The sequence below is a fragment of the Ahrensia kielensis DSM 5890 genome (genome assembly GCF_000374465.1).
GTDB lineage: Bacteria > Pseudomonadota > Alphaproteobacteria > Rhizobiales > Rhizobiaceae > Ahrensia > Ahrensia kielensis.
Genome location: NZ_KB894528.1, coordinates 747,876 through 863,218, shown reverse-complemented (window position 1 = coordinate 863,218; position 115,343 = coordinate 747,876). Strand labels below are relative to the sequence as shown.

The window sequence follows — 115,343 nt, the reverse complement described above, 5'->3', positions numbered from 1 at the left end:
CGATTTGCGATGTGAAATCTTGTAGGCCGCCATTTGTGCCCGGATATTGGAAAATCGCACCAAAAACTGTTGCTGGGTCTAATTGGTCAACGGGTCCGACAACAATCTCGATGCCGAGCGGTTCGGCACGGGTTTTCATCACGGCAATATTTTGCGCATGACAGTTTTCATCAACAAAGAATTGTGTGGCTTTTGACTTGGAAACACGCTGTGCCATAGTCATTGCTTCGGCAGCCGCTGTGCCTTCATCCAGTAAAGACGCATTGGCCACATCGAGACCGGTTAGATCGCAAATCATGGTTTGGAAATTCAGCAGGGCCTCAAGACGGCCTTGGCTGATTTCAGGCTGGTAAGGCGTATATGCCGTGTACCATGCTGGGTTTTCCAAAATGTTGCGCTGGATGGCAGGCGGTGTCACCGTACCGTAATATCCTTGCCCAATCATGGATGTGAAAACATCATTTTTCTTGGCAACCTGACGCATGTGCCACAAAAGGTCTCGTTCCGACAAAGGTTTACCGAAATCGAGCGGCTCTTTTTGGCGAATGCTTTTCGGGACCGTTTGGTCAATCAGTTCGTCGAGGCTATCAACGCCGATGACTTTGAGCATTTCAGCGATTTCAGCGGGGGAAGGGCCAATATGACGCCGGTTGGCAAAATCATAAGGCTCGTAATTTGTCGGAACAAAAGACATTTAAAAAGGCTCCGTTAAGCGATCATCGCGTTATAGGCGGTTTCATCCATCAGTGCGTCCATCTCGGATGCGTCTTTCAATTTCATTTTGAAAAACCAGCCATCGCCAAGTGGGTCGCTATTGACGAGCGCAGGGTCATCGCCAAGTTTGTCGTTAACTTCGACGATTGTTCCATCCAGTGGCGCAAGAATGTCAGAGGCAACTTTCACACTTTCGATAACGACAACATCATCGCCTTTTGAAACGTCATTATCTGCATCGGGTAATTCGACGAAAACAATGTCGCCGAGCTGTTCTGCTGCATAAGCTGTGATGCCAACAACGACCAGATCGCCTTCGACGCGAAGCCATTCATGTTCTTCAGTGAACTTCATAATTATAATCTCCGAGATTTTTTTAGCGTTTAAAATTTAATGGTGTGAAAGGCATAGCGCAGATACGCGCCGGCAAGCGTTTGCCGCGCACATCACCAAAGATGATTGCATCGACGTCCGAATGTTCAGCGCTTACATAGCCCATAGATACAGGCCGTTCGACCGTTGGGCCAAAGGCACCGGAAGTGACTTGTCCAATCGGTGTTTCGTCATTTTCATGCGCATAAAGATTTGTGCCTGCACGCATGGGCGCACGCCCTTCGGGCAACAGGCCAATACGTTGCTTTTTCACACCCTTATCAAACTGGGCAAGAATATGCTCGGCACCGGGGAAACCGCCTGCGCGCGCGCCATCCTTGCGGCGTGCTTTCTGGATAGCCCATTGCAATCCAGCTTCAAGCGGTGATGTGGTTTCATCAATATCGTTGCCATAAAGGCATAGGCCAGATTCTAGCCGCAGACTATCGCGTGCACCAAGTCCGATTGGCAGCACATCTTCATGAGCCAGTAATGCTTCTGCCAGCGCTACGGCTTGTTCGTCTTCAACTGAAATTTCAAACCCATCTTCGCCCGTATAACCTGATCGCGAAATCCAAAGCTCGCCAAATTTGCTTGGCGAAATGCGCACATCCATGAACCGCATATCGGCGACATCAGGCACAATTGTGCTCAATACGGCTTCGGAAGCAGGGCCCTGCAGAGCCAGAAGAGAGCGGTTACTGATCGTTTCAACCTTGCATTTAAGGTTGCGCTCCATATGGGCGATGTCGGCATCCTTGCAGCCAGCATTTACAACAACAAACAGGTGGTCGCCTCTGTTGGCGATCATGATATCGTCTAATATGCCGCCTGTTTCATTTGTAAAAAAGCCATAGCGCTGTCTGCCTTCAGGCAGGGTTGCAACATCTACAGGCACAAGGCTTTCGAGTTGCAATGCGGCATCAGGGTTATGTAAGATCACCTGTCCCATATGGCTGACATCAAACAAACCAGCCTTGGCGCGGGTGTGTAAATGTTCTTTCATCACACCAGCGGGGTATTGAACAGGCATGTCATAGCCTGCAAAAGGCACCATTTTGGCACCAAGTTTTAAATGCAATTCATGCAGTGAAGTTGTTTTTAAACTTTCCATCCGGCCCTCTAAAAAAACCGGACGATCCGGCACCACTCATACCGCGGATGCGGATGATGATACCCCCTCTGTCTGTTTGCCTGAGATTGTTATCCCTTCGGCGGGCAATTAGCCTCTCTCCAGAGTCATTGTACTATATTGGTCCATTTGCCTGAGAGTTTCCGGGGTGGTTGCTCCTTCGGCATCGGTAATTCCGATTCTCCCAAAATAGTGAAGTGACGTTACAGTCGATATGAATTTACTGTCAATATGTTTTAGCAATGCAGGCGCGCGCAAAATAGTTCTGTCACCAGAATTATAGGCGCATTCTGCCAATTTTCACATGTTTGTCACACGCGATATAGACTTGCCATCGGTCAGTTCGGCTACTTTCTCGATGATGGAATTCGCATCAATGCCGAAATGTTTATAAAGGTCGCCAATCGTACCCGTCTGGCCAAAATGCTCGACGCCGAGGGGAACTGTCTGATGGCCTTTCACGGAACCAAGCCAAGCCAAAGTGGCCGGATGGCCATCAATAACAGTTATGATTTTGCAATGGCTTTGAAGATCACCAAGCAATTTTTCAAGGTGGCTTTGGGCAGATTTATTGCCGCGCGCGCGGGCGCGCTGTGCAGCCGTCCAACCAGCATTTAAACGGTCTGCCGATGTTACGGCCAAAACGCCGATATCGCGGCGACTTTCTGCGATGATACCTGCTGCTTTAATTGCTTCTGGTGCCACAGCGCCTTGATAAGCGATGACGACTTCGCAATTAGGGCCAGGCTTGCGCAGCCAGTATGCACCGTCGATTGCACCTTGGCGGAAGTCTTCGTCCACCCGTTTTCCGGGCTGTTCAATTGGGTTGGTTGTAAGCCGTAGATAGACCGAGCCGCCGGTTTCATCGCGCAGCCATGTGCGCTCATCGGGATCGCCTTCACCATCACGCTGTAGATAATCAAATGCCCATTGCATGATAACGGCAAGCTCATCGGCAAAGGCAGGCTCAAAGCTTGCAAGGCCATCTTGGCTCATGCCGATAAGCGGTGTTCCAATCGATTGATGGGCGCCGCCTTCTGGCGCAAGCGTTACGCCCGATGGTGTGCCGACGATCATAAACCGCGCATCCTGATAACAGGCATAATTTAGCGCATCGAGGCCGCGCGCCACAAAAGGATCATAGACGGTGCCAATTGGAATGACACGCTTGCCAAACAGTGAATGGGACAAGCCTGCTGCTCCAAGCAACAAAAACAAGTTCATTTCAGCAATGCCGAGTTCAATATGCTGGCCTTTTGGGGTGAATTCCCATTTGGCCGTTGAGGGAATTTTCTCATTGATGAATGTATCTGACTGTTCCGTGCGGGCAAAAAGCTTGCGCCGGTTCACCCAAGGACCAAGGTTTGTGGTGCCGGTTACATCCGGTGACATTGTCACGATGCGGGCGGCTAAATCGCTGTCACCTTTTGATAAATCATCAAGGATTTTGCCAAAAGCCATCTGTGTTGAGATTTCACGGTCTGACGATAATTCAATGTTTGGCACGTCGAGCATTTTGTCAGTGTAACGGCGCACGCCCTTGGCAAAGAACGGTGTTTTGTCCAATGCGGCTTGTAGTGCTGCAGGATCTTCCACTGTCGCAAATTTTTCCCATTCTTCGCCTTCTACCACACCCATATGGGCCTGCCATTCAGCCATTTGGGTTTTGTTCATCAGGCCGCCATGATTGTCCTTATGGCCAGCAATGGGGGTGCCCCAACCTTTAATCGTATAGGCAAGAAAACATACAGGGCGATCATGATCGATAGCATCAAACGTTTCAGCCATTGTCTGTACACAATTACCGCCGAGATTTTCCATCAGTTCAGCCAATTGCTGATCTGTGCGCGCCTCGATGAGCGCCGTGACATCGCCCTGATCGCCAAGCGCATCCATAAGACGCTTACGCCAAACTGCGCCGCCCATAAAGGTTAGTGCTGAGTAAAGCTGGTTCGGGCAATTGTCGATCCAGTCACGCAATTTGTCGCCGCCCGGCTCGTTAAATGCTGCACGTTGCAGCGCGCCATATTTAACTTTGACAACGTCCCAGCCAAAAGCATCAAATATCTGCTCAATGCGCTTGAAAAGTCCTTCGCGCACGACACCGTCCAGTGATTGGCGGTTGTAATCGATGATCCACCATGTATTGCGAAGGTCGTTTTTCCAGCCCTCTTGCAACGCTTCGTAGATATTGCCTTCATCTAATTCTGCATCGCCAACCAGCGCTATCATACGGCCAAGCGGCACATCTTTGCCCCAGCTTTTTGCTGTGATGTAGTCTTGAACAATCGAGGCAAAAGAGGTGATAGCAACGCCTAGGCCAACAGACCCCGTGGAAAAATCAACATCGTCGATGTCTTTGGTACGGCTCGGATAACTTTGCACGCCTTGAAGCCTGCGAAAGTTTTCCATTTTCTCGCGTGTTTGATTGCCCATCAGATATTGTATGGCGTGAAAGATCGGCGAGGCGTGGGGTTTAACCGCCACACGGTCCTCTGGCCGAAGAGCACTGAAATATAGCGCCGTCATGATGGACACCATTGATGCAGACGATGCTTGATGCCCACCAACCTTAATGCCATCTGCTTTGGGGCGGATGTGGTTGGCGTTATGTATCATCCAATGCGACAACCATAATAACCGTTGTTCGATGGTTTTGAGGTGAGCTTGGTCAATATGAGGCATGGTGATGCTTTCGTTTACGCTTGGTGTGCTCGAATTGCTGCGCTGTTTTCAGCCAAACAAATTTAATCCGTCAATTCGTCGGCTGGCATATTATGGGCGCCCAATGCAGCCTGCAAATCGTCGATAATATCCTGCGCGCCTTCCAACCCAACGGAGAGGCGTACCAAGCCTTCGGCAATGCCGTGCTCTGCGCGTTCTTCAGGCGTATAGGTGGAATGTGTCATGCTGGCAGGGTGCTGGATAAGGCTTTCTGCATCGCCAAGGCTTACGGCTCGCTGGATGAGGTTTAGCCTGTTCATCACCGCGATACCTGCAGCTTTTCCGCCTTTGACTTCAAACGGTATCATGCCGCCGAAATTAGACATTTGCTTGCAAGCAAGCTCATGCTGCGGAAAGCTTTTAAGGCCGGGGTAAAACACATTTAGAACGGCTGGATGTGCTTCCAATATTTGCGCTACTTTGAATGCCGTCTGGCAATGTCTTTCAACGCGCAGCTCAAGCGTTTTAATGCCGCGCAACAATAACATCGCTGTTAAAGGTGACATCACAGCGCCGGTCATGTCCTTCAAGCCGACAAGTCTGATTTGCGTCATATCTTCCAAGCTGCCGACGATGAGCCCAGCAACAACATCGCCGTGGCCGCTCAAAAACTTGGTAGCGGAATGTAGAACAATGTCAGCGCCATGTTCGATAGGGCGGGTGATAACTGGTGTGGCATATGTGTTGTCCACGATCACTTTTGCGCCAACACTGTGTGCGATTTCAGAAATTGCAGCAATATCGACCAGTCGGTTGTTGGGATTGGCGGGTGTTTCAAAATAAACAAGTTTGGTTTTGTCGCTGATAGCGTCTGCTAGATTGGCAGGCGTGGTCATGTCGACAAGTTTTACTTTGACCCCAAAGCGCGGCAGGCCGTGCGTCATGAATGCAAAAGTGCAGCCATAAAGTGTTTTGTCGATAATGATTTCGTCGCCAGCGGCTAGAAAAGACCAGAGCGTCGATGTGATAGCGCCCATGCCAGAGGCGGTGCAAAGTCCGGCTTCTGCGCCTTCAAGATTGGCGATGCGTTGTTCCAAGTGATCCAAGGTCGGATTGGAAATGCGTGAGTAAAAATGGCCTTCTTTTTCACCGGCAAACATTGCGCCGCCTGCCTCTGCACTTTCAAACGTGAATGTAGAGGACATATAGATTGGCGGGTTTAATGCGCCATGTTCAGATTGAGCGTCATAACCGTGGTGAATGGCGCGTGTTGAGAAGTCTTTATTATTGTCGCTCATGGGGTGCCTCTAATTTTGATAAGGGCATTATGTGCTGTCATAAAAGGTGTTTAGTTGTTATTATTGACCGTGTTCACATGAATTTTGGAATCTAATGCCAAAAATACCGCAATTAGATGCGCTTGATCGCAAGATTATCAGAGCCTTACAGCGCAATGGCCGTATTACGAATCTTGAATTAGCAGCAGAGGTTAATCTTTCGCCTTCGCCCTGTTTGCGGCGATTGCGTAATCTGGAAAATAACGGCGCGATTACAGGGTATAGTGTTGACGTAAATACGAAGGCCTATGGCCTGCCTGTGACTGTTATGGTGCGTATTAGCTTGGAAAAACATACAGAAGATGTTGTTGTCCGGTTTGAAGAGCGCATGAAGGCCATCCCAGAAGTGCTGGAATGTTTTGTCATGACGGGCCTATCGGATTATTTGCTGCGCGTGGTCGTTAGCGATCTTGAAGATTATGAGCGCTTTGTCAGAGATCGCCTACACCCGATTGGCGGCATCAGCTCTATCGACACAAGCTTTGTCTATGGCGTGGTTAAACGCACGCATGTGTTTCCCGAATTTCATGGGTGAGGGCTTTGGGGGCCGTGCGAAGCAACAAGAAAAACAAGGCTTAGAATATCCAAGTGAATACAAAGGGGGGGAATCCCGCACTTTTGCATCTAAATCATTGATTTTATTGGAAATTGGTGCCCCCTGCCGGACTCGAACCGGCACGATCAAACGATCGAGGGATTTTAAGTCCCTTGCGTCTACCAGTTCCGCCAAGGGGGCACATGCTGAAAACAGCACGAAGCACTCCTAGCCAAAGTGGCCGTCAAACAAAAGCCCTTAATTGTCGTTGATGCGTTTTTTTACACTGACAATCATTATGCATTGCGTTTGGTGGGATTTTTACGCCGCCATAAGATGATAAATAGCATAAATGCACAGGCAATATCGGCGGCGATGATCACCTGATAGCCGATTTGAACAAATCCTTGCTGGGATGGCATGGTCATATAGGCACCAACTGCACCGATCAGCATGAATGTAAAAACAATATAGGCGATCCAGCGGCGGCCAGCTTGCATGAGATAGGCAAGCAGCAAATAGGCAACGCCGATACCAAGTAGAACAGCATCAAAAACACGCAGGCCAGACAAGCCCGCAACGACAATATGCGCTATTCCGGAAACTGAGAGAAACAGAGAAGCAAGCTGATAGCGGCGCGGCGCATTATCCATCGGACTTTTCCTCCTCTTGCGGGCACGGTTTCCCTGCAGCTGTCCAAGCCAGAATATCCATGACATTGACTTTGGCAGAATAGGGCGCTGGTTGACGCCCGGGGCCAGGGTTCCAGCCCCAATGTACTAACTCATCATTGGCAACATGCTCTGCAACTTCTTTCATTGTGCGGTCGCCATTGCGTTCTGGATCTTGAATTTGCGCGCAAATTTCAGCCGATGATTTGTTGTACCATACCATTTCAGGCGGCGGTAAATGCCACACTTCAGCGCCGGGCGGTGCGTGATTAATATCGCCATTGTTTAACGTGTGGCAGGTCGTGCATAATATGGTTTCTGCACCAACGCGGCTTTCACCCGCTTTGATGTTCATACCATGTGGGCGTGGCTCTGGTCCATAAGATGGTCCCGACCATATGGGTATGCCACCTTCATCAACATGGCAATTCGAACAGCGGGGGTGCGAGAAAACTTCATAAATTCTGGCCCAGTGCTCAAGGCCTTTTTCCGGTGAAACTGTCCCTTCTTCGAGCAGTTCCACCTCAACTTTTTCTTCGGTTTCCTGCGCGATTGCCATTGTCGGTGACAGCACTATTAATAAGCCTATGAGGATGTTTTTCATTTGCTTTTCCTCACACGAAATCAATGTGTTTGTTGAATGGCATTTCGCGAATTCGCTTGCCTGTTGCGGCGAAGATTGCGTTGGCGAGAGCAGGTGCAGCGGGCGGTACAGGCGGCTCACCAATACCGCGCACTTTGACGCCATTTTCCAGAGCGCGTACTTCTATATTCGGGCATTGATAAAGCCGCATACCTTCATGATCATGAAAGTTTGACTGCTGCGCCATGCCGTCTGCATAGGTGATCTGGCAGTTCATGGCATGGCCAAGCCCCCATATAACGCCGCCCTTGACCAGATTATCAAAGTTGATGGGATCAATCACTTTGCCAACTTCGGCCGCAACATAGACATTGTCTATCTTGATGCCGTTTTCGGTATTCGTAACTTCTATGACTTCAGCGACTGCTGTGCCGAATGACAAACAGAAAGCGACGCCGCGACCACGGTTTTCGCCAAGATCGCTGCCCCAATTTGACATTTCACCCACAGCTTCCAGCACTTTGCGCGATGGTTCATGCCACATAAGGCGAATGCGCTCTTCAAGTGGATCTGCACCTGCTGCATGGATTAATTCATCCAATGCGCAATCATGAAAGAAGCCGTTTGAAGATGCACCGACTGAGCGCCAAGAGGAGATGGGCGCAAGTTCAGGCGCGCGATATCCGGTCGTGCGATAATTGGGGATAGCGTAAGGCTGCTCCCACGCACCAGCAAGGATTGCTGGATCAGGGCCGGGCACAGGAAAATTTTGTCTGCCCATTTGTGATGCAATGACCGATGGCATGGCGATGGAAAGATCAAAGCTGTCGACTTTGCCGTTTTTGACTTTGCCTTTTGCACGCGCCATTGCGATTTGACGCGGATAATCATGTGCAAAATCTTCTTCACGGCTATAGGTCAGTTTAATCGGTGTTCCTTTGATGGATTTTGCAATTTCCACGGCTTGCTTGACCACATCATCTTCAAGCCTGTGACCGAAGCTGCCGCCGACATAAAGCACATGAACAAAGACTTGTTCTTCCGTTAGGCCCGTTGCCTTGGCAACATTGCTGCGCACAAAGCCCGGAATTTGTGTGCCTGTCCAAATGTCTGCGCGTTCATCGGTAATTTTTGCAATTGCTGAAAGCGGCTCTAACGGTTGGTGCGCCACATAGGGTGCGCGGTAATCGGCCTCAAAATCAGGTGGTCCTTCGGCGAACACATTGTCGATTTCGCCGTCATCGCGCGTGCGCGAATCTTGTAAATCAGGCGTGAATGAATCTGACAAGGTTTGCCAATGCGCGTCCATTTCAGCCGGATAGGGTGCTTGGCCCCAATCAAATGTGACAGCGTTTGCGGCTTTAAAAGCACGCCATGTATTGTCAGCGATCACGGCAATACCGTTTTTAAGCGGGATTATCTTTTGAACGCCGCGCATTTTTTCAGCTTCTGTGGCGTCATAGCTGTTCATTGCGCCGCCTTGGCGCGGGTTTATTTTAACCGCAGCGTAAACCATGCCTTCGGCTTCGAAATCAATGCCATAAGGCAGAGTGCCCGTTGATTTGGCGATGATGTCATGGCGCAGCACTTTTTTGCCAATTAAGCGCCATTGGTTCGGGCTGCGCAGTTCAATATCTTTTATCGGTTCTATTGTGGCAGCTATGGGTGCAAGTTCGACATAGGACAGGGAAGCACCATCGGGTAATTGCACCATGCCTTTTTCGGTTTTGAGCCGGTCAATCGATACGCCAGATTGTTGTGAAGCCGCTGCTTTTAATGTTTCGCGCGCGACAGCGCCCGCTTGGCGTAATTTTTCGTATGAATCGGGCACAGAGGTTGAGCCGCCAGTAATTTGAAGGCCGAGAAACTTCATTGCAGCATCAACAAATGAGCGTGTGGATTCTGCTGCAAAGCTATCATCTGTCGGCCTGAACGGTGCGCCTTCATCGGACAAAGCGGTGTTGTAATAAGCAGGGTCCGGCATGCCCGGATCGACTTTGATTTGATCAAGCTCAACATCAAGCTCTTCAGCAATCAACATGGCTTGCATGGAATAGGTGCCTTGGCCCAAATCCGTGCGCGGCGTGATGAGTGTAATGCCGCTCGCATCAATTTTCACATAAGGTGTGATGGCCGCTTCGCCCTCTTTAAGATTGGCGGTGAGCGGGTTTAGCGGATCGCGCTTATACATATAAGCGCCAAAAGCGACACCGCCTGCGATAGCCGTTGAGCCAATCAAAAATGTGCGGCGTGTGATGGTTTTGAGCTTACTCATGCTGCACCTGCGCTCAGTTTTGAGGCGGCATCTTTTATCGCTTCACGAATGCGTGGATAGGTGCCGCAACGGCACAGATTTGCCGACATATAATTGTCGATCTCTTCATCGCTTGGATTAGCGTTTTGGTCGAGCAGGGCTGCGGCCGACATGATTTGGCCAGACTGGCAATAACCGCATTGCGCAACCTGATGATCTATCCATGCTTTTTGAACAATGTGAAGCGCATCAGGATTGCCAAGGCCTTCAATCGTTGTGATTTCACCTTCAACATCGCTTGCACGTATGGCGCATGAACGCACGGCAACACCGTCAATGTGAACGGTGCATGCGCCGCATTGTGCGATGCCACAGCCATATTTTACGCCTTTGATGTCAAGTTCATCGCGCAGAACCCATAAAAGCGGCATGTCATCTTCAACATCCACCGTCTCGGATTTTCCGTTAATGGTCAGCCGCATGGTTGGCTCCGCTCGTTTGAGGACGTTTTACGCTGTGATTACTATATTGACCAATTGGGCAAAGTTTCAAGAAAATGCGCTGAATTAAGTTGGATTGAGTTGCAAAGATAAAATCAGCTCAAAAAATAGTGCATTGAAATAGCCAAAACGTCTGGCTTTAACGGCTTATGCTTGGCACATTGTGCCAAACAATTGGAGCCTTATATGTCTGAATCGAAAATTAAGCCTTGGACCGACGTTTCTGCGCATCTTGTGGATGTTGCTATGGGGCGAAAGCCAGCTGATCTCGTCGTGCGCAACGGCAAATGGGTCAATGTTCATTCAGGCGAAATCATTCCCGCAACAGATATCGCGATAGCCGAAGGGCGCTTTGCTTATTGTGGCAATGATGCCAGCCATTGTATCGGGCCAAACACCAAGGTCGTGGATGCGCAGAACCGTTATCTGGTGCCGGGGCTTTGTGATGCGCATATGCATGTCGAAAGTGGTATGGTGACAGTGACAGAATTTACACGCGCTGTTATTCCTCATGGCACCACATCCATGTTCATTGACCCGCATGAAATTGCCAATGTGCTCGGGCTTGCAGGTGTTCGGCTGATGCATGATGAAGCCGAAGCCATGCCGGTCAATGTCTATGTGCAGATGCCTTCTTGTGTGCCGTCTGCGCCGGGGTTGGAAAATGCCGGTGCTGAGCTTGGACCGGAGGAAATCGCTGAGGCGATGGATTGGCCCAATATTATTGGGCTTGGCGAAGTGATGAATTTCCCAGGTGTTGCGGCAAATGATCCGGTTATGCGCGGCGCGATTAATGCAACGGTGCGCGCTGGCAAAACAGTCGGCGGTCATTATGCATCGCCAGATTTAGGGCTGCCATTTCATGGCTATGTGGCGGGCGGTCCAGAAGATGACCATGAAGGTACACGCGCAGAAGATGCGATTGCACGTGTGCGCCAAGGCATGAAGGCGATGCTGCGTTTAGGATCAGCTTGGTATGATGTGGCCGAGCAAATCAAAGCGGTGACGGAGCAGGGCGTTGACCCGCGCAATTTTATTCTTTGTACCGATGATTGCCATTCAGGCACGCTTGTTAAAGACGGCCATATGGACCGCGTGGTGCGCCATGCTATCGCGCAAGGGCTAAAGCCTATCACGGCCATTCAAATGGCAACGCTCAATACGGCTTTACATTTTGGTCTTGAACGCGAGCTTGGTTCCATTACGCCCGGTCGGCGTGCGGATTTTCTGCTTGTTTCAGATTTGGCGGAACTCAAAATTGATGCGGTTTACGGCCGCGGCATAAAGCTTGCAGAACAAGGCAAATTGATCGCAGATATTCCCGCTTACCCATATCCTGATAGTGCGAAAAACACAGTCAATCTGCTGAAAAACATGACCGCACAGCGCTTCCATATTGATGCGCCGAGCGGTGCCAATGAAGTTAATGCGCGGGTGATCGGCGTTATTGAAAACCAAGCGCCGACAAAAGCGCTGGAAGCAACGCTTAACGTTAAAGATGGCATGGTTGAAATGGACCGCAAAAATGATGTTTGCCAGATCGCGCTGGTGGAACGTCACCGCGCCACAGGCGGCGTTACCAATGCGTTCGTCTCTGGCTTTGGTTACACAAAGGATTGCGCGATTGCTTCCACCGTTGCCCATGACAGCCACCATATCATTGTGGTGGGCACGAACCACGGCGACATGGCGATGGCGGTAAACCGCTTGGCGGCCGTTGGCGGCGGCGTGTGCATGATCAGCCAAGGCGAAGAATTGGCAATGGTGGAAATGCCGATTGCCGGATTGATGAGTGATGAACGCGCCGAAATCGTTGCCGCAAAAGCCGATATTTTAACCGCCGCTATGCGCGAAATGGGCTGCACGCTCAACAATGCATTTATGCAGCATTCTCTATTGGCGCTGGTGGTTATTCCCGAACTGAGGATTTCAGATGAAGGCCTGATCGACGTGCGCACATTTGAAAAGGTGGATTTGTTTGTTTGAGGGGGTGCGGGTATTGCGTTTAACGTAACAAAAGATGTTCCATAGATTTAATTATGTGAAAACGAATTACAGCTCCGAGCCCAAAGTGACGAATGCTTCGCATACCTTTAATGGCAGCTTTTTGTTCACTAAATGTATCTACGCGTCGACCATGACGTAATTTCTTTCAGCGGGATTTGTAATGAGCGCTATCTTGAACCACCCAAACGTCGCCCAACCTGTGGACCAAAATTGTGAACTTTGGAGATACATGAGTTTCGCAAAATTCGTGTCGATGATTTCAAGCAACAAGCTACACTTTGCACGCTGTGACTTGTTTGAAGACTCGTTCGAGGGCAGCTACCCTGCCCAGAACATTGCGGACAGAACCCGAATTTGGCAAGAAAAACTAACAGAGGCGGGCTACGATGAGCCTATTGAACATGGGCAGTTTATGTCAGACTCCAGCGCCTATATGCACCGACTTGCAAGAACTAGTACCTACGTAAGCTGCTGGCATCGGAGCAATTATGAGTCCGCCGCGATGTGGAAGCTGTACGCAGTTGAAGACCCAGCAATTGCAGTTGTGACTAAGTACGATTTGTTAGCCAACTTACTGCCTGAAAACGTATATCTCGGGCAGGTAACCTATGCTGACTATTCGACAGACAACATCCCCGAAGGAAACCTACTCGCCGCCCCGATGTACAAAAGGCTTTCGTTTGAGCACGAAAAAGAAGTCAGGGCGCTCTATCTAGCACCACATGCGAAAACTGATCAAGAATTAGACCTAGGATACGCGTTGAATCGTCCACCAGTATGGGAGTGCGAGTTGGCCACAGGTTCTCTCATCCAAAGAATTATTGTTTCGCCAACGGCCCCTAAGTGGACTGTCGATCTCGTGACGGATGTCTCACGCAAATATGAGATTGATGCACCGGTTACTCAGTCGGACCTCTACGGAGACGCCGTCTTTTGAAAGCCTGCTTGCGCACATCTGCTCTGTGAAGCAAGGCAGACTTTGAGAAGAGTTGGAACAACCGCAGTTTTGTCCGCATTGCCGCCATTGAGAGTCGCAAAAACCATCCTTTTTGCAACAAGTTTTGCAGGCTAATAATATCAATCATTTGAGTGTCGCAGATATTGGTGGCTAAACTAAAACATCATGGGGGCGAGTGTTTGGCCAGAAAAAATCGAGAGGAGATGGGGCGATACGCACAATGAAAGCGTCACATACCTAAACAATCATCACCCAAGCAAATCTCTCAAATTTTCTTCAAGTGCATGTTTTTCAAAACCGCTGGATTTTTTCAGTTCAAGATAATCCGCCCACGCTTTTGCGCGGTCAACTTTATCTGATTTTTTGCCTGCCAGCATGACGTTCTTTGCCGTGTGTTCAAGCGGGGTGAATTCGAGGAATTTTACCTCATAACCAAGGGCGGTTAACATCAGCGCGCGTGCGGTGTCTGTTATTAGATCGGCTTGCCTGCGGCGCATCAGCGGGTATTGGTTGACCATATCAAATGTCGTGCCTGCATTGCCAATCTGGCGCGAAATTTCGGCCTGACAGCACGGCGCACAGAAGAAATATTGCATATCCGCACGTATGCCCAGCGCCAGCGCATCATCGGTGGCGGTATCGCAGGCATGGAGCGCGATCAGAATATCGACGTTTTTCGGTTGGTTTTTGTCAATGCGCGCATTGATGAATTTTAGCCCGTCAAAGCCTACATCGCCAGCAATCTCGTTGCATAGATCAATTACATTTTCCTTGATGTCGATGCCTTGACCGATGGGCGTATGGCGCGCGCGTTCGGCCACATAATCATAGGTCGCAAAGGTCAAATAGCCTTTGCCGCACCCAAGATCGAGAATTGAAATCGGATGATCTGCCGTTTCAACAAAGGTGCCAATGTCACGGTCAATAATCTCGACAAAATTCGCGATCTGGCGAAATTTTGGATGATATTTCTTGATGATATGACCGCGCTGGTCGGCAACGCCAAGGCCGCGCAAATAAGGTCGGTTTTCTGAAAGGACGTAATTTTTAGGCTTGTTATGCGTCTGCACCACATCGCGCATCGTTGCTTTGGCAGGGTAAAAGCTTGGCTCGCCTTTACGGTTTTCCGTATAGTGGAAATCCTTACCTTGCGTGAAAAGCGTCGCCGCGCGAAAGCCTGCATAAGGCTCGGCTTTTATCAGCGCGATAATCGCTTGCGGATCATAGTTCAGCGTTTCAGCATCGCTTAAATGGCTGGCTTCATGTTTGATGATTTTTTTGGAGCCGCCCACCACCAAATCAAAGCTGGCTTTGAATTTATCGGCGCTTTTGGCTTTTGCAGAAAATGTCACGCGTTTGAAGCTGGAATCCTGCAGAGCATTTTCCAACTGCTTTACGAAAGCTGCTTGTTGCGCGTTGCGCCAGATGTCACTCATCCGCAATGCTTTCGTGCAATTTCTTCAAACATATCAATACCAGTTTTCATAATGCTGTCGGGGAAATCATAATTTGAGGCGTGAAGCTGCGGGCAGTCTTCGCCGCTACCAAGCACGAATAAAGCTGTATTTCCTGCTGCGCTGAATGCGCCAAAATCTTCTGACCAGCGGAATGGCTTGTCGATGCTCACCATCGGCAATTGCAAGTTTTCCGCTGCATTCTTAATGTTGGCTGTTGCCGCTTCATTGTTGTCGCAAGCGGCAAATTTTTCGTCATAGCTGATCGAGGACGATAAGCCATGTTGCTCTGCATAGGCTTTGGCACGCTGGGCAGCGTTCTCAATCAGCTTTGCTTGCAAGGCGTCATTTTCAGCGCGAAAGGCCGCCATAAGTATTGCATCGCCCGGTGTGATGCCAAAGGCAGGTTCGCCTAAACTCGCATGGCAAATTGTTACCAGTGTATGTTCTGGATCAATGCCAAGCTGTGCGGGAAGGTTGGTCAATTCGTCAATCAATCCAATCAATGCTTTCATCGGTGACACAGCATCTTCGGGGTGTGACGCATGAGAGGTTCGCCCATAGAGCGATATTTTTAAACCTTCTGAGGCAAAGCACATCGGGCCAGATTTTACGCCAATATGGCCGAGCGGCATGCCCGGTAAATTGTGCAAAGCGTATGCAAAATCAGGTTTGATGGCTTTAAACTTTTCATCAGCAATGACGGAAGGCGCGCCAACGCCGGTTTCTTCTGCTGGTTGGAACAGCAACACGATGCGTCCGCGTGTGATGGGGTTTTTAGCTAAGCGCTGCGCAACGCCGATCATGATCGACATATGACCATCATGGCCACACAAATGGCCTTTGCCTTCTACCGTTGAGCGGTAGGGCGGCTCACCTGTTTCAATGATCGGCAACGCATCAAGTTCGCAGCGTAGCAAAATTGTTTCGCCCGCTTGTCCGCTATCAAAAATGGCGGCAACACCGTGCCCGCCTAGGTCGGTGATGATCTGCGACGGATTGCATTCGCCAAGATATTTCACAATGCGGGTCGCGGTGATGCGTTCCTCGCCGGATATTTCTGGATGGCGATGGAGTTCGTGCCTGAGGTCTATAAGATCGATCATATTAGTCTCGCCAAAATGCCGGGCTTAGCAGAACCAATACCGTGAAGAGTTCTAGTCGGCCAAGCAGCATGCCAAATGATAAAACCCATTTGGCGCTATCGGCCAGAGGCCCGAATGTGCCAGCTGGGCCTACAATCTCACCCAAGCCCGGCCCAACGTTTGAAATTGAGGTAATGGCAGCGGAGAACGAGGTAACAAGGTCTGCGCCGGTAAGAGCCACAAGAAGCGTACCGATGCCAACCAGCAAGCCGAAGGTGCAAAAATACATGAGCGTCACAAATTGAACTTGTTCAGGGATCGGCATTGCGCCGCTGCGCACGGGACGCACCGCATTCGGATAGATGAACTTTTCCAAAGCGCGGTTGATAACGCCGAAAAGCACAATCCAGCGCGATGCCTTGATGCCGCCTGATGTTGACCCTGAACAGCCGCCCATGAAGGTGGCGATAAGAAATACACCTGTCGCAAACGGTCCCCACAAAGTATAATCTTCGTTAGTAAAGCCTGTCGTCGTAATGATGGAAACCAGATTAAACGTGGCATGAGCAAAGGCTTCGCTGCCGTCCATAACACCTGTGCGTTCTAGCTGAATTGTCAAGATAATTATGAAAACCATCGTGTAGGTGAGGAAGAACATCACCTGATTGTCGCGAAAAGCATCAAACCGGCCGCGCAATGCCATAACGAGAATTATGGTGAAGGGAACCGCGCCAATGATCATAAATATAACAGCTATCCAATGGAGCTGGTCGTTGAAAATTCCAAAGGATTGATCATGGGTCGACATGCCGCCTGTCGATAATGTCGTCATAGCGTGGTTGATTGCATCAAACCCACTCATACCAAAATAAGCAAATAGAATGGCGCACAGTATGGTGAGGGCGGTGTAAATTAAAACAACAGATGTTGCATAGGTAGAAAACCGCGCGAAGGGACGGTCATAGCGGTCTGACGATTCGATTTTGAAAAAGGACGAGCCGCCGATTTTCAAGAACGGAAGGATGAAAAGACCAAGCACAATCACACCCAATCCGCCGACCCATTGCAAAATGGAACGCCAAAGCAAAATGCCGGGCGGCATTGTATCAAGGCCCGTTAGAACCGTTGAGCCGGTGGATGTCGCACCCGATACAGCTTCAAAAACCGCATCGGCGAGAGAGATGTTTAGCGTGGATAGATAAAACGGCACCGCTGCACAGATGCAAAAGGTGATCCAAAGCAAATTGACGACAAGAAAGGTAAACCGTGTTGAAACCACAGGTGGGCCAGAGCGTGTGGCAATGGCAATAAGCGCCGATATGCCGCCAATGCCAGCAGCGGAAGCTGCAAAAACTTTCCAGTCAGCATTGTTGTAATAGAGATCGACCAAGCCGGGGATCAGCATCATCGTTGCTAAATAGAAGGCAAATATCGCACTGATATGCAGTGCGTTTCGCAGCGTCGAACTATTCATATGAGCGCTTTGCTCCCGCAGTTTCGTCTCAATTGTGCTTTTTAGCTTATTACAGAACTGGCATTGTTAAGAAAGCGCCTATACACCGAGCGGTGAGCTAATGCATAGGAAATTGCAAAATCTGCGTTACGAAAGTCCGTTATGAGTGAATTTTTAGACAATGTTGCCACTGCCGCAGATGCGATGCGTGATTTATTCGCACAAACGCCGCTGCAGGAGAATGTATTTTTAAGCCAGCGCTATGATGCAAATATTTTGCTCAAGCGCGAAGATTTGTCGCCTGTGCGATCCTATAAGATTCGCGGTGCTTTCAACTTTTTCCGCAAATGTTTGGCGACATCCAACCCTGCGAGTTTCGTTTGTGCTTCGGCTGGCAACCATGCGCAAGGCTTTGCCTATGTGTGTCAGTATTTTGGCAAGAAGGGCGTTATTTTTATGCCTGTAACAACGCCGCAGCAAAAGATTGATAAAACGCGCGCGTTTGGCGGTTCAGCAATCGAGATCCGATTGATTGGCGATATTTTTGATCAGTGCTACGCGGCTGCCAATGAATATGCCCAAGATAATAATGCCATGATGGTGTCGCCTTTCGATCACCCTGACATTATTGAAGGCCAAGCAACGGTCGCGCATGAAGTGCTGTCGCAAATGGCTGATGGCCAATCGATTGACCGGATACATGTTGCTGTGGGCGGCGGCGGTCTATCGTCGGGCTTAGCGCGCTACTTTTCCGATATGAAGCTTGCGCCGGAGTTTATGTTCGTCGAACCGCTGGGAGCGCCGAGCCTAAAACGCAGTTTGGCAAAGGGCGAACGTGTTGATGTTGGTCATGTCGATAATTTTGTGGATGGCGCATCAGTTGCTCTGATGGGGGAATATCCGTTTGAAATTCTGAAACGGTTTTCACCTGATAATGTCAATCTCGTGCCTGAAGATCGCCTATGTTTGACAATGATCGAAATGCTCAATGTTGAAGGCATCGTGCTTGAGCCAGCCGGAGCGCTGTCCGTTGATGCACTTAAAGACGTTCAGCCCCATGCAATCAAAGACAAAAATGTGCTGTGCATTGCATCGGGCGGTAATTTTGATTTTGAGCGCTTGGCCGAAGTCAAAGAACGCGCATTGCGCCATAGCGGCGTTAAGAAATATTTCGTATTGCGTTTGCCGCAGCGCCCCGGCGCTCTGCGTGATTTCCTAAACCTGCTCGGCCCAGACGATGATATTGCGCGCTTTGAATATTTGAAGAAATCTGCGCGGAACTTCGGTTCTATTCTCATTGGTATCGAAACCAAGAATGCCGGTAATTTTGCAGGACTAATGGCGCGTATGACCGATAGCGGCATTGTCTGGCAGGATATTACTGATAATCAGCTGGTTGCAGGCCTGCTGATCTAAACTTCGTCAAACATGTTCGTGATCGTCGGTGATGGGGGTATCTCCTGCACGTTGCCGGCGAGGCGGAATTTTCCCCGCGCGCGAGAGCAACACAGCGAACGGCCTTGTGCCTTCAAATTCTGAAAGAATGATAACGAGAATCGCTGTGATCGGCACTGATAGCAATGCGCCCGCGATGCCCCATAATGTTCCCCATGTGGTCAATGCCACCAGAATAACAAAGGGGCTTAAATTGAGTGTGCGGCCCATTAAATTTGGTTCTAGAAAACTACCAACAAGCACTTGGCAAGTTATGAGCGCTCCGGCGACACCGATAATCCAAGTAGGATCGCCAAATTGGACGATGGCGATGGCAACTGGAAATGCAACGCCTAAAAATGATCCCACATAAGGGATGTAGTTCAGCAGTGCGATTAACACGCCCCAAAACGCAGCAAAATCCAACCCGACAAAAGCCATCACAACATAGCTCATCAAACCCAATATGAGATTGACGAGGGTTTTTGCCGCTAAATAATTGCCGATACGCTCGTTGATGATGGCGATAATGTCCGCAATACGTGCAGCGGCGATAGGGTCATCGGTTAACTTGGCAAGTTTCCTTGTAAAGGTCACACGTTCGGCAAGCGCAAAACCTGTATAAACCAGTACAACGAACACCGATCCTGCGAGTACAGATATTGATGTAATGGTCGAAGTGATGAGGCTTTGTAAGCTGATATCGCCCAAAACATCGCGGCGGATCGTCTGCCAAGTTGGCTCAGTTTCGACTTCAAATTCTTCACCAATGGTGCGGGCAATATCCTGAATGAAGGTTAGGAGTTTTGCCTGATATGTCGGTGCGACAGCAATCAATTGGTTGATGTTCGATATGATCAAAAACACGAATGCTGACACGACCGCAACAATGACCAATATGGATATGAGATAACGGACCCAAGCTGGCGCAGATCTCCCGCCAATTGCTAAATAGTTTAGCAATTCGGCAAGTGCGATAATAATATAGGCCAGAATAATGCTGGCGATGATCGGGATGAAAACACTCTGCCCTATGCTGAGAACCCAGCCGATCATCAAAGTCATCGCGACACCATATACGGTGTTGCGAAACCGCTCATTGCGTTCGTGTGGGAGCTGAGGCTCAAGCGGGGCGTTCATTATGTTTCTTTCTCCATCGCGTCTATTTTTAGCGTTGCGCGATAATCGGCATGTTGATCAATATATAGACTAACTTGCGACAATTTTGCGTAAGCCTTTGGGATAATTTTAGGGCTTTGGTACATGCGTATATTATCAAAAACCTACGGTAGCCCTAAATAACCACTAGTGCAGCGTTGTTACCCAATTGACGATAATGTCTGCCACCTCTTGGGTTTTGTTGGGCGACAAAGCATTTCCAGCAATTACGTGTTTATATGGATCATCGGCACCGGTCACCGCATGAAGGCTGGTTTGACCGCCCCATCTATCCATGACTTGACTGGTCAGATGATGATCAATCACTTTGTCTTCGTTTGAATATATAAACAGTGCAGGCTGTGTGATTTTTTCATAGCGCAAAGTTTTGGCATAAGCGACGAGGGCGCCCATCGGCAAAATAGCTTTGGTTGGATATGTCGATGTCCAATATTTTTCATGGTCATCATTGACCGGCTCAAAGCTTCGCTCTTTTCCTATGATTAAAGGAAGCCACTTTTCCGCGTATGGAAAGGTCAATAGCTCGCTGCCTGCAGCCTTAACTTTGAAGTTCGGCGATATAAGGATAAATGCAGCCACTTTGTCTTTAAGAGATGGTTCAAGCGCTGCAACCGCTGCAAGTGTGGCACCTGTTGATGTGCCGATAACAACCACTTTTTCGCCAATTCGTGCGCCGATTTCGATTGCTTCGGCCGTATCATCCAACCAGTCTTGAGCGGTAGCTGTTCCCATTGCGGGGCCGCCTGCGCCATGTCCTTCAAGGCGGGTATAATATAAATTAGCCTTAAGCGCGGCAGCAGCAAGATCAGGTACAGGGCGAATTTCGCCTTTTGATGCTGAAAACCCATGAATATAAACCAGAGAAATTGGCGTTTTGGCCTTGGATGTCGGGTATGCCCAAACAATCTCTTTTATAGCTTGGGGAAGCACATCAGGATTAGCGCTTTCTGATTTGGCAAGATAAGCATCCAGATCACCATCTAATGAAGCTGCATCGAAACGAATATTGTCATCGAATGTCGCGCGCGGACCAAAAATAAACAGTGCCGCCAGCGCAATCGCAATGAGCAGTATAAAATAGAATACCATCTTTAATTTTCCGCGTTTTTTAGGCTTCGATGGTTGGGCTGCTGGTATTTGATTCATTAAATACTTCCTGTTTTCGCTATAACTAAATGCTGGAACTTGCGAAAGCAATTGGATAAATTTTGAACTAAAGTCACCTAATACTTGCGATTTAACCACAATGCCCTCATCTTATCGTTAGTTTAAAATTTTAAATTGAGTGAGGTGTTATGGCCGGATTTTTGAAACGCTTATTTGGTGGTGGAGAGGATAAAACCTCCAATCCTGCTGATCTGCAGCCAAATGAAGTTTACAAGGATGTAGAAATCAGGGCCAATCCAATTAAAGATAGTAGTGGTCAATGGCGTGTCGCGGGCATGATTACTAAAAACATTGATGGAGTGAGCGCATCACGGAAATTCATACGTGCGGATCTTGTGCAAAATCAGGATGAAGCGATTGCTGCCAGTGTAAACAAGGCAAAGATGATTATTGATCAAAACGGCCCAAGTCTTTGGCAGGGGGATGACAGTCAGCCGGTGTGATTATGAATATTTATTTATTATTTTTAGCGTAGTCGTTGTTTCTTAAGATTTGATACTTATACTTTATCAATACTTACCTCCAATGAGATCAGAAATATTATGAATAAAGCGACAGTCACTGCAATCGTTGGTTCATGTGCAGCTTCTTTTGTTGGTGTCAGTCCTTCTGCGGCGCAGGAATCTAACTTGTTTTCCAATGTCAGCCTAGCTGCAGGGGGATTTGTTTCAGTTGCTCCTGTGTATGAAGGCTCTAATAAATACCGTGTTAGCGCGTTCCCTATTGCCTATCCGACCTTTGGCGACGGTAATGGTGAGCGTTCGCGACTTACATTTCGCGGCATTGATGATGTACGTTATGCTGCCTTTCGCAAAGGTGGTTTCGATCTGGGACCCGTTGTGGGCTACAATTTCGGTCGAAAAGAAAGTCTTTCAACTGATTTGAACGGGCTTGGCGATGTGGATGGCGGCGTTGTGGCTGGTGCTTTTGCAGCTTATACTGTCGATGGATTCTCAGTAGATGCAGCTGCCTCAAAGCAGTTCACAGGTCTTGATGATAGTGGTTTTCTTGCGCGCTTTGGAGCAGGCTATGAAACGGCTGTTACCGATAGTTTGACATTAAGTCTTTATACTGGGGCGACCTATGCTTCAGACGACTATATGGACAATATGTTTGGTGTGAGTTCAGCTCAAAATGCTGAATCTGGACTGTCCGTGTTTAACGCCGGTGCCGGTTTCAAAAATATAGATGTTAAGGCCGCCGCCAGCTATCAGGCGAGCGAGCAATTGAATTTGCGTGCCAATGTTGGTTATTCGAAATTAATCGGTGATGCGGCTGACAGCCCTATATCTGTAACGAATGATCAATTTTCCGGTGGTCTTGGCTTCATCTACCAATTCTAAATTTTAGCATTTTTTCGCTAGCCCAGCATCAATGCCAACATTGGGCCGATCAATAACTTCGCGAAGGGCGAAGCTTGAGTTGATTTTTGCAACATGGGGAAGGGCTGTGAGCCAGTCCCTATGGATGCGCTCGTAGTCCGCAAGGTCTTTAGCAACGACCCGCAAGGTGTAATCATATTCGCCGCTCATTAGATAACAGACAACGATATTGGGGCAGCGTTTTACTGCCGTTTCAAATTCGCTAAGTGTTTTTTGAAACTGACCTGAAAGTGATATGTTCACAATCGCCGTCATGTCATGGCCAAGTTCTTTGTTAGACACGCGTGCATAATAGCCGCGAATGACGCCGTTTTTCTCCAGTGCATCAAGCCGTCTTGAACAGGCCGAAGCAGACAGACCTACCTTCTCGGCAAGGTTCGCATTGGCAAGTCGTCCATCTTTTTGTAACGCTTCTAAAATCGCGTAATCAATCGTATCAAGCTTCATAAACGCAAATATCTTTTGTTTTGTATGTTCTTCTTGCAATAAACAGCAATAATTTCATGTTTGCAAACCCAATTTCGCAAGGACATTGCGTGCGTTTTTTTTGTAAAGTACTTAACAATAATACATATTAGAGGAGAATATTATGCGCGTTGGTTGCCCGAAGGAAATCAAGAACCACGAATACCGTGTTGGACTGACGCCTAGTTCTGTTCGCGAATATGTGGCGCACGGACATGATGTTATTATGGAAACAAATGCTGGTGCAGGCATTGGTGCTGGTGATGACGCTTATAAAGCGGCAGGCGCGAAAATTGTTGGCACAGCCAAGGAAGTTTTTGAACAATCAGATATGATTGTGAAAGTAAAAGAGCCACAGCCTGCCGAATGGGCAATGCTTCGTGAAGACCAGCTTCTTTACACGTACCTTCACCTTGCTCCAGACCCAGAACAGACAAAAGGTTTGATCGACAGCGGTTGTACCGCAATTGCCTATGAAACAGTAACGGATGATCGCGGCGGCTTGCCATTGCTTGCGCCAATGTCAGAGGTAGCGGGTCGTTTGTCGATACAAGCATCTGCAACCGCTTTGCAAAAAGCAAATGGCGGTAGCGGTGTTTTGCTTGGTGGTGTGCCGGGTGTTCTGCCTGGCAAAGTTGTTGTCATTGGCGGCGGTGTTGTTGGTATTCATGCTGCTAAAATGGCCGTTGGCCTTGGCGCTGATGTGACTATTCTTGATCGTTCATTGCCGCGCTTGCGCCAGCTTGATGATATTTTTAACGGCCGTGTGAAAACACGCTATTCTTCAATCGATGCGCTTGAGCAGGAAGTTTTTGCTGCTGACGCTGTTATCGGTGCGGTACTCATCCCTGGTGCTGCTGCACCTAAGCTTGTAACGCGCGAAATGCTGTCCGGTATGAAGACGGGTTCTGTGCTTTGTGATGTTGCGATCGACCAAGGCGGTTGTTTTGAAACATCAAAAGCAACAACCCACTCTGAACCAACATATGTCGTTGACGGTGTTATTCATTATTGCGTCGCCAATATGCCCGGCGCTGTTTCGGTTACTTCAGCACATGCGCTCAACAATGCGACGCTGCAATATGGCGTTATGCTTGCCGATAAAGGCTTAAACGCGATTTTGGAAAACCATCATTTGCGTAATGGTTTGAATGTTCACAAAGGCAAAATCACCAATGCTGCGGTTGCCGAAGCGCTTGGTTATGAAATGACAACGCCCGAATCTGTTTTAAAAGTCGCTTAACTCCCCAGTTGTTGTGACTTATTGAAACGCCGGATCATCTTCATGATCCGGCGTTTTTATTTAGCGTGTTATGAAATCTGTAATTCGGCGCAGTGCAACACGGCGGTTGCGCCAATCTTCTCTTTGGGTTTGAACCAACAGATCTTCTTCGCCATAACCTATCGTTTCCATCGCTCTAGGCGAAACGCCAAAGCGGGTAAGTTGCCGTGCTAAAGAGCGGGCGCGGCGCTCGGAAAGCGCAAGATTTGAGGTGTTGCTGCCGACTGCATCAGTGTGGCCTTCGATAAGGAAGACTTCGCGTGGATTGCGTTGCAAAATTCTATTCATCGCGACGGCAATACGCTCAACTTTCCAATATTGGTCCTGAGGAATGCGGTCTGAACCAAAGGCGAAGTTAATAGACTGAATGTTGATCGACGGCGCGATACGGCGCAGTTCTGGACGTTGCTTAAAGATGCGCGGCGAAACTCGTTTTGCAGGAGCAAGCCCTTTGGTTGGTGCTGATAGGCTGCGCTCAATGGATTGTGCAGATGGGGTGGATTGTGCATGCGCAACAGATGTTACAAGACTGGCTGCTCCAACCAAAGCTGCTAGGGCGGCACGGCGGGTAATTACTTTTTGACGTTCCATTTTAGAGCTCCTTAATTTTGCTTTATTCAGATATCGCAAAATCAATATGAATTGGAGCTGAACGGATTTAACCGCTGGTTATGCCGCTGTGTGCCGCCAGATTAGCACATTCGCTGCCGCTCAAAGGACGCACATGGCCTTTTGATTGACGGTAGGGTTTGAAGCCTAATTTTTGGTACAGTGGCAAGGCTGCCGGATGATCAAGTGTGCATGTGTTGACAGTAACACGGCTTGGATTTCCGACCCAGCAAGCATCAATTGCATTTGACAAAAACCAACGGCCCAAACCTTTGCCTGCACCGTGGGGCATCATGCCAAAATAGGCCAAGTCATTGGTGTCAGTTGCTGTTCGATTTACTTCATAGAAGCCAGCTGGCGCGCCATCTAAATAAAGCACTGTTATTTCAATATTGGGATTGTGAATTGCTTCGGCAAGTTTCTCATCTTTGAGTCTTAAGCGCGCTTCCCAGCTCCAATGAATGCCTACATTAAAATATAAGTAGCGATAAAAATGGAGTGGCATGTCTTTGGTAACAAGCAGTGCTGCATTGATGTTTGATGGGCGCTGAGCATGTGTTTCAGGCCGCTCAAACATTTCAAGATATGTTACTGTTGTCTCTAATGTTTTCATGTTTTTTTCGAGCTTAACGCCCGGACCAAACCAATTCATATTAATCTCCAGTAACAATCGCTGTGTCTGGCTTGCTACCCCATTCAGCCCATGATCCATCATAGAGTCGCGAACTTGCTGCATTGACGGATGCTAAGGCCAGATTGATCACGGCTGCGGTGACACCAGACCCGCATGTTGTGACCACAGGTTTGGATAAATCAAGGCCAGCTTCGATCAATGTTTTTCGAAGCTCTTCGGTGTGCTTTAAATAGCCTTTGTCTGAAAGATTATTAAACGGAACATTTATTGCCGCTGGCATATGCCCTGAGCGCATTCCAGCGCGTGGTTCTGCTTCGCTGCCCTCGAAGCGACCTTTGCCGCGGGCATCAGCTATCTGGCAGCTAACATTTTGGACAATCTCATTCATTTCAGTGAATGTGACCACATTATCTGCGCTTGTTTGGCAGTCAAAAATTGTTGGCTGCGGGGTCGATTTTTCGTTCGTAACGGGGCGTTGCTCTGCTTTCCAATTATCAATGCCGCCATCCAAAACGAATACATTTTCAGCACCAAAATGGCGCAGCATCCACCAAACGCGTGGTGCTGTGAAAATGCCGGGACCATCATAAACAATGATTGTCTTTTGTCGTGTCAGGCCCATTTGTCCTGCGAGTTGGGAAAATTTCGCAGGCGAGGGCAGTGTATGCGGCAGTCCACTATCGGCATCAACAACGCGTTCATGGTCAAAAAAGACCGCACCTTGTATATGGGCTTCGTCATATTCTGTGCGCGCATCCCGATTTTGGGCAGGCAGATACCAAGCGCCATCAATGATGGCGATGTCTTCGTCATCTAAATGTTCTTCAAGCCAATCGGCCGATACAATGAACGGACTTTGTGTCATGAAAGCAATCTCGCATTGAGTATGTAACATTTGGAAAATGTAACGCTGGAAACGTTTGTTATTCCGCATTTGGCTTTTTTGAATATTGCAGCAAAACAATGCTGCTGCAAATGTTTGCTTGGATTTTAAGCCTTAAACATCATCCTCATAGGGCACGGCGATATCCACTTTTGCTTCCATCCATTCTGGTACGGGTAAGTCTTTCGAGCGCAGAAATTCAGGATTGTAAATCTTGGACTGGTAGCGATTGCCATAATCACACAGCATGGTGACGATAGTTTTTCCCGGTCCTAAATCTTTCGCCAGTTTCTTTGCGCCAGCAATGTTGATGCCAGTTGAAAGGCCCATGACCATGCCTTCTTCTTGCGCAAGGTTAAAGATAATCTCTAATCCTTCTTTGTCCTCTGCTTGATATGCGAAATCAGGTTTGAAGCCTTCCAGATTTTTGGTGATACGGCCTTGGCCAATACCTTCTGAGACTGAACCGCCTTCAGATTTGAGCTCGCCTTGCGTGTAGTAGGCATAAAGGGCAGCGCCCATTGGATCGACAAGGCCAATTTTTACGTCAGGATTTCCAGCGCGTAGTGCTTCCGCAGTTCCAACCAAAGTGCCGCCTGATCCACAAGCGCAGATAAAGCCATCAATTTTGCCATCTAAGTCGCGCAAAATTTCAGGCCCTGTGGTTTCAATATGGGCTTGGCGGTTGATAACATTATCAAACTGATTGGCCCAGATCGCGCCGTTTGGTTCTGTTTTGGCAAGCGCTTCGGCTAATCGCGCTGAAACCTTGATGTAGTTATTTGGATTTTTGTAGGGCTTAGCTGGCACTTCGACCAATTCTGCGCCCATCAAACGCAATGCATCTTTTTTCTCTTGGCTCTGCGTTTCAGGAATAACGATCACTGTGCGGTATCCAAGCGCCTTGGCCACCAAGGTCATACCAATGCCTGTATTGCCTGCCGTGCCTTCAACGATAACGCCGCCCGGTTTAAGTTGCCCTTTTTTTTCTGCATCTCGAATAATAAATAAAGCTGCGCGGTCTTTGACGGACTGGCCAGGATTCAGAAATTCGCATTTGCCATAAATATCGCAACCGGTTTCCTCCGATGCGCGTTTTAGGCGTACAAGGGGCGTGTTACCAATGAGGTCGATGACGGAGCTGTGCATAGCGCAATCCTTTTATTGTTTTGACCTGCAAATTAGGGTTGTGCGTGCGTTCGGGCAAGTCAGAATTGGTTAGATAAACAACTGAAGATGATAAATATTTGCTTTGGCGCATGGATATTAGAAATTTAGCCTCAAAACTGATCCGATTTTGATTGCGGTGCGTAATAACAAAGTGGCTTAAGAAGTAAGTGAACGAGTCACGACAGGCTGATAAGATTGACACGTTCATATGAAGACGGGACGAGCATGACGATAGACTTTGACAATTTGGACGCGCTGCTTTCCGCTTATGTTGCAGGGAGCCTGCCTTTGCCCTTGCAAGTTATGATGGCATCACAGCTGCAATTATCCAATCAACATCACGCTTTTGTTGCAGGCTTGGAGCGTGCAGCTGGCGCTGAGCTTGAAGAATTGTCGCCTGTACCGATTTTGAAACGCGATGAAACGCTGGACCGCATATTTAATAGCGATGATAAAATGCGTACTGAAATGAAAGCGCCTGTGCATTGCGATGTTATGCCGGCTGCACTGGTTGGGTTTGTTGGACGCAGCGTTACTGATATTCCTTGGAAAACCAAGCTGCCGGGTTTCAAGGAATTTGATTTGGGCAATGTGGATGGCTGTGATGTGTCCATGTTTTGGATACGCCCAGGTAGAACAGTGCCCATGCACACGCATGAGGGCAAAGAGCTTTCGCTTGTTTTGCAAGGTGCATTTACGGATGAGCGCGGTGCATTTGGACGTGGCGATATTTCGATTGCTGACGAGAATGTTGAGCATCGGCCTACGGCAGATATGAGTGCGCCGTGTATTGGCTTTGCTGTTACGGACGGGCCGCAGCGCCTGAGCGGATCATTAAAGCAGCGCATAGGCGACATTCTAGGCGCTTATTAAACGTCGCAAGATTTGGAACCAATCAGGCTCTCGCGGCGTAGTGCTGGGAGAGCTTTTTTATGGAAAACAGTATGAACCTTTATCAAATTTCAGCTGGCGACGGTGTTGTGTGGATTACTGGCGCAAGTGGCGGCATGGGGCGCGAACTTGCGCTTCAGATGGTGCGCGAGGGATATGTTGTTGTTGGCAGCGCGCGCGGCGAAGATAAGCTGAAGGAAATGGAGGCAGAAACCGCCTCATTTAAGGGCCGTTTCCATGCGCTACCATGCGATGTGACAGACCGTGACAGTATGGCGGTTGCTGTTGAAGAGATTGAATCATCGTATGGCCCCATACGTCTAGCCGTGTTTAATGCTGGTAATTATTGGCCAACGGCAGGCGAAGCACTTGATATTGATGCTTTTCGCAAAACATATGAAATCAATGTTTTTGGTATGCTGAACGGGCTTGTTCCTGTGGTTGAGAAAATGAAGGTTCATGGAAAAGGGCAAATCGCGCTTGTGGCATCTGTATCTGGTTACTCTGGTTTGCCAGCTGCAGCCGCTTACGGTGCATCAAAAGCTGCGATCAACAATATGGCGGAGTCTTTGAAATTCGATTTTGATAAGATGAATGTTCGCATTCAGGTCGTCAATCCGGGCTTTATTGATACGCCGCTTACCGAGAAGAATGAATTTAATATGCCTGCTTTGATGCCCGTTGATAAAGCTGTGCGCCGAATGATCAGCGGTTTTGAACGTGGTGGTTTTGAAATTACTTTCCCGCGCCGGTTTACTTATCTGCTGAAAATTTTGCGTATGTTGCCGCATCGTGTTTATTTTTGGCAAATGAAGCGCGCAACAGGTTGGAAAGAACGGCCTTTGAAGTTTGGCGATACGGCAGCAGCTAAAGTACAACGCAAAGTTTAATGGCTTTCGATTTTGCTGCGCAGTTCGCGCTGCATTTCTTCCGTCAATGGAAAATTCCATACCAATGCGATTGCACCAAGTTTAAGCAGGGCAGGTATCCATGCGTAGATTATTGCAAGCGCACTTAGCGATGTGTCGCTTTGCTGAGTGCTTATCTCAGGTTGAAAACCGAAAAGTCCAAGCAGTGGAAAGGCAAAGCCCACCGCTAGTGCCAGCGACATTTTTGTCGACAAGCTCCATGCTGCAAAATATGTGCCTGAGCGTTGTTCGCCTGATGCCGCGGTGTCGATGTCGATGACGTCGGCCTGAATTGATGCGGGCAGCGATAGGTCAAAACCAACGAGCAAACCAGTCATCGCGCAAATGAAGGCGAAAGCCATTACATCGCCATGTGACAGAAACGGCGTGAACGCAAAAATGATCGTCGCCGCCAACATGCCATAAGCCCAAGCGCGGTGCTTAGAGGTGCGTTTCGCGATGAAGGCGGCCAAGGGCACGCCCGCAACTCCGCACATAAAGTATAAAAACAAAAGCGGCCCACGCATTTCTGGTGCGCCGAGATAATCTGATACGAAATAAAGAAAAAGCGTGGCTGGAATGCCGTTTGCGAGGCCGTTGACAAAGAAGGCCGCGATTAACCGCAAAAACGGCCTGTTGTTTTTCAAATGGCGAATGCCTTCGGTAAAGCTTACCGCTTGCCGCGTATATTCGCGTGGCTCCGGTACTTTCCAAATGGTGAGGCTGCCCAGAAGCGGCAAGGTCAATGCGATAACAATGCCAAGCAGTGCCAAACCGTGAAAACCATTGGCGTTGTGCGTGCCAATTGCGAAAGGCAGTGCGATCGCAATCAAGGTGCCGATAAGTGTTAAAGCTTCGCGCCAAGCTGTGATCGTTGTGCGCTTTTCATAGTCGCCAGCCATTTCTGCGCCCCATGCGTAAAATGGAATGAGGCAGGCGGTGTAGCCAAAGGATAAAACAGCGCCCCAAAAGGCTAGATACCAAATCGTGGCCTCTATTGGCGGCCAGAAGATCATGAGTGCTGCAAAAGCAGTAAGCGGTAAAGAAAGCGCAAAAAGTGTTCGCCTGCGGCCAAAACCAATCCGCAATTTGTCTGCGCCATAGCCGATAAGCGGATCGTCAATGGCATCAATAATACGCACAAATAAAAGCGCTGCGCCAACGGATGTCAGCGATAGGCCGAGTGTTTCTGAATAGAACGTTGGCACCAATATATAAAGCGGCAGCGTGAGCGCGGCGAGGGGCATTGCAGGCAATGCATAGATGATGATGCGCGCAAGCGTGAGATTGGAACCACGATCTTTCAATGTGTACAATTTCCAATTGGTGAATCAATACAGCGTGTTGCGATCATTGGTGGATAAAATGATTCAAGGTAGGTGGCGCGAATGCGCGTGACTTATTGTACACGTTCATAAACGACTTGGCGCACATCAATGAATTCTTCTTCAAAACCGGCTTCACAATAATAGAGATAAAACTCCCAAAGTCGTTTGAATCGATCATCGAAACCCATGGTTTTTAGAACATCCCAGCTTTGCCAGAAACGCTCGCGCCATTCAGCTAATGTGCGGGCATAGTCACGTGCGAAAATGCGTTCATCCTGTTTTTTCAAACCGATTTCGATAGGCAGTTGATCAAGCATAGAGGGCGGCGGCAACATGCCGCCTGGGAAAACATAACGTTGAATAAATTCAGGGTTTTCACGGTAGAAGGGAAATGTTTTCTCATTGATTGTAATGATTTGCAGGCCTGCTTTGCCGCCGGGCTTTAAGACGTCGCGTAGTTTTTCAAAATATGTGCCCCAATAGGCTTCGCCAACGGCCTCGAACATTTCTATTGAGACAACTTTATCATATTTTGCGCGCTCATCGCGGTAATCTTGAAACTTGAATGTGACCTTGTCAGAAAGGTTGGCAGCGCGAATACGCTCCCGTGCAAAATCCAATTGCTCACGGCTGATCGTCAAGCCTGTAATTTTACAACCAATTTCACGCGCCGCAAATTCTGCAAACCCGCCCCAGCCACATCCAATTTCCAAAACGTGATCGTCTTTTGTTATGCCCGTAGCCTTTGCAAGCGCACGATATTTAGCCGTTTGTGCTGATTGCAGATCATTCGCGCCGTCCTGATAAAGGGCAGACGAATATGTCATCGTTGGGTCAAGCCAAGCGGCATAGAATTTATTGCCAAGATCATAATGTGCTGAAATGTTCTGTCTGGCTTTGGCTTTGGTGTTTCTGTTTAGCCAATGGCGCAGCTTGCCAAATGCGGTCATGATTTTACTGCTGCTGGCGAGGCGATTGCCCCATTCTTCATTGATGACAAACAGGCGCAGAAAGGTCGTTACATCAGGGCTAGACCAATCGCCATTCATGTAGCTTTCTGCCACACCAATGGTTGCACCGCTCAAGGCGCGTTTGGGCAAGTTCCAATTATGCAGAACAAGCGCTGCGTTAGGGCCTTCTTCGCGTCCTTCGATTTTAATCACACGGCCATCGGGCATCTGAATGGTCAGTGTGCCTTTTGGTAATTGCAATGCGAGTTTAAGCGCAAGACGTGCTTTTACGGGCAGGCCGCGCGCGTAATTGCGCAAGTTTTCTGCGGTCAATGGCTCTGCAGAGGCCGAAAGATCATCCATGCTGTTTGTTGCGTGTGACATATCAATCTGTCTCGTTTCTTCTGTTTATAAAGTTATACAAATTATTCGGCAGGTCCAGTAATACGGTCTTTGTAACTGACCGGATCAGGCGGCGTGCCTCTTGCGCGGTACTTTGCGCCCTTGATCCAAAGCTTGAGTGCTTCCCAATGGATGCCTGCAACTACCTTCAATGTCATAAAGGGCAAGCGAGCGACCTGACCAGCAAGCGCAAGCGTTTTGAAGGGCTTTGCCTCGCCGATAAATGTCGCTGATAAAAGCGGGTCTGTGCCATCGGTTTCAAAAATGCGGATTTTAACCTTTTTGCCAGGCGGCGTAATGCGGAAATGGTATCGCATACCCATGTCGATAAAGGGAGAAACGTAGAAGATTTTGGTGCGTTCCTGCCGCAGTCCTGCGCTCGTAAGCTGTCCATTTTCGACCTTGCAAACATAGCTATGTCGCTCACCAAATGTGTTGCGAACTTCGTAAATGACAGCGGTCAAATGATCGTTTTCATTATAGCAAAAATACACGCTGATTGGGTTGAAAACGAAACCTAGAATACGCGGATAGGCCAGAAGAAGAATGCGGTGAGGGCGCTGCACACCTGCTTCCTGCGTCAATGCCGATGCATAATCGCGTAAGCTACGCTTCTCACCTTCAGGCAGGTGATCACGCTGATAAAAGCTAATGAGATTAAAGCGGTCAACTGAAAACAGGGGAGACAATCTGGAGGCATCTGCCAGCTTGTCTAGGTCAAACAAGCAATTGAAAACGCGGTAATTGAAGCGATGTCCAAACGGTTTTAAGCGCGCATGCATTACCTTGCCGGGATACAGCTTTGCTGCTTGTTCCGGCGGCGGGAACAGTGCTTGATTTGACATATTTTGCATATGCATATCCACAGTCTATTCGGCCGCAACGGCAATTGGAAGTGTTTCAGGTAGCGCCGAGCGCCAAGGCACATGACCGCCCAGCGCTTCAGCGGCCGCCAAGCCGGAACGCAATCCGTCTTCGTGGAAGCCAAAACCTGTCCAAGCACCGGCAAAAAAGATGTTGTCGTTGCCTTGTAGAAACTCAATGCGTTTTTGAGCATCAAATGCGGCTTGATCATATTGTGGATGGTCAAAGCTCCATTCGCCGAAGACTTTGGTTGGGTCAGGTTCACGCGTTGGGTTGAGTGTTACAAACAGTGGTTTTGAACTGTCAATATTTTGAAGCCGGTTCATCCAATAGGTGAGGCAGATTTCGCTTTCATCTCCATTGGCTTCTGTTTCACGCATATAGTTCCATGCAGCCCACGCTTTGGTGCGTTTTGGCATAAAGCGAACATCGCGGTGCAGGACGACGCGGTTCGGCTTATATTTGATGTCAGATAGAACACTTTGCGTTTCCAACGGCCCATTGCCAGCAGCAAGAATGGCGCGCGCTTGATCTGAGTGGCAGGCAAATACCACGGCATCAAAATGTTCAATTTTGCCATTTTGATCGGTTAGTGAAGCGCTGCCATCATCATTGTTATGAAGCGCGGTGATTTGCGTGTTTAATTTTACGCTGTCGCCGAGTGCGCTGAGTAATTTTTGATGATAGTTACGCGATCCACCAGAAACCGTGCGCCATGTTGGTGGCTCTAGTTCAAGAAGGCGGTGGTTTTCAAAGAACTGAATGAAAGACAATGCAGGAAAAGCCAGCATTTTTATTTTGGGCGTAGACCAGATCGCTGCGGCCATTGGAATTAAATAGTCATCTTGAAACCGCTTTGAGAACTTTCTCTTGTTTAAATATTGACCGATCGTCATCGTGCCAAGATAGCCGCTGTCACGGTCTTTTAGGCATTGCTTATTGAAGCGCACGACCTCGCGCAGCATCCATAAAAAGGACGGTGAAAAAATATTGGCTTTTTGAGAGAAAACAGTGCTGAGGCTAATGCCGCACCATTCACGCTGGCCGCCATTGAGCGATAGCGCGAAACTCATATTGGTTTCCTCAGATTTCACACCGAGAAAATCAAACAAAGCGCAAAGATTTGGATAGTTGCGCTCGTTGAAAACAATAAAGCCCACATCCACAGCAATGGGTGTGCCGTCATAATCGACATCAACGGTACATGTGTGCCCGCCAGCGCGGCCTTCTGCTTCATACAGCGTGACGTCCTGCGTGAAATTCAAAGACCAAGCTGCCGCTGCGCCAGAAATACCACTGCCGATGACTGCAATTTTTTTGCGCGGCGCGGGTGTATTTATGTTCATCCGGTGCTCTTTCTCATGGTTTGGTATGCGGCCAAAGCTCGCTCGCGCGCAGTTTTGTGATCAACGACGGGGTTGGGATACGTATCGCCGAGGGTCACACCTGCATTTTTAAGGATTTTCTCGGGGGCTTCCCAAGGTTTGTGTATGTATTTGTCAGGAACATCACGCAGTTCGGGGCAGTAAAGTTTCACATAAGCGCCAAGCTTATCGAATTTTTCGCCCTGCAGAATCGGATTGAATATACGGAAATATGGAGAGGCATCAGCGCCGGAGCCTGCAACCCACTGCCAGCTTGCCGTATTGGATGCGGGATCTGCATCTACCAATGTGTCCCAGAACCATTTTTCGCCTTCGCGCCAATCAATCAGCAGGTGCTTTACCAAGAACGAAGCAACGATCATTCTGACGCGATTGTGCATCCATCCGGTTTGCCAAAGTTGGCGCATGCCTGCATCAACGATGGGGTAGCCGGTTTTGCCCTGTTGCCAAGCCGCCAAGTGTTTTTTGCTGCTATTCCACGGAAAAGCATCAAACTGACTATTATAGTTCTTGTTTTTTAAATCTTCGAAATTGACCAAGAGATGATAAGCAAATTCGCGCCAGACGACTTCTTTTCGAAATGTCTCTTTATTGGGCGTATGGGTGCAATGCTTCGCATTCACCTCAGACCAGATTTGATAGGGTGAAATTTCACCAAAGGTGAGGTGCGGTGATAGTTTTGATGTATCATGTTTGGCAGGGAAATCACGCCCTTCTTTATAATCATTGATGGGCCCATCAAGAAAATCATCCAAACGTTCTAACGCGCCTTGCTCTCCAGGTGTCCATTCATCTGAAATGCCGCCTGACCAGTCTGGCTTTGTTGGGAGCAACGCCCAATCCTCAAGCGAATCGCTTTTTATGGTTTTGCTGTAGGGTTTAAGTGTTTGTGGCTTGGGGGCAGGGTCGCGAGGTTCATCCTTGCCTGACAGCGCGCGCCAAAAGGGTGTGTAAACCTTGTAAGGACCACCCGAGCCTGTGCGCAGTTTAGTCGGCTCATGCAGTAATGCGCCATCAAAGCTGATTACCTCAATGTCATCATTGGTCAGCTCGCTTTTAAGCTCTGTGTCGCGCTTGATGTGGCTTGTCGCATAGCGCCTGTTCCACAGAACGGTTTTCGCACCTGTATCATCGATTAAACTCTTGATGATTTTGTTTGGCGAGCCGCGCTTTAGAATCAATTCTGCGCCGATAGCTTTTAATGATTTTGATAGTGCGATTAGCGAATGATGCAGCCACCAAAGCTGCGCGCCGCCATAATGCGTTGTCTCGTCTGCATCTTCATCCAATATATAAAGGCAAATCACCTCTTGGTTGCTTTGCGCTGCCTTTAACAATGCGGCGTTGTCAGCAATCCTCAAATCATTGCGAAACCACACAATGATTGGGCCGTCTGGTAATGATGGATTCGTTGCAGTCGGCATAGGATCAGAGCGCCCAAAGTTACATTAAAGCATTTGTTGTTTCTGCTTACGCAACGCCAGACGTTTTAGATCATTCAAGAATGTCGATTTATTGAAATATGCGCTGAAAAGAAAAACCGGCTGATGCGATTTGCATCAACCGGTTTTAATTGGCTCCCCGAGTAAGATTCGAACTTACGACCGATCGATTAACAGTCGATTGCTCTACCGCTGAGCTATCGGGGAATATCTTGCGATGAGCGCTCATAACAAAAGGTATTTTGTTTTGCAAAGGGACTTTTGAGAAAAAGTCACAATTTTTTTGTTTGATGCCAAAATAATGCTTTGAAGCGAGATAAATGCTGGCAGATCGAGGCAGAAATTCACATATAAGCTTAATGCAAGATAAATCTGATCATCATTTGAAGCTGTTTGGTCGCTCCATACGTTTACCAAGGCGTCGCTTCATGCGCGTTTTGCTTGGTGTTGCATTGATTCTCGGCGGCATATTGGGCTTTTTGCCAATATTAGGCTTCTGGATGCTACCGCTTGGAATATTCGTTTTGAGTCATGATTCTAAAGCTGCGCGGCGCTTTAGTCGTAAAATGGCTGTGAAAATAGGGCGTATAAAAGCCAATTTTCGCGCTAATCGTGATTCAAAGCAAAAATAATAGGTACAATAATGATTGCCCTGCTTGTCGTTTTAAAAACGCTCTGTTAACAGATGCCGCGATACGCAGTGGTATTAGGGCCTCGTGGCGGAGTGGTTACGCAGCGGATTGCAAATCCGTGTACTCCGGTTCAAATCCGGACGAGGCCTCCATTTTCTTATTGCTGCACACCGAAAAGCGCAGAGATCAATCGATGATGGAAAATTACACAGAGCTTCGTCGTGCAATGGTTGATAGCCAGGTTCGCACAACAGATGTGACCGAGCTGCGCTTAATTGAAGCGATGTTCGAAATTCCGCGTGAGGCTTTCGTACCAGCAAAAACCAAGCCGCTTGCTTATATTGATGATGAAATTCTTGTCACATCCCCAGATGCAGCGCAGCCGCGTTATCTTATGGAGCCATCGCCTTTCGCTAAGCTAGCGCAGATGGCTGATATTGGTTCGGATGATTTGGTTCTCGATATTGGTTGTGCAACGGGTTATTCATCTGCCGTATTTTCTAAACTTGCCGGTGCTGTTATTGCGCTTGAGAGCGACGAAGACCTTGCAAACAAGGCATCAGAGACTTTGGCATCGCTTGGGTTTGATAATGTTGTGGTTGTTACTGGCGAACTGAATGCAGGTTTTGCCGGTGAAGGGCCATATGATGTGATCTTTTTGAACGGCGCAGTTGATACTGTGCCTGAAGCGCTTCTCGCACAGCTTAAAAATAACGGCCGTTTGGCTGTGATTGAAGGGCGCGGAACGACAGCTTTTGCACGTCTTTATATTAAAGACGATGAAGGCGTTGTATCGAGCCGTAAAACATTCAATCTTTCTGCGACAACTTTGCCGGGCTTTGTGAAAGAGCCAGAATTCTTATTTTAAACCTTAAACTTACTGACATTGTGGTGCGAATTAACAACGGTTAACTTATTAAAACTGTAAACACTGTGTCTATGACAATTTTGTAACTTGAGTTTTGCGCCTCAATTGCCTTATTGCGATCATACGGTTTAATAAGCGTGCTTAGTCAGATTGGGATTTGTTATATGCGTCGGTCAATTTTTTCAGCGGTTCTGACTTTGACTGTTTGTATCGCTTCAGCCGCGCACAGTGCTGAAACAATTTATGGCGCTATGGCGAAAGCCTACGAAAACAATCCCAGCTTAAACTCGGCTCGTGCTGGTTTGCGCGCTGTTGATGAAAATGTTCCGCTTGCAAAATCGGGCCATCGTCCTCGCGTTCAGGCAACATCTTCACTTCTATATAATTTTGATGCTGACAAACGTGGGTATAGCTCTGCGAGCTTTGGCGTTGAAATAAATCAGTCAATTTTTGATGGGTTTCAGACACGTAATAATATCAAAGGCGCGGAAGCTGGTGTTCGTGCAGAACGCGCTAATCTTCTAAATACAGAGCAAAATACGCTTTTTGATGCGTCGCAAGCATATATGGATGTTTTGCAAAATCGCCAGATAGCTTCTCTGCGGGCGCAAAACATTGATTCGCTTAATGAGCAACTACGCTCTGAGCGCTCTCGCTTTGAGGTTGGTGAAGGCACACGTACTGATGTTGCGCAAGCGCAAGCCAGTTTGGCTGCCGCTCGTGCGCAACTTATTGCTGCACAAGCGCAAGTAAAATCATCCGAAGCAATTTACATGCAAATTGTCGGTACAGAGCCGGGTGCTTTGAAAACGCCAGCACCTCTTTCTAAGCTGTTGCCACGTTCTCTTGCACAAGCAGAGCAAATTGCCTTTTCAAGCCATCCTGCAATCGAAGTACGCAATGCACTGGTTGATAGTGGTCTGTTCTCAGTTAAAGCTGCTGAAGGCGCGTTTCTGCCGCAGGTTGGTATGAGTGCGTCTGTTACGCAAAGTTACAGCAGTTCGGCATCGGGCGGTTCTGTGTCTGGTGATAGTTCGGGTTCTTCGACAAATGGCCGTGTCGGTTTGAGCGTGACAGTGCCTATTTATCAAGGCGGTCAAGCGTCTGCGACTGTGCGTAAAAGCAAAGAGCAGTTAGGCCAAGCACGTTTAGAAGTTGATGTGGCGCGTAATCAAGTTCGTGCGGCCGTTGTGTCTGCTTACACGCAGCTTGAAGCGTCTCGTGCCTCTGTGAGTGCCAACCAGGAAGGCGTGAGCGCCGCCCGTCTAGCACTAAACGGCGTTGTTGAAGAGCGCAGCGTTGGCCAGCGCACAACACTTGATGTTCTTAATGCCCGCACCGTTGTTCTTAACGCCCAAATCGCATTGGTTCAGGCGCAGCGAAACCAAGTGGTATCAAGCTATGCGCTTGCTTCTGCCATAGGGCGACTAAATGCCAAGCGTTTGGGCTTGAGCGTTGCCGTTAAAGACCCTGAAGAACACTATAATGCTGTTAAAGATAAATGGTTCGGTTTGCGCACGCCTGATGGTCGCTAACCGCTTTTACTGGTCTCGGTAACCATTTTAACGGTTATTCTTGTGGGTTGTAGAATCAATTTCCCATCAGCGATTCTCATTTCCAAATCTATGCGCTAAGTTGACGTATGATTCGGTACGCCGAATGTTCAGTGGATAATTGTAGAGTGGGTGACATGGCGCAGACCAATCCGGTGCAAGACCAACCTTCAATGGATGATATTCTAGCTTCGATTCGCCGTATCATTGATGACGGTAATAAAAAGTCGGACGTCACGACTATCGTTAAAGAAGCTGTTGCAAATGATGACATTACGCCTGCGCCAAGCGCACAGGTTGATTTGGTGTCCGCTGCCGATCTTCTTGGGGCAGAAGTTGCCGAGCAAACTGAACTATCTGTAGATGATGCGTTTGATGAAGTTGGTGTTCCTGAGCTTGATAGTTTTCTGGAATCCCTTGATGCGAAATATGAGACGTCTGAAACCAATGTGGTGCCGCTGGAAGCTGTAAAAGTGGCGGATAGTGTTGCGGAGCCTGAAAGCGTGGATGTTCAGACAATTGAACCAGCACAAAAGAAATATGAGCAGCGTTTTACGCATGATGACCGCACCGCTTTTGAAAAAGTGGGTAGCGCACTTGCTGCAAAAACATCTGATTATCAGCAAGTGACTGCTAATATACGTCCTTCAGCACCTTCATATATGCCGGAAACAAAACGCAATTTGGTTTCTGATCAGGTAAAATCCGTTATCGGCAATTCATTTGAGAGCCTTTCTGAAGCGCTGGCAAATGAAGCGGGACGTGACCTGCCTGCCATGACAGAAGACTTGCTGAAACCAATGTTATCTGACTGGCTTGATAATAATCTGCCGGCAATGGTTGAGCGCTTGGTTCGTGCTGAAATTGAGCGTATTGCGCGCGGCGAGTGAATTTGCCGCCATGTGAACTGCTGGCCCTGTGTTGACAGCAGGGCTTCTATCCGATTTATCCAAGCTCATACTCTTTATGATAATTAGCCGTTGAACGGCGCGGATTTTTCGATGCTAGATAAGACTTTTGACGCGGCCAATGTTGAGCCGCAAATCGCCAAAAAATGGGATGATGCAAACGCTTTTGCTGCCGGAGCAGGCGCACGCGAAGGTGCGGAACCATTTTCTATCGTAATTCCGCCGCCCAATGTTACTGGCTCTTTGCATATGGGCCACGCACTCAACAACACGCTTCAGGATATAATGGTTCGCTACCAGCGTATGCTTGGCAATAATGTGCTGTGGCAGCCAGGTATGGACCATGCGGGTATTGCTACGCAGATGGTTGTTGAGCGCCAGCTGAATGCCGAAGGCAAAAAGCGTAACGATTTTACGCGTGCGGAATTCATCGAGAAAATTTGGGAATGGAAAGCCGAAAGCGGTGGCACGATTTTCAATCAGTTAAAGCGTCTTGGTGCTTCATGTGATTGGTCGCGTGAGCGCTTTACGATGGATGAAGGTCTATCAGAAGCGGTGCTCAAGGTTTTCGTTGAGCTTTATAATGGAGGCTTGATTTACCGCGGCAAGCGTTTGGTCAATTGGGACCCGCATTTTGAAACCGCAATTTCTGATCTGGAAGTCGAGAACACCGAAGTTGATGGCCATATGTGGCATTTCAAATATCCTTTGGCGGACGGTGCAACATATATTTATGTTGAAAAAGATGAAGACGGCAATGTGGTTCTTGAAGAGACGCGCGATTATATTTCGATAGCGACAACACGCCCAGAAACCATGCTGGGTGATGGTGCTGTTGCTGTTCATCCTTCCGATGAGCGCTATGCTTCAATTGTTGGCAAGCTTTGTGAAATCCCTGTTGGACCGAAAGAACATCGCCGTAAAATTCCTATCATAGCAGACGAATATCCTGACAAGGATTTTGGTTCTGGTGCAGTTAAAATTACCGGCGCGCATGATTTCAACGACTATCAAGTTGCCAAGCGCAATAATATTCCTCTGTACCGTTTGATGGATACAAAGGCATCTATGCGCGCTGATGGCGATGCCTATGTTGAAGAAGCGGCGAAAGCAAAAGCAATCGTTGAAAGTGGCGAGCTGCCTAGCGAAGCTGTTGTTGATACGATCAATCTAGTGCCGGATGAATATCGCGGACTGGACCGCTTTGAGGCGCGCAAAAAAGTTATTGCCAATATTTCCGCTGAAGGTTTAGCGGTTATGACTACGGTTACGCTTAAAGACGATGAAGGCAATGAACGTGAGGAGAGTGTTCCTTACGTTGAAAATAAGAAGATTATGCAGCCGTTTGGTGACCGCTCTAAGGTCGTTATCGAGCCTATGTTGACAGATCAATGGTTTGCCGATGCGGAAACGCTGGCCAAACCTGCGCTTGCGTCCGTTAAAGAGGGCCGCACAAACTTTGTGCCGAAAACATGGGAAAACACCTATTATAATTGGATGGAAAACATCCAGCCATGGTGTATTTCGCGCCAGCTTTGGTGGGGGCATCAAATCCCTGCTTGGTATGGTCCTGATGACCGTGTTTTTGTGGCGAAAAATGAAGGTTTGGCGCTTGAGGCGGCAATCCAGCATTATATTTCTCATGAAGGGCCGTGGAAAGCTTGGGTCGAGAATAAGATTGAGGCATCTGAAACGCAGAGCATATTGCAGCGCGATCCAGACGTTCTCGACACATGGTTCTCATCTGCGCTATGGCCGTTTTCAACGCTTGGTTGGCCTGAAAAGACCAAAGAGCTTGAGGCTTATTACCAAACGGATGTGATCGTTACCGGTTTTGACATTATTTTCTTCTGGGTTGCCAGAATGATGATGATGGGCAATCACTTTATGAAGGACGAAGACGGGCAATCTGTCGAGCCGTTCCATACGGTTTATGTCCACGCATTGGTGCGTGACAAGGACGGGCAGAAAATGTCCAAGTCCAAGGGCAATGTTATTGATCCACTGGAATTAATGGATGAATACGGCACGGATGCGCTGCGCTTTACGCTGGCGATTATGGCAGCCCAGGGCAGGGATGTTCGGCTCGATACTGACCGTATCGCTGGCTATCGCAATTTTGGCACCAAGCTGTGGAATGCGACGCGCTTTGCACAGATGAACGATGTTGCGCATGATCCGAATTTCAAACCGGAAGATGCCAAACTGCCTGTTAATCGCTGGATTTTGACCGAACTTTCACGTGCGGTCAAAGAGGTTTCGACGGGCATTGATACGTATCGCTTCAATGATGCTGCATCAGCGGCTTATAAATTCGTTTGGAACAATTTCTGCGACTGGTATCTGGAACTGCTAAAACCTGTTTTCCAAGGTGAGGACGAAGCGGCTAAAAAAGAGGCTCAGGCTTGCGCTGCCTATGTTCTCGACCAAGCTTATAAAATGCTGCATCCGTTTATGCCTTTTATGACTGAAGAGCTTTGGGGATTAACAGCTGCAAATCGTGAGACTCTGATTTGCCATGCGCCTTGGCCTAAAGCCGAGTTTTCTGATGATGAAGCCGCTGACGAAATTAATTGGTTGATTGAGTTGGTATCGGGCATTCGTTCTGTACGTGCAGAGATGAATGTGCCGCCATCCGCCAAGGCGCCGTTGATTTTTGTTGATGCTGGTGACGTGACACGCGGCCGGATGGAGCGCAATGCTGCGGCTATTCAGTGGTTGGCACGGGTGGAAGCACTTTCTGTGGCTGATGTTGCACCAGAAGGCTCTGCGCAAATCGTTGTGGGTGAAAGCACAGCTTGTTTGCCACTTGGCTCACTTGTCGATGTGGCGGCGGAAAGTGCGCGCATCGAAAAGGCAATTGGCAAGGTACGCGGCGACATGGCTAAAATTGAAGGCAAGTTGAACAATGAGAAATTTGTTCAAAATGCCAAGCCGGAAGTCGTCCAAGCTGAGCGTGAAAAACTGGCAGAATTCAAACCTACATTGGAGAATCTTGAGGCTGCACTTGCCCGCGTTAAAGCGCTTTAATGATTCGAGATTTCAATTTTGATGCAAAACAGACCGTTGACGCTTACGTCAACGGCCTGTTTTTGTATGATCAGTCGTAAAGATGTGTTCTTGTGACACAATTGCAACATATTGTTGGCGATTCAGCTCGAAATGAGGTTTTTTAAAGGGTGTTCAAGGGGGATGCGACGATTTCACCTGCTTAAATAACTTTTTTGTTACAATTAGGAGTGTCTCATTTTGCTTCAGTAGCGCTAAAAAGTGCCACCTTACGTGGCGTTTGGGCCTCAAAAACGGCCCTTTTGGAAAATCTTCTTGAAGTAGTAACCTTATTTGAGTGAGATAGGGTTAATTCGTTTTCTGGAGGGGGGCACATGTCTAGCTCAATCAAAAAAATTATTCTCGGTTTCGCTGGTGCGACAATTCTTACAACTGCAGCTAGTGCAGGTGGCTTTAGCCGCGGCACAGCAGATACAGATATTCTGTATGAAGATGGTAATTTCGTGTCGCGTTCGTCTATGACGTTTGTGTCGCCTACACAAAATCTTAAAACCCAAGGAACTAGCGCTCCAGAGTCTTCTGATTTGCTTGAAAGCTATGTTATTCCTAGCTTTGCCATGAAGTTGGAACCCGTTGAAGATATTGCTTGTGCTGGCACTTATACAACGCCATTTGGTGGTAAGTCTGACTATAGTGGTACTGCAGATGGGTATGATACTAGCTCGGCAACTCGTTCAGTAAAGCAAGACTTCGTGACAAATGAACTTGGTTTGACTTGTGGTGTATCATTCAATGCCGGCCCTGGAAAATTCACAATTTTGGGTGGCGCATTTTATCAGTCTTTGGATTTTGAACAGCTGATTGGCCATAACCCAAAAGTGGGCGGCGTGCCTACAGCAGCTTTACGCCTTAGTGATGATGGATATGGCTATCGTGTAGGTGCTGCTTATGAGATTACTGAAATCGCATTGCGTGCACAGCTTATGTATCGCTCAGCGGTAAACGTTGATGCTAACGGAAGTTTGGATAATTTATTCACTGGCAAGCCCATTAATCCTTTTGCTACTGGTAAGGCTACTTTCCCGCAAAGTGTTGAATTGAAAGTTCAGTCTGGTGTTGCACCAGGCTGGCTTGTATATGGCGGCGTTAAGTGGACAGACTGGAGCGTTTTTGATGTTCTTGAATACAATGCGGAGGGCACGCCAGCTTCCCTAAACTTCTTCTGGAAGGATGGCTGGACAATTAATGGTGGTGTAGCACATCAACTTAATGATGCACTCGCCGTTACTGCTGGCCTGACATGGGATCGCGGTGTTGGCACCGGACACGACCTTCAAGAATCGGATGTTTGGACTGCTAGTGCAGGCGCGTCTTTCAAACCAAGTGAAAACGTTGAGTTCCGTGGTGGTGTTGGCTATTCTTGGTTCGGCGCAGCGTCACAAGACTTTAAGGCTAATGGCAAAGTGGGTGGATTTGTTTCGGCACCAGGTACTAGCACAGCAGAAGCAGGTTCTGCGCTTGGTGTGAACATCAGTGCGAAAATTAAATTCTGAAATCTAAAATTCAGATTTTTAAAAACCCGTCCTTGTGGCGGGTTTTTTATTTGTGCGGTTCTGTTCATTTTGTGACGATTCAGCAACAGTTTGGTTAGAACTATTGTTGTAAAGTTACGTGAAGGTTGTTTGCCGCGATCCCGCCACAAAGATTAATCAATTACGAAGACATGTGAAAACCGCATTTAAATGTCAGTCAATAGATATTGAATGTTGGAGCGAATGATAGAAATTAAGATTGCTCACCTTTATGATATGGTGGAGCAGAGGAACTGAAGTGTTGCGTGGATATCTCATAGATAACCTGACCGTATTCAGGAATTTGGGCCATTATGCCAAGCTTGCCAGCCGGCCAGCGATGCTCGTGTGCTTTTGCGCAGGGCTCTTATTGAGCATACCTGCACATGCATTCGACCAGCAAGATGGTGCGGAGCCTACGGGTGAACGCAAAGCTTGGACGACATTCAGATTTGGTTTTTCAGCCTATAAAAGCGGACGCAAAGACGAAGCTTTTAAAGCGTATAGCGATGCTGCCAAGGATGGGCACATTGGTGCGCGTTGGAAGCTGGCAAAAATGTATGCTGCTGGTGATGGCGTTGAAGAAAATGATTTTGAAGCTTTTCAAATTTTACGCGGCATTGTGAAAGAAGGCGCTGAGCAAGGCAGCCGGGATTCATCTTTTGTTGCGGATGCTTTGGTGTCGATTGGCGCTTATGTACAGCGCGGTATTGCTGGATCGCCTGTGAAAGCTGATCCGGCACGTGCGCGTGATATTTATTGGCAAGCGGCTGCAAACTTCAAAGATGCTGATGCTCAATTTGAACTTGGTAAAATGTTTTTAAGCGGTGAGGGCGGCGCTGTTGATCCTCGCCAAGCGGGGCGCTGGTTTAATTTGTCCGCAAGTAAAGGCCATGCAGGATCGCAAGCCATGCTTGGTAAAATGATGTTTGATGCGGGCAAGACTGTAGAAGGCTTAGGCCTGATGACCGCTGCTTTGCACAATGCCGAAGAAGGCGATCGAGGCTGGATTAGAGCGATGCAGGAAGAAGCTTTTGCTGTTTCCTCTGAAGCGGATAGACGCACTGGCATCTCTTACGGTGATAGTTTAGCGCGCAATTAGTGCGCGGCAAAATTTGGTGTTCCTTTAATAATGAGGTCAATTTCAACGATGAGCGTTAGCACCAAGTTGAAAGTGCTCCAGCTGTTCGTAGCTGCTTTATTTACGCTCATCGCAAACGTATTTTTTCCAATTGGCGATACTGGTTTTGTCGTCTTCTTCGTGCCGATTATGTTCTTTGCAGCCTATCTATGGGCCGGAATTTTATTCTTCTTCGCTGATTTGATCAGGAAGCTTATTGCGAAACCGCAAGAACGGCTGTTTGCCATCACCATGCTTGGATCAAGTGTTTTTATAACTGCGATGTTGATTGCTGCATATTGGCTTATCAAAGATAGCCTTGGTATCGGCGGGACCATATTTTACGCGATCATTGCCTATTGCGTGTTTTCTATTGTTTGCTGGTTTCGCCGCCATACGGCAAGCTATTATGCAGCGCTAGAAGCCGAGCAGAGAAATGCCGAAAGCACAGATGTGGCCGCAGATAATAAAAGCCTTTAGCTAAAGCGCACAGGTATCGGTTGCGCATGTTTTTTAAGAGAGCCAAGCGGACATTCTTGTTCTAGAATTTTCCATGACGTATTGTTTAAAACGCGGCTGCATGTGGCCAGAACATTACCAGAAGGCAGGTTTAAGCATACTGTAATGCCCTCTGGCACCGAGCGGTCTTTAAACCGGCAAGTACATTCACTTTTAGCAAAAGAAGTGACTGGTATGAGAGCCGTAAAAATAGCTGCAAGCAGTACCAATCGTGTCGATGATAGCTCGTATTTCATTGAAATAGCCTCCCATCTTATGATGGAAGGCTCTCACAGAACTTCAATTCGTGCAAGTTGAGCTTTATTCTTCGTCTTTGCGGGCAAAAGGATTGAGGGTCGGCATTGATCGATTTTGCCGTGTTGAAAACGTGCTTTTGGGCGTTTTATCTTTGTTGGGGGCCTTGTGATCGGCGGCCCTGATCGCGCCAATCGTATTCATGAAATGCGCGCTATCTTGCATATCGGCAAGGATCATATTGCCATGTGCGGCAGCCGTGCTGATCGTATCAAGGCGGTTGGTATCCATAAGCAAATGCAGCGCTTCTTGTTCAGATAAGCCTGAATTAGTCAGCGTTGCCATCGCAGCTTCCATGCCATGGGCAATGGCTTTGCGCATATTGGCAATGCCTTCACCTTGTAGCTTTTTGGATTCGCTTTCGGCCTGAGCAACACCGACCAGCTCGATGCGTTTTGCATCGGCGATATTTTGTGCAGCTTCTTTTTCGCGCTCGGACGCGATAACGCGGTTAAAGGCATCGCGCACTTCAACACTTGGTTGCGGCTCATCAATCAGTACGTTTTCAATAGAGTAGCCATAGCGGATAAAGCGCTCCTGCAAAGCTTCCTGTACTTGCTCCTCAATGGCATCACGGTTTTGATAGAGATCGATCATTGTCATACCAGAAGCGGATTGGCGTACATTGTTCAGCACATAGCTTGTGATCTGCTGTTCTGGGTCCTCAAGCTCGTAATGGGCACGTACGGCGCCTTCAGGTTCAGAGCTCGCACGGTACTGGGCTTTGACAGGAAGCAACATGAACGCATTGTCGGATGTCTTAACTGAAACATCCGCAGAAATTTCTTGAAGCTGCAAATTGACCTGCGCAACCATAATATCAATTGGCCAAGGCAATTTGAATGTTAGTCCTGACATTTTAGCCTTAGGAAGGGGGCGGCCAAATCGCTCGACGATGCTCGCACGCTTACCTGGCGTGATAACAATAATGCTCCAGATGATCAAAACTAAGAATATCAGTCCGGCAGGCATCAAAAACAGGGTGAGTTCGCTCATATCGCTATCCTAAAAAACAAAGCTTATTTTGATGTGGTGATAAACTGCAAAGGTTTCAATTGTGCGAATGCGGCTACTCAGCCAATGTTTGACCTAAAATGGCGCCGCCAAAATAAGTGGCTAGATAGATTGCGACGACAATTATCGTTTGTATCGTACCGCGCGCGGGGCCGCGTGTTTGTATCAAATGCATCCAGATGCCGATTGGGAAAAACAGAAGGGCGCTGATAATCACCCATTTTCCAGGTCGTTTTTGTTTGAAGTCGGCTGCATCCAAATAAAGCCAATAAACTACCAGCACGGACATTATGAGCGTGTAGACTAAAATATATTGTTCAACCAGCTGTGGTCTATAGCCGTCAAGAAGCCCAGCTAGAAACATAACCGTCAAAATGACGCTGGCAAGGCGGTCCTGCTTGCGCCAGCTCATTAGAAATTGAGTTCGGCCGCAACGGGCACATGGTCGGACGGTTTTTCCCAAGCGCGGACGTATTTTTCGACATCAACACTGACCAATTTGTTCGCCGCCTCTGGCGAGAGCATCAAATGGTCAATGCGAATACCGTTGTTTTTTTGCCAAGCACCCGCTTGGTAATCCCAAAAAGTATATGTTTCCGGCGCGTCGGTCACAGAACGCAGCGCATCGGTAAAGCCAAGATTGGCAAGACGGCGAAAAGCTGAACGGCTTTCAGGCCGAAACAGTGCATCGCCTTCCCAAACTTTTGGGTCATGGCAATCAACAGGCATAGGGATGACATTGTAGTCACCGGCAAGGATAAGCGGCTCTTCAAGCGCTAAACGTTCTTGTGCCCATGCTTCTAAACGGTCCATCCAGCCAAGCTTATAGGGAAATTTTATGGAGTCAGCGGCGACGGGATTGCCATTGGGCAGATAAAGCGAAACCACGCGCAATGCGCCATGCTGCGTTGAAACAACACATTCAATAAAGCGGGCTTGTTCATCGGCATCATCACCGGGCAAGCCGCGATTGACCTCATCAAACGGCAGCCGCGATAAAATTGCGACGCCGTTAAAGCTCTTTTGACCGTGCGTTACAAGATTATAGCCCAGCGATTCGAACTCTTCACGCGGGAAGTTTTCGTCAACCGATTTGATTTCTTGAAGGCACGCAATGTCGGGTTTCGATTGTTCGAGCCAATCTTTTGCCGTTTGTAGGCGCGCTTTAACGCCGTTGATATTCCATGTTGCGATTTTCATTAGACGCTGAAACTCGTGCCGCAACCGCAAGATGCTACTGCATTTGGATTCTTGATTTGAAAGCTTTGGCCAACAAGATCATCAACAAAATCAATGACCGAACCGCCCATATACACTAAGGAAAGCTCATCAATGAGGATGGTTGTACCGTCTTTTTCATAGACAATATCATCATCATTGCGCTCTGATGTCAGATCAAACTTGTAGGAAAATCCAGAGCAGCCGCCACCTTCAACCGAAACGCGCAAGGCGTTGTTGTCCGTTTCGTTTTTAAGCACTTTGGCAACGCGTGCAAATGCTGCGTCGGTTATCTGAACTTGTTTTGATGGTTCGTGGGCGGTCATGATTTGCTCCAATCTTCTCTATAGGTATGGACGCGAAGGGCGCTCGTCAATATGTGTAGGTTGAAACATGTTTGAGGCATGAACAAGGACAGGTTCCGGTGGTGCAGTTTGACGATATAGGGTTTGGCGGTGGATTACGCGCAGCTTTTGCGAGCAATCCTGAAAATTCCAAAGGAAGATTGGTGCCGGAGCGCGAGAGCCCGACACGTACACCCTTCCAAAGAGACCGCGATAGAATTGTTCATTCGACTGCTTTCAGGCGCTTGAAACATAAAACACAAGTGTTTTTTAGTCATGAAGATGACCATTACAGAACACGCCTAACGCATACGATTGAAGTGGCTCAAATTGCGCGGGCATTGGCGCGTGCATTTCGTTTAGATGAAGATTTAGCAGAAGCTATCGCGTTGGTGCATGATTTTGGCCACACGCCTTTTGGGCATACGGGCGAAGATATTCTTGATGAAATGATGGCTGATTTTGGTGGGTTTGATCATAATGCCCATGCGCTCAAGGTTGTTACCGAATTAGAGCATCGTTATGCGGATTTTGATGGTCTCAACTTAACGTGGGAGACGCTTGAAGGGCTTGTGAAACATAATGGCCCTTTGCTTGGTGAAGATGGGCAATCGCTGGATGGTAAGCCGCTGCCGCGCGCTATCGAAAATTACAATGCTAAAAACGATCTTAAGCTTGCTGACCATGCGAGTTTAGAGGCGCAAGTCGCTGCTATTGCCGATGACATAGCTTATAACACTCATGATATTGATGATGGTTTGCGCGCTGGATTGCTTTCTTTTGATTTGTTGAAAGAAGTTGAACTTGTTGGTGAGCAATTAGCGATTGTTGATGGCAAATATCCTGATCTTGACCAGACACGACGCGGCCATGAAACAACGCGCCGCGTTATGACTGTGATGGTTGAAGATGTGATCCGGACCGCTGGCGAAAACCTTAGCTTACTGAACCCTAAGTCCGTTGATGATATTTATAATGCCGGTCAGACAATTGTGACTTTTTCATCTGTGATGAAAACGCGTGAAAAGGAACTGAAACGTTTTATGTTCGCAAATATGTATCGCCATGAGAATGTTTTGCGGGTGCGCGCACAGGCTGAAGACATTGTTCGGGATCTGTTTAAGCGATATATGCAAAACCCTGCTGATATGGGCGGCGAATGGGCAGACCAAGTAACAAAACTTGATCAGCAAGCGCTGGCTCAGCGCGTATCAGACTTTTTGGCTGGTATGACGGACAATTTTGCGATTGCGCAGCATCGACGGTTGTTTGACCAAACGCCCGAATTGCGGTAGCAGCGCCACACACAATTAACGCATTTGCGTTTCAAAATTTCAGGAATGTTGACATGAATATCTTTTCCGCGTTTCGCGAGCGGGTGATTACTGCCGTTGAAGGTCTCCAATTGGAAACCCGTGATGGTGGGGCATTGGAAACTGCACGTGTCAATGTTGAGCCACCGCGTGATCCTTCACATGGCGATATAGCGACCAATGCTGCGATGGTTATTGCCAAACAAGTTGGCGAAAACCCACGTGTGCTTGCAGAAAAAATTGCGAGCGCTTTGGAACAAGACGCTGATATTGTTGAAACATCAATTGCTGGACCTGGTTTTGTCAATCTTCGTATTTCTAACGAATTTTGGTTGGCGCAGCTTAAATTAATGGCGAGCGAAACCGTTGAATATGGTCGTTCTGATATTGGCGGCGGCAAGAAGGTCAATGTTGAATTTGTTTCAGCGAACCCTACTGGCCCTATGCATGTTGGCCATTGCCGCGGTGCGGTGATCGGTGACACGCTGGCCAATTTGATGAAATTTGCGGGTTTTGACGTTGTAAAAGAATACTACATTAACGACGCTGGTGTGCAGATCGATGTATTGGCGCGCTCTGTTATGCTGCGTTACCGCGAAGCGCTTGGCGAAGTTATTGGTGATATGCCGGAAGGCCTTTATCCCGGTGATTATCTTGTGCCGCTGGGCGAAGCCTTGGCGAAGCAATATGGCGAAGCGCTTAAAGAAAAAAGCGAAGAAGAAGCGCTCGCTATCATCAAGGATGCGGCCATTGATGCGATGATGGCGCTTATCCGCGAAGATTTGGCCGCGCTTAATGTTCATCATGATGTGTTCTTTTCAGAGCGCACTGTGCATGATGACAATGGCGCGAAAATTAAAGCGGCTTTGAACGATATGACGCTAAAAGGTCATGTTTATCGCGGCACACTTCCGCCGCCAAAAGGTCAATTGCCTGATGATTGGGAAGACCGTGAACAGGTTCTGTTCCGCTCAACTGAAGTGGGCGATGATATCGACCGGCCGCTCGTTAAGTCTGATGGCTCGTACACTTACTTTGCCGCCGATGTTGCTTACTTCGTTGATAAGTTTGAGCGCGGCTTTGAGGAAATGATCTTTGTGCTTGGTGCCGACCATGGTGGTTATGTCAAGCGGATGGAAGCTTTGGCACGGGCCGTATCTGATGGAACTGTCGATCTGACGGTCTTGCTTTGCCAGCTTGTGAAATTGCTGCGTAATGGCGAACCTGTAAAAATGTCCAAGCGGGCAGGGCAGTTTGTGACCTTGCGCGATGTGGTTGATGAAGTTGGCCGCGATCCTGTGCGGTTTATGATGGTTTATCGGAAAAGCTCCGAACCGCTTGATTTCGATTTTGCTAAAGTGACAGAGCAGTCAAAAGATAACCCCGTATTCTATGTGCAATATGCTTCAGCACGGTGTTATTCTGTCTTTAGGCAGGCGCGTGAGCAGATTCCTGGCATCACGGCTGATCTTGAATTGCTTCACATGTTGGATGATGAGAGCGAAATTGCACTTGTGCGTAAATTAGCTGAATTTCCGCGTATTGTGGAATCTGCGGCTATGGCGCAAGAGCCGCACCGCGTCGCTTTTTACCTTTATGAGCTAGCCAATAGCTTCCATGGACATTGGAATAAAGGCAATGACAATGAACACTTACGGTTTGTTAAGGTTAACAATCCACAATTGACCTCTGCCAGACTTGGCTTGGTGCAAGGCGTTTTGAACGTGTTGCGCTCTGGTCTTGGAATATTGGGCGTGGACTCACCTGAAGAAATGCGGTGATATTAGCCACTTTTTGCCCATATTACGCTGGTATTGCGCAATTTAAGTGGAAATTTCCACGGGTAAAGAGTTTAGGTGACCGCAATGATCGATGCAGCAACGCGAAGCGTTTCTCGGGATGAAACGAAAGACGTGGATATCAATAGTGATGATCCACTTTTCGAATTGTCACGCATTATGGGGTTTGCTGACGAGGAATCTCAATCTGATTCATCTCAGATTGATCCGCAAATCGATCTCGAAGATGCATTGCTTGCGGAGCTAAGTGTCGAAAATTATGCTGAGGCTCCAGAGGAATCTGTAGAGCCTTATGTGGAAGCGCCGGAACATATCGCGCCGACGGTTTCCTCTTTGGAAGATGAGCTTGCTGCCATGTTGGGCGGTAATGTTTCCGTTGGCACTGAGGTGCCTGAATATGCGGCCCAAGTTTCTGAAGAACTTGCACCTCTGGTTGAAGAGCCCGTATCGCATGAGTTTGAGCAGGCTGCATCTGAAGCCAGCCTAGATGACATGGACACTGAAGCCAGCTTTGCTGATATGGATGAGGAGCTTGAAGCTATTCAGCTACAAGAAGCAATTCAGCCTGCAACTTTTGATGATCGTTCATATGAAGAGCCTGCACCTTTAAGTGAGCCTGCGGATGAATATTTTGAACAATCTATATCTGCAGAAGAAAACGCCGTTTCTGAACCCGTTGCAGCGTTTGATGATAATGCTCTTGAAAATGAGTTTGCGACATTTTTCAATGAAGATCTTGCAGAGATAAACACTGATATTGCTCCAGAATATGCAAGTATGCCCGAAGAAACAATAATTGTTGACGAGCCGCCATTGTCGCTTTCTGCAGCTGTTGATGAAAGCATTTCGCAATTCGATAGCAATATCGAAGATAATTTTTCACAGCATTACGAAGAGCCTGTTGCACAAGCTGATACTGCTGGCGCTCCAGTTTTGGACACGACAGATATGTCCGCTTTCAATGATGGCGGACCCGTGGCGATCGATGTTCCACAATTGCCCGATGTGGATTCGGAATTCTCTTCAAGCTTCGAAGACGATTTAGACATAGATTTTGATGAAGCTTCGCTTGAAGTCGATGATAGTTGGCCTGCCACAACGGCTGCCGTTGCTGCAACGAGCGCAGTAGCAGGAGTATCCGCTCTTTCGCGCCGTGCTGGTGAAACAGCAATGGCGAATGATGACGAATCCTTTGATGAAACACGATTTGAAGCTGAACTTGCGCGTGATATCGAGTTTGTAAGCCATGATACCAGTAGTTTGGGCAATGCATCGCCTAATGCCTATGATGATGGTTTTGATGGTGCTGCTGCTGGTCCGCGTTATGACGAACCTAAAACCGTAAAGCGCGGTCTTGTGGTTGCTGCCGTGCTTGGGTGCGTTGCAATCGTTGGCGCAATTGGTATTTTTGCGCTTTCTGGCGGCGGAACAAATAGCGCAGATGGCCCCGTTCTGGTGAAAGCAAGTTCGGACCCTGTAAAGGTCGCACCGGAAAATCCAGGCGGCAAAGAAGTGCCTAATCAGGACCGTGCTGTCTTTAGCGAATCGAGAGGCGTGCCTTCGCAAGAAGAACTCGTTTCAACCTCCGAAGAGCCGGTAGATATCGCAGCTGTTCCAGAAAATGCATTACCAAGCAGCTTGAACGGCGAAGATTTGCAAAAGGGCGAAGATAGACTTAAGCCTTCAGCGCAGACTTCTTCGTCTAATGAAGCTGCACCGTTTGTTGTTGCGCCGCGCAAAGTGCGTACTCTCGTTGTGCGTGCTGATGGTACATTGGTTGAGCGCGAAGTTGTGCCAACACCAGCACCGATTGCACCACAGACACCTGCAACAGAAGTTGCTTCTGCCGAACAAGCGCAATTGGGCGGTGTACCTGTTGGCGAAGCAGCGGTAAATGGTGAAGATAGCGCTGTTGCTGATGAACCTGCTGCTACGCCTGAGCGACTTACGCCGAGTGAGCCTGCTGCAGCACCAGCATTACCGACACGGACAGTTCAAACGAAAACGATCTCGCCGTCAAATATCGCTGAGCGTCCAAAAGATCAGCCAGTGAACATTGTCAATCCAGAGCCGACGCAAGTTGCAGCTGCTCCAGCAGCTCCAACTGTGGCAACAGAAGCTGCGCCGACACCATATTCAGTGCAAATGGCTTCCTTGCCGACTGAGGCTGATGCTCAGCAATCTGCGCGCACACTGTCTAGCAAATTTGGCAATGTACTTGGTGGCCGCGACCTTGTAATTCGCAAAGCCGATATTGAAGGCAAGGGTACCTATTACCGCGTTCGTGTTGGTGCCAATGATCGTGCTGAGGCCAATAGTTTGTGCGAGAGAATTAAGTCCGCTGGCGGCAGTTGTTTCGTAACACGCTAATTATCTGGCACAATTGGGCGGTGTGATGCCGCCCAAATATCATTTAAAAAAGTAAGGAATTGCCATGACCGATGCAAAGGCCATGATTGCTGGTTGCGCAACAATTGCGCTTACACCTGAAGAAATAGCAATGTTTGCCGAGCATAAGCCGTGGGGACTTATTCTCTTTGCACGAAATATTGGCACAGCAGATGAGATACGCGCTCTGACGGCGCATTTCCGTGAGCTTGTGGGCCGGGAGAACGCGCCAGTGTTCATCGACCAAGAAGGCGGCCGTGTGCAGCGTATTAAAGCACCGATTACACAAATCTATCCGTCGGGTGCTGCGTTAGGCGAAATATACAAAAAAGATAAAAATGAAGGCATGCGTGTCGCCCGAATGATGTCCAAACTCCATGCGGCAGATCTTTTGCCGCTCGGTATCAATGCGGACTGTCTTCCTGTGCTGGATGTGCCTGTTGAAGGCTCGCACGATGTGATTGGCAATCGCGCTTATGGCCACACACCGCAAGCGGTTGCCGACATGGGGTTGGCGGCAGCAGAAGGCTTGCTTGAAGGCGGTGTTTTGCCCGTTATCAAACACATTCCGGGCCATGGCCGTGCATTGGTTGATAGCCATAAGGACTTGCCAATCGTTGATACAAGCGCGGCGACGCTTCGTGCGCATGATTTTGAGCCATTCAAGCAGCTTAAAGATATGCCAATGGCGATGACGGCGCATGTAATTTACACAGCCCTTGATGCAAAAGCGCCTGCGACCACGTCAAAATACGTCATAGAGACAATTATTCGCGGTGAAATCGGATTTAACGGGCTTTTGATGACCGATGATCTGTCAATGCATGCACTTTCTGGGGATTTCTGTGATAGAGCGCAGGCATCCTTTGCAGCGGGATGCGATGTTGTACTACATTGCAATGGCGCTATGCACGAGATGTTGCCGGTTTGCGAAGTGACACCTACATTATCAGGTAGGTCGTTAGATCGCGCAAATGCAGCAACGGATTTGTTGAAAGCGCCGCAAAGTGCCGCCCAAGAAACGGCGGCCCTTCGTGAAGAGTTCAATGCGCTGGTGAGCGCTTTCGCCTGATAATGCTCACTGGCTTGATACGCTCTAAATGGAGCGTTGAAGGAAAGTGGCTGCATGGCACAGCAAAGTGCAAAGAAAACGGCTGACGGATCGCCAAATGCCAAGAATGGTAAAGCGGTGCCGATGGATGCTGTTTGGCAGGATGGTGGCCCTGAACGCCTGACCAATGAAGAAGCTTTGGTGGTTGATGTTGAGGGTTTTGAAGGTCCGATGGACCTTTTGCTTCACCTTGCGCGCAACCAAAAAGTTGATTTAACGCAGATTTCTGTTCTTGAGCTTGTGCGCCAATATCTCACATTTATTGAACGGGCTAAAAAGATACGCATTGAGCTTGCCGCCGACTATTTGGTGATGGCTGCTTGGCTCGCATTTTTGAAATCAAAACTCCTTATTCCTAAACCTGCCAATGATGACGAACCTTCTGGTGAAGAAATGGCGGCGATTTTGCAGTATCGTCTGCAACGTCTTGAAGCGATGCGCGATGCAGCGTCCAAGCTGGTTAATCGCAATAGGTTAGGGCGCGATGTATTTGCGCGCGGCATGCCAGAAACCGTTGTGCTGGAAAAGCGCACTGAGTTTTCTGCATCGCTTTATGATTTGCTAGCGGCTTATTCTGGCGGGCGCCAACGCCATGCAATGAATGATGATTATTCGATTGAGCGCCGTCCTGTGTGGTCATTGAAGGATGCGCGCACAATTTTGCAGCGCCTTGTCGGCGATATGAGCGACTGGACAGCGCTGGACAGTTTTTTCCTTGCCTATATTCCAACAGCAAAAGAGCGCCGCACTGCGATTGCCAGCGGGTTTGCTGCCAGTTTGGAACTGGTGCGTGAAGGTGTGTTGGAAATACGCCAAGATAAGCATTTTTCTCCGATCTATTTGCGCGATTCCGTTGCTGGTCCCAAACAGCCATCCGTTGAGGCTGCCCTATGATGGATGAAATGAACGAAAACGTGGAACCGCAAGCTATGGAAGATCACGATGGTGATATTTCATCTGACAATAATGATGCGGAAGCGGTGACAAGAGAAGCCATGCGTATGGCCGAAGCTTTGGTTTTTGCGTCATCGCAGCCGGTTACAGAAAAGGCTTTGGCTGACCGTTTGCCTGATGGTGTAAATGTGCGCCGCGTTATGGAGGCGCTTGTTCAGCTTTATGAAACACGCGGTGTTAATCTGGTTCACATTGATAATGCATGGGCATTCCGTACCGCTGGCGATCTTTCGTTTTTAATGCAACGCGAACAAGTTCAGCAGCGCAAATTGTCGCGTGCTGCGCTCGAAGTGCTGGCGATTATTGCGTATCACCAGCCGGTCACGCGCGCTGAAATGGAAGAAATTCGCGGTGTTGAAACATCGAAGGGCACGCTTGATGTGCTTTTGGAAACAAGTTGGATCAAACTGCGTGGCCGCCGCAAAACACCGGGCCGTCCTGTAACCTATGGTACAACGCTTGAATTTATGGACCATTTTGGCCTTGGAGAGATCCGCGATCTGCCTGGAATGGAAGAATTAAAGGCGGCGGGGCTTTTGTCTGCGCGTATGCCGGCTGGCTTTTCTGTTCCAATGCCGAGCATTGATCCTGATGCACTGACCGATGATGAAGAAGAGTTGGGCGATATTGACTTGGAAGAACTGGGACTTTTAACGCCGCTTGCGCAAGATGATTGATCAAGTTTGATTGACATTGCGGGGCTTGTTAGGGCTATAAGCTGACTTAAGTAGTCAACTTCCCAACTCGAATGATAGTGAACGGCAAATAATGGCTTCGGCGACTTCTAAAAATGCTGCCCGCACGGGTGTATCATTTGCTGCCGAGCTTATGTTCCGTGACTTGCATTTGCATTATGGCGACAAGCACATTTTGCAGGGCATTGATTTGCACATCCAGCCAGGTGAAGTGATTTGTCTTCTTGGGCCATCCGGTTCTGGTAAAACATCTCTATTACGGGTTGCTGCGGGGCTTGAGCCACAAACATCCGGCGTTGTGGTGATGAATGGGCGCGAAATTGCCAGCGATAAGATATTCTTGCCGCCCGAAAAGCGCTCCATTGGATTGATGTTCCAAGATTTTGCACTGTTTCCACATATGACAATATTGGACAATGTGCGCTTTGGTTTGACGACGATGTCTAAAGCTATGTCCAAACAGGAAGCGCTCAATGCGATCAGGCGTGTTGGGCTTGAGCATCATGTGAATTCTTACCCTGATGTTTTGTCAGGCGGCGAGCAGCAGCGCGCAGCGCTTGCGCGTGCTTTGGCACCGCGCCCATCTGTGATGCTTATGGACGAGCCTTTTTCTGGACTTGATACACGGCTAAAAGATTCCATACGCGCTGAAACATTGGCTATTTTGCGGGAAACACGCGCGACGACGATCGTTGTGACGCATGATGCAGAAGAAGCAATGCGCATGGGTGACCGGATTGCATTGCTGAATGGTGGGCGGATTGTTCAAGTTGGCACATCTGGCGAAATGTATCGTGCGCCCCGCGATTTATTTGTCGCCAGTTTTTTTGCAGAGCTAAATGTTTTTGATGGTGTTGTTAAAGATGGCTTTGCCGACACGCCGCTTGGTATATTGCCAATCACCGATAATGGTGATGCGCGGAATGTAAAAATTGCCGTTAGAACGACTGGCATTGAAGTCAGTGCGGCTAAAAAGAATGATACAGGTGTGCTGGGCCGTGTCACGGCCAGGCGCTTTTTAGGTGATTTTGAACAGTTGAGTTTAGCAGTATCTGGGGTTGATGAACCGGTGCGTGCGCGCATTCGTGCAGACGAACTTCCATATGATGCTAAAGACGTGGTTATAAAAGTTAGAAATAACGACATTATGTTGTTTGAAACTACGGGCGATAACGCTTAAATAATTTGTAAGATTACTTTTGGCAGTTTAATGCCATAGATCACAGTTTGGGAGAATGAGTCATGGGTATTACAGGTTGGTGGCAGTGGGTCATCGTTTTGGTGATTGTGTTGTTGCTATTTGGCCGCGGCAAAATCCCTGAATTGATGGGTGATGTTGCAAAAGGCATCAAGAGCTTCAAAAAAGGCATGTCCGATGAAGCCGATGATGTGAAAGATGCTGCTGAAGATGCAGCTAAAACTGTAGAGCACAAAGCTGAAGACGGCGTTGAAGCTGTTAAAGCGTCTTCTAAAAAAGTGAAATGATTTCAACTCCAATCTGCAAAGCTTAAGCTATGCTGCCTGATTTTGGCTGGACCGAATTACTGCTTATTGCAATCGTTCTAATCGTTGTGGTTGGACCGAAGGATTTGCCGCGCGTATTGCGCGGTTTTTCCAAGACGCTAGGCAATGCACGTAAAATGGCTGGGGATTTTCGCAAGCAGTTTGACGATGCTTTGTCAGAAGCTGAGCTGGATGATCTTAAAACACTTGCCAGTGATGTGCGCGGATTAGACCCGCGTACTAAGATCAAAGATGCGCTCAATCCGCTTAGCCAAGTTGGACGTGATATCAACGATGAGCTTAAGGGCGTTGCAAAATCTGTCGATAAGGCTGCACAAGCCGATATTGAGGGTGAAGAAGCTGTAAACGCTCAAATTGATCGCGCTGAAATGAAGGCGACCGAAAAAGCTGTCGCTACAGTAGATGCTGCACCTAAGAAGCAAACGCCTTCAAAAAAAGCGCCGGTTAAAAAAGCACCAGCGAAGAAAGCTGCAAGTGCTAAGGCAGCCCCTGCTAAAAAAGCAGCGCCTAAGTCTTCGTCAGCGGCAAAAACCAGCGCTGCAAAGACAACAACGCGTAAAGCAGCCCCTAAAAAAACAACGACTAAAACAACTGCGCCAAAGGGTGAATCGTGAACGATAAATCCTTGAAAGATGAAGTTGAAGAAACCGCAGCGCCGCTTATCGAGCATCTCAAAGAGCTACGCACACGGCTGCTTTATTCTATTGCTGCGTTTTTTGTAGGCTTTATTCTCTGCTACTCTTTCGCCACGCCCATATTCAACTTTCTCGTTGTGCCTTATACGGTTGCTGCAGGCTGGCTCGATATGGATTTGGAAAAAATCCGCTTCGTTTATACCGCGCCGCAAGAATTCTTTTTCACGCAGATCAAGATCGCCGCTTTCGGCTCGTTGGTCCTAGCGTTTCCAATCATTGCGACGCAAATCTATCGTTTTGTTGCGCCCGGCCTTTATTCTAATGAAAAATCTGCCTTTCTGCCGTTTCTAATTGCAACGCCTGTGTTGTTTTTGGTTGGGGCGGCATTGGTCTATTTCTTGATTATTCCTATGGCGATGTGGTTCTTTCTCTCGCTAGAGCAACCAGCGAGCGCAGGGCGGGTGGCCATTGAGAACTTGCCAAAAGTATCGGAATATCTGTCACTTATCATGACATTGATATTTGCGTTCGGATTGGTTTTCCAATTGCCCGTTGCAATGACTTTGCTCGGTAAGGCAGGGCTTATTTCATCTGCCGCGCTCGTTGATAAGCGTAAATATGCGATTGTTCTGGCCTTTGTTGCCGCTGCTATTTTAACGCCGCCCGACCCGCTGACGCAGCTGGGCTTGGCTATTCCCACATTGCTTCTTTATGAATTGTCTATCTATCTTGTAAGAAGGGGCGAACGTAACCGTCCGTCTTATGATGATAGCGACGACGATGATGATGAAGAAGATGGACTTGGTGACACGCCTGCATCTCTCGAAGAAAAGTCTTAAAGCGCTCCCCCTTGACCGCTTCGTATATTTACGCGATTGACGGACCAAATTTGGGCGCGCTCATTTGCGTGCAATAAAGGTAAGATTATGCTTGATATTCGCTGGATTCGTGAAAACCCTGAAGCACTAGACGCTGGCCTTGCTAAGCGCGGTGCAGAGCCCCAATCTGCGGGTTTGATTGCTTTGGATGAAGAGCGCCGTGCGCATGTTACCAAAGTTCAGGAAGCGCAATCACGCCGCAATTCAGCATCTAAGGAAATCGGCGCTGCTATGGGGCAGGGCGACACCGACAAAGCCGAGGCATTGAAAGCTGAAGTGGGCGAGCTGAAAAGCTTTCTGCAAAATGCAGAAGAAACCGAACGGCAATTAAACGCTAAGCTCAATGATGCGCTGTCTGTGCTGCCAAACATACCCCTTGATGATGTACCGGAAGGTGCAGATGAAAACGATAATGTTGAACTGCGCAAAGTTGGCGGATTGCCGAATTTTGCCTTTGCGCCGAAGGAACATTTTGATCTGGGTGAAGCGCTCGGCATGATGGACTTTGAAACAGCGGCTAAAATGTCTGGCTCACGTTTCACGCTGCTAAAAGGCGGGCTTGCGCGTCTTGAGCGCGCGCTTGGCCAGTTCATGCTGGATATGCACACAGGCGACCATGGTTATATGGAAGTCAATCCGCCGCTTATGGTGCGCGATGATGCGATGTATGGCACAGGCCAATTACCGAAATTTACAGAAGATCTGTATCAAACGCGAGAAGGCCACTGGCTCATTCCTACGGCTGAAGTCTCACTAACCAATATAGTGAGCGGCGAGATTCTGGATGTTGAGACGCTGCCGCGCCGTTACACAGCGCTGACACCATGCTTCCGTTCTGAAGCTGGTTCTGCTGGCCGCGACACGAAGGGTTATTTGCGCCAACACCAATTCTATAAAGTTGAGATGGTGTCTATCACGGATGAGGATAGCTCAATTGCTGAACTTGACCGCATGACAAAATGTGCGGAAACAGTGCTTGAAAAGCTGGGCCTTCCTTTCCGCACGATGATGCTTTGCACGGGCGATATGGGCTTTGGTGCGCGCAAGACGCACGATATTGAGGTGTGGTTGCCGGGACAAAATGCTTATCGTGAAATTTCATCTTGTTCGACTTGTGGTGATTTTCAAGGTCGCCGCATGAATGCGCGCTACCGCGCTAAAGACGAAAAGCAGACTAAATTCATTCATAGTCTCAACGGTTCTGGCGTTGCGCTTGGCCGCGCTTTGATTGCGGTTATGGAAAACTACCAAAATGAAGATGGTTCAATTCGCGTGCCGGATGTGCTCAAGCCTTATATGGGTGGACTTGAAGTTATAGCCGCATGAGAATTTTAATCACGAATGATGATGGTGTTAATGCGCCTGGCATTGCGGTTCTTGAGCGCATTGCCCGCACATTAAGCGATGATGTTTGGATTGTTGCGCCCGAAACAGATCAATCCGGTGTTGGTCACAGCGTTTCAATGAGCGAACCGTTTCGTCTGCGCAAACTTGCCGATAAGCATTACACGATCAACGGCACACCAGCGGACTGTATCATTATGGGCGTTCGTCACGTACTTGATAAAGCGCCCGACCTTATCCTTTCTGGCGTCAATGCAGGCCATAATATTGCGCAATATGTGACCTATTCGGGCACTGTTGGTGGCGCGCTCGAAGGCACGATTATGGGCATCCGCTCTATCGCGCTCAGCCAGCATTATAATTATGAGCAAGATACGAAAACCGTTCCATGGAATGTGGTCGAAGCGCTTGCGCCTGCATTGCTGAAAAAGCTTATTCAAGCCAAAATGCCTAAAGACACTTTGCTCAATGTGAATTTTCCGAGCTGTGATGTGAATGACGTCAAAGGCACGCGTGTTACAGAGCAGGGCCGTATTGAGCACGGCTTAACGATGACAGAGCGGGCTGATGCGCGCGGCAAGCAATATTTTTGGTTGGGCTTTTTCCCAACGGATGCCGAGCCAAATCCGAATTCAGATTTTAGCGCGATTAATGATGGCTATATTTCGGTTACGCCAATTAAGCTTGATCTTACGGCACGTGAAGTAACGCAGTCGCTTGAAGATTTGCTGAGTGGAAGTTGAGCTAAAGAATGAATAATAGCCCAATTGATCGCGAAGGTTTTGCCGCTTTTTTGCTGCGTATGCGTGCAGCAGGGCTCGATAACCGCAAACTAATCGGTGCATTTGAGGCAACCCCTCGGCGTGATTTTATTCGTAGCGAGTTTCACGGCGCAGCGTGGAGCAAAGGATCAATCCCCATTGATTGTGGGGAAACGGTTGAGAGCGTGGATTTTCAAGCGCAGATTATTCACGCGTTGGATATTCAGCCAGAAAACCGTGTTTTGGAAATCGGGACGGGTTCTGGTTATACAGCCGCTGTTATGGCAAGGCTTGCAAAGCGTGTTTATACGGTTGAACGTTATAAGACTTTGCATAATGCAGCGCTTTCCTGCTTTTCTGCACTACAGCTAACAAATATTGTTGGTGTGCATGGGGACGGTTCGCGCGGTGCATCTGACGGACCTTTTGACCGTATCGTTGTATGGGCTGCGTTTGAAACAATCCCGCGGCAATTTATTGAGCAGCTTGTTTCATCGGGCGTGTTGATCTGTGCCATTGGTGCTGCTGATGAACCACAAGAACTGGTTCATATGACAAAAGTTGGCAGCCGTTTTGAGCGCCGCGATTTAGGCGCAGTGCGGATGCAGATGCTGAACCCGCGTGTGCCTAAGAATTTATAATGTTCGTTTTTTAACCATAATTTTTAAAATTTAACCGTCGAGTAACATTAACAGAGTCTAATGACCTCTCATGTTAAAGGTTGCAGGACGCGTTATGAGTAAAAAATCTGCCAGCCGCATTTCGGCTCATTTAATCAAATCCGTATCTATCTTGGCGGTCGGTGCCTCTTTGGCATCGTGTGCAAGTGATACAGTTCGTTTTAATGACGGCTTTTATACCGGCGCTGTTCCTAAGCAGAGCGTGGGCGCGGTTCAAACACCATATCCTCAAGCTGCGAAGCAGCAGACTTATCAAGGTCAGTCGCAAGGTTATGTCGCGCCGCAGGGTGTTGATAATACTTATACTGCGTCTGTTAATCAGCAGGGACAACGCATTCGCTCACGCGTACACGCACAAACACCGCAAGTTGCAAAACCGCTATTTGGTCAGCGCCAGCCTGTTTATACGCAGCCACAAAATGCAAATACACAGCCCGTTGATACGACTTATACCGGCTCTATAAAGCCGCAAGCGACTGTTCAGCGCCAAACTCTATCTGCGCCACAGCCATTGCCAGTCAAAGCTGCACCGCAGGCTGCTGCAAAACCAGCGCCGACGGTGACCACACCTTCTGCGCCGAGCCAAGTTGCCAATGCAACACCTAGAAAAGAAGGCTGGACAGCCGCAGGCGGCACTTATGTAACCATGCGCCAAGGTGAGACTGTCTATAATCTGGCAAAACGCTACGGTGTGCCTGCCAATGCGATTATGGAAGCCAATAATCTTTCTGATCCGAAAGGTGTCGCTGCTGGAACTCAGGTTATTATTCCAACCTATGTTTATTCCAGAACTGCACCTATATCGACGCCGGACAATAATATTGCAGTGCGTTCTGCCAGCTCCAATATTGGCGGTCGCTCAGAGTTTCCAATGTCGATTGCACCGGTGCCCGATAAACGGCCGCAAGGTGTTCAGGTAGCGTCTATTGCGCCTTCCATGGCGCAGGTAGCTTCGCCCGTTTCAAGCTCAGGCACATATGTCGTAAGTGCAGGTGATACATTGTCATCTATTGCACAGCGTGCTGGCACAAATGTTACGGCGCTCAAAAATTTAAATGGCCTTTCCGGCGATAATATTCGTCTTGGTCAGAAGTTGATGATTCCAGGAGTTGGCGGCAATGCGGCCAGCGTTCAAAAAGTTTCTGCACCAAAAGACGTGCCAGCTGTACAGCCTAAAGCTGCGGATAAAGCTATTTCAACGATTGATTCATCAAGCACTGCCAAAGCGCCTGCTAATACAGGTGTTGAAGCATTACGCTGGCCTGTGCGTGGACGTGTTGTGTCCAGTTATGGTTCAAATGTTGGCGGTAAGGGCAATGATGGTATCGATATTTCTGTACCACGCGGTTCGGCTGTAAAAGCTGCTGAAAATGGTGTCGTTATCTATGCCGGTGATGGTCTGAAAGAGTTTGGTAAAACGGTACTTGTGCGCCACGGTAATGGCCTTGTGACTGTTTATGGCCATTTGGATAGCATCAATGTTGAACGCGGTGCCAATGTTAGCCGTGGTCAAAATGTTGGCTCATCGGGTATGACAGGCAGTGCAAAGCAGCCGCAACTTCATTTTGAGGTGCGCAAAAACACGACACCTGTAAATCCAATGACATATCTTAGATAGGTAATTACAGATCACGATATTAAGCCGCCTTTTGGGCGGCTTTTTTCGTTTTAGTCTTTCAGTTTTTGGCCCAGCTCACCAGCAAGATTGTTGATGAATTGCCAAGCAACACGGCCAGAACGGCTGCCACGTGTTGTTGACCATTCTAGGGCTGCGCGGCGCAGTTCATCGGCTTCGATTTTTAGTTCATGGTGAGCAGCATAGCCTTTCACCATATCGAGATATTCGTCCTGACTGCATTTGTGAAAACCAAGCCACAGGCCGAAACGGTCTGAAAGAGAAACTTTTTCCTCAACAGCTTCTGATGGATTGATCGCTGTAGAGCGCTCATTCTCAATCATGTCGCGCGGCAAGAGATGGCGGCGATTGGATGTCGCATAGAAGATGACGTTTTCAGGCCGCCCTTCAACGCCGCCATCTAACGCAGCTTTAAGCGATTTATAGGATGTGTCATCGTGGTCGAAGGATAAATCATCGCAAAACAGAATGAAACGATGTTCGCTGTCACGGATTTGGACGAGCAGCGCTGGCAGCGCGTCAATATCTTCACGGTGAATTTCAATCAGCTTGATCTGTGTGTCTTTTGTTTGTGCATTGACCGCCGCATGGGCCGCTTTGACCAGTGACGACTTGCCCATGCCGCGCGCGCCCCAAAGTAAAACATTGTTGGCTGGGAGACTGTTTGCAAAGCGCTGTGTGTTGTCGAGCAAGATATCGCGCACGCGATCTACGCTTTTAATCAGGCTAACATCAACGCGGTTCACCTTGGCAACGGGGGCGAGAATATTCTTGGCCGCATCAAAAACAAAGCAGTCTGAAGCGTCGAGGTCAGACTTTGGTGCGCTTTTAGGCGCCAGTTTTTCTACGGCCTGAATGAGTAAATCAAGCTTGGCGGAGAGTTCTGGGCTTAAAGTTTGAGCATCATTTGCCATTTTCGAGACTTTCAGTTGTTTTGTCGCGGGAAAACACGTTGGTTTTGGTTGCATTGCAAGGGTTCGTGACTATATTCGCGACACATTTCAAGGTGCAATGTGCCTTGTTTAGTCTTGAGGAGCTTTTTTATGTTTATTACCCCAGCATATGCGCAGGGTGCGACTTCCATTGGTGGACCAGATATTCTGACATCACTTTTGCCATTCGTTCTGATCTTTGTGATCATGTATTTTTTGATTATTCGTCCACAGCGTAAAGCTATGAAAGATCGCGCTGCGATGCTTCAAGCGGTTCGTCGTAATGACACAGTCGTTACAGGCGGCGGTATTGTTGGAAAAGTGTCTAAAATTATTGATGATAACGAGCTGGAAGTTGAGATTGCGGCGAATACTAAAATTCGCGTGCTACGCTCAATGATTTCAGACGTGCGCGTTAAAGGCGATCCTGTCGCTGCAAATGATGCACCTGTGAAAAGCGATAAAAAATAACCAAATCAAATATTTGCGCGCTTAGGCGCGTATTTTGATTCAACATACGCGAACATTATTACATGCTATATTTTTCTCCTTGGAAAACTGTCCTCATTTGGCTGACTGTCTTTGTCGGGCTAATGTTCGCCTTACCAAATCTTTATCCGAAATCAGTTTCGGATAATCTGCCTAGTATACTTCCATCTCAAGCGATGACACTCGGTCTTGACCTTCAAGGCGGTGTGCATCTGCAATTGAAGCTTGATCGTAACGAGCTGGTCGAAAACCGACTTGAGTCGGTGCGTGATCAGGTTCGCCAACTCCTGCGTGAAGATAGTATTGGTTATACCGGCCTGTCTGGCAAAGGGCAGACCGTTACTGTTCGTATTCGTAATGAAGGCGATGTTGAAGCGGCAATGGAGCTGCTGAGCGAGCTTTCAGTCCCTGTTGTTGGCAACACTTTAACAGGAACCGCAGTCACTGAAGTTGATATTGCGCCGCGTGAAGATGGTAGCCTTGAACTTATTCTAACAGATGACGGTATTGATTACCGTATGCAGCAGGCGCTTGCGCAGACTGTAGAAGTTATTCGCGGCCGTATTGATGAACTTGGCACAACAGAGCCAATCATTCAGCGCCAAGGTAATGATCGTATTATCGTTCAGGTTCCCGGTGCAGATGATCCTGAGCGCGTCAAAGAACTTATCGGAACTACAGCCCGCCTGACATTCCAGATGGTTGATGTTGAAAATTCGGTTGAAGATGCCATCGGGGGCAGACCGCCAGCAGGTACTGAAGTTCTGTACAGCCAAGATGATCCGCCAATTCCATATCTTGTTGAAACACGAGAATTGGTAACAGGCGAGAACCTTGACGACGCCGGTGTATCGTTCGACCAAAACACCAATGAGCCTGTTGTAACTTTCCGATTTGATGGAACTGGTGCGCAGCGCTTTGGCCGTGCAACGACACAGAATGTTGGCCGTCCTTTCGCAATTGTTCTGGATGATCAAGTGGTGTCAGCGCCGCGAATCAATGAGCCTATTCTGGGTGGTTCAGGCCAGATTTCAGGCAACTTTAGCGTTGAGGGGGCTAACAACCTCGCGATTTTGCTCCGTGCTGGCGCATTGCCGCTTAAACCAACCTTTGTTGAAGAACGTACCGTTGGACCAAGCCTTGGCGCCGATTCTGTTGCCGCAGGTGAGTTTGCCGGTATTGTTGGCGGCTTGCTCGTCTTGGTCTTTATGTTTCTTGCCTATGGTTTACTTGGCCTGATCGCGAATTTAGCACTCATTATCAACATTGTGTTGCTGGTTGCTGGTCTTTCCATTCTGGGCGCAACCTTAACGCTACCGGGTATTGCGGGTATTGTTTTGACGGTCGGTATGGCCGTTGATTCCAACGTTTTGATTTTTGAGCGTATACGCGAAGAAAAATTGGCAGGACGTTCTCTTATTCAAGCTGTTGATATTGGTTTCCAGCGCGCGCTAACAACGATTGTGGATGCGAACGTAACGACGCTGATTGCAGCCTGTATCTTGTTCTATCTGGGTTCTGGCCCGATACGCGGATTTGCCGTTACGCTGGCCATTGGTATCGTTACGACTGTCTTTACAGCTTTCGTTCTGACACGATGGATGGTGGCGTGGTGGATACGTAATCGTAAACCAAAAGCACTGCCTGAGGGGTTTGTTAAACTCGTTCCGGATAATACAAAGATAGGCTTTATGTGGCTGCGCCGCTTTACTTTTACAGGCTCTGCGATCGCTGTCATTGCCTCAATGGTTTTGTTTGCCACGATCAATATGAACCTTGGTATCGACTTTAAGGGTGGTTCACTTGTTGAAGTGCAGTCTAAAGCTGAGATTGCTGATACGAGCGATATACGTACTCGTTTGTCCGAACTTAATCTCGGCGAAATTCAAGTTCAGGGCTTTGGTTCGCCACAAGATGTTCTGATCCGCATTCAAAGTCAGGGCGGCGGGGACAATGCTGAGCAAAGCGCATTGAACCTTGTGCGCTCTGAGTTGGAAGCTGACTACGATATAAGACGTGTTGAAGTTGTTGGGCCAACGGTATCAGGTGAGCTTGCGCAAGCTGGTACAATTGCCGTTTTGGCAGCACTTGGCGCTATTCTTATCTATATCTGGTTGCGGTTTGAATGGCAGTTCGCGCTTGGTGCGATCATCGCGACATCGCACGATGTGATTTTGACCATTGGCATGTATGTCATTACAGGGCTGGAGTTCAATCTGTCCTCAATTGCTGCGATTTTGACGATTGTGGGTTATTCACTCAACGATACCGTTGTTGTTTATGACCGTGTTCGAGAGAACTTGCGGCGTTATAAGAAAATGACATTGCCAGCGCTGCTTGACCTTTCAATGAATGAGACTTTGCCGCGGACAACGCTAACATCGTTGACAACATTGCTTGCACTTGTTGCGCTATATTTCTTCGGTGGGGAAGTTCTACAAAGCTTCGTTGCTGCCATGATTTTTGGTGTGGTTATCGGTACATTCTCATCAATCTTTGTTGCAGCACCTTTGTTGATCCTATTCAGGCTTCGCCCGGGTTCATTGGCCGAGAAAGACAAGACGGTTGATGCTGAAAAAGCTGCGACGGCAAACACTTCACCGATAGATTTAGGTTAAGTGTAAGCACTATGGCAAAAGGCATCGAAATTCGGGAAGCACATTTTCCAGGCCGTGCGCAAATAGATGCCTATGGCAATGGCGGGTTTCGCTTTGCGGATATGTCGCATCGCGGCTCGGTGCTTCTTTTGCCATCGGGCATCTATGGCTGGAAAGCTGAAACGATGAGCGATGTTACGATTGAGGCTTTGGCTCAAGTACTCGACGAAGCTGATAATATCGACGTGCTTCTTTTGGGATGCGGTGCTGATCTGTTGCGCATTCCTCAGGATGTTCGAGATGCATTGCGAGAAAAAGGCATTAGCTGCGATAGTATGAGCACTGGCGCTGCTGTGCGTACATTCAATGTTTTGCTGGCGGAAGAACGCAATGTTGCTGCAGCGCTTATCGCTGTTGAAAAAGCATAGTTTGCGCTGGTTGTTTATATGACCAAAACAGCAATTCTCAATCATTTGCGCGACATTGACCGCGAAGCCTATATTGCGACATTGTTTTTGGCCGAGGATAAGCGGGAGCCTGCCGCAGCGCTTTGGGCATTTAACAATGAAGTTGAGCGTATACGCGATCTAGTTTCTGAACCATTGCCCGGAGAGATTCGGCTGCAGTGGTGGCGCGATGCTCTCACTGGCGAGCGCAGCGAAGAGGGCGCGCAGCATCCCGTTGGTGCAGCTTTACTGTCTACGATCAATCAATATGATTTGCCGCGCCGTGCGTTCGATGCGCTGTGTGAAGCGCGTATCTTTGATTTGTATAATGATCCTATGCCAAGTCTGTCTGACTTTGAGGGATATTTGGGCGAAACACGGTCTGTTCTCTTTCAAATGCTTGCTCAAATTGTCAGTGGTAAAGCACCTGAAACAGGCGAAGCTGCGGGTCATGCCGGCATTGCTTACGGCGTTGCCAATCTGTTGCGCCTTATGGCGTTTCACCGTGCACGCGGGCAGATATTTGTACCCAAAGAATTGTTGCAGATAAGTGGCTTAACGAGCCAGCAATTTTTAGCACTTGAAGATCCTTCTAATGCCAACGGTCTTGTTCAGGCGCTTACATCGTTTGGCCGTGATCATTTGGCAAAAGCCGAAGCGGCAATTGCAGCTCTGCCCAAAGAGCAGCGCGGCGCGTTTATTCTTCTTGGTATATGTCAACCAGTGTTCAAGCGGGCTGAAAAGCGCGGCGGGGATATCGCGTTAGAAACGTTCAGTATCTCACCATTTACGGCGCAGTGGTATTTGACCCGTTACGCCGCAATAATTTAAGCACCGCGTTACAATTTATAAAAGCGTAGCGGTTTTGAATTTTCGCGTGCAACGAGCTTTTTTGCTTCGAGATCAAGCTGAACGCATTTCATCCACCAGCCAGCCGTTTTGCCTCCTGGAAATAATTCTTCTGGCAGTTTTGGCAAAATGGATTGTTTCATCTGCGCTGCCGTTAGGCCGGGCGCAGTAGAGGGAAGTGAGGCAAGGAGCGCGGTCTTCATCGCTGTATATTTTGAAGCATCCACGCGGGATGTTTGCCCTGGAATATTTACGTTTTCGACCGTGACCTTGCCATCATCCATATCGTTTACTCCGCAGCTTGTTGAGCGGTTAGGCAGAGCCATTCACGAACAGCAATTTTAGCGCGTGCTGTGTAGGCTCGCTTTTTCGCTTGAGCTTTGTCTTTACCACGAAAACGGCCGATATGACCTTCTGGTTTTTGTATCGCGCCAGCTTCAAGCGGTGGAAATAGTCCAAAATTGACATTCATTGGTTGGAATGAACGTTTTCCGCTTTCTTCTTCGTGAGCAAGATGCCCAACGGTGATATGGTTTAGCAGCGCGCCAAAGGCTGTTGTGACAGGCGGTAAAACTGGTTTCTCGCCGCGCGATTCTGCCAAAGCAAAACGACCAGCAAGCAATCCCATTGCCGCTGATTCCACATAGCCTTCGCAACCTGTGATTTGTCCTGCAAAGCGCAGGCCGGGGCGTGATTTTAACGTCAAGTCTTCTGCTAATAAGGTCGGCGAATTGAGATAGGTGTTGCGATGCAAACCGCCAAGTCGTGCGAATTCAGCGTTTTGCAAGCCTGGAATCATCCGCAAAATATCGCTCTGCGCGCCGTAACGAAGCTTGGTTTGGAAACCAACCATATTATAGAGCGTGCCTAGCGCATTATCCTGTCGTAGCTGCACGACGGCATAAGCTTTCTCTTCAGGTTTGTGCGCGTTTGTTAGCCCCATTGGCTTCATTGGGCCGTGACGCAATGTTTCGCGGCCACGTTCAGCCATAACTTCCACAGGCAGACAACCATCGAAATAGGGTGTGCCTTCCCATTCTTTAAAGTCCGTCGTGTCGCCCGCAATCAGCGCGTCGATAAAAGCATTATATTCAGCTTCGTTCATTGGGCAGTTGATATAGTCTTTGCCGGTGCCGCCTGGGCCAACTTTGTCATAGCGTGATTGAAACCAGCAGATATCCATATCAAGCGAATCAAAATGGATTATCGGTGCAATTGCATCGAAAAAGGCGAGTGCCTCTGCGCCTGTTTCTTGCTGTATTGATTCTGCCAGTGCCGGCGCTGTGAGCGGTCCGGTTGCGATAATGGTTTGTTCCCATTCGCGCGGCGGTAAGCCGGTTATTTCTTCGCGTACCAGCTCAATATTGGGGTGGTTGTTGATCTTCTGCGTGACGAGTTCAGAAAAACCGTCACGGTCAACGGCAAGCGCTGAACCGGCAGGAACCTGAACTTGATCGGCGCAAGCGATAATCAAAGAACCAGCCAGTCGCATTTCATGGTGAATGAGGCCTACTGCGTTAAGATCAGAATCATCTGAGCGGAATGAGTTTGAACAAACCAGCTCTGCCAGACCATCCGTTTTATGCGCTTCTGTACCGCGTACGCCGCGCATTTCATGCAGTATGACTTTGCCGCCATTTTCGGCAATTTGCCACGCTGCTTCTGATCCGGCTAAACCGCCGCCAATAATGTGAATAGGATTTTTTGTCATGCGTTCAAATAGCGTGAATGTGGTCACGATTCAACAAAACAAAACACCCGCCGGGGGAGGATCCTGCGGGTGTTTTTAGAGTCGTTCGCGTTTTCTGGGAGGAAAGAATGCGAACCACTTATTAGGCTAGCTTATCTTAATACAGCTTAGATTGTGCTGTTGCGTGCCGATTTCAATGCAATTTCATAAATTGCTTCGCGTTGGATGCCGACATCGGCCAACTCGCGGTTTGAAAGGCGGCGCAATTGAGTTGCAGTGCGCTGTGCTGTGCGCCATGTGTTGAATGAACGTGCGATTGACATTTTCGTTCTCTTTCTCGTGTTCTTTTGATTTTCTCTTGAAATCAATATGGAGAAAGTTTCTGATTTTAGAAGGCTCAATGCTGCATAGCACTTATGCAATATTGCAGTGCAGCATTGTATAAGTCTGTATCTCAAACAAAAACACCCGCCGGTGGAAGGACCAGCAGGTGTTTTATGTGGGAGGGCAGGTGGGAGGACCGACCCTCGGAAGCCGCATTTATTTGGGAGGAGAGAAAGCGGCTTCTATACTTAACGTTCTACGTTGTAAGACTGGCGTGCAATCGAAGCGATATCGCCACGGTTGATGCCTAAGTCGTTGAGTTCACGTGCTGAAAGGCGTGAAAGTTCGTTGAAAGTACGGCGAGCTTGGCGCCATGCGCTGAAAGAGCGTTTGATGTTCATTTCGTTATCCTGTCGTGATTATCACAAGTTTTCTTGTGTTTTTTAATTCTGTTGACCGGCATCTATGCCCGAATGTGCTTTATGACTAGAGCCAATTATGCATAGGTCTTATGCAATTGTGCATTGCACAATTTCGCCTTGTTTATTAACTGCTGATGAATGTGGTATAGGACGCTAAATAGCTGAAAAGTATATGGTTTGGAGCTAAATTGTCGAATCTAATTGAACGCCAAATTAATGATTGGCAAAATCGTGGCGTAATCGATACGTCCGTTGCTGATGTGTTGCGCAAAGATATTAATTCTTTCAGCGCGAATATACCGCAAAAATCAAACGCCAAGATGCGCACGCCAATGCGTCGATTTTCTTTTTTCCAAATTTTGATCGTTTTCGCGGCAATTTCATTCGCTGCAGGTGTTGCGCTCTTGATCGCATCAAACTGGGAAGCGATTCCGCGTCTTGTGCGCGCTGCAGGCGTTCTTTCTATTATTGCGCTCGGGCTTTTGGGCGGTGTTTTCGTGCATGGCCGTTTTGGTACCAAATCGATATATGCAGAAGATGCGTGTTATCTAATTGCAGGCGGCGCCTTTTTAAGTGCTGTCGCTCTAGTAGCGCAGATGTATCATATTTCAGGCGATGAGCGCAGTGCTGCGTTGCTTTATACAGCAGGGCTGGGATTTGGCGCTTTAGCTGTCCGCTCTTTGGTTTTAACTGGCGGCGCGTTGTTCTTCTGGGTCACATGGCATCTGAGCAGCCCTGATGCGGGCAATATATTCAGTCTGCCATTCTGGGTTTTTTACGCTGCGCTATGCGCCGTATTGCTGATTTGTCTTTTGCTGAAATCCAAATGGGCAACATGGATGGTTCTGTTCGCAGCTTTGGCAGGCCTGTTTCCGCTTGTCACGGACGTGGCATGGTGGGTTTTGCAGCTCTTCTTCGACGGAATTGAGTGGTTCTACAATTTGCCAGATCAAAACCGTCTTATTACGTGGTGTGTCTTGTTGGCAGTCATGTGTTTTGGACTAATGCTGCCAGATGCGAAAAAAGAGCGTAAAGCAGGATTCTTACGGCGTCACCGTGTAGGCCTATGTTTTACCATTGGCTGTATCGCTTTAATTGCGCTGCATGAATTTGTTGATGAAGGTTTAGTCTCCTTTGCGATTGCAGCTTTGGTGATCGGCTTTGTCCTACTCACACTTTATCGCCACGGCAAAGAACATAGACTTGTGCGCTATTGTTGTTACGCGGTTTTTCTCGTTGAGGTCTTTTTCCTTTATACTGTCACCATATCCTCAATGATTTCCACATCGGGATTTTTGATGCTTCTTGCTGTGTTCTTAATCGGTGTCGCGACGTTTGTTTATCGCTTGGAGAAACGTTTTTCAGCCGCCAGCACGCTTAAGGAGGAGGTTTAATTATGAATACGAACTCTAAGAAGCCTTTTCATCTTGCCGGTGCTTTAATCACGATTGCCTTCATGTGGGCGTCGGTTCTGTGGATGATTGAGAGCAGGGCATCTATCTTACGTGGTGGTCAGGAGATCGTGCTTAAAACAGAGCCCATAGATCCACGTGACTTTCTGCGTGGCCGCTATGTGCGACTCAATTTCGATATAAGCCGAGTGCTGGTTGAAAATTTTGAAGATATGTTTGCTGGTCAGAGATCTGAAGTTCTTATTGGCACACCGGTTTATGTTATTTTGAAAAAGAACGCTGCGGGACGAGATGATTATGTCAGCTTGCAGCTGCAAAAACCGGAATCAGGACGATTCATCAAAGGCAAAATACGAAGTGTTGGCCTTCGAAATGATGGAAATAATAGGGGGTATTTGTCACTGGAATATGGAATCGAGCGGTTTTATGCCTCTGAAACCGTTGCTCCTGACCTGGAAAAGCGTATGCGGGACGGAGAAGTGACAGATATTATCGTTGCCGTTTCAGCAGACGGAATCCCGCAAATTAAGGCTTTAAGGCAAGGTAATCACAACTTTTTAACAGAAGTTTTCTATTAAGATGCTTTTTTGGTGATTTTCTATTTGATCACTGCGAATGCAGTGGTATAGGAGCCGCGACTGACCAAACGCCTCGGCGTGCTGGTTTGCGGATATGGCGGAACTGGTAGACGCACTGGATTTAGGTTCCAGCGCCGCAAGGCGTGGGGGTTCGACTCCCTCTATCCGCACCAGCCGGGGTCAGTTTACCTGCGAGTGGAGCAGGTTCTACCAATGCGATTTACCCGGCGCATGGAGGTGGTAATAGACCTCGTGCAATGCCATGCGAAAAAAGAAGGTTATGATATGCAGGTCACTGAAACCCTCAATGAGGGCCTGAAACGCGAGATCAAGATTGTGGTGCCTCAGGCCGATCTTGAAGCTAAGCTGACCGAAAAGCTTGAGGACGCAAAGGGTAAGGTTAAACTGAATGGTTTCCGCCCTGGTAAAGTACCTGCGGCTCACTTGCGTAAAATGTACGGCAAGTCATTCATGGCTGAAACAGTCAATGAAATCTTGAACGATACACCACGCACAGTTTTGGCTGATCGCAAAGAACGCTCTGCAACTCAGCCAGAAGTTCAAATGACAGAAGACGAAGCTGAAGCGCAAAAAGTGCTCGACGGTAAAGCCGACTTCGAATTCTCACTTTCTTATGAAGTTATTCCTGACATCGAAATCAAAGATTTCTCAGGCATTAAAGTAATTCGTGAAGTTGTCGACATTCCTGCTTCAGAAGTTGACGAACAGGTTTTGAAAATTGCTCAGTCTGCTGCTGAATACTCTGAAAAAGAGGGCAAAGCTGCTGATGGCGACCGCATCACAATGTCTTATGCAGGCAAGGTTGATGGCGAGTTGTTTGAAGGCGGTGCTGACGACAATGGTCAACTCGTGCTTGGTTCAGGCCAGTTCATTCCTGGTTTTGAAGAGCAGTTGATCGGCAAAAAAGCTGGCGACAAAACAGTTGTTAAAGTGACATTCCCTGAGGAATATCAAGCAGCACACCTTGCTGGTAAAGACGCTGAGTTTGATGTTGAAGTGAAACTCGTTGAACAGGCTGAAAAAGTCGAAATCAACGATGATCTTGCAACAAAACTTGGTCTTGAATCTGCTGACCGCCTTCGTGAAGTTGTGCGTGAACAGATTGAAAGCCAATTTGGCGGTATGACACGCCAAAAGGTTAAGCGTCAGATTCTCGATCAACTCGACAAAATGTACCAGTTGGAATCGCCGCAGAAATTGGTTGATACAGAATTCAACAATATCTGGACACAGATTACAGCTGAGCTTGAACAGGCTGGCCGTACTTTCGAAGATGAAGAGACAACAGAAGAAGATGCGCGTGCGGAGTATCTTGCTCTTGCTGAACGCCGTGTTCGTTTGGGTCTTGTGCTTTCTGAAATCGGCGAAAAAGCTGAAATTCAGGTTACTGAGCAGGAAATGCAACAGGCGCTTATGGCGCAGGTTCGCCAATATCCTGGTCAAGAAAAGCAAATCTATGAATTCTTCCAGAAGAACCCAGATGCAGTTGCAAACTTGCGTGCGCCTATCTTCGAAGAGAAAACAGTTGATCATCTACTAAGCCAAGTCGACGTGACTGATAAAACAGTTTCGAAAGAAGAGTTGATGGCTGATGATGAAGCGGAAGCTGAAACAAAGCCTGCAAAGAAAAAAGCAGCGCCTAAGAAGAAAGCTGCTGCAAAGAAAAAAGACGCTGAATAAGCTCTTTTAAATTGTTTATTTTATTGCCCGTTGAGATCATCTCAGCGGGCAATTTTGTTTTTGCCTGCATGTGATTGTCGCGCGGAAGCTGAATCATTTGAATCGCTTAGGCGCGATTCTTTAAGTGTTACATTCAGTGCTCTAGGTGCGCTTTTACTTGGAAGCTTTCCGGTATTGCATCGATCTGACCTGCCGCCGCGCTCAAAGCGCAACGTGCCATAATATGTGCAATAGCGAGTGTGATTTTAAAGCCGCCTGTTGCGACAATAATATCAGGTGCATCAGGCAACATACCGATCAATGGATCACGGCCAGCGGCGCGGGGCCTTATACCGGCCCAACGCTCTATGACTTGAGCATTTTCGAACATCGGACATATGGCTTTTGCTTTAGCAATAACTGCATCGAGCTTTTCATCTGTTTGCGCCGCATCGGTAAACTCACGTTCCGACGTTGAGCCGATTGCAACATTACCGTTTTCATGGGCAATGACATAGGTGCCACCATCATAGAGGATCGGTGATGCGACATTGATCTCTTGAGCAGGTTTAAGCAGCGCAGCTTGCCCCTTTACGCCCCAACCAAGTTTTTTCTCGGTGAGAGGCTGGAGCAGATCAAAACTTTCAAATCCGGCTGTAATGATTGTTTTGGCAGGCTGTATTTTTGTATCGTCGTTTAGAGTAATCGCGCCAGTATTTTCCACCGCATGAACGCGTGTGTGGGTCAATATTGTAACATTGCTAAATGTGCCCATCATCACCGTTAGCGCTTTGACGAGTGCGCGCGGATTGATGCGAGCCGACAGATCATCGCTATTGTAACCATGGGGCCCGATATCATTGAGCCAGCCATCTGCGGGATTTTTATCGTGAACGGTCCAATCGAATGGCGAGACCCAATGTTCTTTGGCGCCTTGCGCCCAAGTGGTGCTCTGCTTGCGCTTTGCTTCATTGCCAATGGGCATAATGCGGCCGCAACGAAAATAACCACAGTCGATTTCAGAGCGCGCTTGCAAATTAGCGATTTGGTCGGGCAGGGTTGTTAGGCCATCAAGCTGGAATTGTTTTTTGTCGTTCCAGTTTATTGGTTGATGCGGCATGAGCGCACCAAGCAGGCCGTAGCTTGCGCCATGTCCTAGCTCATCCTTGTCTATGAGCAGAATGTTCTGGCCCGACAGAGCTGCATAATAGGCGGTCCACAGCCCCACAATGCCGCCGCCAATAATCGCGATGTCAGGTTTTAAACTGGAGGCTGGCAAATCGGATGCATTTTGATATGAAGTCATGATGGAAAACAATTTGCCCAGAGATGTTTTAGAGTTTCGTGAAGGTGATATGCCTTTTTCGACACAGTTTGGCGACCATTTTTATTGTAAAACAGATGGTCGGGCTGAGTGCGCGCATGTTTTCTTGGGCGGTAACAATTTACCCCTACGTTGGGCTGATGCTGGTGATTTTACCATTGCAGAGCTTGGGTTTGGAACGGGCCTTAATTTCTTAGAAACATGGCGGCAGTGGAAAGCACATCGCAAGCACGGCGATGTTTTGCACTTTGTGTCCTTCGAAGCATTTCCAATGACAGAAGATGTTATGGCGCGCTCGGTCGCGGCATGGCCGCAAGTGTCATCCGAGCAGGCTGAACTTGCGCGTATGTGGCCTGAACTTTCAACCGTTCCAACCGCTTGGGCAATGGATGAGCAGACTACACTTACAATAATTGTTGCGGATGTTCTGGACGGTATGCGCAATTGGACTGGCAAGACAGATGCATGGTTTTTGGATGGATTTGCGCCAGCGCGTAATCCGGACATGTGGTCGCTGGAATTGATGCAGGAAATGCATCAACGAACAAACGAAGGCGGCACATTTGCCAGCTATACTGCTGCGGGCTGGGTGCGCCGAAATTTGGCAGAAGCCGGATTTGATGTGATGAAAACATCAGGATTTGCCGGCAAACGCGATATGATCAAAGGCGCTAAATCTTCTGTGCAATCACAAGATAACCTGGGATAGGCGCGCCCTGTTCAAGCCGCACTGTAATATCTTGAAAAAGTTCTACTTCTGAAAATCCTGCACGTTCACACATGGCCTGCAAATAGGTTTTAGAGTGCGCAAAGCGTTGGTTCGGCGTGATGTGCCAATCTTTGCCTTCCATCATATCGTAGGGAAGCGTTTCGGCGGAGAAAACAAGTTTAGCATTTGGTGCCGCATTGGATTTTAAACCATCAAACAAATCTTCTAATGCGCCAATATATGGCAGTACATCGGTCGCAACGAGAAGATCGAAAGGTTGATGCTCGGGCGCTTCGCTTTTTGACCATTCTTGCAGATAGTGAACCGCTTCATTGACAAAAAGCTCGTCATAGCAGGCACGTTCATCTGCTTTGTCTATCATGTTCTCTGACAGATCAACGCCTGTTGCATGTACGCACATGTCGAGCAACATCATGCCCGACAGGCCTGTTCCGCAGCCAAGGTCAAGCATACGCTGATAAGGGCCCGGTGCGTTTGCTGCTAAATATTCAGCAACTTGCATCGGTACGGCATATTGTAGCTGGCCGGTTAGAATATCATCGAAGTCGTCGGCGTGCTGGTCAAACAATGTTGCAACATAAGCATCTGGCGCTTTGAGCGGCGCTTCACCAAGCCCTAGCGAAGCAAGGCGTACAGATGCGCCACACATGTCTGACGGATCCATGGAAAGGCACTTGGCATAGAGATCAGCTGCCTTTTCAGGCTGGCCCTCTTTTTCAAATGCCAATGCTTGATTGTAGGTATCAGCGAGTTCTTGTTCGTTATCAGACATAAAATTTTAACCGTTTTTGAGCGCAAGAATTTAACCATGGCGGTTAGCCAAATCGCAAATTCGACCGTGTATGTTCTCTTCAAGTCTTATGTGCAAGTGCGATCTTTTTAGGACGCGCTGTAACGAATAGGGAATGTTATGGGTGAATTACTTTTGAATAACACTATGTCTGCAATGGCAAATAAAACGAAGCTTATGGATGGCGATGTTCTTCAATTGCGGCAGACTGTTTTTGCTGATGGCGTTGTTCAGCGGCGTGAGGCCGAGGCACTTTTTGCTCTCGACCGTGCTGTGGCAGATAAATCCGATAGCTGGGTATCTTTCTTTGTTGAAGCGGTCACTGACTATTTGGTCAATGTTGAAGCGCCTAAAGGCTATATCTCCAAAGACAATGCACAATGGCTAATCCGCACCATATCGTCTGACGGTGTCGTTGATTCTCTTACTGAACTTGAAGTGCTGCTTCGCGCGATGGATAAGGCCAAATCAATGCCGCCTTCACTTTCTGCTTTTGCATTGAGCCAGGTTAAGCACGCTGTACTTGAGGGCGAAGGCCCACTTGCGAAGGGGCGTTCATGCGTAAAAGGTGTTGTTACAGCTGCTGATGTCGCAATGTTGCGCCGCGTTCTTTATTCTTATTCAGGTGTTGGCGCGTTGAGCATTAGCCGTGATGAGGCAGAAGTCCTGTTTGACATCAACGATGCGACATTTGACGCGGATAATGATCCAAGTTGGAGCGATTTGTTTTCAAAAGCGATCGCATTTTCACTTATGGCTGCTGGTGGCCATGTGGCGGAATCGCGTGAAAAGGCCTTGGCGCGTGAAGAATGGCTTGCTGATGACAGTGTGAATGTTGGCGGGTTCTTTTCAAAGATGTTTGCGAATGGTTTGAGCGGTGTGCGTGATGCACTGGCTGCGCCGAATAGCCTTGAAGCCGTTTATAGAGCGCGTAATGAAACATTTGAGCGCGATAATAGGATTGCAGAACGCATTGATGCCGAAGAAGCTGCATGGCTGATCAATCGCATTGGTCGCGATGGAAAATTTCATGAAAATGAATTGGCGCTCATCGCCTTTCTAAAAGCAGAATCGCATCATTTGCACCCATCATTAAAGCCACTTTTGGATAAAGTCGCTTAAAGCGCTTAGACCAGCCACATTTGGCAAGCCGCGCATTACACGAGGTAATGTGCAGAAGGATTTGTTCGTTTGCATATTGCATTTTTGTTAATTGGCGTTCTGCTTTTGATGTGGCTTGTCATGTCGGCACCTGTTGGTATCCGCACGATAAAACGGACATTTCGTGTTCATGCGCCTGCCGAAAAAATGCGGGCGGCGCTGCATCCGTTTGGCAGTGATTTTACTTGGAATGGAGCGGTGAGCGCGGTTGAAAAATATTCTGCCGATAGCGGTAAGATGATTACTTCGCATGCTGACCGAAAGGGCAGTTTTATCGAACGCGATTTTGCGCTGTATCAAAGCGATAATGATCTTGAGTGGATGGTGTGGTTCACCAGCGATACATCGCTTGATCAATCATTTTGGCGCCATCACCGGATGGAAACCAAATTGCTTGCTGTCTCGCCGCATGAGACAGAAATCGAGATAAGCGAAACGGATAGTTATAATGGCATCGCATTTTTAATCTTTCGCTATTTCTCGATGCGCCGTATGGCGCTCAAGCTTAAAATTTGGGGTGAAAAGGGTACATATCAATCTGGCGGACTGTTTGAGCGTCCATCGACACAAATTGTCATGGCTATGCTTTCCGCGCTTTTGCTTTGGCCAGTTTTCGGCCTGACGGGCCAAGGGTTTCTTTTGTCGGCCGCTCTCACACTGATTGTTGGTCTGCATGAGCTTGGACATATTGCAGCGTTTCGCATTATGGGACATCGCACAGCACGTATGCTTTTTATACCGATTCTTGGCGGTATAGCGCTGGGGGGCAGGCCCTATGACCGGCATTTTGAGATTGGCTTTTCTGCCTTGATGGGCGCAGGTTTTTCAGCATTTTTGACTGCGCTTTTGATGTGGTCACATCCCTTGATTGCGGAAATGAGCACTAAACTCATTGCTGATTGTGTCGTTGTGTTTGCCCTTATGGGCGCGCTTTTTAATCTGGGTAATCTTATTCCTGTCTGGAAATTTGATGGCGGGCAGGTGCTGCGCCAAATTTTTAGAACGCCATATGCAAAAGCGCTATGCGCATTTCTTCTTTTGGGCTGGCTGATGGCTATTGGCCATATCATTGGGTTGCCGGCGGAAATGCTTATTATTTCAGGCGCAATTTTTTCACTGTTAAGCGTGTTTACGTCTAAGGGCGGTATAAAACCTAAAACGCCTTTGACCCCCATGAACAACAATGAACGTGCGGCCATACTTGCTGCCTTTGTCGCGGTATTCTTCATTCATTGTAGCGTGTTGGTCTGGAGCGCTGGCATTTTGTTTGCCTAAGAGGCGGTTGGTCCGAATTGGTTTTCAAATTCGCTTTTGAGCGCTTGATCAAGATCATCCATTGTTACTGGCAGCCCTAGATCGACCAAACTTGTGACCCCATGAACTTTGATGCCGCATGGCACGATGCCGTCATAATGGCTTAAATCTGGTTCGACATTGATTGATATGCCGTGAAACGAGACCCATTTGCGAAGGCGAATGCCTATGGCTGCAATTTTGTCTTCAGCGATTGCACCTGCAACGGGGCTTTTTTTCTCCGGTCTTTGAACCCACACGCCAACACGGTCCTCGCGGCGCTCGCCCTTGATGTTAAAGCTATCGAGTGTGCCGATAATCCACGCTTCGAGCGCAGAAACAAACGCGCGCACATCGGGCCTTCTGCGTTTTAAATCGAGCATCACATAGGCAACCCGTTGGCCGGGCCCATGATAGGTGTGTTCGCCGCCGCGCCCTGTTGCAAAGACAGGAAAGCGGTTTGCATCGACAAGATCTGCGTCTTTTGCGCTGGTGCCAGCTGTGTAGAGCGGTGGATGCTCAACCAGCCATACCAGTTCTGGCGCTGTGCCATCACGAATTTCGCCCACACGCTGCTCCATAAAGGCAACGGCCTCGTCATAAGGCGTAAGGCCATCTGCCACGCGCCATTCGACAGGCTTTCCATCCATCTCTTGGGCAAAGAAAGGCTGCCCCGTGAGAAGCGCGCCGCGTTGGTTTTTAGGCTCTTGTGTCAAATTCATCTTCCCAATTTTTCCCGCCGTAGAAAATGCGGAGGATTGTAACGTTGGTATTGGACACGATAAATGCAATGGTCAATCGCTTTTCAAACCCGACAATGCGCAGACCTGAACGGATATCATTGCGCATTTGGCCGCGCTCCGATGCAAAGTCGAATTCATTGCAATAGGTCTCAATGCGCTCGATATATCCCATTGCAACAGCAGGGCTGGCTTTCACGCTAATCCAATCATAGAGCGCGAATAGATCGCCGCTTGCTTCTGGCGCAAATTCTACGGTGCGTTGTTTCACGCTGGGCCTTTGGTTTTTTCATTGTGATGGGCGCGGATTTCATCAAACACAGATTTGGCAGAAAGCCCACGCGATGGGTCTTGCATCATCGCGTCATAGGCAGGGGCAACCTGTTGGTGTAGCCAGTTTTCAACGGCGCGGTCACGTTCTTGCAATGCGCGAAGTCCTGCACGCACAACCTCGCTCGCAGAAGCGTAATCGCCAGAACTCACTTTCTGGTCAATATAGGCCGCATGCTCATCGGGTAGGCTGATTGTTCTCTTATCCATCGATTCATCCTCTCAGAACTTATTTTATCAGAAAGTATGATTTAATCATACCGGAATAGTGCCCATCTTTTTATTGGCCCTACGATAAAATTATCGCGACGGGCCGTGCGATTTATATCGGTCAAATGTATAATGCGCAGCACCAAGACATGGCGGTGCGCGGCCGTTAAAAGCGGCGAATTTGCGAAAGCCGCCGCCGCTGTAAAGCGCAGAAGTTTGCGGATAATTGTTTGGGGTAAAACAAAGCCAGCGCCTCAGCCACTGGCCTACGCTTGGCTTCAAACGAATTAGCAATTTTTTGACAGCGCGAAGCCTGTTGATCACGGCCTTGATTGTTATTTGTCCATGCGGCTCAACGGGCAGGGAATCCTTTGCTTGCATGAAGCCGGAAGCAATCTGCAAATAATAGGCCGCCTTTTCGACTTTGAAAATGATGCGCGATACCCATTACCCAATCCGGCATGGCAGCACGCGATTGGCGCTTAACATTGCGGCGATCATCAACCAGCACCGCACGAGGCGCAAAAGCGCGGCGCGGTTTTTCTCTATGGCAATGTTTTTCGCGGTACGGTTCATCACCGCAGTGTGAATGTGTTTTGTGGTGGGTGGATAAGATTGGTGCTTTCCTCTCCCGCTTGCGGGAGAGGGATGTGAGGCTTCGCGCATTGCGCGTTAGCCGCAACTGGGTGAGGGGAATTTGATGCGGAACGCCCTCATCCGTCTACTCGTTACCACTCGTATCCCCCTTCTCCCGCAGGCGGGAGAAGGGAGGGGCAGCCCATCCTGCCGTCATCCTCGGCCTTCGAGCAAAGACAAGCGTTGCGACGTCGCGGGATCCATTCCGTGATGCTGACACTGTAATCATTCTTCAAGAAAAAACACCCAAGTGAACTTCACGGAATGGATCCTATGGTCAAGCCATAGGATGACGGAGAGCGGCGTTATATCCCCTCTCTTGCCAAAACTAAGGACTTGGCAAGCCAAGCCCAAGTTTTCGCTTTCTCTCCCACAAGGGGAGAGATAGGGAGCGCTGATTTTCCTCTGCCGCTTGCGGGAGAGGAATGTGAGGCTTCGCGCATTTGCGCGTTAGCCGCAACTGAGTGAGGGGAATTCTCTGTCCCCCTCATCCGTCTACTCGTTACCACTCGTATCCACCTTCTCCCGCAGGCGGGAGAAGGGAGGGGCACTCCATCCTGCCGTCATCCTCGGCCTCCGAGCAAAGACAAGCGTTGCGACGTCGCGGGATCCATTCCGTGATGCTGAAAGCAGAGAGGGGTATCATTTCTTCTCATCACTTGGCCTATGACCATCAAACAGGTTGTCGAGCCCTAAATTGTCGTTACCATTCAAGATGTTAGGTGATCTTAATATCTCTGAAAAAAAGAGTGATGTGGTTGAGCAGGTAAATTCAAAACCGTCGCTCTCGCCATTAGCTCCGCAATTGGCTGCCGCTTCTGCTGGCTCGTGTGGAGAGTTCCAGCATTTCGCTCTCGCGAATTGCTGTTGGTGCGGTCGAGAAGACTCGAACTTCCACGGGGGTTAGCCCACAGCGACCTCAACGCTGCGCGTCTACCAATTCCGCCACGACCGCACTTTTTGCCAGTAAATTTACTGAACTTGGTAGAACCGATAAAGCATCGGTTGAGCGCGAATAGCAAAGCCTGAATGAGTGCACAAGGGAGCAAATTCTATTTTTTTGCGAAAGTAGCACTTTTCTCAATTTTCTAAGGGTTTACTCGTTTGCCACAACCGAATAAACGACGGGCATTAGATCGTGTCAGCGCTTCATTGAATCACTGACACGATCTAATCTTTTATTTTATAGCAAGTCTTATCGGAAAACCGGTTCCCACTTTTCCGGACTTGTTCTAATCAACCACCCGCATTGTAGGCGGGACTGGACAGGAGAAGAAAATGTCTAATTTAATTTCCCTCACATTTCCCGATGGCTCAATCCGCGAATATCCTGCGGGCACAACTGGCCGCGATGTTGCTGAGGGCATATCCAAATCATTATCCAAAAAATCTGTCGCCATCGCGATTGACGGTGTTTTGCGCGATCTGTCCGATGAGATTGAGACAGGCTCGGTTGAGATTATCACCCGCAGCGATGAACGCGCGTTGGAACTTATCCGCCATGACGCAGCGCATGTTATGGCTGAAGCTGTGCAGGAGCTGTTTCCGGGCACACAAGTCACCATCGGCCCTGTGATCGATAATGGTTTCTTTTATGATTTTAAACGCGACAAACCTTTTACAGAAGAAGAATTGCCGCTGATTGAAAAGAAAATGCGCGAGATTATTCAGCGCAATGAGCCTTTTACAAAAGAAATTTGGACACGCGAAAAAGCCAAGCAGGTTTTTGCCGATAAGGGCGAAGATTATAAAATTGAGCTTATTGACGCTATTCCGGGCGATGAAGACCTGAAAATTTATTATCAGGGCGATTGGTTCGATCTTTGTCGTGGACCGCATATGGCCTCCACTGGCCAAATTGGTACAGCTTTCAAATTGATGAAGGTGGCTGGCGCTTATTGGCGCGGCGATTCTGACAATGAAATGCTAACCCGTATTTACGGCACAGCATGGGCTGAGCAAAAAGAGCTCGATCAATATCTTCACATGCTTGAAGAAGCTGAAAAGCGTGACCACCGCCGCCTTGGCCGCGAGATGGATTTATTCCATTTCCAAGAAGAGGGGCCTGGAACTGTTTTCTGGCACGGCAAGGGCTGGCGTATTTTCCAAGAGCTTGTTTCCTATATGCGCCGCCGTTTGGCCGGAACCTATGAAGAGGTGAATGCACCGCAGGTTCTTGTTTCTGATCTTTGGGAAACATCAGGCCACTGGGAGTGGTACAAAGAGAATATGTTTGGTGTGAAATCCGCTGATCCAGACGCTGAAGACCAGCGTACATTTGCGCTCAAACCGATGAACTGCCCGGGCCATGTGCAGATTTTCAAGCATGGTCTGAAATCGTATCGCGATTTGCCCATTCGTATGGCGGAATTTGGCGTTGTGCATCGCTATGAGCCATCGGGTGCTTTGCATGGTTTGATGCGTGTGCGCGGCTTTACGCAAGATGATGCGCATGTGTTCTGTACCGAAGCGCAACTTGCTGACGAATGTATGCGAATCAATGATCTGATTTTGTCGGTTTATGAAGATTTCGGATTTGAAGAAATTACCGTTCTTCTTTCAACGCGCCCTGAAAAACGTGTGGGTTCTGATGCCAATTGGGATCATGCCGAAGAAGTCATGACCAATGTGCTGAAGGAAATTGAGGCCAAATCTGGCGGCCGCATTAAAACCGGAATTAATCCGGGTGAGGGCGCGTTCTATGGGCCTAAATTTGAATATACGCTGAAAGATGCGATCGGACGCACATGGCAGTGTGGCACAACGCAGGTTGATTTTAACTTGCCTGAGCGGTTCGGGGCTTTCTACATCGACAGCGATTCAGAAAAGAAGCAGCCGGTCATGGTACACCGCGCGATTTGTGGCTCCATGGAGCGTTTCCTCGGGATTATCTTGGAGAACTATGCGGGGCATTTCCCGCTTTGGCTTGCGCCAACACAAATTGTTGTTGCAACGATTACATCTGAAGCCGACCCTTATGCTGAAGATGTTGCCGAGCAGCTACGCGATGCTGGACTTCAGGTGATAACAGATTTCCGCAATGAGAAGATCAACTACAAGGTGCGTGAGCATTCAGTTGCCAAAGTGCCTGTGATCATCGTTATCGGACAGCGTGAAGCGGATCAGAAAATGGTCAATATTCGCCGGCTTGGATCGCGTGATCAAACACCGATGCAGCTTGATGAAGCGATTGCATCTTTGGTGGAAGAGGCAACACCGCCAGATGTTATGCGCAAGCGCTTGGCGAAAAAGTCATAATCTAACTGTCATATTTCGCAGTTAAGATAGACGTGCTATTTATTGCGGGCCGCATTGTCGGCCCGTAATTTCTATGGGGCATATTCACATGAAAAACACGCAGTTTGCTGAATTGTCTTATGCGCGGGCAACGGACCCAGTGCTGAAAAGATGGTTTATACGGGCCATTGAAAATGCTTCAGGGCGCGAACGACTTGCTGCGCTCTACAGCTATTGGCGTGATGAGATTTTCGGCAAAGATGACCGTGTCTTCAATGCGATGCTGTCCTTAATCGATGTGGACTTTGTGCCGGAAGGGCAATGGCCGCCCAAGGATTTGCCCGATACGCCGCTCGTGATGATTGCCAACCATCCTTATGGTATTGGCGATGGTATTGCCTTTTTGGCTCTGGCTGAGCAGCTTGGTCGTCCGTTCCGTATTGTTATCAATAATGATTTGATGAAGGTGCCGGAAATCCAGCCCTATTCGCTGCCTATTTCATTTGAAGAAACCAAAGAGGCTGTGGCGCTCAATTTGCAAACACGCAAAGAAGCTGTGCGCCTGTTAAAAGAAGGCGTCACCATTATCATTTTCCCATCGGGCGGTGTTGCAACAGCGCCAAAGGGGATTGGCCGTGCTGTTGATCTGCCGTGGAAAATGTTCACCTCACGGTTGGTGCAAAGCGCGAAAGCGTCGGTTATTCCGGTTTATTTCTCAGGTCAAAATGGGCGCTTTTTTCATATCGCCAGTCAGTTCTCGATGACTTTGCGCACGTCACTGTTAGTGCGTGAGTTTTCCAAACGCTGCGGAAAACCAATCTCTGCTGTCATTGGAGAGACCATGGTCTGGTCAAGCCTGGAAAAATTGGACGATCGAAAAGCGCTGCTTACGCATCTTTATGATGCGGTGTTTTCTCTAGACCCTGAAAAGAAAATCAAAGTTAGTTCTTAATGCGGTTTTCTTCGGTTGCTTCAACACGGATCGTTTGATCGCGGCCAGAGCGAACTTCAATGTTCTTCTGGTAGATATTGTCTTTGTTTTGAGCAACGATTGTATATTCACCAGCAAGCAATATCATGGTGGAGATGGCATTCACGTCTTCGCGAATAACATCGCCGGATGGTGCGACAACAGACCATGCAGTGTCAGCGAGTGGGAAGCCGTTTTTTCCGCGCACAAGGTTGAGCGTTACTTGCGCTGCACGGTGCTCAAGCGAGGCCTCTGTGGTGCGTCCAGCTTCAACCCGTAAATCGGCCCGTGTTACGGCGTTGATTGTGCCGTATTTGGACACGACGTGATATGTGCCAGCATTGAGCCGAATGACTTTTCCTGCCGGTACGTCTGGCAGTATCAATTGATCGTCATCAGTATTGCCGTTGCGGCTGAAAATATCAAAAGTCAGCTTGTTGCGGCGTACCTGACTGCCATCGGGTAGGGCTGCTTCTAATTTGAGGCCGCCTGCATTGAGGACCAATGATTCGCGTCGTGTTTCTTTGGTGAGTGTGACGCGCGATGTTGCGCCGGCGCGGCCAAAAGCTGCGTGAACGAGATAGTTACCCGGTTCAAGTTGAATACGCGCGCCGCCACCTTTTGCAACAGCAATGAGGGGGAGCTTGCCATCTGGGCCAACTTCAGCATCAAAAACGCGCCATACCATGCCATCGGCAAGAGGAGCGCCATCATCGGTTAAGCGTGCTTCCAGAAATAGAACGCCGCTATCGATGCCTTCAAGGGGGACTTTGCGATCCGCAGGTGCATATTTGGAAATGCCGGGCAGGGACAGGTCGCCTAGTGATTCATCTTGAGCATAGGCAGCGCTGGCTAAAGCGAGGCTCATAAATACAGCTGAAAATGATCTGCTCAGGAGTTTCACTATACGCAACTTCACTTTGCTTGTTGAATTCTATGTACTTATCGACCCTATTGCGGTGGCAATTTCAAGGCAAATCGCGCTAAAGGATGGGAAATTATTTGTTTGAAGCAAGGAAGCTGGGCATGTTCGAAAATAAAGAGGCGCTAGAGTTTCTCAAAATCAGGAAATCTGTTCCTTTGACCCAGCTAACCACGCCTGGTCCTGATGAAAAGAAATTGGCCGAATTGTTGGAAATTGCTGCGCGTGTTCCCGATCACGGACGTATGGAGCCTTGGCGTTTTATTCTCTATCGCGGTTCAGCAGTTTTAGAGGCTGGGGAAGCTTTGGCGGCAATCGCATTGAAAAAGAATAGTTCAATGAGCGATGAGGAACTTCAGCGCGAGCGCAACCGCATCAACCGTGCACCGATTGCTATTGGCGTTGTTTCCAATGTTGTTGACGATAGCAATATTCCTGAATGGGAACAGTTTTTATCTGCGGGCGCAGCTGCGATGAACCTTGTGACGGCTGCAACGGCGATGGGCTTTGGTGCAAACTGGGTCACGGGTTGGTACAGCGATAGTGCAGAAGGGCGGCGCATTTTAGGCTTGGCGCCGCACGAAAAAATGGCTGGTATTGTCCATATTGGCAGTTATGACCGCGCTATTCCCGATCGTCCGCGACCTGACGTCAAAGCGCTGACATCTGAATATACCGGCCCATATCAAGCGTCTTAGGATATAAATATGTTTTACCGCCTCGAAGATGGCCACGGGCTGCCGCATGACCCTTTTAAAGCAATTGTTGCGCCCAGACCTATTGGCTGGATATCTTCGGTTGCGCATGATGGTTCGGTGAACCTTGCGCCTTATTCTTTTTTCAATGCTGTGAGCGGGAAACCGCCCATCGTCATGTTTTCATCGGAGCTTCGCAAAGACACGCTGGAAAATGTTGAAGAAACCCGCGAATTTGCGTGTAACTTTGTTGGAGAACCGCTTCTCAAAGAAATGAGTGCGAGCTCTGCTTCTTTGCCGCGCGGTGACAATGAGTTTGACTTTGCACATATCGAGCAGGCTGCATGTCATGAAATTAAAGCGCCGCGCGTAAAGGCAGCTTATGCATGTCTTGAATGCAAGGTGATTAAAATCCTGAACTTAAAAGATATCAATGACGAGCCAACTAACGCTTGGACCGTGTTTGGTCAGGTTGTGGGTGTGCATATCGCTGAAGAGGTCATGACTGATGGGCGGTTTGATCTTGAAAAAGCAAAACCTGCGGCGCGGCTGGGCTATAAGGATTATGCCGTTGTCAGAGATATATTCGAGTTGAAACGACCAGACCAAGCGTAAAAGCACATCTTAATAGATATGGTAAACCAAACATAAACTATTGAGGGATACGGTCAGGCTCTACCGAGTATGGAGTCGCGTTTTGATTATTCAACATTTTCTTCAGTGGAAAGATTCGGCCAGTGTATTGCGTCGCCAATCAGCAGCCGCAGCACTCGGTAGAGCTTATTTACAATCCGATATGAGTTTCGAGAATCGTTGTGCGGCCGAGGCGGCCATAACGATATTGCTTGAAGATCCATCGGAGAAGGTGCGCTATGCGCTTGCTGATGCTCTGTGCACCAGCTCAAATGCACCAATGCAGGTTATTCGTGCGTTTGTTGACGATCAATTTGATATTGCGAGCCTGGTTATTGCGCGCTCACCTATTCTACTAGACCGAGATTTGGTTGCGCGGGTTCGCACGGCAGAAGATCGCTTGCAGGTTGTGATTGCCAATCGGCCGCATGTTTCCAATATTTTGGCAAAAGCGATTGCAAATCTTGGCAGTGCGGATGCATGCGTTGCATTGCTTAATAATTTCAATGCTGATGTGTGTGCCGAATGCCGCAAGCAAATTGCTCAGCGCCATTGTTCGGTCGCCAATGTGCGCGGCGCGTTGCTCAAACAAAAACATTTAGAATCAGAAATTCGCCTCATGATCATGAAAGCTGCCGCTGATGCGATGGCGCAATCAGGTTTATTTGGTGCGCGCAGGCAAACTGGGATTTCCAATCATATTGTTCATGAGGCCCAGCAACGCGCATTGGTTCATATGGTGAGCAATAGCCGCGATGAAAATGCCGATACTCTTATCGAAAACCTTCGTCAGAATGGCGATCTGACAACACAATTGCTGATAAGAACAGCGTGCTATGGCAAGATGGATTTTGTTGCGCGTGTTCTGTCATCTTTGTCTGGAGAAACGCCAAGTCGCGTGACGTCGATTTTGGTTAAAGAGCGCACAAACCAACTGCGTGCATTGCTTGCAGGTGCTGGATTTTCAGAAACCGTACAGCCTGTGTTTGAATATGCGATTTCGCTTTGGCGCGATGTGGCGCAAGGAAAGCTTGCTGCTGGCGCGCAGGAAATTACACGCGAAATCATGGAGCGCTTCGAAGAGGAGGCTTCTGGGTCTACTCACATGGCGGCCAATGACGACATCATGTCATTGCTTCGTTCAATCTATCTGGATGCGATGCGTGACAATGCGCGCAAACATGCCGTCGCTTTAACGAAAGCCGCTTAAGCAAACACTTGAGGTTAAATATCCAAGTTTTTCGCGTATTCAGCGTGTTCTTGGATAAAGCGGAAGCGGGCCTCTGGCTTTGTTCCCATCAGATCGTCGATTGACTGTTTTGTGGCTTCTGCATTGCCTTCAAAAATATCAACGCGCAAAAGCGTGCGTACTTTCGGGTCCATTGTTGTCTCTTTAAGCTGCTTGGCGAGCATTTCGCCAAGTCCTTTAAAGCGGCTCACTTCGACCTTTTTGCCTTTAAATTCTGTTTCCATCAATTCTGCGCGGTGTGCTTCATCACGCGCATAAAACGATTTTCCTCCATTGCTTAGCTTAAAGAGCGGCGGAACAGCCATGAACAAATGTCCGTTGCGGATAAGCTCTGGCATCTCCTGATAGAAGAATGTGATGAGCAGGGAGGCAATATGTGCACCATCGACGTCGGCATCGGTCATAATGACGATGCGTTCGTAGCGCAGGTCTTCTTCGCGGTACTTTGAGCCTGTGCCGCAACCCAGCGCCTGAATAATGTCGGCGATTTGCTGGTTTGCTGTAAATTTCTCACGGCCAGCCGAGGCGACGTTGAGGATTTTACCGCGCAGTGGCAAGATTGCCTGATTGGAGCGATTGCGTGCCTGTTTGGCCGAGCCACCCGCTGAGTCACCCTCAACGATGAAGAGTTCTGCGCCTGCTGCTGAATTTTGTGAGCAGTCGGCCAATTTTCCAGGAAGACGTAATTTGCGCACGGCGCTCTTGCGGTTGACTTCTTTTTCCTGACGCCGTTTCAAGCGCTCGTCAGCACGGTCAAGAACCCATTCGAGCAGGCGTGTTGCCTCTTGCGGCGACGCGGTTAGCCAATGGTCGAAAGGATCGCGGATCGCATTTTCAACGATCTTTTGCGCCTCTACAGTGGCAAGCCTATCTTTCGTTTGGCCAACAAATTCCGGTTCGCGCACAAAAACAGACAGCATTGTTGCGCAGGACATCATCACATCTTCGGTGGTGATGATGGATGCGCGCTTAACGCCAGACAATTCGCCATAGGCTTTTAAGCCGCGCGCAATGGTTTGGCGCAGGCCAGCCTCGTGTGTGCCGCCCTCTGGCGTTGGAATGGTGTTACAATAGGAATGTACGAAGCCGTCATCTGTGTGCCATGTAACGGCCCATTCAACGGAGCCATGGCCGCCGCTTTTTTCTGTTTTTCCAGCGAAAATAGTCGGTGTAATGCGCTGCTCGCCCGCAAGCGTGGCTTCGAGATAATCTTTCAGTCCACCTGGAAAATGAAATACTGCTTTTGTAGGTGTTTTTTCGCGGTCTTTTTCTGCAACGAGACTTTCATCGCATTCCCAGCGGATTTCAACGCCGCCAAAAAGATAGGCTTTTGAACGTGCCATTTTGCAAAGGCGGGCAGGCGAAAACCTTATCTTGTCACCGAAGATTTCCGGATCGGGATGAAAGCGCACTTTGGTGCCGCGGCGGTTGTTAACGGGCCCGAGTTGTTCAAGGCCGCCTTGCGGAATGCCCTTCGAGAATGTTTGACGATAAAGCTGCTTGTTGCGTGCAACTTCAACAATCATGTCATCTGACAGTGCATTCACAACCGACACGCCAACGCCGTGCAAACCGCCAGATGTTTCATAGGCTTTGCCGTCGAACTTACCGCCAGCGTGTAAAATGGTCATGACGACTTCAAGCGTCGATTTGTTCTTGAATTTAGGATGGTTATCAACCGGAATGCCGCGGCCATTATCTGTTATGGTTAGATAACCATCTGCGCCCAGATGAACGTCGATAAAGGTGGCGTGACCGGCAACCGCTTCATCCATCGAGTTGTCGATGATTTCGGCAAATAAATGGTGTAGCGCCTTTTCATCCGTGCCGCCGATATACATGCCGGGGCGGCGGCGAACAGGTTCCAGACCTTCCAAAACTTCAATAGAATCGGCGCCATAGTCCTCAGACCCATCGTTTGATGGCGCGGCTAATGGTGTTTTTTGTGCCTTTGGCGCAGCCGGTTTTTCTTTCGGCGGCACGGGGGCTGTTTTTGGTGGTTCTGAGCCGAAGAGATCATCCATTGTGGAAGCATACCTATCACATGTCACGAATCGTTTGTTACTATGGCACGGCGCAGTGTAGTTTGCGAAACTGGATAGGCGTTTATCCATGAAAAAATCGACCAAAATGCTTGCAGAACCTTAGCTGAGGTGTTCTATCGCATTTCCAATTGAGATAAGGAATTTTGTCATGCGCGATATTTTGAGCGAGTTGAAAGATAGCTTCGAATTGCCGGCCCCCGATCCGATGGGATCAGCCCAGCGTTCTATGCGTCCTCATTTGCCAAAACGCTTCTATAAAGAGGTGGCTGTGGCAGAAGCAGAGGGCGGATATATCATCAATCTTGATGAGCGTGCGGTAAAGACTCCAAGCAAGAAAACGCTTGTCTTTAAAACGAAAGCGGCCGCTGAACATGTTGCGAAAGAGTTTTCATCGCAGCGCGATGTGCTTGATCCAAAGCTAATGCCTTGTTTTCGTTTATCGAACACAGCTGCGGATGGCGTATCGCAGGATATGCAGGCCGTGAAAGAAGATATTTTGCGGTTTTGCGGAACGGATTTGCTTTGCTACCGTGCGGATACACCTGAAGAACTTGTTAAGCGCCAACGGGCCGTTTGGGATGGACCGCTTGATTGGGCTGAAAATCTGCTGTCGGCGCAGTTTACACTGGTAGAAGGCGTGATTCATGTCGCGCAGCCACGCGAGACAATCGCAGCTTATGGCGCGCAACTAAACGTAATTGATGATCCGCTAACACTCTCAGCATTTCATTCCATGATGACGCTTACGGGCTCAGCTATTTTGGCTCTGGCAATTTATAAGGGGCATATGACAGCTGCTGAGGCTTGGACTGCATCATATGTTGATGATGATTATACAATCGATCAGTGGGGCGAAGACGATGAAGCAAAAGATCGCCGCGCTTATCGCTGGGCTGAAATGGATGCGGCTGACCGTATGATGAAAGCACTGCAGTAATCTGATTGGTTTTATTTCTGCCAGCTTTCAACAAGAGTTTTAAATCAACTGCATGCCGCGCATGCTGGCATGGCCTGATTTGCCAATAATGATGTGATCATGAACCGTAATTCCGAGCGGTTTGATTGCTTCGATGATTTGCTTTGTCATTGTGATGTCAGCACGCGAAGGGGTTGGGTCGCCCGACGGATGGTTATGGACGAGGATGATCGCTGTGGCTGAAAGCTCAAGCGCACGTTTGAGTACTTCACGGGGATATACCGGCGTATGGTCTACGGTGCCCGTTTGCTGCACTTCATCGGCAATAAGGACATTCTTTTTGTCGAGGAATAAAATGCGAAATTGTTCTTTGTTTTCAAAAGCCATAGCGGCTGTGCAATAATCCAGAACCGCATTCCATGAGGAAAGCACTTCGCGGTTTTGAACAGTTGTTTTGATCATTGTGCGCGCGGCAGCAGCAACAATTTTAAGATCAAGCGCGGTTGCTTCTTTTACGCCTTTGACCTCCATCAACAAGGCCGGATCAGCGCCGAGAACTTCTCCAAATGAGCCGAACCGTGCAATCAGAGCTTTGGCTATCGGCTTAGTGTCGATGCGGGGCAATGAGCGAAACAACAACATTTCCAAAAGCTCATAATCTGCAAGGGCACGCTCACCGGCATTTGCAAATCGCTGGCGCAGACGATCTCTGTGGCCAGAATTGGGATTGGCTTTTGATGCTGATTTAGAGGTTTGAGCGACTGGGGCAGGAGTTATGGCGGGCTGCTGCGGGGTAGATTCAGCAAAAAATAGAGCCCGCTCGTCACCCTCTTCGTTGTTTTGCACTGTCATTGCCGCCCCACGCTCAAATCATGCAGTAACCTAAGATGATAATCCGGGCCGGTCGAGACCATTTGGCGACAAAGTGAAAATTTCGCACCCATCATCGGTCACACCAATTGTATGCTCATATTGCGCTGAAAGGCTTCGATCACGGGTTACCGCTGTCCAGCCATCGGCAAGGACTTTAACGTGAGGGCGACCAAGATTGATCATCGGCTCAATTGTAAAGATCATGCCTTTGCGCAGTTCTGGTCCTTCGCTCACGCGGCCATAATGCAAGACATTGGGTGCGTCATGGAACAATTGTCCGATGCCATGGCCGCAAAAATCGCGCACAACTGAGCAGCGCTCAGCTTCTGCAAATTCCTGAATTGCAGCGCCAATTGCGCCGAGTTTTACGCCGGGCTTTACTGCTGCGATACCGCGCATCAAGCTTTCATGGGTGACTTCCATCAACCGTTCTGCAGAACGCTTGATTTCGCCAACTGGATACATACGAGAAGAATCGCCGTGCCAACCGTCCAAAACATACGTCACATCAACATTGACAATATCGCCTTCACGCAAGGGTTTGTCGTTTGGAATGCCGTGGCACACAACATGGTTGATCGATGTGCAGCATGATTTGGTATAGCCGCGATAATTCAACGTCGCGGGAATGGCATTGTTGTCCATGCCATATTCATACAGCATTTGGTCGATTTCATTGGTGGTGGTGCCGTTTTTGACCATTGGCGCAACCAGATCGAGCGCTTGGGCTGTCAATAAACAGGCCTTGCGCATGGCCTCAAAGCCTTCTTCGCCATGAAGGCGTATTTGTCCGGTGTTTTTTAACGGTGCGGTTGCCGCATCAAGATAATTGACCATCTACATGTCGCTTTTCGTTTATTCTGCCTGATTTGGCGATAATGGCTCGTCAATCGGGATCAATTTTTCTGGCACAATAGCCTGTGGGCTGATTTGGCATCGAATGGCGTAAGCTTCAACCCCATTGCGCATGGCTGCGTCAAAAGCTTCACAATAGACCTTATCGAGATCGCGGCATAAATTGAACCGATCGCAATCTCCGCGCTGAATAAGATATATCATAATTGCGCGATGACCTTGAGCAACCATATCGGATAATTCGCCCAAATGCTTGGCCCCGCGCGATGTTATGCTATCGGGAAATTCTGCCAATCTGGCTTTTCGCATTAGGTGAACATTTTTAACTTCAACATAGGTGCGGCCTAATTGGGCATCTTCCAGCAAAATGTCGATGCGGGAATTTTGACCGTATTTTTGTTCTCGCTTGAGGTCAGTATAGTCACTTAAATTACTGATGAGACTGTTTTTAATGGCTTCTTCGGCAAGTTTGTTGGGTAGGCCAGTATTGATTCCGACGATAATTCCATCGGCCTCGACCAATTGAAGCGCGCGGGGATATTTACGCTTGCCGTCATTATTGACCGATAACCACACCTTGCTTCCGGGCGCCGTTAATCCCAGCATGGAGCCGGTATTGGGAACCGATGCCGTTATTTCTTGGCCGTCATCGAGGGCAATATCTGCCAAAAAACGCTTGTAACGTTTGATGAGTTTTCCAGATACGAGCGGCGGATCAAAATTCACGTCAAAGAGCCTTTATGAACGCACTTTGACATATGTTCCGGGCGCATCGCAAAGAGGCTTTAATTTGTTGCCGCCATGTTTTTTGCGGGCAGCAACTTCGGTGTCATCTTGCGTGCGAATCCAAGTGTTCCAGTGATCCCACCAAGAGCCTGCCGTTTCTTCTGCCTTGTCGACCCATTTGGCAAAATCACCTTCGACTTTGCCGCCAGTCCAAAATTGGTATTTCTTTTTGGCTGGTGGGTTGACCACACCAGCAATATGGCCGGAGCCGCCCATAACATAGGTGACATCGCCGCCGAAGAATTTAGAGCCTTCAAACACGGAAAGAGCAGGGGCGATATGATCCTCTTTGGCTGCAAGATTGTATATCGGTATGGTCACTTTGCTCAAATCAACCTGCTTGCCGCCAATGCGCATTGTGCCTTGAGAAAGTCGGTTTTCATAATAGCAATTTCGAAGGTAAAACAAATGGTTAGTGCAAGCCATTCGCGTTGCGTCTGAGTTCCAATAGAGCAAATCGAACGGTGTTGGGGCTTTGCCGCGCATGTAATTATTGACCATGTAAGGCCAGATCATATCGCCTGCGCGCAGCATATTAAAAGCGGTCGCCATCTTGGAGCCTTCAAGATAGCCCTTTTTGTGCATTTGCTCTTCTAGCTTACTGAGCTGTTCCTCGTCCACAAAGACCTTCAAATCACCTGCATGGGTGAAATCAACCTGAGTGGTGAAAAATGTCGAGGTTGCAATGCGCGTGTCGCCAATTTGAGCCATATAGCCAAGCGCAGTGGCCAAAAGTGTACCGCCGACGCAATAGCCGATCGCATTGACTTGCTTCTCGCCTGTCGCTTTTTCAATATTGTCGAGCGCGAAAAACAGACCTTCATGAATATAGTCTGTCCAATCCATGTTTTTGTGACGCTCGTCGGGATTAACCCAAGCCATAACAAAAACTGTATGGCCCTGATCGACGGCCCATTTGATGAAGGATTTTTCAGGATTGAGATCAAGAATATAGAATTTATTGATCCAAGGCGGACAAATCAAAAGCGGGCGCTTGAGAACTTTGTCTGTCGTTGGGGTGTATTGAATAAGTTCGATCAAATCACTGCGGGCAATAACTTTTCCCGGTGTCGTGGCAAGATTTTCTCCAACAACAAACTTTGATCCATCCACTTGGCGCAGTTTTAAATCGCCCTTGCCATCACGGATATCATCGGCCAGCATTTTCATGCCTTCGACAAGATTGGCGCCGTTGGTGGCGATTGTCTCTTTGAAAACTTCAGGATTGGAAATCATGAAATTCGATGGCGATAATGCGCCCGTAACCTGCTTTACGTAGAATTCGGCTTTATGTTTGGTGTGTGGGTCCAATTCAGAATCCGCAACCAAATCTTCTGCCCATTGGGAAGTCACTAAATAAGTTTGTTTGAGAAAGCTGAAGAAAGGCTGGTTTGACCAATCTTCATCTTTAAAACGCTTATCATGTGACGCGTCCACGGCTTCTGGAACCGTCGAATCATTCAAGCGCTGTATTGAATTAGACCAGACACCCATAAAGCCTGAAAACAGTTTCGTCTGTGCTTCGATGGCCCGTTGAGGATCGGAAAGCCAATATTCAGTTAGCTTGGAGAATGTGTTTGTTAATTCAGACGTTGAATCGGATGTTTCTTCAATACTGCCTTCCTCGCGGGGCTTGAGCCACTCAGAAGCTGCTTGGCCGGCAGCCTCAATCATTTTCGCAAGGTTTTTGCTGAATTCATCAGGATTTTTGACGACATAGGGTTCCAGCGCAAAGTGCTGTTTAGTGTCATCGGAAGTATTTTCTGACTTTTGCCCTTTTTCGGACATATATCACCCTTGATTGACCTTGGTTAATATCGGAAAGACGTTTAGCACCGTATTATTCCCTAATCATGACACAATTAAAGGGATGTCGTATAGGGTGATCGACGTTTTGATTGCACAGTTTTACTTTTTGACGAACGGACAGGCTCATTATGATCAATATTTATAGAAGTCCGTTTCTATTACTGCTTTTTTTGACTGCTGCTTGCACTGGTACGGGCAATATCAATAGTGCAGATGATTTGGGGCTGATAGCGCGCAATCAAAGCCGTGCGCCATTGCCGATCAATGACCCGCTTTATTCGTCATTGCCCACTGGACCGGTCAACACAGATACATATCCAAATTTTGGTGATCAGCCACAGGCGCGCATCGCGGCCAATTCTCGCTCTCAAAATGTAGCCCTCATGGCGCAGATGGAGGCCTTGGAAAATGCTCAGCGCAGCGGTACACTATCGCCAGCTGTATACCAGCAGCGCCTGCTGGCTCTTCGCAGGCTTGCCGCCCAGCACTCACCTGAAATGCTCGCGCGTATTGACGCGCGTACCTCGAATTGAATTTAATTTAGCGGACCCTCATTCTCGATAGAAAGACATCGATCGCACATGGAAGATTTTCATAAAACCCGCCGACTGCCACCTTATGTGTTCGAACAGGTCAATAAACTAAAAGCCAACGCGCGTAGCGAAGGCCGCGATATCATCGATTTAGGTATGGGAAATCCAGATTTGCCCACGCCGCAACTGATTGTCGATAAGCTTATCGAAACGGTACAAGACCCGCGCACGCACCGTTATTCCTCTTCAAAAGGTATTCCGGGGTTACGCCGCGCGCAGGCCAAATATTACCAGCGCCGCTTTGGTGTGACGCTCAATCCAGACACGCAGATCGTTGCAACGCTTGGTTCAAAAGAGGGCTTTGCGAATATGGCGCAAGCGATTACTGCGCCTGGCGATGTTATCCTTTGTCCTGATCCAAGTTACCCAATTCACGCTTTTGGGTTTATCATGTCGGGCGGCGTTATCCGCTCCATGCAGGTTGAGCCTGATGATGGTTTCATGCGGGCGTTAGAGCGTGCTGTGCGGCACTCCATTCCAAAGCCGCTTGCGATAATTTTAAGCTATCCGTCAAACCCGACGGCCAAGCTTGCTAGCCTTGATTTTTATAAGGAAGTTGTTGCTTTCGCTAAGAAGCACGACATCATTATTCTATCAGATTTGGCTTATTCTGAGATTTATTTCGATGATACACCGCCGCCTTCCGTTTTAGAGGTGCCAGGTGCAATGGATGTTACTGTTGAGTTTACCTCGATGTCTAAAACATATTCTATGCCCGGTTGGCGTATGGGGTTTGCGGTTGGCAATGAGCGATTAATCAGTGCGTTGACACGGGTGAAATCCTATCTCGATTATGGTGCTTTTACACCTATTCAGGTTGCCGCGACTGCTGCGCTGAACAGCGATGGCGCTGCTATTGAAGAAGTGCGGCAAACTTACAAAAAGCGCCGTGATGTGCTTGTTGATAGTTTTGGTAAAGCTGGCTTTGATGTGCCGCCGCCGCCTGCGACGATGTTTGCTTGGGTGCCAATACCTGAACAGTTCAAGCATCTTGGTTCGCTTGAATTTTCCAAATTGCTTATCGAGAAAGCCGATGTGGCTGTTGCGCCGGGTCTTGGCTTTGGCGAACATGGTGATGACCATGTGCGCATCGCGCTTGTGGAAAATGAGCATCGTATTCGTCAAGCTGCACGCAGTATAAAGCGTTTTATGGGGCTTGCCGAAAAGAATTTACATAATGTGGTTTCGCTGGAGGCGCGTCGCTGATAAAGCGGCTGTGAATTCTCCAAAAGAGCGTCAAAGGTCTGAAAATGAATAATAGTTTGCGCGTGGGCATCGCCGGTCTGGGTACAGTCGGTGCTTCACTGGTTCGGGTATTGAATGAAAAGTCCGAACTTCTCATCTCACAGTGCGGTCGGCCGATAACTGTTACGGGTGTTTCTGCGCGCGACAAAACGCGTGATCGCGGCATCGATATTTCAAATTTGCATTGGTTCGATAAGGCCGAAGATCTTGCAATATCTGACGATGTTGATGTTTATGTCGAACTCATCGGCGGTGATGAGGGGCCTGCGCGTGCAAGCGTTCTTGCAGCCCTTAATGCTGGAAAACAAGTTGTTACTGCCAACAAAGCGCTTTTGGCAAAACATGGTTTGGAACTGGCACGGGCTGCCGAAGCCAATGGTGTGGTTTTGAACTTTGAAGCGGCCGTTGCCGGCGGTATTCCGATTGTTAAAACAATGCGCGAATCCATTTCAGGCAATAATACCACCCGCCTTTACGGCATCATGAATGGTACGGCTAACTATATTCTGACGCGCATGGAGCGCGATGAAATCAGCTTTGAAGAGTGCTTGGCTGATGCGCAGCGCCTTGGTTATGCCGAAGCTGATCCAACCTTTGATATTGAAGGCAATGACACGGCCCATAAGCTCGCTATTTTGACTTCCATAGCTTTTGGCACTGAAGTTGCCGTGGATGAGATTTATTTGGAAGGTATTTCCAATATTTCACTGGGCGATATTCAAGCCGCGCGTGATCTTGGCTACCGTATCAAACTGCTTGGCGTTGCACATAAAACAGATACTGGCATTGAACAGCGGGTTCACCCGACTATGGTGCCGCTTACATCTGTTATTGCGCAGATTGACGGCGTAACCAACGCGGTTGCGGTTGAAGCTGATATTGTTGGCTCATTATTGATGTCCGGTCCAGGGGCTGGCGGTAATGCAACGGCTTCTGCTGTTATGGGCGATTTGGCAGATATTGCTAAATCACGTCCGGGGCATCAACAGGCGCCTGTTTTTGGCCGCGCTGTTGCAGATCTTAAGCCTTATCAGCGCGCAGAAATTGAATCCCATGCAGGCGGTTATTTCGTGCGGATGGTCGTACACGACAAATCTGGCGCTTTTGCTGCAATCGCAACCGATTTTGCTGAAAATGATATTTCGCTTGAATCAATTGTTCAGCGTGAGCCGGCTCATTCAAAGGCGAGTGATGCGAAAACTGTCATCATAATCACGCATGAGACAACCGAATCAGCCATTCGCAAAGCTATTAAGTCGATTACGGAAGAGGGATATCTTGTCTCGACGCCGCAAGTAATTCGCATTGAAAAAGCCGAATAAGCAAATAACTTAATTCTAAATCGATTGAGTTTAACCTTGTCTGCAAACGGTGCTTTCAAGTCATCCCAAGGTGTGCTTTTCCCTATTCTAGTTTGTTAAAGCAGCATTCGTGCTGCCAATAATTGGATATTGATATGAATGATCGTCGCTCAACAGATGCTGGTTTGACACGCGAACTTGCAATGGAATTGGCTCGTGTAACGGAGGCTGCTGCGGTTGCCGCTGCGCGTTTGCGCGGGCGAGGCGATGAAAAAGCTGCCGATCAGGTTGCTGTTGACGCGATGCGAGCTGAACTTAACCGCCTGCCAATCCGTGGCACAGTGGTGATTGGTGAGGGCGAGCGCGACGAAGCGCCGATGCTTTATATTGGTGAAGAAGTTGGCCTCGGTCATGGTCCTGAAGTTGATATTGCGCTTGATCCTCTTGAAGGCACAACGATTTGTGCGAAAAATATGCCGAATTCATTGGCTGTAATTTCGATGGCATCTAAAGGCACGCTCCTGTTTGCGCCTGATGTGTATATGGATAAATTGGCAATTGGCCCGGGCTATCCTGTCGGCATCGTCGATATTGATGCGGACCCAGCCGACAATATTAGAGCGCTTGCTAAAGCAAAGGGTGTGCCTGTTTCTGAAATAACAGCCTGTATCCTTGATCGCCCACGCCATGCCGATCTTCTCGCGGCTGTTCGCTCAACGGGCGCTGCGGTGCGTTTGATTGGCGATGGTGATGTGGCCGGTATTATTGATACGACAGATCCAGAAGTGACGGGCGTTGATATTTATATGGGCCGCGGCGGCGCACCAGAAGGTGTTCTTGCAGCATCAGCGCTGCGCTGTGTTGGTGGGCAAATGCAGGGACGCCTTATCCTTGATACGCCTGAAAAGATTGCGCGTGCAGCCAAAATGGGTGTGTCTGACCCAATGCGTGCTTATAAAATGGATGAGCTGGCATCTGGCGATGTTCTTTTTGCTGCCACCGGTGTTACCGATGGTAATATGCTCAAGGGCGTAAAATTTGCGAAAAATTACATTCAGACTGAAACAATTGTGATGCGTTCATCTTCGCGTACAGTGCGGGAAATTACAGCGCGTCACCAAGATATTGAAAAATTCAACTGATAGCGGTCAATCATTGCGCTTGACGTTCATCGATGACAGGCTGAAAAGCAGTCATGGCTCAGACATTTCTTGATATCGAAAATTCTGCGGGTGGACGGCGCTGGATAGAGCGCTTGTCTGCACCGCAGAAAAATATTGCTTTGGATATTGCACAAACCCACGGTGTGCCGGATATTTTGGCGCGGGTTCTTGCTGCACGCGGTGTGCACCGCGACGAGGTAAAGGAATTCCTTGATCCGACGATAAAAGCACTGATGCCAGATCCGCGCACAATTACCGACATGGAAGCTGCGGCAGCGCGCATTGCGCAGGCCATAAACGCTAAAGAAAAAGTAGCCATATTTGGTGATTATGATGTGGACGGCGCTGGCTCATCGGCGCTGATGGCCCGTTATCTTGGCCATTTTGGTTTGCAGGTAGAAATCTATATTCCTGACAGAATATATGAGGGGTATGGCCCCAATGCTGCGGCCATGAAAGCGCTTGCAGAGCGCAATGATTTTATTATCACAGTCGATTGCGGAACAAATAGCGCTGAAGCATTTTCAGCCATTGATGATACAGGCATTGATATTGTTGTCCTCGATCATCACCAAGTTGGCGGCGCATTGCCGGCTATTGTTGCTGTGGTTAATCCAAACCGTGAGGACGATATTTCGGGCCTTGGACATTTATGCGCGGGCGGCGTTGTTTTTATGTCATTGGTTGAAGTGTCGCGGCAATTACGCGCTTCTGGTCGCAACGATCTGCCAGACTTGATGCGTATGCTCGATTTGGTTGCGCTAACGACGGTTTGTGATGTTGTGCCACTGATCGGGTTAAACCGCGCATTCGTTGCCAAAGGGCTTGTGACAGCGCGTCACCAAACGAATTTGGGTATAGCGGCATTGGCATCGGTTGCGCGCATCGGAGAGCCTATTAATCCGTTTCATTTTGGATTTGCGATTGGTCCGCGCATCAATGCGGGTGGGCGTATTGGCGATGCTTCGCTTGGTGCAAAATTGCTTACTGAAACCGATCCTGACCGCGCCGCTGAAATTGCAAAAGAGCTAAATGAACTCAATGCGCAGCGCCAAGCGATTGAAGTTCAAATGGTGGAAGAAGCAAAAGCTGAAGCTGAGCGTGAATTGCAATCTGCATCGCCTCCAGCAATCATTGTAACGGCCAGTGAAAGTTGGCACCCCGGCATTGCTGGCCTCATTGCCTCACGGCTTAAAGATTCAACGCGGCGTCCATCTTTTGCCATTGCGCTTGGGCGCGATGGAAAGGGTACAGGTTCAGGCCGCTCAATTCCAGGATTTGATCTTGGTAAAGTCGTGCGCATGGCTGTTGAATCTGGTTTGCTCATTAAGGGCGGCGGTCATGCCATGGCGGCGGGCATTACGGTTGAGAAATCAAAACTTGGTGCGCTGCGCGCATTTTTTGATGATCAAGCCGCATCTGCCGTGCAAGAGCTGGTCAATACGTCCGAACAAAAGATTGATGGTGCGTTATCCGCGCGTGGTTGCAACATCACTCTCATAGAGCTTCTTAATAAGGCTGGACCATACGGTGCTGGCAATCCAGAACCTGTATTTGTGCTTCCTCACCATATGGTCGCTTTTTCAAAGCCAGTTGGGCAGGGGCATTTGAAAGTAGCGCTGCGTGCACAAGATGGGGCGCAGATTGATGCCATTGCATTTAGAGCCGTTGATAGTGAACTTGGCAAAATTCTTCGTGAGGGCAAGGACCGGCCTATTCATGTTGCGGGTACTTTAAGCGCAAATCATTGGAATGGCCGTGTAACGCCGCAACTTCGTATCGTTGATGCGGCGATGCCTGTCTAACACATTGCCGTTACAGATAATCGCTCAATCGGGTGCCAGCGTTTAGATAACCAATTGGGTTGATTGGTTTGCCGCCTGAGCGCACTTCATAATGTAAATGCGGGCCCGTTGACCTGCCTGTGCTACCGGCTGCACCAATTTTTTGTCCTGCAACAACGCGTTGCCCGACCTTGACAAAAATTCGGCTCATATGTGCGTAGCGTGTCGTCAAACCGTTGGCATGTTTGATTTCAACCATATTACCATAGCCGCCATTGCGGCCAGCTTTCACGACTTTTCCATCTGCCGTGGCGTTTATTCTTGTGCCCGTTGGTGCTCGGAAATCAATGCCGCCATGAAAAGCGCTTCGCCCGATGATGGGATCTTTGCGGTGTCCGAATTTACTGGAAATACTTTTGCCCGGAGCAGGGTTTGCTATGGGAAAGGAGCGGACCGTTTCCTTTGTTTCTTCAAGTTCTTGAATGGCTTTGTTGAAAGAAACAATTTCACTATCAAATACAGCGTCTAAATCTTTTGCATTACTTGGAATAAATGGACCGCCTGTACCCGTGGTCTCTAAAGCACGTATGGGCAGGCCTGCTTGACGCGCCGTGTTCACAATTTTTTCGCGCTGTTCAGCTGCTGCTTCTGATAATGCGGCGATTTGTTCAATCTGGGTGCGCTCAATATCGTGTAGATCGCTTTTTACATCGGCGAGCTTTGTAAGGCTTGGTAATTCGTCTGCATCTTGCGCCGCAATTGATCCCGTTGTGATGGTATCAATGTTTGTCACGGACGTGCCGAAACCTAGCCTTGCTTGCTTGTTTTTCGTGCCGGGGCGTAGCTTTGGGACGGGCAAAGTTGATGCAGGTGACGCCGAGACGCCAAGCTCTTTTGCACGCTCAAGAAGCGGTTCAATCATGCCTGACCTGCTTGCCAAAACGTTTTGGCGGCTGGCAAGCTCAGCAATCTTGCCTTCCATGAACTGCTGATCAAGCAGGCGATGAGAGGTGATCCGGTCTACTTGCCCGCGCAGGCTTGCGATACGGTCTTCATAGGCATGTTGAAGCTTTGCCTGACGCGCAACGGCTGTATTGAGGAGGTCATCACGAAGAATAAGATAACTTGTCGATAAAAGATAACCGACCGCCATAGCCATAAACAGTGTCGCAGCAAGACCAACGACCCAAGGCCGGATGGTGAAATGACGGATATTTTGACCCTGTGCAATGATTACAGTGTGGGGCTCTTTTCTTTTGCCGAATTCTTGGACCTTTTTCACTAGCAAACCTTGTCATATGCGTGAGCAGAAGACTTGATTACACTTTATTAGGGTTAATAAAGCGTTGTTTGCGCTGTAAAAAGATTAACTTATTTTGGATGGGAGGGCGCAACGCACCCTTCCAAAAGCTTATTCACAATTAGCTGTTCAAGACTGTTGCTTCTTGGAGCACTACTTCGGCATGGCCGGCGACTTTAACTTTACGCCAGATTTTTGCGATCTTGCCTGTTTTATCAATCAGGAAGGTTGAGCGTTCAATGCCCATATATTTTCTGCCATACATGTTTTTCTCGACCCAAACGCCATATGCATTGGCTAATTCATGGTCTTCATCGGCCAGTAATGTGACACCTAGATCATGTTTGGCTTTGAATTTTCCATGTTTGATCACAGTGTCAGGCGAAACACCCAAGACGGCCGTGTTTTGATCTGCAAATTGTTCAAGAAAGGCTGTAAAAGCGATTGCTTCCTTCGTGCATCCTGGCGTGTCATCTTTGGGGTAGAAATAAAGCACGACTTGTTGTCCGTTTAAATCCTGAACCGACATCATATTGCCGTTGTCTGCAGGCAGTGCAATGTTTGGGGCGTCAGAGCCTTCTGTCATTTCGTTCATGTGGATTCCTTCATTTAGCGTGAATTTCGATGCATACGATATAAGGTTGATAGGCCATAGTTCTATGGCGATTCGTTAATTCGTCGGGCACAAAACATTTCGGAATCATTTTGGACGACAAAACTGACAACAACATTCGGAAAATGAGGGGCGGTGCTGACAAGTCTCTGCATGAATTGCCGTCTTTTGATGGGGCTAAAGGACCAGTACATGCGCCGATTATGGCACCGCGCCGTGTTCTTGCCCGTCGTTGTGTAATCGGGTTTTGCGGTTTAGTTTTTTTTGCGATTGCTGCACTTATTTTGGTTGTGCGAAGCGGCGTTGTTTTACCTGTTGTGGAAAATGCTGCCGCAGATGCTTTGCGCCGTGTTGTGCCTGTGACGATGGACGCCGAAGTTGGCGATACGGATGTTGCCATTTTGTGGTCAAATGGTCTGGGCATCACATTCAAAGATGTGAAATTGACACGAAAGAGCGATCAGCAACTCATGCTTTCTGCTGATGAACTGACGGTTGGCATTCGTACTCGTTCGCTCATTAGCGGTAGGCCCGAATTTTCATCCGTGCGTTTGCGCGGGGCAACATTGGATGCCAGCAAGTCTGAATTTGGTGAAACGCCCCAGCTTAAAATAAGTGATGCGCATAATAAGTTTGAAGCTATTTTTGCGGCAATGGACAATGGTGTCGGCGGTCTTATCTCGCAGGAAGGCGGTATGCGTCTGCGTGCGGACAATGTCAAAGTTGTGCTGCGTGATAACCCGTATTCAAATACGATAGATGTCGTTACGCTGAGTATGAAAGCAGAAAGCGGTCAGGCCGATTTTGACGGACAATTGGTGATTGACGGTTATGATGTGCCTGTAAAGGGCAAGTTGGTGCTGCCAAGATTGATCGACACAATCAGTGATGATAGTAGCGTGGGCGATACGCAGGAGATAAGTGTTGAGGCCACTAATTTGCCGCTTCCTTGGCGCCGGTTTCAGACCATGTTTTCCAAAATGGATGAGGATCGTGTTCCCGACAAGCGGCACGAACCTATGCGCGGGCGGGCTTCGCTACATTTTGTCAATGCGGCTGAAGATGCGTCCGATATGGCCTCTATAGAAGCATATCCGGAAAATATCTCATTTAAGCTTGATCAAGATGATTATGTGCCCATTGAAGGGGCTTTGAGATTAAGCGCGGACTTTGCTTCTGATGCGATCACATTACATACAGCACCATGGCTGGTGGGGCGAACAACTTTAGATTTGAGTGGCCGCTTTCGTGACCAACCAGAAGCGACAGAAAAGAACGTCTACCAATTTGAAGTGCTGGCCAATAATGGTGTTGCATATGCAAGTGATGCGAATGAAGAGCCGGTTAAGTTTGCAGCCAGAGCGCAAGGCTCATTCCTATTATCAGAGCAAATCATAAGTTTTACGCGTCTTGATATTAATTCGGACAGCGGAACAATGAGCGGTGAAGGCGAACTTGCGCTAGAAGAAGAATATCCAACTGCGATCTTTACCGTTTTTGCTGATGACATGTCGGTTGCAGGGGTCAAGCAACTTTGGCCTGCTCCTGTTGCGCGAGGCGCAAGGCGTTGGGCTTTGGAAAACCTTGCTGGCGGCCGTGTCGTTAAGGCACGCTTTGATATTATCGAGCCTTTAAAGCGCCGTATTACGGGAACCTTGCTTGAACATTCAGGTGAAACCAGCGTTGAACTGGATGTTGAAGGCGCAGAATTTAGCGTCGTTGGCGACATTCCACCTGTTCGCAATGCCAGCGGTCATCTTTCCAGCGCCGATGGGGTGACGACGGTAAATATTGACAAGGGATCGCTGTATTTGCCGAGCGGTCTTGAGGCGAATGTTAGTGATGCGACATTGGTTTTAACTCTGCCAGATGGAACTGATGGGCGAATTGACGCAAATTTGAAGATGAATATGACCGGTGTTTCACGCGCAATCGGTGAACTGGTTACATTCAAACCCATAGATGCAACACGCTTTTACAAGTTTAAACCTGCTGATTTGCTGGGCGATGTTGATGCGAATGTCACGGTGGATTTTGTTCTTGGGGAAGGCCCCAACACGCCAGCGCCAGATTGGAGCGTTGATCTGAAAGTCGCCAATGCCGGAAGCAAAGCAAAAATCGAAGGGCGTAATTTAAGCAGTCTTGACGGGCGTATCCAGATTGACCCTACGCGTGGGGATTTCGATCTTAAAGGCAATATTGATGGATTGCCTGCAGATATTGCAATGGTTTTGCCCTTCAACAATTCAGGCGTTAAAGCAAAACGCGATATATCATTGGTGCTTAAAGATGCGGACCGTAAAAAGCTTGCTCCTGGACTTGATGAACTTTTAACGGGCACGACGCCAGTCAAATTCGGCGGCGGCAGCGGTTCACGCGTCAATATCGATTTAACATCCTCCAAACTCTCGCTGCCGTGGATTGGCTGGGCTAAAGGTTCAGGCATTAAAGCCAATGCCGTCTTTGAGCTTGCTCAAAATGGTGGCGCAACAGCCTTAAAGAAGTTCGAACTTAAAGGTTCTAGCTTCGGCGCGCGCGGCGAAATTGATATTGATAAGAATGGTTTGCAGCGTGCACGATTTGGCTTTCTGCAACTCAATAAGGACGACAATATTGCGCTTGATGTAAAGCGCAGTGGCAAAGGGTACAGCGTTGCCATGAGCGGCAAGTCGCTGGATGCGCGCGGTGTTATGCGCCATATCCGTGCAGAGGCACAGCGAACAGGAACATCCGAAGGGGCAATCCCCGTTGATATCACTGCGGATATTGCGCGCGTTACTGGTTTTCACGGCGAATATTTGACGAATATGAAATTGAGCATGATGGTGCGCGGAGGCACTGTCTCACAATTATCCATTCGCGGTAACACCAAATCTGGTTTTCCTGTTTTTCTAAATCTTGATGGGGTCGGTTCCAGTCGGAAAATTAAATTGGAAGCGCTTGGTGCGGGAGAGTTTTTGCGATTTGCCGATATTTATACAAATGTGCGCGGTGGAACGCTGAACTTAAGCTTGAATGGCACTGGCCCTCGAACACTGAGCGGTAAGGCTGACTTGTTCGATTTTCGGGTGTTCAACGAGCCTAAGCTTGCTACTCTTGTTTCATCGAAAGCCAATGGCTCACAAAGCTTGGAGCAGGCCGTAGATCGCAAGATAGACACACAAGAAATTAAGTTTGAACGCGCATCCGGTGATTTGATCTTTAGTCCGGGAAGGCTGGATATATCAAAAGCTGTGGCGCGCGGCCCGCTTGCTGGCTTTGTCATTGATGGCAAGGTTTTTGATAGCAAAAACCAGACAAGACTAACCGGCACATTTATGCCGGCCTATGGTTTGAACCGGTTATTTGCAGAAATTCCAGTCTTAGGGCTTTTTCTTGGCAATGGGCGCGATCGCGGGCTAATCGGCGTAACTTTCAAACTGTCGGGTAGTTTCGACAGTCCGCAAGTCACCGTTAACCCGCTATCGGTCATTGCACCTGGTATATTCCGCTCGATTTTCGAATTCAGGTGAGCGGTATTTATACCGGTTTGATAAGAATGTGACGTTTTTTACCCATCGATAGTTTGACTGTGCCGTCGATAAGATGGCTGTCATTGATTGTCATTTTATCATCGCTAACAGGATTGTCATTGACCTTAAATGCGCCGCCTTTGATACTGCGACGTGCTTCACCATTAGAGGCCGCAAGTCCTGCATTCACAAAAGCTGACAGGACGCCAATGCCGTCATGAAGTTCTGCTTTGGTAACTTCAACAGTTGGCAATGATGCTGCGGTTGCACCTTCTTCAAAAGTCAGGCGGGCGGTTTCGGCAGATTTTTCTGCTTCATCACGGCCATGAACAACGGCTGTTGCTTCCGTTGCGAGAATCTTTTTGGCCTCATTAATTTCAGAGCCGCCCAGTGCGGAAATGCGGGCAATTTCATCAAGCGGCAGGCGGGTGAATACTTTCAAAAAGCGTTCAACATCCGCATCTTCAGTGTTGCGGAAATATTGCCAGAAATCATATGGCGAGAACAAATCGCCATTCAGCCAGACAGCACCAGAAGCGGACTTGCCCATTTTCTCACCAGATGACTTTGTCAGCAAAGGCGTCGTGAGTGCATAAAACTGTTTCTGCTCCATGCGATGGCCAAGGTCGATACCATTGACGATGTTGCCCCATTGGTCCGAGCCGCCCATCTGCATCACGCAGCCATAGCGGCGGTTCAACTCAACAAAATCATAACCTTGCATGATCATGTAGTTAAATTCGAGAAATGACAGGCTCTGCTCGCGGTCAAGGCGGGTTTTCACCGATTCAAAAGAAAGCATGCGGTTGACGGAAAAGAAGCGTCCCACATCGCGCAGGAAATCAACATATTTGAATTCCATTAGCCAATCAGCATTATTGACCATGATCGCATCGGTTGGACCGTCGCCATATTTCAAAATCCGGCCGAAAATCTTCTTGATACCAGAAATATTTTCTTCGATCTTATCGGTTGTTAGCAATTGGCGCTGATCATCGCGAAAAGACGGATCGCCAACCATAGACGTGCCGCCGCCCATCAATGTGATGGGACGGTGCCCTGTTTGCTGCAGCCAATAGAGCATTGTAACGGAAATAAGATTGCCGATGTGGAGACTTGTCGCCGTTGCATCATAACCGACATAAGCGGTTAGCGGCTCTCCAGTTATGAGTTGCTTGTCCAAACCTGCTGGATCTGAAATCTGGTGGATGAGACCACGATCTTGCATGACATTGAGAAAGTCGGACTTGTAAGCGGACATGGTTTTCTATTCCGTGGTAATTTGGTAATTTATAAATTCTGCGGGGCGTGTAGCACCGTTTAAGACGCCTTTGAAAGTAATTCAATGCAACAAATCATCCGCGCAATCGGTCTTATGAGTGGAACATCAATGGATGGCATTGATGTGGCGCTTATAGAAACCGATGGTCTTGCCTATGTGAAACCATTAAACAGTGCCGTTTTGCCGTATAATGAAGACTTCAAAAAGCAGATTGAGCAGGCATTGATCGACGCGCAAAGCGTGACGAATCGGCAAGAACGGCCGGGCTGTTTGAATGAGGTTGAGCAGGCGATCACCGCTTGGCACATTTATGCGGTTGCTCAACTGGGTGAAATTGCTGATGTGATTGGCTTTCACGGCCAAACTGTTCTGCACCGTCCCGATGAAGGCTACACAATTCAATTGGGTGATGGCGCTGCGCTTGCGCGTGAGAGTGGCATGGATGTCGTTTTTGATATGCGTGCCAATGATATGGTTCATGGCGGGCAGGGTGCGCCTTTGGTGCCGATCTATCATCAGGCCCTTGCTGCGCAACTTGATGAACAAACGCGAAAAAACGGTGTTGGCTTTATCAATATTGGCGGTATTTCCAACGCGACCTTTGTGTTTGAAGGCCAAGACCCGATTGCGCTTGATTGCGGACCGGGCAATGCGTTGCTTGATCAATGGGTGCAAAGCGAAGCTAATATTGCTTATGATGATGGTGGGCTTATCGCAGATAAAGGCGTTGCGCATGATGATGTGATCGAGCGTTATATGGGGTTGCCGTTTTTTGATCGCGAGGGGCCAAAATCACTTGATCGCGGCGATTTCACCTTAGAGCATGTTCAAGGCATGGCGCTAGCGGATGGTGCTGCAACACTAGCAAAGCTGACAGCTGCTGCGATTGCTAAATCAGCATCGGACCTAGATCAAATGCCTAAAACGCTCATTATTTCTGGTGGTGGTGCGCGCAATGCATCCATTATGCGCTATTTAAGCGAAATCATGGGCGATGCGGTTAATGTTGCTGCTTCTGATACCTATGGTTTTAGCAGCGATATGATGGAAGCGGAAGCATGGGCTTATTTGGCCGTGCGCTCTTTAAAAGGTCTGCCGCTTACATTTCCGTCCACCACCGGCTGTGAAAAGCCGGTGACGGGCGGTGTTCTTGCAAAAGCTATTTAAGCTTTTTGATAACTTCTGGGACCAATTCGCCGCGCAAGCGCGCATCAAGGTAATCAGAACAATTCTCAATAAGAGCGTCTTCTTGACCTTGGAAGAAGTGGTTTGCGCCTTCCATGGTTTTCTGTGTGATCAGAATACCTTTTTGAAGGTGTAGCTTTTCAACAAGACCTTGCACAGCTGTTGGCGGTGCAACACGGTCTTCTGATCCGTGAATTATCAAACCTGATGAAGGGCAAGGAGCCAAAAATGCGAAGTCATAGGTGTTTGGCTGCGGCGCAATTGACATAAAGCCCTCTATTTCAGGGCGGCGCATGAGCAATTGCATGCCAATCCAAGCGCCGAATGAATAGCCAGCAACCCAGCATGCACGTGATTCAGGGTGTAGTGATTGTACCCAGTCTAGTGCGCTTGCCGCATCAGATAGTTCGCCAATACCATGGTCAAAATCACCTTGGCTGCGACCGATTGAGCGGAAGTTGAATCGCAAAGTTGTAAAACCGCGCTGCTGGAACATATAAAAAAGATCATAAATGATCTTGTTGTTCATAGTTCCGCCAAATTGCGGGTGCGGATGCAAAATCATCGCAATAGGTGCGTGTTTATCAGCGGCTGGCTGATAACGGCCTTCAAGACGTCCGGCAGGGCCGTTGAAAATTACCTCAGGCATATAGTCTCCACATCGTCACGGGCGCATATCATGCTGTGGCAAATCATTTATTTGCATTAGCTGTTCTTGATGGCGCGCGTTGATTGTTCCAAATAGAATGAATTGAACGCACTCTTAATGGGTTTGGTGTGCAAATTACAAGAAAATCCGACATTGATTGAGCAAACGATGGCAAAAACCGCCACATATCTGGATTATAACGCAGCGGCACCGCTATTAGATGAGGCACGTGCAGCGATTATCGATGCATTGGACGTCAATGCGAATCCCTCTTCTGTTCATGCCAGTGGGCGAGCGGCAAAGGCGATCATCGCCAAAGCGCGCAGACAAGTTGCGGATTTGGTCGGCGCAAAGCCCGATCATGTCATTTTTACATCGGGTGCAACTGAGGCGGCGCAAATGTTGCTGACGCCCCATTATTCAATGGGGCGTTCGCCCTTAAAAGTTGGCCATCTTTATGTCTGTGCCACAGATCATCCTTGCACATTGGCTGGCGGACAATTTGCAAAAGAAGCGGTCAGCCTTATTCCGGTGCAAGCGAGTGGCATTATCGATTTTGATACGCTTGAAGAGACTTTGCGCGCCCATGATAAATCGAGCGGCTTGGCGCTTGTTGTGTGCCATGCCGCCAATAATGAAACGGGCGTTATTCAACCATTTGCCAAAATTGGCGACATTGTAAAAGCAGCAGGCGGGATTTTCGTACTTGATGCGGTGCAAGCTGTTGGGCGTCTTGATCTGACGATGACAGATACTGGTGCGGACTATCTTATTTTGTCATCGCATAAAATTGGTGGGCCAAAAGGCGCAGGCGCAATTGTTGCTGCTTCTGATCTGGTTATGCCGATGCCGCTTATTAAAGGCGGCGGGCAGGAGCGCGGGCACCGCGGCGGTACTGAGGCGGTTGTCAATATTGCAGGTTTTGGCGCAGCAGCTGAAAGCGCAAAATTTTCAAGTGAACGGTTTAATGCATTAACCGATGTGCAAAACCATTTGGAGCGCGGGTTACGCAAAGCGCTGCCAGAGATAATTATCCATGGTCAAGTTGATGGTGCGGAAGCGCCGCGCTTGCCCAATACGACGTTTTTTACCGTGCCAAACGCCAAAGCCGAGACACTTCAGATCAATTTTGACTTGGCTGGTTTTGCGGTTTCAGCCGGTTCAGCTTGTTCATCGGGCAAAGTCGGACGCAGTCATGTGTTGACAGCGATGGGCGTTGAGGGTGATGAGGGGGCGATTAGAGTCTCGTTTGGCCATAAGACCACCAAAGCTGAAATCGATGCTTTTTTGGTTGCATTTGAGCAAATTCTGGCCCGAATGAAGCGCTAAACGTCATTTTTTTGTATCCATGACAAAAAACTTACGGGTTTACTCAACTTTTTCTACTTTAGAACTTTTCAAATGTAGAAAAATGACTATTTCAACAGTACGGACTTTTTGCGCGGCGGGCATATGCCTATTTCGCGCGTACCCACACCATTTGAGGGAGCATTTTATGCCAGCGGTTCAAGAAACCATCGACCAGGTCGCACAGATAGATGTTGACCAGTACAAATATGGCTTCGAAACCATTCTTGAAATGGATATGGCGCCAATAGGTCTTTCCGAAGACGTTATTCGCTTCATCTCGGCTAAGAAAGAAGAGCCGGAATGGATGCTGGAATGGCGGCTTGATGCTTATCGTCGTTGGTTGACAATGGATGAGCCGGATTGGGCACGCGTCAGCTATCCGAAGATTGATTTCAGCGAAATCTATTTTTATGCAGCGCCTAAAGGCCAGTCTGGTCCAAAAACGCTGGATGATGTTGATCCAGAAATTCGCGCCACATACGAAAAGCTTGGTATTCCACTTGCAGAACAAGAACTGCTTGCTGGTGTTCAAGAACGCCGCGTCGCGGTTGATGCGGTTTTCGATTCTGTTTCTGTTGTTACGACGTTCAAAAAAGAGCTTTCAAAAGCTGGCGTGATTTTCATGTCTATTTCGGAAGCCATTCGTGAGCATCCGGAACTGGTGAAAAAGTACCTCGCATCTGTGGTGCCGGTATCAGACAATTATTATTCTGCGCTCAATTGCGCGGTCTTTACGGACGGTTCGTTCGTATATGTGCCTGAAGGCGTTCGTTGCCCGATGGAACTATCGACTTATTTCCGTATCAATGCCGAAAACACAGGCCAGTTTGAGCGCACGCTTATTGTTGCTGAAAAAGGCGCTTATGTTTCCTACCTTGAGG

Annotated in this window: 105 protein-coding genes, 5 tRNA genes and 2 riboswitches (2 of these 112 cut by a window edge); of the genes, 58 read left to right on the top strand and 52 right to left on the bottom strand. The window is 48.5% G+C overall.

Features of this window, described 5'->3' with window-relative positions; translation table 11 throughout:
- The 5 genes from gcvP to C504_RS0104350 form a co-directional block, all read right to left on the bottom strand.
- Window positions 1-694, bottom strand: the beginning of a protein-coding gene (gene gcvP / locus C504_RS0104370; protein ID WP_018688085.1) for an aminomethyl-transferring glycine dehydrogenase. 2,144 nt of this gene lie to the left of the window's left edge; 694 of the gene's 2,838 nt are visible here — the first part of the coding sequence; the start codon lies at window positions 692-694; its stop codon lies beyond the left edge, outside the window.
- Window positions 695-708: 14 nt separating this feature from the next.
- The gene (gcvH, locus tag C504_RS0104365; RefSeq protein WP_211097933.1) at window positions 709-1,071 is read right to left on the bottom strand and encodes a glycine cleavage system protein GcvH; all 363 of its coding nucleotides are present in this window, start codon (window positions 1,069-1,071) and stop codon (window positions 709-711) included.
- Window positions 1,072-1,090: 19 nt separating this feature from the next.
- Entirely contained in the window at window positions 1,091-2,200 is a 1,110-nt protein-coding gene (gcvT, locus tag C504_RS0104360; protein ID WP_018688083.1) for a glycine cleavage system aminomethyltransferase GcvT, read from the bottom strand.
- Window positions 2,201-2,258: 58 nt separating this feature from the next.
- Window positions 2,259-2,329, bottom strand: a riboswitch (glycine riboswitch).
- A riboswitch (glycine riboswitch) is annotated at window positions 2,330-2,415 on the bottom strand. It lies immediately after the preceding riboswitch.
- Between the two features lie 103 nt (window positions 2,416-2,518).
- Complete coding sequence (locus C504_RS0104355) at window positions 2,519-4,903, bottom strand: transketolase-like TK C-terminal-containing protein (protein WP_018688082.1); 2,385 nt, start codon at window positions 4,901-4,903, stop codon at window positions 2,519-2,521.
- A gap of 62 nt (window positions 4,904-4,965) precedes the next feature.
- Window positions 4,966-6,180 (bottom strand): methionine gamma-lyase, encoded by a 1,215-nt coding sequence (locus tag C504_RS0104350; RefSeq protein WP_018688081.1) that lies wholly within the window; start codon window positions 6,178-6,180, stop codon window positions 4,966-4,968.
- Window positions 6,181-6,274: 94 nt separating this feature from the next.
- On the opposite strand from C504_RS0104350, the gene C504_RS0104345 reads away from it, so the two are divergent.
- Window positions 6,275-6,754 (top strand): Lrp/AsnC family transcriptional regulator, encoded by a 480-nt coding sequence (locus C504_RS0104345; protein ID WP_018688080.1) that lies wholly within the window; start codon window positions 6,275-6,277, stop codon window positions 6,752-6,754.
- 114 nt (window positions 6,755-6,868) lie between these two features.
- Here the strand turns inward: C504_RS0104345 and C504_RS0104340 are convergent.
- The 5 genes from C504_RS0104340 to C504_RS0104320 all read right to left on the bottom strand — a co-directional run bounded on the left by C504_RS0104340 (window position 6,869) and on the right by C504_RS0104320 (window position 10,744).
- Window positions 6,869-6,955, bottom strand: a tRNA-Leu gene (locus C504_RS0104340).
- 95 nt (window positions 6,956-7,050) lie between these two features.
- The gene (locus C504_RS0104335) at window positions 7,051-7,407 is read right to left on the bottom strand and encodes a hypothetical protein (protein ID WP_018688079.1); all 357 of its coding nucleotides are present in this window, start codon (window positions 7,405-7,407) and stop codon (window positions 7,051-7,053) included.
- A complete protein-coding gene (locus tag C504_RS0104330) occupies window positions 7,400-8,029 on the bottom strand; it encodes a hypothetical protein (protein ID WP_018688078.1) in 630 nt (209 codons plus the stop codon). The genes C504_RS0104335 and C504_RS0104330 overlap by 8 nt, the downstream gene beginning before the upstream one ends.
- Before the next feature lie 10 nt (window positions 8,030-8,039).
- On the bottom strand, window positions 8,040-10,283 hold the full coding sequence (locus C504_RS0104325; protein ID WP_018688077.1) for a xanthine dehydrogenase family protein molybdopterin-binding subunit: 2,244 nt from the start codon (window positions 10,281-10,283) through the stop codon (window positions 8,040-8,042).
- Window positions 10,280-10,744 carry a (2Fe-2S)-binding protein gene (locus tag C504_RS0104320; RefSeq protein ID WP_018688076.1) on the bottom strand — a complete coding sequence of 155 codons (465 nt, stop codon included), beginning with the start codon at window positions 10,742-10,744 and terminating at the stop codon, window positions 10,280-10,282. The genes C504_RS0104325 and C504_RS0104320 overlap by 4 nt, the downstream gene beginning before the upstream one ends.
- A 204-nt stretch (window positions 10,745-10,948) precedes the next feature.
- On the opposite strand from C504_RS0104320, the gene ade reads away from it, so the two are divergent.
- Complete coding sequence (ade, locus tag C504_RS0104315) at window positions 10,949-12,748, top strand: adenine deaminase (RefSeq protein ID WP_018688075.1); 1,800 nt, start codon at window positions 10,949-10,951, stop codon at window positions 12,746-12,748.
- A gap of 250 nt (window positions 12,749-12,998) precedes the next feature.
- On the top strand, window positions 12,999-13,706 hold the full coding sequence (locus C504_RS0104305) for a hypothetical protein (protein ID WP_018688073.1): 708 nt from the start codon (window positions 12,999-13,001) through the stop codon (window positions 13,704-13,706).
- Between the two features lie 269 nt (window positions 13,707-13,975).
- On the opposite strand, the gene C504_RS17210 is transcribed toward C504_RS0104305, so the two are convergent.
- Genes C504_RS17210 through C504_RS0104290 form a run of 3 tightly spaced genes read right to left on the bottom strand, consistent with a single transcriptional unit; the run spans window position 13,976 to window position 17,740 of the window.
- Window positions 13,976-15,163, bottom strand: a complete 1,188-nt coding sequence (locus tag C504_RS17210) for a class I SAM-dependent methyltransferase (RefSeq protein WP_018688072.1) — start codon at window positions 15,161-15,163, stop codon at window positions 13,976-13,978.
- Window positions 15,160-16,287, bottom strand: a complete 1,128-nt coding sequence (locus tag C504_RS0104295; protein ID WP_018688071.1) for an amidohydrolase — start codon at window positions 16,285-16,287, stop codon at window positions 15,160-15,162. Before C504_RS0104295 ends, C504_RS17210 begins: the two co-directional genes overlap by 4 nt.
- A 1-nt stretch (window position 16,288) precedes the next feature.
- On the bottom strand, window positions 16,289-17,740 hold the full coding sequence (locus C504_RS0104290; RefSeq protein WP_018688070.1) for a TrkH family potassium uptake protein: 1,452 nt from the start codon (window positions 17,738-17,740) through the stop codon (window positions 16,289-16,291).
- A 141-nt stretch (window positions 17,741-17,881) separates the two neighbouring features.
- Between C504_RS0104290 and ilvA the strand changes: the two genes are divergently transcribed.
- A complete protein-coding gene (gene ilvA / locus C504_RS0104285; RefSeq protein ID WP_018688069.1) occupies window positions 17,882-19,135 on the top strand; it encodes a threonine ammonia-lyase IlvA in 1,254 nt (417 codons plus the stop codon).
- Window positions 19,136-19,141: 6 nt separating this feature from the next.
- Here ilvA and C504_RS17205 read toward each other — a convergent pair whose 3' ends face one another.
- Together C504_RS17205 and C504_RS0104275 are read right to left on the bottom strand one after the other, a co-directional pair.
- Complete coding sequence (locus C504_RS17205; protein ID WP_018688068.1) at window positions 19,142-20,293, bottom strand: AI-2E family transporter; 1,152 nt, start codon at window positions 20,291-20,293, stop codon at window positions 19,142-19,144.
- 165 nt (window positions 20,294-20,458) lie between these two features.
- Entirely contained in the window at window positions 20,459-21,478 is a 1,020-nt protein-coding gene (locus tag C504_RS0104275; RefSeq protein ID WP_018688067.1) for an alpha/beta hydrolase, read from the bottom strand.
- Window positions 21,479-21,627: 149 nt separating this feature from the next.
- On the opposite strand from C504_RS0104275, the gene C504_RS0104270 reads away from it, so the two are divergent.
- Together C504_RS0104270 and C504_RS17200 are read left to right on the top strand one after the other, a co-directional pair.
- On the top strand, window positions 21,628-21,942 hold the full coding sequence (locus tag C504_RS0104270; protein ID WP_018688066.1) for an HlyU family transcriptional regulator: 315 nt from the start codon (window positions 21,628-21,630) through the stop codon (window positions 21,940-21,942).
- Between the two features lie 99 nt (window positions 21,943-22,041).
- A complete protein-coding gene (locus C504_RS17200; protein WP_018688065.1) occupies window positions 22,042-22,842 on the top strand; it encodes a MipA/OmpV family protein in 801 nt (266 codons plus the stop codon).
- A gap of 3 nt (window positions 22,843-22,845) precedes the next feature.
- Here the strand turns inward: C504_RS17200 and C504_RS0104260 are convergent, their stop codons facing one another.
- On the bottom strand, window positions 22,846-23,328 hold the full coding sequence (locus C504_RS0104260) for an Lrp/AsnC family transcriptional regulator (RefSeq protein ID WP_026317207.1): 483 nt from the start codon (window positions 23,326-23,328) through the stop codon (window positions 22,846-22,848).
- 142 nt (window positions 23,329-23,470) lie between these two features.
- Between C504_RS0104260 and ald the strand changes: the two genes are divergently transcribed.
- Window positions 23,471-24,589: an alanine dehydrogenase gene (gene ald, locus C504_RS0104255; protein WP_018688063.1), complete on the top strand. Its 1,119-nt coding sequence runs from the start codon at window positions 23,471-23,473 to the stop codon at window positions 24,587-24,589.
- Window positions 24,590-24,649: 60 nt separating this feature from the next.
- Here ald and C504_RS0104250 read toward each other — a convergent pair whose 3' ends face one another.
- The 4 genes from C504_RS0104250 to C504_RS0104235 all read right to left on the bottom strand — a co-directional run bounded on the left by C504_RS0104250 (window position 24,650) and on the right by C504_RS0104235 (window position 27,903).
- Window positions 24,650-25,219 (bottom strand): OmpA family protein, encoded by a 570-nt coding sequence (locus C504_RS0104250; protein ID WP_018688062.1) that lies wholly within the window; start codon window positions 25,217-25,219, stop codon window positions 24,650-24,652.
- A gap of 67 nt (window positions 25,220-25,286) precedes the next feature.
- Complete coding sequence (locus tag C504_RS0104245; RefSeq protein WP_018688061.1) at window positions 25,287-25,889, bottom strand: GNAT family N-acetyltransferase; 603 nt, start codon at window positions 25,887-25,889, stop codon at window positions 25,287-25,289.
- A 1-nt stretch (window position 25,890) separates the two neighbouring features.
- Window positions 25,891-26,736, bottom strand: a complete 846-nt coding sequence (gene sseA, locus C504_RS0104240; RefSeq protein WP_018688060.1) for a 3-mercaptopyruvate sulfurtransferase — start codon at window positions 26,734-26,736, stop codon at window positions 25,891-25,893.
- Between the two features lie 132 nt (window positions 26,737-26,868).
- A complete protein-coding gene (locus C504_RS0104235; protein WP_018688059.1) occupies window positions 26,869-27,903 on the bottom strand; it encodes a cysteine synthase A in 1,035 nt (344 codons plus the stop codon).
- 246 nt (window positions 27,904-28,149) lie between these two features.
- Here C504_RS0104235 and C504_RS0104230 point away from each other — a divergent pair, with 246 nt between their 5' ends.
- Both C504_RS0104230 and C504_RS0104225 read left to right on the top strand, forming a co-directional pair.
- Window positions 28,150-28,797 (top strand): cupin domain-containing protein, encoded by a 648-nt coding sequence (locus C504_RS0104230; protein ID WP_018688058.1) that lies wholly within the window; start codon window positions 28,150-28,152, stop codon window positions 28,795-28,797.
- A gap of 71 nt (window positions 28,798-28,868) precedes the next feature.
- Window positions 28,869-29,705, top strand: coding sequence for an SDR family NAD(P)-dependent oxidoreductase (locus C504_RS0104225; protein WP_041951573.1), 837 nt, complete (start codon window positions 28,869-28,871; stop codon window positions 29,703-29,705).
- Here the strand turns inward: C504_RS0104225 and C504_RS0104220 are convergent.
- From C504_RS0104220 to C504_RS0104195, 6 genes are all read right to left on the bottom strand, one after another.
- The gene (locus C504_RS0104220; RefSeq protein ID WP_018688056.1) at window positions 29,702-31,030 is read right to left on the bottom strand and encodes an MFS transporter; all 1,329 of its coding nucleotides are present in this window, start codon (window positions 31,028-31,030) and stop codon (window positions 29,702-29,704) included. The two genes, C504_RS0104225 and C504_RS0104220, sit on opposite strands and share 4 nt — an antisense overlap.
- Window positions 31,031-31,122: 92 nt before the next feature.
- The gene (locus C504_RS0104215; protein WP_018688055.1) at window positions 31,123-32,385 is read right to left on the bottom strand and encodes a class I SAM-dependent methyltransferase; all 1,263 of its coding nucleotides are present in this window, start codon (window positions 32,383-32,385) and stop codon (window positions 31,123-31,125) included.
- Between the two features lie 41 nt (window positions 32,386-32,426).
- The gene (locus C504_RS0104210) at window positions 32,427-33,263 is read right to left on the bottom strand and encodes a DUF1365 domain-containing protein (RefSeq protein WP_018688054.1); all 837 of its coding nucleotides are present in this window, start codon (window positions 33,261-33,263) and stop codon (window positions 32,427-32,429) included.
- Window positions 33,264-33,272: 9 nt separating this feature from the next.
- Window positions 33,273-34,613, bottom strand: coding sequence for an NAD(P)/FAD-dependent oxidoreductase (locus C504_RS0104205; RefSeq protein ID WP_018688053.1), 1,341 nt, complete (start codon window positions 34,611-34,613; stop codon window positions 33,273-33,275).
- Complete coding sequence (locus tag C504_RS0104200; RefSeq protein ID WP_018688052.1) at window positions 34,610-36,076, bottom strand: cryptochrome/photolyase family protein; 1,467 nt, start codon at window positions 36,074-36,076, stop codon at window positions 34,610-34,612. Before C504_RS0104200 ends, C504_RS0104205 begins: the two co-directional genes overlap by 4 nt.
- 150 nt (window positions 36,077-36,226) lie before the next feature.
- Window positions 36,227-36,301 (bottom strand) — tRNA-Asn (locus C504_RS0104195).
- A gap of 221 nt (window positions 36,302-36,522) precedes the next feature.
- Between C504_RS0104195 and C504_RS17195 the strand changes: the two genes are divergently transcribed.
- The 9 genes from C504_RS17195 (at window position 36,523) to C504_RS0104145 (ending at window position 46,235) form a co-directional block, all read left to right on the top strand.
- The gene (locus C504_RS17195; protein ID WP_018688050.1) at window positions 36,523-36,726 is read left to right on the top strand and encodes a hypothetical protein; all 204 of its coding nucleotides are present in this window, start codon (window positions 36,523-36,525) and stop codon (window positions 36,724-36,726) included.
- Window positions 36,727-36,804: 78 nt separating this feature from the next.
- A tRNA-Cys gene (locus tag C504_RS0104180) sits at window positions 36,805-36,878 on the top strand.
- Window positions 36,879-36,919: 41 nt separating this feature from the next.
- The gene (locus tag C504_RS0104175) at window positions 36,920-37,594 is read left to right on the top strand and encodes a protein-L-isoaspartate O-methyltransferase family protein (protein WP_026317205.1); all 675 of its coding nucleotides are present in this window, start codon (window positions 36,920-36,922) and stop codon (window positions 37,592-37,594) included.
- 164 nt (window positions 37,595-37,758) lie between these two features.
- Complete coding sequence (locus C504_RS0104170) at window positions 37,759-39,129, top strand: TolC family outer membrane protein (protein ID WP_018688049.1); 1,371 nt, start codon at window positions 37,759-37,761, stop codon at window positions 39,127-39,129.
- Between the two features lie 155 nt (window positions 39,130-39,284).
- On the top strand, window positions 39,285-40,037 hold the full coding sequence (locus C504_RS0104165) for a DUF2497 domain-containing protein (RefSeq protein WP_018688048.1): 753 nt from the start codon (window positions 39,285-39,287) through the stop codon (window positions 40,035-40,037).
- A gap of 111 nt (window positions 40,038-40,148) precedes the next feature.
- Window positions 40,149-43,085: a valine--tRNA ligase gene (locus C504_RS0104160; protein WP_018688047.1), complete on the top strand. Its 2,937-nt coding sequence runs from the start codon at window positions 40,149-40,151 to the stop codon at window positions 43,083-43,085.
- 353 nt (window positions 43,086-43,438) lie between these two features.
- Window positions 43,439-44,617: an OmpP1/FadL family transporter gene (locus C504_RS17190; RefSeq protein WP_018688046.1), complete on the top strand. Its 1,179-nt coding sequence runs from the start codon at window positions 43,439-43,441 to the stop codon at window positions 44,615-44,617.
- 358 nt (window positions 44,618-44,975) lie between these two features.
- On the top strand, window positions 44,976-45,737 hold the full coding sequence (locus tag C504_RS0104150) for a tetratricopeptide repeat protein (RefSeq protein ID WP_026317203.1): 762 nt from the start codon (window positions 44,976-44,978) through the stop codon (window positions 45,735-45,737).
- Between the two features lie 48 nt (window positions 45,738-45,785).
- The gene (locus C504_RS0104145) at window positions 45,786-46,235 is read left to right on the top strand and encodes a hypothetical protein (protein ID WP_018688044.1); all 450 of its coding nucleotides are present in this window, start codon (window positions 45,786-45,788) and stop codon (window positions 46,233-46,235) included.
- On the opposite strand, the gene C504_RS17185 is transcribed toward C504_RS0104145, so the two are convergent.
- The 5 genes from C504_RS17185 to erpA form a co-directional block, all read right to left on the bottom strand.
- Window positions 46,232-46,510, bottom strand: coding sequence for a hypothetical protein (locus C504_RS17185; RefSeq protein ID WP_018688043.1), 279 nt, complete (start codon window positions 46,508-46,510; stop codon window positions 46,232-46,234). The two genes, C504_RS0104145 and C504_RS17185, sit on opposite strands and share 4 nt — an antisense overlap.
- Window positions 46,511-46,574: 64 nt before the next feature.
- On the bottom strand, window positions 46,575-47,564 hold the full coding sequence (locus C504_RS0104140; protein WP_018688042.1) for an SPFH domain-containing protein: 990 nt from the start codon (window positions 47,562-47,564) through the stop codon (window positions 46,575-46,577).
- Between the two features lie 73 nt (window positions 47,565-47,637).
- Window positions 47,638-47,994, bottom strand: coding sequence for a hypothetical protein (locus C504_RS0104135; RefSeq protein ID WP_018688041.1), 357 nt, complete (start codon window positions 47,992-47,994; stop codon window positions 47,638-47,640).
- A complete protein-coding gene (gene xth / locus C504_RS0104130; RefSeq protein WP_018688040.1) occupies window positions 47,994-48,782 on the bottom strand; it encodes an exodeoxyribonuclease III in 789 nt (262 codons plus the stop codon). The genes C504_RS0104135 and xth overlap by 1 nt, the downstream gene beginning before the upstream one ends.
- On the bottom strand, window positions 48,782-49,126 hold the full coding sequence (erpA, locus tag C504_RS0104125) for an iron-sulfur cluster insertion protein ErpA (protein WP_018688039.1): 345 nt from the start codon (window positions 49,124-49,126) through the stop codon (window positions 48,782-48,784). Before erpA ends, xth begins: the two co-directional genes overlap by 1 nt.
- A gap of 101 nt (window positions 49,127-49,227) precedes the next feature.
- Between erpA and C504_RS0104120 the strand changes: the two genes are divergently transcribed.
- The 14 genes from C504_RS0104120 (at window position 49,228) to C504_RS17180 (ending at window position 64,844) form a co-directional block, all read left to right on the top strand.
- Window positions 49,228-50,439 (top strand): deoxyguanosinetriphosphate triphosphohydrolase, encoded by a 1,212-nt coding sequence (locus C504_RS0104120; protein ID WP_041951570.1) that lies wholly within the window; start codon window positions 49,228-49,230, stop codon window positions 50,437-50,439.
- Between the two features lie 53 nt (window positions 50,440-50,492).
- Window positions 50,493-52,238 carry an arginine--tRNA ligase gene (argS, locus tag C504_RS0104115; RefSeq protein ID WP_018688037.1) on the top strand — a complete coding sequence of 582 codons (1,746 nt, stop codon included), beginning with the start codon at window positions 50,493-50,495 and terminating at the stop codon, window positions 52,236-52,238.
- 84 nt (window positions 52,239-52,322) lie between these two features.
- Entirely contained in the window at window positions 52,323-54,626 is a 2,304-nt protein-coding gene (locus C504_RS0104110; RefSeq protein ID WP_018688036.1) for an SPOR domain-containing protein, read from the top strand.
- A gap of 64 nt (window positions 54,627-54,690) precedes the next feature.
- Window positions 54,691-55,716 (top strand): beta-N-acetylhexosaminidase, encoded by a 1,026-nt coding sequence (nagZ, locus tag C504_RS0104105; protein ID WP_018688035.1) that lies wholly within the window; start codon window positions 54,691-54,693, stop codon window positions 55,714-55,716.
- 54 nt (window positions 55,717-55,770) lie between these two features.
- Complete coding sequence (locus C504_RS0104100) at window positions 55,771-56,649, top strand: segregation and condensation protein A (protein WP_018688034.1); 879 nt, start codon at window positions 55,771-55,773, stop codon at window positions 56,647-56,649.
- A complete protein-coding gene (scpB, locus tag C504_RS0104095; RefSeq protein ID WP_018688033.1) occupies window positions 56,646-57,386 on the top strand; it encodes an SMC-Scp complex subunit ScpB in 741 nt (246 codons plus the stop codon). Before C504_RS0104100 ends, scpB begins: the two co-directional genes overlap by 4 nt.
- A gap of 91 nt (window positions 57,387-57,477) precedes the next feature.
- A complete protein-coding gene (locus C504_RS0104090; RefSeq protein ID WP_018688032.1) occupies window positions 57,478-58,584 on the top strand; it encodes an ABC transporter ATP-binding protein in 1,107 nt (368 codons plus the stop codon).
- 62 nt (window positions 58,585-58,646) lie between these two features.
- Window positions 58,647-58,889: a twin-arginine translocase TatA/TatE family subunit gene (locus tag C504_RS0104085; RefSeq protein ID WP_018688031.1), complete on the top strand. Its 243-nt coding sequence runs from the start codon at window positions 58,647-58,649 to the stop codon at window positions 58,887-58,889.
- 29 nt (window positions 58,890-58,918) lie between these two features.
- Entirely contained in the window at window positions 58,919-59,542 is a 624-nt protein-coding gene (gene tatB / locus C504_RS0104080; RefSeq protein ID WP_018688030.1) for a Sec-independent protein translocase protein TatB, read from the top strand.
- Window positions 59,543-59,553: 11 nt separating this feature from the next.
- Window positions 59,554-60,402, top strand: a complete 849-nt coding sequence (tatC, locus tag C504_RS0104075; protein WP_041951569.1) for a twin-arginine translocase subunit TatC — start codon at window positions 59,554-59,556, stop codon at window positions 60,400-60,402.
- Window positions 60,403-60,489: 87 nt separating this feature from the next.
- Window positions 60,490-61,767 (top strand): serine--tRNA ligase, encoded by a 1,278-nt coding sequence (serS, locus tag C504_RS0104070; RefSeq protein ID WP_018688028.1) that lies wholly within the window; start codon window positions 60,490-60,492, stop codon window positions 61,765-61,767.
- Window positions 61,764-62,528, top strand: coding sequence for a 5'/3'-nucleotidase SurE (gene surE / locus C504_RS0104065; RefSeq protein ID WP_018688027.1), 765 nt, complete (start codon window positions 61,764-61,766; stop codon window positions 62,526-62,528). The genes serS and surE overlap by 4 nt, the downstream gene beginning before the upstream one ends.
- A gap of 8 nt (window positions 62,529-62,536) precedes the next feature.
- A complete protein-coding gene (locus tag C504_RS0104060) occupies window positions 62,537-63,187 on the top strand; it encodes a protein-L-isoaspartate(D-aspartate) O-methyltransferase (protein ID WP_018688026.1) in 651 nt (216 codons plus the stop codon).
- Window positions 63,188-63,281: 94 nt separating this feature from the next.
- Window positions 63,282-64,844, top strand: a complete 1,563-nt coding sequence (locus C504_RS17180) for a peptidoglycan DD-metalloendopeptidase family protein (RefSeq protein ID WP_083923135.1) — start codon at window positions 63,282-63,284, stop codon at window positions 64,842-64,844.
- Window positions 64,845-64,894: 50 nt separating this feature from the next.
- On the opposite strand, the gene C504_RS0104050 is transcribed toward C504_RS17180, so the two are convergent.
- Complete coding sequence (locus C504_RS0104050; RefSeq protein WP_018688024.1) at window positions 64,895-65,776, bottom strand: ATP-binding protein; 882 nt, start codon at window positions 65,774-65,776, stop codon at window positions 64,895-64,897.
- Between the two features lie 129 nt (window positions 65,777-65,905).
- Here C504_RS0104050 and yajC point away from each other — a divergent pair, with 129 nt between their 5' ends.
- The 4 genes from yajC to C504_RS0104030 all read left to right on the top strand — a co-directional run bounded on the left by yajC (window position 65,906) and on the right by C504_RS0104030 (window position 70,157).
- On the top strand, window positions 65,906-66,265 hold the full coding sequence (gene yajC / locus C504_RS0104045) for a preprotein translocase subunit YajC (RefSeq protein ID WP_018688023.1): 360 nt from the start codon (window positions 65,906-65,908) through the stop codon (window positions 66,263-66,265).
- A gap of 62 nt (window positions 66,266-66,327) precedes the next feature.
- Window positions 66,328-68,901, top strand: coding sequence for a protein translocase subunit SecDF (gene secDF, locus C504_RS0104040; protein WP_018688022.1), 2,574 nt, complete (start codon window positions 66,328-66,330; stop codon window positions 68,899-68,901).
- Between the two features lie 11 nt (window positions 68,902-68,912).
- Window positions 68,913-69,308: an Mth938-like domain-containing protein gene (locus tag C504_RS0104035; RefSeq protein ID WP_018688021.1), complete on the top strand. Its 396-nt coding sequence runs from the start codon at window positions 68,913-68,915 to the stop codon at window positions 69,306-69,308.
- Between the two features lie 18 nt (window positions 69,309-69,326).
- Entirely contained in the window at window positions 69,327-70,157 is an 831-nt protein-coding gene (locus C504_RS0104030) for a phytoene/squalene synthase family protein (RefSeq protein WP_018688020.1), read from the top strand.
- Window positions 70,158-70,165: 8 nt separating this feature from the next.
- Here C504_RS0104030 and C504_RS0104025 read toward each other — a convergent pair whose 3' ends face one another.
- From C504_RS0104025 to C504_RS18490, 4 genes are all read right to left on the bottom strand, one after another.
- Window positions 70,166-70,459 (bottom strand): DUF6958 family protein, encoded by a 294-nt coding sequence (locus C504_RS0104025; RefSeq protein ID WP_018688019.1) that lies wholly within the window; start codon window positions 70,457-70,459, stop codon window positions 70,166-70,168.
- Between the two features lie 5 nt (window positions 70,460-70,464).
- Complete coding sequence (gene trmFO / locus C504_RS0104020; RefSeq protein WP_041951567.1) at window positions 70,465-71,886, bottom strand: methylenetetrahydrofolate--tRNA-(uracil(54)-C(5))-methyltransferase (FADH(2)-oxidizing) TrmFO; 1,422 nt, start codon at window positions 71,884-71,886, stop codon at window positions 70,465-70,467.
- A 146-nt stretch (window positions 71,887-72,032) separates the two neighbouring features.
- Window positions 72,033-72,188: a DUF1127 domain-containing protein gene (locus tag C504_RS18495; protein WP_018688017.1), complete on the bottom strand. Its 156-nt coding sequence runs from the start codon at window positions 72,186-72,188 to the stop codon at window positions 72,033-72,035.
- 249 nt (window positions 72,189-72,437) lie between these two features.
- Window positions 72,438-72,590 (bottom strand): DUF1127 domain-containing protein, encoded by a 153-nt coding sequence (locus C504_RS18490; RefSeq protein ID WP_018688016.1) that lies wholly within the window; start codon window positions 72,588-72,590, stop codon window positions 72,438-72,440.
- Window positions 72,591-72,799: 209 nt separating this feature from the next.
- Here C504_RS18490 and C504_RS0104005 point away from each other — a divergent pair, with 209 nt between their 5' ends.
- The 4 genes from C504_RS0104005 to tig all read left to right on the top strand — a co-directional run bounded on the left by C504_RS0104005 (window position 72,800) and on the right by tig (window position 76,302).
- Window positions 72,800-74,005, top strand: coding sequence for a DUF2157 domain-containing protein (locus C504_RS0104005; RefSeq protein ID WP_018688015.1), 1,206 nt, complete (start codon window positions 72,800-72,802; stop codon window positions 74,003-74,005).
- Window positions 74,006-74,007: 2 nt separating this feature from the next.
- Entirely contained in the window at window positions 74,008-74,601 is a 594-nt protein-coding gene (locus C504_RS0104000; protein ID WP_018688014.1) for a GDYXXLXY domain-containing protein, read from the top strand.
- Between the two features lie 88 nt (window positions 74,602-74,689).
- A tRNA-Leu gene (locus C504_RS0103995) sits at window positions 74,690-74,774 on the top strand.
- A 112-nt stretch (window positions 74,775-74,886) separates the two neighbouring features.
- Window positions 74,887-76,302, top strand: a complete 1,416-nt coding sequence (gene tig, locus C504_RS0103990) for a trigger factor (RefSeq protein WP_026317198.1) — start codon at window positions 74,887-74,889, stop codon at window positions 76,300-76,302.
- A 133-nt stretch (window positions 76,303-76,435) separates the two neighbouring features.
- On the opposite strand, the gene C504_RS0103980 is transcribed toward tig, so the two are convergent.
- Window positions 76,436-77,587, bottom strand: coding sequence for an NAD(P)/FAD-dependent oxidoreductase (locus C504_RS0103980; RefSeq protein ID WP_018688012.1), 1,152 nt, complete (start codon window positions 77,585-77,587; stop codon window positions 76,436-76,438).
- On the opposite strand from C504_RS0103980, the gene mnmC2 reads away from it, so the two are divergent.
- Window positions 77,586-78,314, top strand: coding sequence for a tRNA (5-methylaminomethyl-2-thiouridine)(34)-methyltransferase MnmC2 (gene mnmC2, locus C504_RS0103975; protein ID WP_018688011.1), 729 nt, complete (start codon window positions 77,586-77,588; stop codon window positions 78,312-78,314). The genes C504_RS0103980 and mnmC2 overlap by 2 nt on opposite strands.
- Here the strand turns inward: mnmC2 and C504_RS0103970 are convergent.
- A complete protein-coding gene (locus C504_RS0103970; protein ID WP_018688010.1) occupies window positions 78,277-79,107 on the bottom strand; it encodes a class I SAM-dependent methyltransferase in 831 nt (276 codons plus the stop codon). The two genes, mnmC2 and C504_RS0103970, sit on opposite strands and share 38 nt — an antisense overlap.
- 138 nt (window positions 79,108-79,245) lie before the next feature.
- Between C504_RS0103970 and C504_RS0103965 the strand changes: the two genes are divergently transcribed.
- Window positions 79,246-80,247, top strand: a complete 1,002-nt coding sequence (locus C504_RS0103965) for a hypothetical protein (RefSeq protein WP_018688009.1) — start codon at window positions 79,246-79,248, stop codon at window positions 80,245-80,247.
- A 69-nt stretch (window positions 80,248-80,316) separates the two neighbouring features.
- The gene (locus tag C504_RS0103960; RefSeq protein ID WP_018688008.1) at window positions 80,317-81,561 is read left to right on the top strand and encodes a zinc metalloprotease; all 1,245 of its coding nucleotides are present in this window, start codon (window positions 80,317-80,319) and stop codon (window positions 81,559-81,561) included.
- Here C504_RS0103960 and lipB read toward each other — a convergent pair.
- The 4 genes from lipB to C504_RS0103930 form a co-directional block, all read right to left on the bottom strand.
- The gene (lipB, locus tag C504_RS0103955) at window positions 81,558-82,301 is read right to left on the bottom strand and encodes a lipoyl(octanoyl) transferase LipB (RefSeq protein ID WP_018688007.1); all 744 of its coding nucleotides are present in this window, start codon (window positions 82,299-82,301) and stop codon (window positions 81,558-81,560) included. The two genes, C504_RS0103960 and lipB, sit on opposite strands and share 4 nt — an antisense overlap.
- Window positions 82,279-82,590, bottom strand: a complete 312-nt coding sequence (locus C504_RS0103950) for a type II toxin-antitoxin system RelE/ParE family toxin (RefSeq protein WP_018688006.1) — start codon at window positions 82,588-82,590, stop codon at window positions 82,279-82,281. The genes lipB and C504_RS0103950 overlap by 23 nt, the downstream gene beginning before the upstream one ends.
- The gene (locus tag C504_RS0103945; RefSeq protein WP_018688005.1) at window positions 82,587-82,859 is read right to left on the bottom strand and encodes a type II toxin-antitoxin system ParD family antitoxin; all 273 of its coding nucleotides are present in this window, start codon (window positions 82,857-82,859) and stop codon (window positions 82,587-82,589) included. The genes C504_RS0103950 and C504_RS0103945 overlap by 4 nt, the downstream gene beginning before the upstream one ends.
- Before the next feature lie 1,504 nt (window positions 82,860-84,363).
- Window positions 84,364-84,450, bottom strand: a tRNA-Leu gene (locus C504_RS0103930).
- A 323-nt stretch (window positions 84,451-84,773) separates the two neighbouring features.
- On the opposite strand from C504_RS0103930, the gene thrS reads away from it, so the two are divergent.
- Both thrS and C504_RS0103920 read left to right on the top strand, forming a co-directional pair.
- A complete protein-coding gene (gene thrS, locus C504_RS0103925; RefSeq protein WP_018688002.1) occupies window positions 84,774-86,753 on the top strand; it encodes a threonine--tRNA ligase in 1,980 nt (659 codons plus the stop codon).
- 88 nt (window positions 86,754-86,841) lie between these two features.
- Entirely contained in the window at window positions 86,842-87,684 is an 843-nt protein-coding gene (locus C504_RS0103920; protein WP_018688001.1) for a lysophospholipid acyltransferase family protein, read from the top strand.
- On the opposite strand, the gene C504_RS0103915 is transcribed toward C504_RS0103920, so the two are convergent.
- Entirely contained in the window at window positions 87,674-88,570 is an 897-nt protein-coding gene (locus tag C504_RS0103915; RefSeq protein ID WP_018688000.1) for a hypothetical protein, read from the bottom strand. The genes C504_RS0103920 and C504_RS0103915 overlap by 11 nt on opposite strands.
- Before the next feature lie 158 nt (window positions 88,571-88,728).
- Here C504_RS0103915 and C504_RS0103910 point away from each other — a divergent pair, with 158 nt between their 5' ends.
- From C504_RS0103910 to C504_RS0103900, 3 genes are all read left to right on the top strand, one after another.
- On the top strand, window positions 88,729-89,322 hold the full coding sequence (locus tag C504_RS0103910) for a nitroreductase family protein (RefSeq protein WP_052323629.1): 594 nt from the start codon (window positions 88,729-88,731) through the stop codon (window positions 89,320-89,322).
- 9 nt (window positions 89,323-89,331) lie between these two features.
- Window positions 89,332-89,934 carry a flavin reductase family protein gene (locus tag C504_RS0103905; protein ID WP_018687998.1) on the top strand — a complete coding sequence of 201 codons (603 nt, stop codon included), beginning with the start codon at window positions 89,332-89,334 and terminating at the stop codon, window positions 89,932-89,934.
- 82 nt (window positions 89,935-90,016) lie between these two features.
- Window positions 90,017-91,162 (top strand): DUF2336 domain-containing protein, encoded by a 1,146-nt coding sequence (locus C504_RS0103900; protein WP_018687997.1) that lies wholly within the window; start codon window positions 90,017-90,019, stop codon window positions 91,160-91,162.
- 14 nt (window positions 91,163-91,176) lie between these two features.
- Here C504_RS0103900 and parE read toward each other — a convergent pair whose 3' ends face one another.
- On the bottom strand, window positions 91,177-93,225 hold the full coding sequence (gene parE / locus C504_RS0103895; protein WP_018687996.1) for a DNA topoisomerase IV subunit B: 2,049 nt from the start codon (window positions 93,223-93,225) through the stop codon (window positions 91,177-91,179).
- A 169-nt stretch (window positions 93,226-93,394) separates the two neighbouring features.
- Here parE and C504_RS0103890 point away from each other — a divergent pair, with 169 nt between their 5' ends.
- A complete protein-coding gene (locus tag C504_RS0103890; RefSeq protein ID WP_018687995.1) occupies window positions 93,395-94,183 on the top strand; it encodes an ATP12 family chaperone protein in 789 nt (262 codons plus the stop codon).
- A 39-nt stretch (window positions 94,184-94,222) separates the two neighbouring features.
- Here the strand turns inward: C504_RS0103890 and radC are convergent, their stop codons facing one another.
- The 4 genes from radC to C504_RS0103870 are packed head-to-tail and all read right to left on the bottom strand — an operon-like array spanning window position 94,223 to window position 98,464.
- Window positions 94,223-95,014: a RadC family protein gene (gene radC, locus C504_RS0103885; protein WP_018687994.1), complete on the bottom strand. Its 792-nt coding sequence runs from the start codon at window positions 95,012-95,014 to the stop codon at window positions 94,223-94,225.
- A 30-nt stretch (window positions 95,015-95,044) separates the two neighbouring features.
- Window positions 95,045-95,872, bottom strand: a complete 828-nt coding sequence (gene map, locus C504_RS0103880) for a type I methionyl aminopeptidase (RefSeq protein ID WP_018687993.1) — start codon at window positions 95,870-95,872, stop codon at window positions 95,045-95,047.
- An 18-nt stretch (window positions 95,873-95,890) separates the two neighbouring features.
- Window positions 95,891-96,616 carry a DNA/RNA nuclease SfsA gene (gene sfsA, locus C504_RS0103875; protein WP_018687992.1) on the bottom strand — a complete coding sequence of 242 codons (726 nt, stop codon included), beginning with the start codon at window positions 96,614-96,616 and terminating at the stop codon, window positions 95,891-95,893.
- A gap of 12 nt (window positions 96,617-96,628) precedes the next feature.
- The gene (locus C504_RS0103870) at window positions 96,629-98,464 is read right to left on the bottom strand and encodes a PHA/PHB synthase family protein (protein WP_018687991.1); all 1,836 of its coding nucleotides are present in this window, start codon (window positions 98,462-98,464) and stop codon (window positions 96,629-96,631) included.
- Between the two features lie 149 nt (window positions 98,465-98,613).
- On the opposite strand from C504_RS0103870, the gene C504_RS0103865 reads away from it, so the two are divergent.
- The 5 genes from C504_RS0103865 to recJ all read left to right on the top strand — a co-directional run bounded on the left by C504_RS0103865 (window position 98,614) and on the right by recJ (window position 104,592).
- On the top strand, window positions 98,614-99,018 hold the full coding sequence (locus C504_RS0103865) for a hypothetical protein (RefSeq protein WP_018687990.1): 405 nt from the start codon (window positions 98,614-98,616) through the stop codon (window positions 99,016-99,018).
- 48 nt (window positions 99,019-99,066) lie between these two features.
- The gene (locus tag C504_RS0103860; RefSeq protein WP_018687989.1) at window positions 99,067-100,284 is read left to right on the top strand and encodes an LL-diaminopimelate aminotransferase; all 1,218 of its coding nucleotides are present in this window, start codon (window positions 99,067-99,069) and stop codon (window positions 100,282-100,284) included.
- A gap of 44 nt (window positions 100,285-100,328) precedes the next feature.
- Window positions 100,329-101,645: a homoserine dehydrogenase gene (locus C504_RS0103855; RefSeq protein WP_018687988.1), complete on the top strand. Its 1,317-nt coding sequence runs from the start codon at window positions 100,329-100,331 to the stop codon at window positions 101,643-101,645.
- 134 nt (window positions 101,646-101,779) lie between these two features.
- The gene (glpX, locus tag C504_RS0103850; protein WP_026317194.1) at window positions 101,780-102,766 is read left to right on the top strand and encodes a class II fructose-bisphosphatase; all 987 of its coding nucleotides are present in this window, start codon (window positions 101,780-101,782) and stop codon (window positions 102,764-102,766) included.
- 53 nt (window positions 102,767-102,819) lie between these two features.
- Window positions 102,820-104,592, top strand: a complete 1,773-nt coding sequence (gene recJ, locus C504_RS0103845) for a single-stranded-DNA-specific exonuclease RecJ (protein WP_018687986.1) — start codon at window positions 102,820-102,822, stop codon at window positions 104,590-104,592.
- Window positions 104,593-104,602: 10 nt separating this feature from the next.
- On the opposite strand, the gene C504_RS0103840 is transcribed toward recJ, so the two are convergent.
- Complete coding sequence (locus C504_RS0103840) at window positions 104,603-105,853, bottom strand: M23 family metallopeptidase (RefSeq protein WP_018687985.1); 1,251 nt, start codon at window positions 105,851-105,853, stop codon at window positions 104,603-104,605.
- A gap of 139 nt (window positions 105,854-105,992) precedes the next feature.
- Entirely contained in the window at window positions 105,993-106,466 is a 474-nt protein-coding gene (gene bcp / locus C504_RS0103835) for a thioredoxin-dependent thiol peroxidase (RefSeq protein ID WP_018687984.1), read from the bottom strand.
- A 110-nt stretch (window positions 106,467-106,576) separates the two neighbouring features.
- Here bcp and C504_RS18265 point away from each other — a divergent pair, with 110 nt between their 5' ends.
- Window positions 106,577-109,996, top strand: a complete 3,420-nt coding sequence (locus C504_RS18265) for a YhdP family protein (protein WP_156815849.1) — start codon at window positions 106,577-106,579, stop codon at window positions 109,994-109,996.
- A gap of 7 nt (window positions 109,997-110,003) precedes the next feature.
- Here C504_RS18265 and tyrS read toward each other — a convergent pair whose 3' ends face one another.
- Window positions 110,004-111,257, bottom strand: coding sequence for a tyrosine--tRNA ligase (tyrS, locus tag C504_RS0103825; protein ID WP_018687982.1), 1,254 nt, complete (start codon window positions 111,255-111,257; stop codon window positions 110,004-110,006).
- A gap of 84 nt (window positions 111,258-111,341) precedes the next feature.
- Between tyrS and C504_RS0103820 the strand changes: the two genes are divergently transcribed.
- Entirely contained in the window at window positions 111,342-112,445 is a 1,104-nt protein-coding gene (locus C504_RS0103820) for an anhydro-N-acetylmuramic acid kinase (protein ID WP_018687981.1), read from the top strand.
- On the opposite strand, the gene C504_RS0103815 is transcribed toward C504_RS0103820, so the two are convergent.
- On the bottom strand, window positions 112,438-113,112 hold the full coding sequence (locus C504_RS0103815) for an alpha/beta hydrolase (RefSeq protein ID WP_018687980.1): 675 nt from the start codon (window positions 113,110-113,112) through the stop codon (window positions 112,438-112,440). The two genes, C504_RS0103820 and C504_RS0103815, sit on opposite strands and share 8 nt — an antisense overlap.
- A gap of 168 nt (window positions 113,113-113,280) precedes the next feature.
- Between C504_RS0103815 and C504_RS0103810 the strand changes: the two genes are divergently transcribed.
- Window positions 113,281-114,441, top strand: a complete 1,161-nt coding sequence (locus C504_RS0103810) for a cysteine desulfurase family protein (protein WP_026317193.1) — start codon at window positions 113,281-113,283, stop codon at window positions 114,439-114,441.
- A gap of 166 nt (window positions 114,442-114,607) precedes the next feature.
- Window positions 114,608-115,343, top strand: partial view of a Fe-S cluster assembly protein SufB gene (gene sufB / locus C504_RS0103805; RefSeq protein WP_018687978.1) — the 5' portion only. 734 nt of this gene lie beyond the right edge of the window; the window shows 736 of its 1,470 coding nt (coding positions 1-736); it begins with the start codon at window positions 114,608-114,610; its stop codon lies off the right edge, out of view.

Bases quoted from the DNA above. Each gene is read 5' to 3' on its own strand.
- gcvT (WP_018688083.1), bottom strand. From the start codon at position 2,200: ATGGAAAGTTTAAAAACAACTTCACTGCATGAATTGCATTTAAAACTT.
- C504_RS0104355 (WP_018688082.1), bottom strand. From the start codon at position 4,903: ATGCCTCATATTGACCAAGCTCACCTCAAAACCATCGAACAACGGTTA.
- C504_RS0104350 (WP_018688081.1), bottom strand. From the start codon at position 6,180: ATGAGCGACAATAATAAAGACTTCTCAACACGCGCCATTCACCACGGT.
- C504_RS0104345 (WP_018688080.1), top strand. From the start codon at position 6,275: ATGCCAAAAATACCGCAATTAGATGCGCTTGATCGCAAGATTATCAGA.
- C504_RS0104335 (WP_018688079.1), bottom strand. From the start codon at position 7,407: ATGGATAATGCGCCGCGCCGCTATCAGCTTGCTTCTCTGTTTCTCTCA.
- C504_RS0104330 (WP_018688078.1), bottom strand. From the start codon at position 8,029: ATGAAAAACATCCTCATAGGCTTATTAATAGTGCTGTCACCGACAATG.
- C504_RS0104325 (WP_018688077.1), bottom strand. From the start codon at position 10,283: ATGAGTAAGCTCAAAACCATCACACGCCGCACATTTTTGATTGGCTCA.
- C504_RS0104320 (WP_018688076.1), bottom strand. From the start codon at position 10,744: ATGCGGCTGACCATTAACGGAAAATCCGAGACGGTGGATGTTGAAGAT.
- ade (WP_018688075.1), top strand. From the start codon at position 10,949: ATGTCTGAATCGAAAATTAAGCCTTGGACCGACGTTTCTGCGCATCTT.
- C504_RS0104305 (WP_018688073.1), top strand. From the start codon at position 12,999: ATGAGTTTCGCAAAATTCGTGTCGATGATTTCAAGCAACAAGCTACAC.
- C504_RS17210 (WP_018688072.1), bottom strand. From the start codon at position 15,163: ATGAGTGACATCTGGCGCAACGCGCAACAAGCAGCTTTCGTAAAGCAG.
- C504_RS0104295 (WP_018688071.1), bottom strand. From the start codon at position 16,287: ATGATCGATCTTATAGACCTCAGGCACGAACTCCATCGCCATCCAGAA.
- C504_RS0104290 (WP_018688070.1), bottom strand. From the start codon at position 17,740: ATGAATAGTTCGACGCTGCGAAACGCACTGCATATCAGTGCGATATTT.
- ilvA (WP_018688069.1), top strand. From the start codon at position 17,882: ATGAGTGAATTTTTAGACAATGTTGCCACTGCCGCAGATGCGATGCGT.
- C504_RS17205 (WP_018688068.1), bottom strand. From the start codon at position 20,293: ATGAACGCCCCGCTTGAGCCTCAGCTCCCACACGAACGCAATGAGCGG.
- C504_RS0104275 (WP_018688067.1), bottom strand. From the start codon at position 21,478: ATGAATCAAATACCAGCAGCCCAACCATCGAAGCCTAAAAAACGCGGA.
- C504_RS0104270 (WP_018688066.1), top strand. From the start codon at position 21,628: ATGGCCGGATTTTTGAAACGCTTATTTGGTGGTGGAGAGGATAAAACC.
- C504_RS17200 (WP_018688065.1), top strand. From the start codon at position 22,042: ATGAATAAAGCGACAGTCACTGCAATCGTTGGTTCATGTGCAGCTTCT.
- C504_RS0104260 (WP_026317207.1), bottom strand. From the start codon at position 23,328: ATGAAGCTTGATACGATTGATTACGCGATTTTAGAAGCGTTACAAAAA.
- ald (WP_018688063.1), top strand. From the start codon at position 23,471: ATGCGCGTTGGTTGCCCGAAGGAAATCAAGAACCACGAATACCGTGTT.
- C504_RS0104250 (WP_018688062.1), bottom strand. From the start codon at position 25,219: ATGGAACGTCAAAAAGTAATTACCCGCCGTGCCGCCCTAGCAGCTTTG.
- C504_RS0104245 (WP_018688061.1), bottom strand. From the start codon at position 25,889: ATGAATTGGTTTGGTCCGGGCGTTAAGCTCGAAAAAAACATGAAAACA.
- sseA (WP_018688060.1), bottom strand. From the start codon at position 26,736: ATGACACAAAGTCCGTTCATTGTATCGGCCGATTGGCTTGAAGAACAT.
- C504_RS0104235 (WP_018688059.1), bottom strand. From the start codon at position 27,903: ATGCACAGCTCCGTCATCGACCTCATTGGTAACACGCCCCTTGTACGC.
- C504_RS0104230 (WP_018688058.1), top strand. From the start codon at position 28,150: ATGACGATAGACTTTGACAATTTGGACGCGCTGCTTTCCGCTTATGTT.
- C504_RS0104225 (WP_041951573.1), top strand. From the start codon at position 28,869: ATGAACCTTTATCAAATTTCAGCTGGCGACGGTGTTGTGTGGATTACT.
- C504_RS0104215 (WP_018688055.1), bottom strand. From the start codon at position 32,385: ATGTCACACGCAACAAACAGCATGGATGATCTTTCGGCCTCTGCAGAG.
- C504_RS0104210 (WP_018688054.1), bottom strand. From the start codon at position 33,263: ATGCATATGCAAAATATGTCAAATCAAGCACTGTTCCCGCCGCCGGAA.
- C504_RS0104205 (WP_018688053.1), bottom strand. From the start codon at position 34,613: ATGAACATAAATACACCCGCGCCGCGCAAAAAAATTGCAGTCATCGGC.
- C504_RS0104200 (WP_018688052.1), bottom strand. From the start codon at position 36,076: ATGCCGACTGCAACGAATCCATCATTACCAGACGGCCCAATCATTGTG.
- C504_RS17195 (WP_018688050.1), top strand. From the start codon at position 36,523: ATGCGCGTTTTGCTTGGTGTTGCATTGATTCTCGGCGGCATATTGGGC.
- C504_RS0104175 (WP_026317205.1), top strand. From the start codon at position 36,920: ATGATGGAAAATTACACAGAGCTTCGTCGTGCAATGGTTGATAGCCAG.
- C504_RS0104170 (WP_018688049.1), top strand. From the start codon at position 37,759: ATGCGTCGGTCAATTTTTTCAGCGGTTCTGACTTTGACTGTTTGTATC.
- C504_RS0104165 (WP_018688048.1), top strand. From the start codon at position 39,285: ATGGCGCAGACCAATCCGGTGCAAGACCAACCTTCAATGGATGATATT.
- C504_RS0104160 (WP_018688047.1), top strand. From the start codon at position 40,149: ATGCTAGATAAGACTTTTGACGCGGCCAATGTTGAGCCGCAAATCGCC.
- C504_RS17190 (WP_018688046.1), top strand. From the start codon at position 43,439: ATGTCTAGCTCAATCAAAAAAATTATTCTCGGTTTCGCTGGTGCGACA.
- C504_RS0104150 (WP_026317203.1), top strand. From the start codon at position 44,976: ATGCTCGTGTGCTTTTGCGCAGGGCTCTTATTGAGCATACCTGCACAT.
- C504_RS0104145 (WP_018688044.1), top strand. From the start codon at position 45,786: ATGAGCGTTAGCACCAAGTTGAAAGTGCTCCAGCTGTTCGTAGCTGCT.
- C504_RS17185 (WP_018688043.1), bottom strand. From the start codon at position 46,510: ATGAAATACGAGCTATCATCGACACGATTGGTACTGCTTGCAGCTATT.
- C504_RS0104140 (WP_018688042.1), bottom strand. From the start codon at position 47,564: ATGAGCGAACTCACCCTGTTTTTGATGCCTGCCGGACTGATATTCTTA.
- C504_RS0104135 (WP_018688041.1), bottom strand. From the start codon at position 47,994: ATGAGCTGGCGCAAGCAGGACCGCCTTGCCAGCGTCATTTTGACGGTT.
- xth (WP_018688040.1), bottom strand. From the start codon at position 48,782: ATGAAAATCGCAACATGGAATATCAACGGCGTTAAAGCGCGCCTACAA.
- erpA (WP_018688039.1), bottom strand. From the start codon at position 49,126: ATGACCGCCCACGAACCATCAAAACAAGTTCAGATAACCGACGCAGCA.
- argS (WP_018688037.1), top strand. From the start codon at position 50,493: ATGAATATCTTTTCCGCGTTTCGCGAGCGGGTGATTACTGCCGTTGAA.
- C504_RS0104110 (WP_018688036.1), top strand. From the start codon at position 52,323: ATGATCGATGCAGCAACGCGAAGCGTTTCTCGGGATGAAACGAAAGAC.
- nagZ (WP_018688035.1), top strand. From the start codon at position 54,691: ATGACCGATGCAAAGGCCATGATTGCTGGTTGCGCAACAATTGCGCTT.
- C504_RS0104100 (WP_018688034.1), top strand. From the start codon at position 55,771: ATGGCACAGCAAAGTGCAAAGAAAACGGCTGACGGATCGCCAAATGCC.
- scpB (WP_018688033.1), top strand. From the start codon at position 56,646: ATGATGGATGAAATGAACGAAAACGTGGAACCGCAAGCTATGGAAGAT.
- C504_RS0104090 (WP_018688032.1), top strand. From the start codon at position 57,478: ATGGCTTCGGCGACTTCTAAAAATGCTGCCCGCACGGGTGTATCATTT.
- C504_RS0104085 (WP_018688031.1), top strand. From the start codon at position 58,647: ATGGGTATTACAGGTTGGTGGCAGTGGGTCATCGTTTTGGTGATTGTG.
- tatB (WP_018688030.1), top strand. From the start codon at position 58,919: ATGCTGCCTGATTTTGGCTGGACCGAATTACTGCTTATTGCAATCGTT.
- serS (WP_018688028.1), top strand. From the start codon at position 60,490: ATGCTTGATATTCGCTGGATTCGTGAAAACCCTGAAGCACTAGACGCT.
- surE (WP_018688027.1), top strand. From the start codon at position 61,764: ATGAGAATTTTAATCACGAATGATGATGGTGTTAATGCGCCTGGCATT.
- C504_RS0104060 (WP_018688026.1), top strand. From the start codon at position 62,537: ATGAATAATAGCCCAATTGATCGCGAAGGTTTTGCCGCTTTTTTGCTG.
- C504_RS17180 (WP_083923135.1), top strand. From the start codon at position 63,282: ATGAGTAAAAAATCTGCCAGCCGCATTTCGGCTCATTTAATCAAATCC.
- C504_RS0104050 (WP_018688024.1), bottom strand. From the start codon at position 65,776: ATGGCAAATGATGCTCAAACTTTAAGCCCAGAACTCTCCGCCAAGCTT.
- yajC (WP_018688023.1), top strand. From the start codon at position 65,906: ATGTTTATTACCCCAGCATATGCGCAGGGTGCGACTTCCATTGGTGGA.
- secDF (WP_018688022.1), top strand. From the start codon at position 66,328: ATGCTATATTTTTCTCCTTGGAAAACTGTCCTCATTTGGCTGACTGTC.
- C504_RS0104035 (WP_018688021.1), top strand. From the start codon at position 68,913: ATGGCAAAAGGCATCGAAATTCGGGAAGCACATTTTCCAGGCCGTGCG.
- C504_RS0104030 (WP_018688020.1), top strand. From the start codon at position 69,327: ATGACCAAAACAGCAATTCTCAATCATTTGCGCGACATTGACCGCGAA.
- C504_RS0104025 (WP_018688019.1), bottom strand. From the start codon at position 70,459: ATGGATGATGGCAAGGTCACGGTCGAAAACGTAAATATTCCAGGGCAA.
- trmFO (WP_041951567.1), bottom strand. From the start codon at position 71,886: ATGACAAAAAATCCTATTCACATTATTGGCGGCGGTTTAGCCGGATCA.
- C504_RS18495 (WP_018688017.1), bottom strand. From the start codon at position 72,188: ATGTCAATCGCACGTTCATTCAACACATGGCGCACAGCACAGCGCACT.
- C504_RS18490 (WP_018688016.1), bottom strand. From the start codon at position 72,590: ATGAACATCAAACGCTCTTTCAGCGCATGGCGCCAAGCTCGCCGTACT.
- C504_RS0104000 (WP_018688014.1), top strand. From the start codon at position 74,008: ATGAATACGAACTCTAAGAAGCCTTTTCATCTTGCCGGTGCTTTAATC.
- tig (WP_026317198.1), top strand. From the start codon at position 74,887: ATGCAGGTCACTGAAACCCTCAATGAGGGCCTGAAACGCGAGATCAAG.
- mnmC2 (WP_018688011.1), top strand. From the start codon at position 77,586: ATGATGGAAAACAATTTGCCCAGAGATGTTTTAGAGTTTCGTGAAGGT.
- C504_RS0103980 (WP_018688012.1), bottom strand. From the start codon at position 77,587: ATGACTTCATATCAAAATGCATCCGATTTGCCAGCCTCCAGTTTAAAA.
- C504_RS0103970 (WP_018688010.1), bottom strand. From the start codon at position 79,107: ATGTCTGATAACGAACAAGAACTCGCTGATACCTACAATCAAGCATTG.
- C504_RS0103965 (WP_018688009.1), top strand. From the start codon at position 79,246: ATGGGTGAATTACTTTTGAATAACACTATGTCTGCAATGGCAAATAAA.
- lipB (WP_018688007.1), bottom strand. From the start codon at position 82,301: ATGAATTTGACACAAGAGCCTAAAAACCAACGCGGCGCGCTTCTCACG.
- C504_RS0103945 (WP_018688005.1), bottom strand. From the start codon at position 82,859: ATGGATAAGAGAACAATCAGCCTACCCGATGAGCATGCGGCCTATATT.
- thrS (WP_018688002.1), top strand. From the start codon at position 84,774: ATGTCTAATTTAATTTCCCTCACATTTCCCGATGGCTCAATCCGCGAA.
- C504_RS0103920 (WP_018688001.1), top strand. From the start codon at position 86,842: ATGAAAAACACGCAGTTTGCTGAATTGTCTTATGCGCGGGCAACGGAC.
- C504_RS0103915 (WP_018688000.1), bottom strand. From the start codon at position 88,570: ATGAGCCTCGCTTTAGCCAGCGCTGCCTATGCTCAAGATGAATCACTA.
- C504_RS0103910 (WP_052323629.1), top strand. From the start codon at position 88,729: ATGTTCGAAAATAAAGAGGCGCTAGAGTTTCTCAAAATCAGGAAATCT.
- C504_RS0103905 (WP_018687998.1), top strand. From the start codon at position 89,332: ATGTTTTACCGCCTCGAAGATGGCCACGGGCTGCCGCATGACCCTTTT.
- parE (WP_018687996.1), bottom strand. From the start codon at position 93,225: ATGGATGATCTCTTCGGCTCAGAACCACCAAAAACAGCCCCCGTGCCG.
- C504_RS0103890 (WP_018687995.1), top strand. From the start codon at position 93,395: ATGCGCGATATTTTGAGCGAGTTGAAAGATAGCTTCGAATTGCCGGCC.
- radC (WP_018687994.1), bottom strand. From the start codon at position 95,014: ATGACAGTGCAAAACAACGAAGAGGGTGACGAGCGGGCTCTATTTTTT.
- map (WP_018687993.1), bottom strand. From the start codon at position 95,872: ATGGTCAATTATCTTGATGCGGCAACCGCACCGTTAAAAAACACCGGA.
- C504_RS0103870 (WP_018687991.1), bottom strand. From the start codon at position 98,464: ATGTCCGAAAAAGGGCAAAAGTCAGAAAATACTTCCGATGACACTAAA.
- C504_RS0103865 (WP_018687990.1), top strand. From the start codon at position 98,614: ATGATCAATATTTATAGAAGTCCGTTTCTATTACTGCTTTTTTTGACT.
- C504_RS0103860 (WP_018687989.1), top strand. From the start codon at position 99,067: ATGGAAGATTTTCATAAAACCCGCCGACTGCCACCTTATGTGTTCGAA.
- C504_RS0103855 (WP_018687988.1), top strand. From the start codon at position 100,329: ATGAATAATAGTTTGCGCGTGGGCATCGCCGGTCTGGGTACAGTCGGT.
- glpX (WP_026317194.1), top strand. From the start codon at position 101,780: ATGAATGATCGTCGCTCAACAGATGCTGGTTTGACACGCGAACTTGCA.
- recJ (WP_018687986.1), top strand. From the start codon at position 102,820: ATGGCTCAGACATTTCTTGATATCGAAAATTCTGCGGGTGGACGGCGC.
- bcp (WP_018687984.1), bottom strand. From the start codon at position 106,466: ATGAACGAAATGACAGAAGGCTCTGACGCCCCAAACATTGCACTGCCT.
- tyrS (WP_018687982.1), bottom strand. From the start codon at position 111,257: ATGTCCGCTTACAAGTCCGACTTTCTCAATGTCATGCAAGATCGTGGT.
- C504_RS0103820 (WP_018687981.1), top strand. From the start codon at position 111,342: ATGCAACAAATCATCCGCGCAATCGGTCTTATGAGTGGAACATCAATG.
- C504_RS0103815 (WP_018687980.1), bottom strand. From the start codon at position 113,112: ATGCCTGAGGTAATTTTCAACGGCCCTGCCGGACGTCTTGAAGGCCGT.
- C504_RS0103810 (WP_026317193.1), top strand. From the start codon at position 113,281: ATGGCAAAAACCGCCACATATCTGGATTATAACGCAGCGGCACCGCTA.